The sequence below is a fragment of the Bradyrhizobium jicamae genome (genome assembly GCF_018130695.1).
Taxonomy (GTDB): Bacteria; Pseudomonadota; Alphaproteobacteria; order Rhizobiales; family Xanthobacteraceae; genus Bradyrhizobium; species Bradyrhizobium jicamae_B.
The window spans coordinates 225,470-339,664 of the sequence record NZ_JAFCJX010000003.1; the positions used below are offsets into that span (position 1 = coordinate 225,470).

Below are 114,195 nucleotides of genomic sequence, written 5' to 3' on the forward strand. Positions count from 1 at the left end.
CGGTCGCGCCCATCACCGGCGGCGCCAGCACCGCGCCGGTCGAGGCGCAGGCCTCGATCGCGCCGGCGTAGGAGGCGCGGAAACCGCTCTTCTTCATGACGGGAATGGTCATGGTGCCGGCGGTCAGCACGTTGGAAATGATCGAGCCCGACATCATGCCGAGCAGGCCGCTCGCAAAGATGCACACCTTGGCCGCGCCGCCGCGGAAGGTGCCGCACATCGCAAACGCGAGGTTGATGAAGAACTTTCCGGCGCCGGTCATCATCAGCGCGGTGCCGAACACGAGGAAGCCGATCACGGTGTCGGCAAAGGCCTGGATCGGGATGCCGAGCAGGCTTTCGCCCGACAGCACGTGGTAGGCGGTGGCCTGGTCGAGCGTGACCTGCGAGCCGCGGAATGGCCCGAGCCATTTGGCTTCGGCGAACAGCGGATAGACGGTGAAGGGGAGCACGCTGAGCAAGAGGCTCCAGCCGCCGGTGCGGCGCAGCGCCTCCATCAGCATCACCCACATCACGAGGCCGGCGATGATGACGTTCTGCGGCGCACCGTCGGACTCCCAACCGAACTGCGCCGCTTTGCGCACATTCAGCATCAGCCAGATCGATGCCGCGAACGTCGCCACGGCCAGTACGAGGTCGTACCAGGGGATGCGATTGAGCGGCGCGGACTCCGTTCCCGGAAAGATCAGGAACGTGAACGGCAGCATCAGCGCGATCAGCAGGTAGAAATACTCGGTGTTGAGCTGGGTGTAGTCGATGAAGAAGCGCAGCGAGAATTGCTGGTTGATGCAGAGCAGGATCGTCGCGGCGGTGGCGACGACCAGGGCCCAGCGCCAGCCGCCCCGCAGCGTGCGGACCCGCGTGACCTCGGCTTCCTGCATGTTGCCGATGCCGGCATGCGGGTCATCGAATTCAATGCGCTTCGCAGGCGCGGCCGCCGCGTTATCGGACATCACGCTTCCCCCGAACGCTCTTTGTTTCGCGGCAGATTAGCAGGTTCTACTCGAAGCCATCAGGCATATTGGCTTTCGCAAGCGCTGCCGCGCGTGCTTTCATCCAACCGTCGAGGAACGCCTTGTCGTCCGACGGCGGGCTGGATTTGCCGTAGTCGCTCCAGGCCGCCGCGAGCACTTCCTGCCGCTTGTAAAGCGCGTTGTTGTACGTCTCCTGCTCAGACGTCCATTGCCCGGCCTCCTTCAACGCCTTCACGGCGCCCGGATGCACCGGCACCACCCAGTTCTTGGTCTGCCGGTCGGCGGCGAGGCCGCCGGCGCCGGGCGCGGAATCCTTGTAGGCGTCGTAATTGACGATCATCGCCTTTGTGATCGCGTAGACCTGGTCGGCGGGCTGCGAGGCGTAGGCGACGAAGATCGGGTAGGGATAGTTGCCGAGCTCGATCGGCTTCTCCGGCGAGATGCCGGCGCCGCAGGTCGCCGTTTGCGGGAAGAAGAACGAGCCGACCTTCTTCATGCGCGCCCAGCCTTCGGTATCCTTGGCGGGCAGCGGCGGCCAGACCAGGCCGCGCGGCGAGGTCTCGGCTTCCTTGGCCGGGCCGGTGATGGTGGTACCGAAGGCGGCATCGGTGTCGTTGTTGATCAGGCCCTTCCACATCGCGCCGTAGCTCGCGAACTCGACGATCTTGACGTCGCTTTGCTTGAGGCCGGCGAAGGCGAGCACCGCGAGCGAGTTCTGGTTCAGTGCGGGCGAGCCGACCACGAAGCCGACGCGCTTGCCTTTCAGATCCTTCAACTCCTTCACGCCGGCATCCGCGGCGACGCCGAGCGAGCCACAATTGCAGTCGACGGAGGAGAGCAGCAGCTGCAGCGCCTGGGGGCCCCATTCTTTGGCGCCGAACTCGAACACGCCTTCCTGCGCGAAGTAGGTGCCGGAGCCCATCGCCGACGACACCGCGCGTTTCGCACGAAGCGGCGCAAGGCGCGCCACGTCATTGCCGGCTGGCAGGACGCGGACGTCGGTGCCGTATTTGTCCTTCATCATCTTGCCGACGCCGACCGCGATATTGAAGCCGGCGGTGCCGGTGTCATAGGCGGTGACCGCCATGGTCGGCGGGAGCTTGATGTCCTCGGCGAGGGCGGGCAGGGCCGCGAAGATGGACAAGCCGGCGAGCGCGGCTGGCGCAAGTGCCATCAGCCGATGGATCATGGTTCCCCTCCGTTTTGTTTCGCTGTGCGAAACTTTTGTTGCCTGGAATGATTGCATCGTGAAAACACGATGGCAACGCTACCTCCGACGCATGCCCTGAATTTGGGCTGCTGCGTCACCGGACAGATTGTCGCGGATGAAAAGTATGACTGTTTGAATCAGGTCTCGACGATCGCAACCGGCTGTCCTTCGGCGATGACATCGTCAACACTGACCAGAATCGACTTGATTTTGCCTGCTGCGGTGGAAGTCACCGGTATTTCCATCTTCATCGCCTCGACGAAAGCAACCTCATCGCCATCGCCGACATGGCTGCCGGCTTCGACAGGAAGCGCGCAGACGCGCCCGGCGACTTCACTGACGACTTTAATTTCAGGCATTTCGCGCTCCGCAATGCCGCCCTGCAGAAATTTCGTCTCGCGAACGGCTTTTTGTTGTGGCGGCAGATTGCCTGAGGTAGCTTGATCTGCAAGTGGAATTATATTCCGCAGAACGAAATTGGGAGCAACGCAATATGGGACGCCGCTCGGAACGGCTTAGCCGTCAGGGAATGCTCGCCAGCGATATCTCTGGCGATGGCGATGTCATCCAGGTGGTGTCGCGGGCCTTCGATGTGCTCAGGTGTTTCGAGGGGCATGAGGCGCGGCTTGGCAATCTGGAGATTTCCAATCGCTGCGGCCTGCCGCGCTCGACGGTGTCGCGCTTGACGCACACGCTGACGCGGATGGGGCAGCTGGTCTATCTGCCGCGCGATCAGAAATATCGCATCGGGCCGAGCGCGGTGGCGATGGGCACCACGATGATGAAGGGCCTGCAACTGCGCAATCTGATCCGGCTGCGTCTGCAGGACGTCGCCGAGCAACTGCCGGGTACCGTCGGCTTCGTGATCCCCGATCGCTTCCAAATGGTCTATCTTGAGTATGGCCGCGCCGCGAACGCGCTCGGGCTGCACGAGACGACCGGCAGCCGCATCTCGATGGCGACCACGGCGGCGGGGCACGCCTACACCGCGGCGCTCGATCCCGTGCTCGGCGACCAACTGATCGCGGAGATGGAGCGTGAGATGCCGGACGGCGCCAAGATCCTGAAGCCGCGCATCGAAACCAACCGCCAGCATCTGCGCGAGCATGGCTACGTCACCGCCTGTGGCCTGTGGAGCCCGCACATCAACGGCGTCGCGGTACCGATGTGGTCGCCGCAGTACCAGACCTATGTCGTCACCACGATCGGCCTGCTGTCGGCGATGTATGACGAGGCGCGGCTGCACAGGGAAGTCGCACCGATCATGGTCGAGCTCGGTGCTGCCGTGGGCGGCCTGCTCGAAGGCGCCGACGGCGACATCTTCACCAACAGGATCGAGCGAAAGTCGCTGTCGGTCGCGGCTCATAACAACAACAAGATCGTCACGGAGGTCATGAATGAACTGGAAGCCGGAGCTCGACGACCTCGCCCGGCGCGAAGCCTTCGCGCGGGAGATGGGCGGCGTTGACAAGGTCAAGCGCCAGCGTGACCAGGGCCGGCTGACTGTTCGTGAACGGATCGACAAGCTCGTCGACGGGGCGAGCTTCCACGAGATCGGTGCCATCTCCGGCATCGCCGAATATGACGACAACAACGAGCTGAAACATCTGACGCCGGCGAACTGCGTGTTCGGCCGCGCCAAGGTGGACGGCCGCACCGTGGTCGTGGTCGGCGACGACTTCACCGTGCGCGGCGGCTCGGCCGACGCCTCGATCTCGGCCAAGCCGCTGATGGCCGAAGAGATGGCGCACGATTTCCGTCTGCCGATCATCCGCGTGATCGAAGGCTCCGGCGGTGGCGGCTCCGTGAAGACCATCGAGACCCGCGGCGCGGCCAATCTGCCCGGCGGTGTCGGGGGTACGCGCTGGTACTGGTACACGACGGCGAATCTCGCGCGCGTGCCCGTCGTTGGACTGGGCCTCGGTTCGGTCGCAGGCCTCGGTGCCGCGCGGCTGGCGGCGACGCATTACTCGGTGATGACCAAGGCGTCTGCGATGTTCGTTGCGGGTCCGCCGGTGGTGAAGCGGCTCGGTCAGGATCTCACGAAGCAGGAGCTCGGCGGCGCTGATATCCAGACGCGCGCCGGCGCGATTGATCAGGCTGTGGAGACGGAGGAGGAGGCGTTCGAGTGTACGAAGCGCTTCCTGTCGTATCTGCCGTCCTCCGTGTACGATCTGCCGCCGACCATTCCCTGCACCGACGATCCCGAGCGCGCCGAGGAGTCGCTCTTGAAGGCGGTGCCGCGCAATCGCCGGCAGGTCTACAAGATGCGCCCGATCATCGAGGCCGTCGTCGACAAGGGCTCGTTCTTCGAGGTCGCCGCCAATTTCGGCCGGCCGATCATCACGGGCCTGGCGCGGATCGAGGGCAGGGCGGTGCTGCTGCTCGCGAGCGACCCCTTCCATTACGGCGGCTCGTGGACCGCGGATGCCTGCCAGAAGGTCGTGCGCTGGGTCGACTTCGCCGAGACCTTCCATCTGCCGGTGGTCTATCTGATGGATTGCCCGGGCTTCATGATCGGTCTGGAAGCCGAGAAGTCGGCGACCATCCGTCATGGCGTGCGGGCGATGGCGGCCGTCAACCAGAGCACGGTGCCGTGGTGCACGATCATCATCCGCAACGCGTTCGGTGTTGCCGGCGTGGTGCATCAGCCCGCCAACCGCTTCTCGATGCGCTATGCCTGGCCGTCGGCCTATTGGGGCTCGCTGCCGCTCGAAGGCGGCATCGAGGCGGCCTATCGCGCCGACATCGATGCGGCGGATGATCCGGCGGCGAAGCTGAAGGAGATCGAGGACCGCCTCAACAAGCTGCGCTCGCCGTTCCGCTCGGCTGAGAAATTCTGGGTCGAGGAAGTGATCGATCCGCGCAAGACGCGCTCGCTGCTCTGCGAGTTCGCGCGGCTGGCGGAGCCGATCCGCACGCCGGGGCCGCCGGGCAACATGTCGACGCGGCCGTGAGCGGCGAATAGCGGGTAGAACATTCCCTATTCGCCATTCGCTACTCACCATTCGCTCTCTTCATGCCGCAGCCGGCTTCGCCTGCACCGCCGGCTTCGGCCTCGATATTGCCAGCACGATCAGCGAGGCGACCACGCAGAGCGCGCCGGCGATGAAGAAGGCGGGCAGGTAGCTCGCATAGAGCGTGCGCGACAGGCCGCCGCCGAACGCCGCCATGCCGGCGCCGAGCTGGTGGCCGGCGAAGATCCAGCCGAACACCAGATTGGCGCGTTCGGCGCCGAAGCGTTGCGCGGTGAGGCGCACGGTCGGCGGCACGGTTGCGATCCAGTCGAGGCCGTAGAACATCGCAAACAGCGACAGACCGTAGAACGAGAAGTCGGAGAACGGCAGCGCCACCAGCGACAGCCCGCGCAGGCCGTAATACCAGAACAGCAGCCAGCGATTGTCGTAGCGGTCCGACAGCCAGCCCGAGATGATGGTGCCGAAGAAATCGAAGATGCCCATCGCGGCGAGCAGGCTGGCGGCCTGAACCTGCGGGATGCCGAAATCGAGGCACATCGGGATCAGGTGCACCTGGACCAGGCCGTTGGTCGAGGCGCCGCAGATGAAGAAGGTCGCGAACAGGATCCAGAACACGGATGATTTCGAGGAGTCGCGCAGCGTGCCGAGCGCGACCGCCGTGATCGGTGCATTCGCCGGCGGCGGCGCGGGCAGGGGCGCGGTGCCGTCATCGCCAAGCGGACGCAGGCCGAGATCGCTCGGGCGGTCGCGCATCACCATCAGCACGGCAAAGGCGGCGACGCCGAGCATGATGCAGACGAACGCCAGCGCGAGGCGCCAGCCGTAGCGTTCGGTCAATGTCGCGAGCAGCGGCAGGAAGGCCAGCTGTCCGGTCGCGACGCTCGCGGTGAGGATGCCGACCACGAGGCCGCGCCGCGCCACGAACCAGCGCGCGGCAACGGTGGCACCCAGCACCAGCGCGGTCATGCCGGTGCCGATCCCGATCACGACGCCCCAGAGCAGCATCAGCTGCCAGACCTGGGTCATGAGCAGCGACGCCACCAGGCCGGAGATGACGACCAGCTGCGCGATCAGCGTCATGTTGCGCAGGCCGTAACGATTGAGCAGCGCGGCGGCGAACGGGGCCATCAGCCCGAACAGGATGAAGCGGATCGACAGCGCCGAGGAAATCTCCGCGGTCGACCAGCCGAACTCCTTCTGCAGGGGAACGATGAAGACGCCGGGCGCGCCGACGGTGCCCGCCGAGATCAGCGCGGCGAAGAAGGTGACGCCGACCATCACCCAGCCGTAGTGGATGTTGCGGCGGGCGAGGGTGGAAGCAAGCCAGTTCGAGATCATTTTGCCCCGGATCAGTAGCAGTAAGGGATTTGTTCTTAATGCCTGATATAGCACGAGGGAGCTACGTCTGAAATGACATAGTTCCCTCGTTTTCCGACTCGCAAGAAGGTCAGTGCGTCAGCCGCTCCACCGCGATCGCGGTGGCTTCGCCGCCGCCGATGCAGAGTGCCGCGACGCCGCGCTTCAAATTCTGCGCCTCCAGCGCGTGCAGCAAGGTCACGATCAGCCGCGCGCCGGTGGCGCCGATGGGATGGCCGAGCGCGCAGGCGCCGCCGTTGACGTTCAGCTTGTCCCTGGGGATGCCGAGGTCGCGCTGCGCGGCCATCGCGACCACCGCAAAGGCCTCGTTGATCTCCAACAGGTCGACATCGCCGGCGCTCCAGCCGACCTTGTCGAGCAGCTTTCGGATCGCCGGGATCGGCGCGGTCGTGAACCATTGCGGCTCCTGGCTGTGGGTCGCATGGCCCTTGATCTCGGCCAGCACGGGCAGCCCGTCACGATCGGCCAGCGATCGCCTGGCGAGGATCAGCGCCGCGGCGCCGTCGGCATTGGCGGAGGAGGCGGCCGGCGTGATCGTGCCGTTGGCGCGGAAGGCCGCCTTCAGCCCGGGGATCTTTGCCGGATCGACCTTCAGCGGATGCTCGTCATTGGCGATGATGCGTGGGCCGGCTTTCTCGGCCAAAGTGATCGGCGCAATCTCGGCCTTGAAGGCGCCGCTCTCGACGGCCTTGCGGGCGCGGGTCAGCGTTTCCATCGCATAGGCGTCCTGGTCCTTGCGGGTGAACTGATAGGCTTCCGCCGTGGCCTCGCCGAAATCGCCCATCGAGCGTCCGGTTTCGTAGGCGTCCTCCAGCCCGTCCATCATCATGTGATCGATGATGCGATCATGCCCTGCGCGATAGCCGCCGCGCGCCTTCTGCAGGAGATACGGCGCGTTGCTCATGCTCTCCATGCCGCCGGACAGCACGATCTCCGCCGAGCCGGCCTTGATGATGTCGTGCGCCAGCATCGTCGCCTTCATGCCGGAGCCGCAGACCTTGTTGACGGTGGTCGCGCCGGTCGCATCCGGCAGTTTGGCCCCGCGCGCGGCCTGCCGGGCCGGCGCCTGGCCCTGACCGGCCGGCAGCACATTGCCCATGAAGACCTCGTCGATCTTCTCCGGTGCAAGCTTTGCGCGTTTCAGCGCCGCACCGATCACATGCGAGCCAAGCTTGTGCGCGGCCAGCGGCGACAACTCGCCCATGAAGCGGCCGAGCGGCGTGCGGGCGGCGGAAAGGATGACGACGGGATCGGATGTGGCGGCCATGCGGAGCTCCCTTGGGTCGGAGATTCTTTGAATTATCATCATCATATGATGCGGTGCAAAAAATGCAACCGAGCCCGGCATGACAATTTGTCGTGTTCGGATGACGGATTTCGAATTCGAGAGGTAAACAGTCCAACGGTGTCATCACCCGCGGATGCGGGTGATCCAGTATTCCAGAGACGGCTGTGATGAGCCGACGGGCCGCGGCGTACTGGATCCCCGCTTTCGCGGGGATGACACCAACGTACGTGTCCGCATTCTCGCGACATGATTTGCCCGAGTGATCCATCTCGTTCCGCCCTCTCTCTAATTCGAGGGCGCAGGGAAGACCGGGTGCACGCCGCACCCGCGGTCTCATGCGCAATGTGCACAAAAAAAGTGCGCGCACGAGCATACAGGTTCGGCGGAGGCATCCGGCCTTCCCTGCGCGATGGCTTTACGGCTTATACGTGCTCGCCCTGGTGAGACTCTGCGTTTGTGCCACCATCATCCGCGATCGGCTTTGGACCTCTCGCTAACTTGCCACCAGCATCGGGGCGGCAGGCCCACACGACTTCACCGTCCGCCTTGCGCGCACACGCCTGTTGCACGCCCAGCGGCCACCGCATCGTCACCCACGTTCATGGCGTTCGCGAGCGCCCCTCGTGTCGGGTGAGATGGGCGCATTCATACCATCGATTCATAGTTCTGAAAACAGGAATATTTTTGTGCGCGGGACTGGACAGGGCAAATCGCGTTGATTTCATTCGGAAATTTCGATTTTTAGCGCAGACCCTTAACCCGCAGGAGCATCGCGGCGAGCCTGGAGAAACCTGCGCAGGGTTGAGCCCGCGCAGGCATCATAGCGGCGGCAACGCTATTTCGTTTTCAGGACCGCGATCGGACGCCAGTCGTCGGGCGTTTGGCTGATCATCTCCCTGCAGCGCTCCAGCAGCAGTTTCGCCGGCTGATCCTGCGGGCGGTCGTGCAGCACCGCTTCGAACTCCGCGATGGCGCCGGCCAAATCGCGGGCGCGATATCTTGCCAGCCCTTGCTCGTGACGCGTCATCCATGATGCGTGGCCGCTTGCGTCGCTCTCATCGGCAAGAGCGACCAGCTCATAGGCGCAAAGTCCCTCCTCGCGGCCATAGACCGCGATCCGGTCGACTTCGCGGGTGACGATCCCGCCGCGCGCCAGGCGTTCGGTGCCCTCGCCGATCAGGATCTGCGTGCCGTAGATCTTGTTGGCGCTCTCGAGCCGGCTCGCGACATTCACGGCATCGCCGATCACGGTGTAGTTCAGCCGCAGCTCGGAGCCGATATTGCCGACCAGCATGGGACCGGAATTGATGCCGATCCGGATCTGGAGGGGACGGCCGAGATCGTCAGACAGGCCTGACACCGCGATCGCCCGCTGGCAGGCCAGCGCCGCGCGACAGCATCGCAGCGCATGATCGGCTTGCGGCTGCGGCGCGCCCCAGAACGCCATCACGGCATCGCCGATGAACTTGTCGATGGTGCCGCCATTGGCGACGATGACTTCCGAGGTCAGGTCCAGGTAGCGCGACAACAGCGGCACGATGCGATCGCCCATCCGCTCGGACAGGCCGGTGAAGCCGGCGATGTCGATGAACATCACGCTCAGCTCGGCAATGGCGCCGCCCGGTTTCGCCTCCACACCCTGGCGCAGCAGCGCGCGGACGAGGTCGGCCGGGATGAACTTGCCGAACGCGGAGAGGCCCGCGGCCATCTCGGCGATCGCATTCGACAGGCTCGCGATCTCCTTCAGCCGGGAGGGCTGGCGGCGCACCTGCTCCAGCGCGAAATTCTCGACATGCCTGATCTCGCCGACCACGCGCGAGAGCGGCGCGGCGATCACCGAGCGCGCCAGCAGCGCCGAGGCCAACGCCGCAAGCGCCGCGCCGACCGCAAGACCGATGATCAGGCGCCGCAGCGTGGTCTCGACCGGACCGAGGAACTCCGCTTCGGGAATCACCGTGGCCAGCGACCAGCCGGGAAACGGCAGCGGCGTGAGCGCAACCTCATAGGCGGCGCCATCAGAGGTCAGCCGGCTCCGCCAGCTCGACTTGCGCCCGTCATCGCCGGCCTGCGCGAGCGCCATCTGCGCGATCGGCAGCAGCTTCTGTTCGCCGCCGGCGGGATGCAGTTCGTCCGCCTCCTTGTCCGGCGCAGCCACCAGCTCGCTGTTGCCGTCGAAGATGAAAGCCGTGCCGGTCCGCCCGACCTCGAGCTGGGCGAGAAACCGCGCCAGCCTGGAATACTCGATGATGACGGCCAGCACGCCCTGGCGTTCCTGATAGACGTCGATCGGCCCGGCATAGGCGATCGACGGCTGTGTGCCGGTGGGATGATCGGTCACCTTGAACCATTGCGGCTCCTCGGCCGCGATCCCGGCCTTGAACCAGGCGCGGTCGGCGACGTGAAAGTTCGTCGGCTCGAAACGGCGGTTGGAGAATTCGATGTCGCCCGGCACCACGTCATACTCGTCGACCCGGCGTTCGCCGGCATGATCGGTGAGCGAGATTTCCATCATCTCCAGCCGGCGGTCACCGAGCTTGTGGGCGGCGAAGAACGAGCCGTCCGGCCAGCCGAACGCCACCCAGGAGATCGTGGCCTGGGACTGCAGCTGCGACAGGAAGACGAACTCGCGCTTGTCGGCCTCGCGGGTGTCGAGCACGTTCTGCAGGAACAATGTGCGGATGGCGGTGTGCGCGGCGCGCGCCTCGTCCACGATCGCGGCGACCTCCTTGCGCACGGCCGCGACGATCTGCTCGTTGATGGTCGAGGCGAGCTGCCGGCTGGTCGCCTCCGCCGTGCGCCACCAGAGCAGGCTGGACGCTGCGGCCGTCGCCAGGATCGCCACCAGCACCAGGGCCGACAGCGCCAGCCGCACGCTGACGGTCAGGCGTTGGATGACTGACCTGAGCTGCTTGCCGGAAGGTGGCCTGCGAACGGCGATCATCGCTTTCGATTCCCTATGACGACGGTGCCTCTACCGGTCCATACGCCCGATAACCCCGATCGTTACGTCTCGCAGGACTCGCTCCCCTGCGCCAATGCCCTCCGGCTAACGTGCTCATAGCGGCAAGGCATTGGAATTTTCCCGCCGCTTGCCCGCTAATCCGCGGCCAGACGCACAACCGTGCGTTCCCACTCAACGGTCTCACGAGCTCGTGAGGGGTCGCCCGGTAACGGCGGCCACGCCCGTGGCGAAGGAGACGACGTGCAGCCGCTTGCGACGCGCTGCAATTCGGACAGGAGAAAGTCTCATGACTGCCAAGACCACCATCAGTTCGCTCGTTCTCGCCGGCGCCGTCTCGACCGCGCTCGCCACGCTGGCCGCGGCCGGCCCGCTCACCAAGGCCGAGGCCGATGCGGCCGCCGCGGCCAAGAAGGAAAAATGTTTCGGCGTCGCCCTGAAGGGCCAGAACGATTGCGCCGCCGGACCCGGCACCACCTGCCAGGGCACCTCGACGGTCGATTTCCAGGGCAACGCCTGGAAGTTCGTGCAGGGCGGCACCTGCGCCAGCATCGATCTGCCGAACGGCAAGAAGGGCTCGTTGAAGCCAGTCTGACATCGACGCAACCATCACGACGCTGGAGAGGCGGAGGAACAACATGAACGCAGCGATCAGGCCCCTCACATCTGCGCCCATGCCCCGCCGCTATTCCCTCCCGATCGGCGGCGTCGCGGGAACGAGCTTCAAGCATGAGCACCTTCCCGCGATCCTCGAAGACGGGCCGCAGCGCGGCTTCTTCGAGGTCCATGCCGAGAACTACATGGGCGCCGGCGGGCCGCCGCACCGCGCGCTGGAAACGATCCGGAAGGATCATCCGATCTCCCTGCACGGCGTCTGCATGTCGATCGGCGGACCGGCACCGCTCGACCGCGCGCATCTTGCGCGCTTCAGCGGGCTCGTGGCCCGCTACCAGCCCGCGCTGGTCTCCGAGCATCTGGCGTGGTCGACCCATGAGACCAGCTTCTTCAACGATCTGCTGCCGCTGCCCTACACCAAAGCGACGCTCGACCGCGTCTGCGATCATGTCGACGAGATGCAGGAGGCGATCCGGCGGCCGATCCTGCTGGAGAATCCATCGACCTATGTCGCGTTTCGCGAATCCACGATGAGCGAGACGGATTTCATCCGCAGCGTCGCCGCGCGCACCGGCTGCGGCCTGCTGCTCGACATCAACAACGTATTCGTGTCGGCATCCAATCACGGCTTTTCCGCTTTGGACTATCTCGCCGATTTTCCGCTCGCTGATGTCGGCGAGATTCATCTGGCCGGCCACGCCGCGCAGGCCGATGACGAAGGTGAGCTGCTGCTGATCGACAGCCATGACGGCCCGGTGTCCGACGCGGTGTGGAAGCTGTACGAGATCGTCGTCGCCCGCCGCGGCGCCGTGCCGACCTTGATCGAGTGGGACAGCCAGATTCCGGACTGGCCGGTCCTGCGCGCCGAGGCTGCAGCCGCCCAAGCTATCCTCGATCGCCACCAGGCTGCGGGGGCGCGTCATGCCGCTTGAGCCGCACATCTCCTATGCCGCGGACTTCGCCGCGGCACTGCTGGATCCGGCACGGCCGGCACCGTCGCTCGTCACCGGACCGAACGGCAAGGCGGCCGCCCGGCGCTACGACGTCTATCGCAACAACGTCACGGTCAGCCTGATCGCGGCGCTCGCGGCGATCTACCCGGCGGTGCAGCGCATCACGGGCGCGGATTTCTTCCGCGCCATGGCGCGCTTCCATCTGCGCGAGACGCCGCCGACTTCGCCGCTGCTGTTCGACTATGGCCGCGACTTTCCGGCCTTCATCGAACGCTACCCGCACGCGCAAGCGCTGCCGTGGCTGGCGGACGTCGCACGGATCGAGCGCGCCTGGCTGGACGCCTATCACGCCGCCGATGCCAGCCCGCTTCCGCCGGCCGCGCTCGCTGGAATCGCGCCGGACCAATTGGCCGGCCTGACATTGACGCCGCATCCGGCGGTGCGGATCGTGCGATCGCCATTCTCGACCGTGACGATCTTTGCCGCCAACCGCGCCGACGGGCCGGTGCACCGCATCGATGCATCGGCGGCGGAAGACGCGCTGATCACGCGGCCGGAGTTCGACGTCGTCGTGCGGCTGTTGCCGCCGGGCGGCGCGACATTCGCGAGCGAGTTGATCGCCGGGCGCAGTCTTGGCGATGCCGCGGCCAGTGCGCTGGACGAGACGCCCGATTTCGACATCGCCGCCGGTATCGCCGGCCTGATCGACGCCGGCGCATTCACATCGGTCCTTCCAGGAGATGCAGCATGATCTCGGAGCAACGCATCACGATGACGGATGGCCCGTCGCTCGTGCATCTCATTGAAAAAGCCAATCGGCTGGTGCAGGCGATCGCCTCGCCCTCGATCGCGCAGCTGGCGTTGCGCGTTGCCCTGGCGGTGCCATTCTGGCGCTCCGGCATCCTGAAATGGGATGGATTTCTCAGGCTGAGCGAGACCGCCGTGACGCTGTTCAGCGACGAGTTCATGCTGCATCTGCCGGGCGGCCCCTATCATTTCCCGGCGCCGGCGGCGACAGCGTTCCTGTCCGGATCGGGCGAGATCCTGTTTCCGATCCTGCTGGTGCTCGGCCTCGGCACGCGCTTCGCCGCACTCGGCCTGCTCGTCATGACCGTCATCGTCGAGCTGACGGTGCCTGATGGCTGGCCGGTCCACATCACCTGGGCCGCGATGGCGCTCGGCATAATGTGCTGGGGGCCCGGACGCTTCGCATTGGACCATGTGATTGGGCGAGTGGTCGGAGACCGTAGGGCGGATTAGCCGTAGGCGTAATCCGCCGATTGTGTGTCGCGGCGAGAATGGCGGATTACGCTGCGCTATCCGCCCTACGCTTACTACACTTACTGCCCGAGGAAAAAATCGAGCTTCGCCTTGTTCGGCAACGCGCCCGCGTGCACGGCCTCATCGAACAGCATCACCTGCTCCTGCGCGGCGTCATACGTCGGCCAGGCCGGCAGGCCATTGCCGTTGGGATTGCCGGTCTTCGCAAAATTCACCCAGTAGGTCGACATCGTCTCCGACAGTTTTCGGTCGGCGTCGGTCCAGTTGCGCGTCGTGCCGTTGAAGTTCAGCGTGTCCATCGTGCCATAGACATAAGCCATCTCGGCGCCGTGATAGGCGCCGAGTTTTATGGCCGGCGATTGCTGCTGGTAGGACAGGCCCGCCGCATAGGGCGGCACGTGCGAGAAATAATAGGAGAAGGTCGGCGATATCAGCGACTGCTCGCGCGCCCAGCCACGCACAGCCGAGGCGAAGGTGCGATCGCGATGCAGCTCGTAGCTGGAGGCGCGGGCTTCGTCCTCGGTCGATGCGGGATACAGCTTGAGCAGGGCATCGGCGCGCTCGCCATAGCGCTGCTTGGCGCTCTCGACGAAGGCTGAGGCGCTCATCGCCACCGGATAGGCGGTGCCTTCATCCGAGTTGGAGCCGACCAGCACCGACACGCGCATTTGCTCGCCGGCGCGGTAGACCTCGGCCGGTGGCTTGGGCAGCGCGTAGCCGTCGACCACCGGCCGCGCGGCAAAGCCCGCGGCGGTGATGACGTCGCCGCCCTGGTCGCGCAGCTCCTTGATCGAAGCCGCCTTCAGCTTGTCCATCAGCTTGACGCCATCCTTCTCGGCTTCGGCCAGTGGCGGCGGTGGACCGCCCAGCGCAAAGCCGCCGCTTTCGCCGATGGCGCGATGGAACAGGCCCTTTGCCAGCGGCGAAGCCTGCAGCAGCGAGATCGCGATTGCGCCGGCGGACTGGCCGTAGACCGTGACGTTGGCGGGATCGCCGCCGAAGCGCGCGATGTTGTCGCGAACCCAATTGAGCGCCGCGATCATGTCGAGCAGGCCGTAATTGCCGGAAGCCTTGTGATCCGATTCGGCCGAGAGCTCCGGGTGCGCCAGGAAACCGAGCGCGCCGACGCGATAGTTCATCGACACGGTGACGACGCCCTTGCGCGCCAGATGCTCTCCCGAATAGAGCGGCAGCGACGCCGAGCCGATCACCCAGCCGCCGCCATAGATGAACACCATCACCGGCAGCTTGGCATCGGGACGCACGTCAGGAGACCAGACGTTGAGATAGAGGCAGTCCTCGCTGCTCGGCTCCTCGCCGAGATAGAACACGGAGTTCTTCGCCCGCAGCGCCTGCAGGCACATCGGCGAATAGCGATCGGCGATGCGGACGCCGCTCCACGGCACGACCAGCGCCGGCGCCTTCCAGCGCAGCTCGCGCACCGGCGGTGCTGCGAACGGAATGCCCTTGAAGACGGAGAGCCCGTTGTCGCGGAGGCCGACCACGCTGCCGCCGGTGATCTCGATCGGCGGCGTGAGATCGGGGCCGGCTGCTGCGGCCAGCGACGGCGTCGACACACATAGCAGTGTCGCGAGGCCTGCCATTCCGGCCAGAGAATTGAGGGTCATGGTCTCGCTTCCCGCTGTTCTTGTGCTTTTGGCAAACGATATCGTGTCGGTCCCGTCAGACAATGACCCATTTGTTCCGCAGCCCTAACACGATGTTATGCCTGTCAGGCGCTCGACGCGGAGCACGGCACCCGGAACTGGCGCGCTTCTGCAACGTTATTCGGACGTGGGCAGTGCGTGCGTGACGTGGCGGCCTTTCCGATGAACAACTTTCCCAATGCTGCATTTTCGCCCGACGTGATCGAGCTGATGGCGCGGGCCCTGGACTCCTCGGTCGCGACCCTGCCGGAGCCGATCTGCTCCGCGCATATCACTACGATCGCGGAATCGATCCTTCGCACGGCAAAGGACGGCGAGCGCGAGGTCGGTGCGCTGCAACGGATCGCGCTGATGGAGCTCGCGCTGGCGCCGCGGCAGTAGCGCTACGGCGGTTTTCCTTCACCTCTCCCGCTTGCGGGGGAGGTCGGATCGCATCGCAGATGCGATCCGGGTGGGGGCTCTCTCCGCGATACGACTCGCGGAGAGAGCCCCCACCCCAACCCTCCCCCGCAAGCGGGAGAGGGGGCGCAGTCCCGTCGGGGCCGCACTCTCACTCAGTCCGAAAAATCACAACGGCACGATCCGGTTCAACAGCTCCAGCAACGTCGCCTGCTCGACCACGCTCAGCGCCGCCAGCATGCGCTTGTTGTAGGGGTCCGTCATTCTGGTCGCCTCCTGGATCAGCTTCGTCCCCTTCGGCGTCAACAGCAGCTCGACGCCGCGACGGTCCGACTTGGAGCGGTTGCGCTTGATCAGGCCTGACGACTCGTACTCGTTCAGGATCTTGATCAGGTTCGGCAGCTTCAGCCGGAGCAGGCTCGCCAGCGTGCTCGGCGGCACCCCCGGATTATCCCGGATGATGGTCAGGATCGCGTAGCTCGCCGGCGTGATGCCGAGCTCGGCGAAACTCTCGTAAAAGCCCTCGAAAAACTTCAATTGCGCCAGGCGGAGCATGAATCCCGGGGTCTTCTGCAAGCCCCGCAGGTCCAGCGCCTTCTTCAGCCCCAGGTCCAGGCCCTGCCGCGTGCGGCCTTCTGTCCGATCCATCCGATTGACTCCTTGCATAATAGCTATAAAATATAACTATTATATATAGGCGGTACTGGAGACCGCAGGGGAGGAGATATTGAACATGAGCTTCCTGCAAAAGCTATGCGTCGCCGCCTTGTTCCTGTCGCCGGCATCTGCGCTCGCGCAAGGCACCGTGAAGATCGGCGTGCTGAACGACCAGTCCGGCCCGTTCGCGAGCTACCAGGGCGTCGGCTCGGTGATCGCGGCCAGGATGGCGGTCGAGGATTACGGCGGAAAAGCCGCCGGCAAGACGGTCGAGGTGGTCGCGGCCGACCATCAGAACAAGACCGACACCGGCATCGGCATCGCGCGGCGCTGGTACGAGAACGAGGCGGTGGACGCGATCTTCGACGTGCCGAATTCGTCGATCGCGCTCGCCGTCGCCGCGATGAGCGCCGAGAAGAACAAGGTGTTCATCGGCTCGGGCGCCGGCACGGCGCTGCTCACCGGCGAGAAGTGCACGCCGAATACCGTGCACTGGACCTACGACACCTATGCGTACGGGCGCGGCCTCGGCAAGGCGATCGTGCAGCAGGGCGGCAAGAAGTGGTTCTTCATCACCGCCGACTACGCCTTCGGCCATGATCTGGAGAAGCAGGCCTCCGAAGCGGTGAAGGCCTCCGGCGGTCAGGTGCTCGGCGCCGTGCGCCATCCGCTCGGCACCGCCGACTACGCCTCCTTCCTGCTGCAGGCGCAGGCCTCCGGCGCCGACGTGATCGGCATCGCCAATGCCGGCGACGACACCATCACCTCGATGAAGCAGGCCGCCGAGTTCGGCCTGACGCAGAACCACAAGCTGGCCGGCCTGATCCTCGGCATGAACGGCCTGCCGTCGCTGACGCTGAAGTTTGCGCAGGGCGCGCAGATCATGAATCCGTTCTACTGGGATCTCAACGACGGCACCCGCGCGTTTGCAAAACGCTTCGCCGAGCGGATTCCGTCAAAGGCCTATCCGAACGACATGCAGGCCGGCGTCTACGCCTCCGTGATCCACTACCTCAAGGCGGTCGACAAGGTCGGCGGCGCCACCGACGGCAAGGCCGTGGTCGCCGCGATGAAGGAGATGCCGACCGACGATCCGCTGTTCGGCAAGGGCTATATCCGCAAGGACGGCCGCAAGATCCACCCGCTCTATCTGCTGCAGGTCAAGACGCCCGAGGAGTCGAAATCGACCTGGGACATGCTCAAGGTGGTCGGCACGCTCAAGGGCGAGGACGCGTTCCGGCCCGAGAGCGAAGGCAATTGCCCGCTCGTGAAGTAACGCGGCACGAAGGAGCTGACGATGGGCGGCTTTCCTTCAACTGACGTCGATCCGTTCGCGCCGGAATTTCTCGGCGACCCCTACCCCGCCTATGCGGCGTTGCGGTCGCTGGGGCCCGTCGTCACGATGGAGCGCTACGGCATCTCAGCCATGGCCGGCTATGCCGAGGTCGAGCCGGCGCTGAAGGACTGGCGCACCTATATCAGCGGCGAAGGCGTCGGCCTCGCCGGCATGAATCCCGCGCTGCCGAAGCCGCTCACCCTGCAGATCGATCCGCCCGACCATGACAAGGGCCGCCGCGTGCTCGGCCGCACGTTGTCGCCGGGCGTGGCGCGGCGGCTGCGCGAGACGTTCCAGAAGGAGGCCGAGATCAAGGTCGCCGAGCTGCTCGAGCGCGGCAGCTTCGATGCGATGGCCGATCTCGCCGAAGCCTATCCGATGAAGGTGTTTCCCGACGCGATCGGCATCCGCCCCGACGGGCGCGAGAAGCTGCTCGCCTGGAGCACCTTCGTGTTCAACAGCTTTGGGCCCGAGAACGACATCCTGATCGCCTCGCGCGAGGCCGGCCTCGCCGCGCAAGCCTGGATCATGGAGTGCTGCGTGCGCAGCGCGCTGCAGCCGGACAGCCTCGGCATGATGATCTATGAAGCCGCAGATAGCGGCGAGATCACCGAGCATGAAGCGCTGCACCTGGTGCGGCCGTTCCTCACCGCAGGGGTCGACACCACGATCAACGGCATCGGCAACGTGCTGCTGGCGCTCGCCACCCATCCGGAGCAGTTTCAGAAGCTCCGCGAAAAGCCGGAGCTGGCGCGCAACGCCTTCGAGGAAGGCCTGCGCTACGATTCACCGGTGCAGACCTTCTTCCGCACCACCTCACGCGATGTCGAGATCGGAGGCGGCGTGATCCCGGCGCACCGGAAGGTGCTGCTGTTCATGGCCTCGGCCAACCGCGATCCCCTGCGCTGGGCCGATGCCGACAGCTTCAACATCGAGCGCCCGGCCACCGGCCATGTCGGCTTCGGCGCCGGCATCCATGCCTGTGTCGGCCAGATGATCGCGCGGCTCGAGGGCGAATTGATCCTCGCCGAGCTGGCGCGGCGGGTGAAGACGATCGAGCTGACAGGCGAGCCCGAGCGTCTGCTCAACAACTCGCTGCGCGGCTTGAGGCGCATGCCGGTTCGCGTCACGGCGGCCTGAGACGGTCGTCTCTCCCGCTTCCAAGACAGATGCAGCGCGCCGGCGGCCGGACCGCGAGAGCCCCGGCTTTCGCAGAGCTGGAAGGAGTGCTAGCGTCGATTACGACCGACATGCGGGCAATCTTTCTCAGGCGATAGCTTTTTGGAGGATCCGTGGGGCGATGGATCGTTGGCGTCGTTTCAAAGAGCCTGGTGGCCGTCCTGTGCATCGCAGCATTGGCGTGGCTGGCGTTTTGGTACTTCATTCCCGCGCCGCCCTCCTCCATCGTTATCGCGACCGGCCCTGTCGGCGGCACGCTTGACCTGATCGCGCAACACTATCGGGCAAGGCTCGCGCCTCACCTCACGCTGGACCAGCATTCGACCGACGGCGTGATCGAAAACTTGCGGCTATTGAACGATCGAAACTCGGGCGTCGACATTGCCTTCTTCATCGGCGGGGCAGCGAATGGCAAACAAGCGCCCGAGCTGAGATCGCTGGGCCGGGTCCTGTATTTTCCGATCTGGTTTTTTTACCGCGGGCCCGAGCCGCTGAACCGCCTGACACAGCTCAAGGGCAAACGCATCGGCGGCCCCGTCAACAATCCGGCTGTCAGTCAAATCCTCGCTGCAAATGGCATCAGCTCCGAAAACTCAAAACTCTCGGTACGGGTCGGACCGGCCGCAACCACCGGACTGAGAGACAACGAGGTCGATGTACAGATCGTCCTCGGCGAAGCCAATTCGTCGATCGTCCAGTCGCTGTTGCGCGATCCCGGCATTCGCCTGATGGATGTCACCGAAGCCGACGCGCTCGCGCGGATATTCCCGTATCTCAACCGGCTGCAGCTTCCGCGTGGCGTGATTGATTTCGAGAAGGACATCCCGCCGCGTGACGTCAACCTCGTTGCAACCACCGTCGGCGTTCTCGTGCACAAGGACGTTCATCCCGAGATCATCTACCTTCTTGCGCAAACGCTGGCGGAGGAACACGGCGGCGCGGGGATTTTTCAACGGGCCGGCGACTTTCCCACCCAGAGCGACCCCGAATTTGCCGTCGCCGAGGACGCGCGCGACTTCTACAGGAATGGCCCGTCGTTCATGCAGCGATACCTGCCGTTCTGGATGATCAATCTCACCAAGCGTGCGATTGCCGCTCTGGTGGCGGTGATCGCCATCGTCATCCCGCTGCTCAATTATGCGCCGAAGATGTATGTTTGGCTGCTCGAAGCCTACATGGCCAAACTGTACCGCCGCCTCAGGGGTGTCGAAGCGCAATTGCAGTCCAATCTGACGGTGCCGGAAATCCAGGATTTGCAATCGGACCTTGAGGCCATCGATCGTGCGGTGAATGTTCTTCCGATGCGGCACTCGGACCTGTTTCTGTCGATCGAAGTGCACATCGATCGGACACGCCAGCGCCTGGCATCCCGCCTGACCGAACTCACGCTACCGGAAGCCGGCGGCAGCCGGACCGCCACACCGCAGATGACGTGAGGTCTGTCACCAGCGCTCAACCCCATGGACCGCGCGTGCCTGACGAACGCCCCCACGGACTGCGCGACGGATCATTCTGCGCGCGCGACGGCGCACTGCCCTGCGCGCCGAGCTCCGCCGCGAGCTGCTGCAGCGCTGCGATGCGGTTCTCCGTCGACGGGTGGGTCGTGAACAGATTGTCCATGCCGCGGCCCGACAGCGGGTTGATGATGAACATGTGCGCGGTCGCGGGGTTACGCTCGGCCTCTTCGTTCGGCACGTGCTGCGCCGCGTTCTCGATCTTGACCAGCGCCGATGCCAGCCACATCGGCTGGCCGACGATGCGCGCGCCGAGATTGTCGGCGGCATATTCGCGGGTGCGGCTGATCGCCATCTGCACCAGCATGGCGCCGAACGGGGCGAGGATCATCATCGCGATCGAGCCGATGATGCCGGGGCCGTTGTTGTTGTCGCGGTGGCCGCCGAAGAACATGCCAAACTGCGCCAGCATCGAGATCGCGCCGGCGATCGTCGCGGTGATGGTCATCAGCAGTGTGTCGTGGTTCTTGATATGCGCCAGCTCATGCGCGATCACGCCGGCGAGCTCCTCGCGGCTGAGCTGCTGCATGATACCTGACGTGACGGCGACCGCCGCATTCTGCGGATTGCGGCCAGTGGCGAACGCGTTCGGCTGCGGCTCGTCCATCACGAACACGCGCGGCATCGGCAGCGCGGCGCGCTGGGCGAGCTCGGCAACGAGATTGTAGAGGTCCGGCGCCGAGCGCGCGTCGACCTCATGGGCGCCGTACATCGACAACACCATGCGGTCCGAGTTCCAGTAGGTGAACACGTTCATCGCCGCCGCGATGACGAGCGCAATCACCGCGCCGGTGCCACCGCCGATGAGATAGCCGACGCCCATGAACAGGCCGGTGAGACCGGCCAGCAGAAGTGCGGTGCGGAAATAGCTCATTTTGGTGTCCTCTCGGCCAGCCGGAGAGCCGGCAAGAGGGAGGTAGGAATGGGGCGGGCGGCCCTGCAAGGGGCCCGGCTGCGTCGCGGCGACGCGGGAACGATTACGGATTGGCCATCCGCAAGGTCGGCTTGACCCTACTCCAGGGCCTCGGCACCATTGGAGCCATGCGGTTCGAGATTCTCGGCGAAATCTCAGATATCGAAACCTTCGCCACCGGCTCCGGCATACGCGAGGTTGCCCGGCTGCGGCGCTTGTACGGGCGTGGCCGTTGGCGCAAGCGCAAGGGGATCGCCCGTGTGCGATTACCCAATGGCTCAGTTCACGTGGCTGAGCTACACTGGTATGAAGCAGCCGGGATCGGGCGCAAGGAATTCAAACTCAAACATCTGCTTTGAGACCATGGCAAAGACACAAACAAAACAACTGGTCGTATGCGTCGACAATGACGGCTACGCGGTTTCGCTCGAGAAGCGCAAGATCTACGTCGCCCTGCGAGATCCGGCCGCGGACAAGCATGGCATGCTTCGGATCGTCGATGAATCCGGCGAAGATTATCTCTATCCCAAGGCCTTCTTCCGCCCGATCGCGCTGCCACTGGCCGTGAAACGGGCCGTGCTCGCAGCTTAGGTCGGCAGCCCGCATGAGCGATAGCGACATGCGGGACATCCATCCCGGATATCGCTTCATTAACCGCGGTCGAGTGAACAGCTCTCAGCGAGCGAATTTCTAAACAGGCCGCGAGAGCCGCGGCCTTGAGGCGAACAGCTATTGCATGCTGCCGGCGGCACCTTGCTCGATGGCGCGAATGACGGACGCGAGGCGCTCGGCGGCTTCACGTGTCCGCCGGGCCGCGTCCCTCAGGGTCGGAAGAACGTTCCTTTTGGTCTTGGAGACGGCAAGCTGATCGACCTCGCGCTGCAGGGCCTCAAGCTGGGCCATGGAGCGTGCGAGTTCTGCGTTGAGCATCAGGATATCGCTCATCACGGCTTCCCGTAATGGCATAGAGGCAAAGGCGGGAACGGTCGAGTGCATACCTGTCGAACTCTCTCATCTGTCAGGTGGCATCAGGCAGAGCATCCCAGCCACGACAACCGCGAGCCAGACCGCAAAAAACGATTCGCGGCCCACGTTGCGCAAAATACAGGCGCCGGCGCCACCCCGGCTATTATACCCAAGGATACGCCTTCGCTACTGCCACGCGATCCCATAAATCTTCTCAACCCATGGCGGCAAAAATCGCTCCCGTTTCGACGCCCAGATGCCCGCCGGGTGTGGCTGCGCGCACCTGTTGCACTGCGGGGCGCTGGTGTATGGAGGCGACGGGTTTCTCAACCGATAGGCGGTGACATCGATGCCAGCCCCCTCATCTCGCGCCCGGATCGTCGTCGCAACGATGGCCGTCACGCTGGCATGCTCGTTCGGCGCCTCGGCACAGCAACCGTTTCCGCCGCCGCTGAAACCCACGGTTGCGCCGCGGGCGGCAACCGCGCCCTCGCCCCGCGCAGCCTCCTGCCACAACGGCCAAAGCTTCGACCGCTTCCTCGCCGAGCTGAAGCAGAAGGCTGTGGCCGACGGCGTGTCGCAAGCCACGCTCAGCGAGGCCGCGCCCTACCTCGTCTACGACCAGGGCATCGTCAACCGCGACCGCGGCCAGCGCGTGTTCGGCCAGATCTTCACCGAGTTCGCCGGCCGCATGGCCGCGACCTACCGGATGCAGCAGGGCCAGCAATACATCAGGACCTACGCGGCGGCGTTCGCGCGCGCCGAGAAGGAATACGGTGTGCCGCCTGCCGTCATCGCCGCGTTCTGGGGACTGGAGAGCGATTTCGGCGCCAACATGGGCAATCTCGCCACGCTGAAATCGCTGGTGTCGCTGGCCTATGATTGCCGCCGCTCGGAGATGTTCCAGAACGAAACCATCGCGGCGTTGAAGATCATCAACCGCGGCGATCTCTCGCCCGACGAGATGGTCGGCTCCTGGGCCGGCGAGCTCGGCCAGACGCAATTCCTGCCGACGCATTATTTCAACTATGCGGTCGACTATGACGGCGACGGCCATCGCAATCTGTTGCGAAGCGGGCCCGACGTGATCGGCTCGACCGCGAATTACATTGCCAACGGCCTGAAGTGGCGGCGCGGCGAGCCGTGGCTGCAGGAGGTGCGCGTGCCGCAGGGCGCGAATTTCCCGTGGGACCAGGCCGACCTGACGATAAAACTGCCGCGCTCAAAATGGGCTTCGCTCGGTGTGGGCACTACCGACGGCAAGCCGTTGCCGAACGACGACATGCCGACGTCGCTGCTGCTGCCGATGGGACGGATGGGCCCGGCGTTCCTGGCCTACGCGAATTTCGCGGCTTACACCGAGTGGAATAACTCGCTGATCTATTCGACCACCGCCGGTTATCTGGCGAGCCGCATCGCGGGTGCTGCGCCGATGCAGCGGCCGCACGCGCCGGTCGCGCAGCTGCCGTTCAACGAGATCAAGGAGCTGCAGACCCTGCTGGTGAAGGCCGGCTTCAATGTCGGCAAGGTCGATGGCGTGCTGGGACAAGCGAGCCGCACTGCAGTGAAGGCGATGCAGATCAAGTATGGCTTGCCGGCGGATTCCTGGCCGACGGCGGAGCTCTTGGCCAAGATGCGTGGGCCGCGCGCGCAACCGGCCGAGGCTGCGATGCCGGGGATGCGGTGATTGTTCACCTCTCCCCGCCCTTCTGCGGGGAGAGGTCGACGCCGGGGCGCGAGCGCCGGCGGCGGGTGAGGGGCATGGCACGTGGCCTGCCCCAAGTTCATTATTTGCCGACTGGTCCGTTGAGGAGTCGGAGGGGCCTCCGTATGGCACGGTCGTGCACGACCCCTCACCCGGATCGCATCTTGCGATGCGATCCGACCTCTCCCCGCAAAAGAGCGGGGAGAGGTGAAGACCGCGAGAATATTTGATCCACGATTCCCACTTCATGCAGTTGCATTCTTCCCCGCAGGCCCCCATCTGCAGCAACGCCGTTCGGCAAAACGCCCATTCCGCCACAAGAACAAAGAGCATCACATGTCCTTTTACGACGCCGTCGTCCCCGCTTACCTGCAAATGCTCAACAGCCTCACCGGCCTGCTCACCAAGGCCGAGGCGCATTGCGAGGCCAGGAAGATCCAGCCCGAGGTGCTGCTCGGCGCGCGGCTCTATCCGGACATGCTGCCGCTGTCGAAGCAGATCCAGCTGGTCAGCGATTTCGCCGCCAAGGGCTGCGCGCGGGTGACCCATAGCGAGGTGCCTTCGACGCCGGACACCGAGAAGACATTCGGCGAATTGAAGCAGCGGCTGGCCAACACCATCGCCTATGTGAAGACCTACAAGCCGGAGCAGTTCGAAGGCGCCGACGCAAAACAGGTCACCTTCCCCGCCGGCCCCGACCGCTCGATCACGGTGACCGGGCAGCAGTTGATCTCGTCGTTCTCATTCCCGAACTTCTATTTCCACGCCGCGACCGCGCACGGCATTTTGCGTCACAACGGCGTCGAGATCGGCAAGCGCGACTTCCTCGGCGTCAGCTGACACACCGCTCATTCCATCGCAGCAGGGATCGGCGACCCATCCCTGCTGCGCGTAGACGGAATTCGAGCAATTCCTGCTCTGTATGGCCGGGGCATTGCGCTTGTCGCGGCAATGCACAACTCTCCTCCATCAGTCATTGTCCTGGAACATTCCCTCATGAGCCAATCGACCAAACTCTTCGAGCCCTACAAGCTTGGCGCGCTGACCTTGCCGAACCGCTTGGTGATGGCGCCCCTGACGCGCAACCGCGCCGAGCCCGGCAGCTTCGTACCGGGCGCGCTCGCGGTCGACTATTACGGCCAGCGCGCCTCCGCCGGCCTTCTGATCACCGAGGCGAGCCAGATCTCGCAGCAGGGCCAGGGTTACCAGGACACGCCCGGCATCTACTCGAAGGAACAGGTCGCGGGCTGGCGCAAGGTCACCGATCGCGTGCATGACAACGGCGGCCGCATCTTCATCCAGATCTGGCATGTCGGCCGCATCTCGCATGTCGCGCTGCAGGCGAATGGCGGCGCGCCGGTGGCGCCATCAGCGATCCGCGCCAAGGGCAAGACGTTTGTGAACGGCACCTTCGCCGATGTCTCCGAGCCGCGTGCGCTGGAGCTCTCCGAAATTCCAGGGATCATCGAAGACTTCAAACGCGCCACCGCAAACGCGCTCGCTGCCGGTTTTGACGGCGTCGAGATCCACGGCGCCAATGGCTATCTGCTCGATCAGTTCGCCAAGGACGGCGCCAACAAGCGCACCGATGCCTATGGCGGTTCGATCGAGAACCGCGCGCGGCTGATGCTCGAAGTCTCCAGGGCCGTGGTCGCCGAGGCCGGCGCCGATCGCACCGGCATCCGCATCTCGCCGGTGACGCCGGCCAACGACGTCTCCGACAGCAATCCGCAGCCGCTGTTCGATCACATCGTCGACGGCCTCAACGCGCTGAAGCTGACCTATATCCACGTCATCGAAGGCGCCACCGGCGGCCCGCGCGACATCGCGCCGTTCGATTACGGCAGCTTGCGCAAGCGCTTCAAGCAGGCCTATGTCGCCAACAACGGCTACGATTTTGCGCTCGCCAACCAGGTGCTGGACGCCAACGCCGCCGATCTGATCGCCTTCGGCAAGCCGTTCATCTCGAACCCCGACCTGGTCGAGCGCCTGAAGAAGGGCGCACCGCTCAACGACTGGGATAAGAACACGTTCTATGGCGGCGGGGCGAAGGGCTACACGGATTATCCCACGCTGAAGGCGACCGAAGCGGCGGAGTAAGGGCCGCATCTTTGCAATGCAAATCCGGGGCGCAGCCGCGCTCCGGATTTTTTGTATCTGTTTAGGCAGGGCAACGATCCAGCAACTTCACCCTCGAAACGCTATGGACATGACCAACGCCGTGGGGGAAAACGACCTCGTGCCCATTTCAGGAACGCAAAGATGAAGTTCGACGACGTCATCCTCGGCCGCCGCAGCATCCGTGGCTACAAGCCCGATCCCGTCCCGCGGAAATTGATCAAGGAGATCCTGGCGCTGGCGATGCGTGCGCCGTCGTCGATGAACACCCAGCCCTGGAATTTCTACGTCATCACCGGCAAAGCCCTGGATCGCATCCGGCAGGGCAACACCGAGCGTAACCTGGCCGGCGTGCCGCACTCGCGCGAGTTTCGCATTGGCCAGCCATTCGACGGCGTTCACCGCGAACGCCAGATCGGCGTTGCCAAGCAGTTGTTCGCCGCCATGGAGATCGCGCGCGACGACAAGGAGCGGCGGCAGGACTGGGTCATGCGCGGCTTCCGTCAGTTCGACGCGCCCGTGTGCGTGATCATCACCTATGATCGCGTGCTCGCCGCCAGTGACGATACGGCGTTCGACTGCGGCGCGGTGGCGACCGCGCTGGTCAACGCGGCATGGTCGCGAGGGCTCGGTGCCGTGATCAACAGCCAGGGGATCATGCAATCCCCCGTGGTGCGCGAGCATGCCGGGATCGCGGACGATCAGGTGATCATGAAGAGCATTGCGCTCGGCTGGCCGGACGACAGTTTTCCCGCCAATGCCGTCGTCTCCGAACGCAAGTCGGTCGAGGACGCGACGACCTTCGTGGGATTCGAGGGCGACGCTTAGAAAAGCGCGGGGTCGCCTCCTCACTCACACAAATTGCCGCCTGATGCGAGCGTCCCGTCGAACAGTGAGCCGATCACCTCACCCAGCCAGCGGCTTTCCGGTATTGAATGACAGTTGCGCGTCGAACGCCCGCTTGTAAGCGGGCCGCGCTTCGCCGCGGGCGACGTAGGCTTTGAGGCTCGGGAATTCGTTCAGCAGACCCGACGGTCGCAGCCGGAGCAGCACCGACACCATCATCAGGTCGCCTGCGCTGAACGCGCCGTCGAGCCAGTCGGCATCGCCGAGGCGCGCGGACAATTGCTGCAGGCGGCCTCGGATGCGATCCATCACCAGAGGCAGGCGTTCGCTCGCCCAGGGCTTGTCGCCTTCGAGTATCCTGGCGGTGACGAGGTCGAGGATCGGTGGCTCCACGGTGTTGACCGCGGCGAACATCCAGGTGATGGCGCGCGCTCGCGCATGGGCATCGTCAGGCAGCAGGCCGGCGTGGTGTTCGGCGATATGGAGAACGATCGCTCCGGTCTCGAACAGCACAAGGTCGCCTTCCTCATAGGTTGGAATCTGGCCGAACGGATGCAGCGCCAGATGCGCCGGCTGCTTCATCGCCGCGAACGACACGGGGCGAACCTCGTAGGGTTGACCCACTTCCTCGAGCGCCCAGCGCACGCGCGTATCGCGCGCCAACCCCTTGCCGCCATCCGGCGATCGTTCAAACGCGGTGATCGTGATGGTCATCGCAGTTTTTCTCACGGTGTGGGCGAGTCCTTTTGAATTGTCCGACCCGCGTTCCGGAAGTACGTTCGCACGAACCTAACAGAAGACACAGGCAACATGGTGAGCGACACGAAGGTTTGTGCGGGCCAATGCCATTGCGGCGCGGTGCGTTTCGAAGCGACGCTCAGCAACGGTTTCAATTCGATCCTCCGCTGCAACTGCTCCTACTGCCGGATGCGCGGCGCCGTCGTCGTCACGGCGGAAATGGGCGGGATCAGGTTCCTGTAGGGTGAGGATACGCTGACGAGCTACCGGTTCCATAGCGGAGCGGCGCAGCATTTCTTCTGCTCCCGCTGCGGAATCTACACCCATCATCAACGACGATCGGACCCGAACCTGTTCGCGGTCAACGTGGCTTGCCTCGCCGGGGTCAGCCCGTTCGATTTCGCAGAGGTGCCGGTCGTGGATGGCGTCAATCATTCGAATGACACGGGCAGGCCTGCGCGACAGGCGGGCACGCTGCGCTTCATCCCGGCGGACTAGCCAAAGCGCGATAAGGGCCAAGCCGCAACCTGCCTCGATACACGGACGACTTCTCCATGACAGCCAGCAACCGCATCGCCCTCTCCAGCGACCACGCCGCCATTCAGCTGCGACAGATCATTGCTGCGCATGTCGCGACGAAAGGCTGGGTCGCGGTCGATATCGGACCGAAGGCGCCAGAGAGCACGCCCTATCCCAAGCACGGCGAGGCGGCCGCGCGGCTGGTCGCCTCCGGGGACTGCCGATTCGGCATCATCCTGTGCGGTACCGGCCAGGGCATCATGATGGCGGCGAACAAGGTCAAGGGCATCCGCTGCGGCGTCTGCGCCGACACGTTCTCGGCCGGCATGATCCGCCAGCACAACGATGCCAACATGCTGGCGATCGGCGCCCGCGTGGTGGGCGAAGGGCTGGCGCTCGACATCGTGGATGCGTTCCTGACCGCCGAGTTCGAGGGCGGCCGGCATGCGATGCGGGTGGAGATGATCAGGGCGCTGGAGGGGTAAGCGCCGTTCCCCAAGCCGGGCGCGCAAAACAAAAAGGCCGGGATTGCTCCCGGCCTTTCGTCGTTCTCGGATGGCGTGGGCTGGTACGCCTGCCTTGTCGACTTACTTCGCTTCGGCGCGCTTCGGGGGAGAGGCCGGCCACGACTTGATCAGCGTGTCGTAGTCGACGGTCTCGCCCTTCGGCTTCTCGTTCGCGAGCTTGCGCTGCGGAGCGATGGTGCCGTCCTTGGCGACCTTGGCGAACCAGTGCTCCGCGGTCTCCTTCTTGTTCAGCTTCGGACCGCAGGCACCCTGCACGCCGGACTTCTCGAGACGCTCGAGCACCGAGTCCTGGGCCGCCGCGAGCGCATCCATCGCCTGCTGCGGGGTCTTGGTGCCGGACGACGCATCGCCGATGTTCTGCCACCAGAGCTGCGCGAGCTTCGGATAGTCAGGCACGTTGTTGCCGGTCGGGGTCCACTGCACGCGGGCGGGCGAGCGGTAGAACTCGATCAGGCCGCCGAGCTTCGGCGCACGTTCCGTGAAGGACTTGTCCCAGATATCGGACTCACGGATGAAGGTGAGACCGACGTGGCTCTTCTTCAGCGACACCGACTTGGAGACGATGAACTGCAGATAGAGCCAGGCCGCCTTACGGCGATCCGGGGGCGTCGACTTCAGGAGCGTCGCGGAGCCGGCGTCCTGGTAGCCGAGCTTCATGCCTTCCTTCCAGTACGAGCCGTGCGGCGACGGAGCCATACGCCACTTCGGCGTACCATCCGCGTTCATCACGGCGATACCGGGCTTCACCATGTCGGCGGTGAAGGCGGTGTACCAGAAGATCTGCTGGGCGATGTTGCCCTGCGCCGGCACCGGACCTGCCTCCGAGAAGGTCATGCCCTGAGCCTGCGGCGGAGCGTACTTCTTCAGCCACTCGAGATACTTGGTGATCGAGTAGACCGCGGCCGGACCGTTGGTGTCGCCACCACGCTCGACCGAGGAGCCGACCGGGCGGCAGCCTTCCATGCGGATGCCCCACTCGTCGACCGGCAGACCGTTCGGAATGCCCTTGTCGCCGTTGCCGGCCATCGACAGCCAGGCGTCGGTGAACCGCCAGCCGAGCGACGGGTCTTTCTTGCCATAGTCCATATGGCCGTAGACCTTGACGCCGTTGATCTCCTTGATGTCGTTGGTGAAGAACTCGGCGATGTCTTCATAGGCGGACCAGTTCACGGGCACGCCGAGATCGTAGCCATACTTGGCCTTGAACTTGGCCTTGTAGTCCGGGTTGGTGAACCAGTCGTAGCGGAACCAGTAGAGATTCGCGAACTGCTGGTCGGGCAGCTGATAGAGCTTGCCGTCCGGCGCGGTCGTGAACGACTTCCCGATGAAGTCGTTGACGTCGAGCATCGGGTCGGTGACGTCCTTGCCTTCGCCGGTCATGTAGTCCGACAACGCAATGGTCTGGCCGTAGCGGAAGTGAGTGCCGATCAGGTCGGAGTCGTTGATCCAGCCGTCGTACACGTTCTTGCCGGACTGCATCTGGGTCTGCAGCTTCTCGACCACGTCACCTTCCTGGATGATGTCGTGCTTGAGCTTGATGCCGGTGAGCTCGGAGAACGCCTTGGCAAGCGTCTGCGACTCGTATTCGTGGGTCGTGATCGTTTCCGACACGACGTTGATCTCCATGCCCTTGAAGGGCTCGGCCGCCTTGGCGAACCACTCCAGCTCCTTCTTCTGGTCTTCCTTCGACAGCGTCGAGGGCTGGAATTCCGCGATCCACTTCTGGATCGTGGCGTCGTCGGCGGCGCGGGCGGGAGCCGCGATGGTCACCGTAGCCGCGATCAGCGCGGCTGCGCTGGTCATCGTCAGAAGACTATCCTTCGTCCTTCTCAAGTGTCGCATGTTGGTTCCTCCGGTTGCAGCGACAAACTAAACCCAGGCCCGGGTAGACCCCGGATCTGCTCTTCTTCGCGTTCTCTCAGACGGTGCGAAAGATCACCACGGCTGCGAGAAGCGAAATCAGTGTTGCGAGCCACAGGCTCGTAATCTCGAGGCCCTCGCCGATCGGCAAGGTGAAAATCGGGTCGGTGCCGACGAGGCCGATCCATACGAGATGGATCACCGCTGCCAGCACCAGTGAAATGAACAGGCGGTCGCCCCGCGTCGTCGGAATCCGCAGCACGCCGACGCGCTCGGCCTCGGGATAGACCGCCGCGAGCCATGTCATGACCGCGAGCGTCGAGGCGAGTGCTGCGAAGAAGATCGCGGTCGGCAGCGTCCAGGCCATCCATGCAATCGATTCCATGGTTGCCTCCCTTACACGCGGCCGAGCGCGAAGCCGCGCGCGATATAGTTGCGGACGAACCAGATCACCAGCGCGCCCGGAATGATGGTGAGCACACCGGCGGCGGCGAGCAGCCCCCAGTCCATGCCGGCGGCCGAGACCGTGCGGGTCATGATCGCCGCGATCGGCTTGGCCTGCACCGAGGTCAGCGTGCGCGCGAGCAGCAGCTCGACCCACGAGAACATGAAGCAGAAGAAGGCGGCGACGCCGATGCCGCTCGCGATCAGCGGGATCAGTATCTTCACGAAGAAGCGCGGGAACGAGTAGCCGTCGAGGAACGCGGTCTCGTCGATCTCGCGCGGCACGCCGGAGACGAAGCCTTCGAGGATCCACACCGCCAGCGGCACGTTGAAGATACAGTGCGCGAGCGCGACCGCCCAGGGCGTATCGAACAGCCCGATCGCCGAATAGAGGTTGAAGAACGGCAGCGCATAGACCGCCGCCGGCGCCATGCGGTTCGACAAGAGCCAGAAGAACAGGTGCTTGTCGCCGAGGAAACGGTAGCGCGAGAACGCATAGGCCGCCGGCAACGCCACCGCGATCGAGATGATGGTGTTGAGGACGACGTATTCCAGCGAATGGATGTAGCCGGAATACCAGCTCTCGTCGGTGAAGATGCGTTTGTAGTGCTGCAGGGTCGGCGTGTGCGGCCACAAGGTCATCGTCGAGACAATCTCGGCGTTGGTCTTGAAGCTCATGTTGACGAGCCAGTAGATCGGCAACAGCAGGAAGATCAGGAACAGCGCCATGATGAGGCGGCGGCCGGGGATCGAATGCATCACGCGGCTCCTTCCTGGGGTTTGCGCTCGGTGCCGGCGTTGGTCATCACGGTGTAGAACACCCAGCACACGATCAGGATGATGAGGTTGTAGACCAGCGACAGCGCTGCCGCCTTGCCGAGGTCGAACTGGCCGAGCGCGATCTTGACGAGCTCGATCGAGATGAAGGTGGTGGAGTTGCCGGGCCCGCCGCCGGTGACGACGAACGGCTCGGTGTAGATCATGAAGCTGTCCATGAAGCGCAGCAGCACGGCGATCAGCAGCACGCGGTTCATCTTCGGCAGCTGGATGGCGCGGAACACCGCCCAGCGCGAGGCGCCGTCGATCTGCGCCGCCTGGTAATAGGCGTCGGGGATCGACTTCAGGCCGGCGTAGCAGAGCAGCGCAACCAGGCTGGTCCAGTGCCAGACGTCCATCACGATGACGGTGACCCAGGCGTCGATGTCGTTCGACACGTAATTATAGTCGATGCCCATCGCGTTGAGCACATAGCCCATCAGGCCGATGTCCGGACGGCCGAAGATCTGCCAGATCGTGCCGACCACGTTCCACGGAATCAACAGCGGCAGCGCCAGGATCACGAGGCAGGCGGCGACGCTCCAGCCCTCACGCGGCATCGACAGCGCCACCACGATGCCGAGCGGCACCTCGATGGCGAGGATCACGGCAGAGAAGAACAGGTTGCGGCCGAGGGAAGCCAGGAAGCGGCCGCCGAGATCGGTCGAGGGATCGAGCAGCTCCTTGAACCAGCCGACGCCGTTCCAGAAGAACTGGTTGTTGCCGAAGGTGTCCTGCATCGAATAGTTCACGACGGTCATCAGCGGCAGGATCGCGGAGAACGCGACCACCGCGAACACCGGCAGCACCAGGAACCAGGCTTTCTGGTTGACGGTCTTGTCCATCAGGCGACCCCTTCCACCAAATGGCTGTCGGCATAGACGTGAACATGTGCCGGATTGAACACGAGCCCTGCGGTATCGCCCGACGGCGAGAAGCCGGGCGGCACGCGCGCGGCGAATTTGGCGTTGCCGACACGAACGCGGGCGAACTGGATGCGGCCGAGATCGTCGATCCGCTCGATCGTGGCTGACAAGAGCCCCGAGGCGGGAGCTGCGATGTCGACGAATTCCGGCCGCACGCCGATCTCGATCTTCTTGTCCTTCGGCAGCACGCCATAGTTCCGGTGCAGCCCGATGGTGTGGCCGTCGACCCGCGCCTCATGGCCGGAAACTTGCGCGGGCACGATGTTCATGCCGGGCGAGCCGATGAAGTAGCCGACGAAAGTATGCGCCGGCTTGTCGAACAGCTCGGCCGGCGTGCCGCTCTGCACGACGCGGCCGTCATGCATCACGACGACCGTGTCGGCGAAGGTGAGCGCCTCGGTCTGGTCGTGGGTGACGTAGATCATCGTGAGATCGAGCTCGCGATGCAGCGCCTTCAATTTCGAGCGCAGCTGCCATTTCAGCTCGGGATCGATCACCGTCAGCGGCTCGTCGAACAGCACGGCGGCGACGTCGGAGCGGACCAGGCCACGGCCGAGCGAGATCTTCTGCTTGGCGTCGGCAGTGAGCCGCGTCGCCTTGCGGTTCAGGTTCGGCGTGAGGTCGAGCAGATCGGCGATCTGCTTGACCCGCGCATCGACCTCGGCCTTCGGCACACCGCGATTCCTGAGCGGGAAGGCAAGGTTCTGGCCGACCGTCATCGTGTCGTAGATCACCGGAAACTGGAACACCTGCGCGATATTGCGCTTCTGGGTTGACAGCGGTGTGATGTCCTTGCCGTCGAACAGGATCTGGCCGTGTGACGGCGTGACGATGCCGGAGATGAGATTGAGCAGCGTGGTCTTGCCGCAGCCGGAGGGACCGAGCAGCGCATAGGCGCCGCCCTGCCGCCAGGTCATGGTGACCGGCTTCAGTGCGTAGCTATCCTGCGGCGCATGCGGGCCGCCGTAGGAGTGGGCGAGATCGACGAGGTCAATGCGAGCCATGGAGCACCTCCCTCAAACCGTTTTGTTTTCTGACGCGTTTTCTTCACGCGAACCGCTACGCACTTCGCTTGAAAACGCTTTGCCGCCGGCGGATGCGACGAGCCGATCGGCCGCATCGAAGACGAAGATGTTGTCGGGATCGAGCGCGACGTCGAGCACCTGGCCGGGCTCGTATTCATGCACGCCGTGCAGCACCGAGACCCAGTTCTGGTCGTGGACGTGGACGTGCACGAAGCTCTCCGAGCCCGTGATCTCGGTGACCGTGACATCAGCCGCGAATTTGTGGCGGCCGGCCGAGACGGTGCCGACTTCAAGCTGGTGCGCGCGAAAGCCGACGCGGTAGCTGCCGTCGGGCAGATTGGCGTAGAGGCCGGTGGCCTGCGCCTGTTCGCCGCCGCCATAGATCACCTGGCCGCCCTTCTTCTCGATGCCGATGATGTTGAGCGGCGGATCGGAGAACACCTGCGCGACGCGCAGCGTATCGGGATGGCGATAGACCTTTGGGGTCTGACCGACCTGCAGCGCCTTGCCTTCCCACATGCACACCGTGTCGCCGCCGAGCAGCAACGCTTCCGAGGGCTCGGTGGTGGCATAGACGAAGATCGCGCCCGACGCCTCGAAGATGCGCGGCAATTCGGCGCGCAGCTCCTCGCGGAGCTTGTAGTCGAGGTTGGCGAGGGGCTCGTCGAGCAGCACCAGATCGGCGCCCTTGACCAGCGCGCGCGCGATCGCGGTGCGCTGTTGCTGGCCGCCGGAGAGCTGCAGCGGGGTGCGCTTCAGATACGGCTCGAGGCGCAACAGGCCCGCCGCTTCGGCGACGCGCTTCTCGATCTCGGCGCGCGGCTTGCCCTGCACGCGCAAGGGCGAAGCGATGTTCTCATAGACCGTCAGCGACGGGTAATTGATGAACTGCTGGTAGACCATCGCGACCGAACGCGAACGCACGTCGGCGCCCGTGACGTCCTTGCCGTCGACCAGCACGCGGCCGGTGGCCGGCTTGTCGAGGCCGGCGAGCAGCCGCATGATCGAGGTCTTGCCCGACAGCGTCGGTCCGAGCAGCACGCTGAGCGTGCCGCGCTCGAGCGTCAGCGAGACGTCGCGGATGGTCTCGATGCCATCCACGACCCGCGTGACGTTTTGCAGCGTAACACTCATGTCCGTCCTCCCGCTTCGCGGAGGGGACGTTCACCTGAAACGCGGTTGGCGGCCATCCACTCGTCGAGCGCGGCGATTTCGCTCGCCGACATTCGCAAGCCCAGCTTGGATCGTCGCCAGACGACGTCTTCGGCGGTTTGGGCCCATTCGTTCGCCATCAGGTACCTGACTTCGCTTTCCGTCAAGGTGGCGCCGAAGTCGCGGCCGAGATCGGCGGCCGATTTCGCATTGCCGAGCAATTTTGTCGCACGCGTGCCATAGGCATGCGCGAGGCGGTTCGCGTGGGGCTGCGCCAGGAAGGGATAATTGCGGATCATTTCCGCTGACAGTGCTGCGACAGCCGACACGTCCATGTCGCCACCGGGCAGCGGAGATTTACCGGTCCACCCTTCCTTGGCTTTGGAACTGCGAAGGTAAGGTGACAGCCGCTCCAGCGCCTCCTCGGCGAGGCGGCGATAGGTGGTGATCTTGCCGCCATAGATCGACAGCAGCGGCACGCCGCCGGGCGTGTCGAGCTCGAACACGTAGTCGCGGGTCGCGGCCTTGGCTTCGCTGGCGCCGTCGTCATAGAGCGGGCGGACGCCGGAATAGGTCCAGACCACGTCGTCGGGCGTGATCGGCTTGGCCAGATATTCGCTGGCGGAGGCGCAGAGATATTTGATCTCCTCCTCGCTCGCCTTCACCTTCGCCGGATCGCCATCATAGTCGCGATCGGTGGTGCCGATCAGCGTGAAGTCGTCCTGATAGGGAATGACGAAGATGATGCGGCCGTCGGCATTCTGGAAGGTGTAGGCGCGGTCGTGCTCGTAGAGCTTCTTGACCACGATGTGCGAGCCCTGCACGAGGCGAACCTTGGCGCGCGCATTGACGCCGGCGCCCGACGCCAGCACCTGCTCGACCCAGGGACCGCCGGCATTGACCAGCGCACGCGCCTTGATGGTGTCGCGCGCGCCGCTGGCGGTGTCCTCGACGGTGACGTGCCAGATGCCGTCGACCTGCCGGATCTCGGTGGCGCGGGTGCGGGTGCGGATCTCGGCGCCGCGATCGGCAGCGTCGCGCGCGCTCAGCACCACGAGGCGCGCGTCGTCGACGAAGCAGTCGGAATATTCAAATCCCCTGCTGTAGCGATTCGGAATCAGCGCCTTGCCGAGCGCGTCATGGGCGAGATCGACCGAGCGCGTCGCCGGCAGCAGGTTGCGGCCGCCGATATGGTCGTAAAGAAACAGGCCGAGCCGCAGCAGCCACGCCGGACGCAGGCCGGAATGATGCGGCAGGATGAAGCGCAGGGGGCGAATGATGTGGGGCGCGATCTGCCAGAGCGTCTCGCGCTCGATCAGCGCCTCGCGCACCAGCCGAAACTCGTAATATTCGAGATAACGCAATCCGCCATGCACGAGCTTCGACGACCATGACGACGTCCCGCTCGCCAAGTCATTCATTTCGCACAGGAAAACAGTGTTGCCCCGGCCCACCGCGTCGCGCGCGATGCCGCAGCCATTCACACCGCCTCCGATAATGGCGAGGTCGTAAATCCGATCCAACGAACGCTTCCCCCGGCAACCACCTTCACTTCGGCGGTTTTACTTTCGGATCGGAGTAAATCACAACAAAAAACGAAAGCAAGACGAAAGTGGAACTTTCGGATCAGAATTTTGAGGGTTTCCTTGGCCAACCGGAAAAGTTTGCGGGCGTTGTCGGATCAGCCCGACGACATCCGTCCTTCGGGCACTTCGTAACCACAGGAATTTTCGACATGCCGAATACCGTCCGCCTGCACCGCGTGCTGACCACCAGCCCCGAAAAGATCTATCGCGCCTTTATCGAGGCCGACGCGCTGGCGAAGTGGTTGCCGCCGAACGGCTTCACCTGCACGGTGCATCATCTGGAGCCGAAGGTCGGCGGCACGTTCCGAATGTCGTTCCGCAATTTCACAACGGGCAACGGCCACGCGTTCGGCGGCGAGTACCTCGAGCTCGTTCCCGGCAAGAGCCTCCGCTACACCGACAAGTTCGACGATCCCAATCTGCCTGGGGTGATCGAGGTGACGGTGACGCTCACCAAGGTCTCGGTCGGCACCGAAGTGAACATCACGCAGGCCGGCCTGCCCGACGTGATTCCTGTCGAAGCCTGCTATCTCGGCTGGCAGGAATCGCTGCGCAATCTGGCAAAGCTCGTCGAACCCGAGATCAATCAGTAGGGCGCGTTACGCGCTGCGCAGCGTGGCGGGGACGGGCTCGGGGCTGGCGTCGTCGATGTCGCCCTGCGGCTTGTCCATCGCCACGACGACCTCGATGCCCCGGCTGTGACAGATATGGGCGAGCCCCGTGGGCAGCGCGGCGTCGGTGATGAAGGTCTGGATCTGGCCGATATGGGCGATGCGCACCGCCGCGCTGCGGCGCAGCTTGGTCGAATCGGCCACCAGCATCACGTTGCGCGCGTTGGCGATGATGGCTTGCGCGACCTGCACCTCGCGATAGTCGAAGTCGAGAAGTGCGCCCTCCTCGTCGATTGCCGACGCGCCGATGATGGCGTAGTCGACCTTGAACTGGCCGATCAGCTGGGTCGCGGTCGAGCCGACCACGGCGCCGTCGGCACGGCGCACCGTACCGCCGGCGACCACCACCTCGATCCGCGGATGACGGTACAGCAGCATCGCGACGTTGAGGTTGTTGGTGATGACCAAGAGGTCCTCATGCGAGGTCAGCGCGCTCGCGACCTCTTCCGTCGTGGTGCCGATGTTGATGAACAGCGAGCAGCCGTTCGGGATCCGCGCCGCGGCAGCGGCCCCGATCGCCTTCTTCTCCTCGGCGGCAACGAAGCGGCGGGCCTCATAGGCGAGGTTTTCCACACCGGAGGCGATGATCGCGCCGCCATGGATGCGGGTCAGCGCGCGCTGGTCGCAGAGATCGTTGAGGTCTTTGCGGATGGTCTGCGCCGAGACCTCAAATCGCTTGGCGAGGTCTTCCACCATGACCCGGCCAAAGGCCCGCGCGATGTTGAGGATTTCAGTCTGACGGTGGGACAGTCCAGCCACGGCGGCACCATGAGGTAAGCAAGTTCGCCATGGTGCGACCGTTCTCTGACGAGGTCAACGAGGGAGATGGCCTGGCGTTAAAGTCCGCGGGGGATCACGACGCCATCCGCAATTCGCCGGTGGCGAGGCGCCGGGCCGCGCGCTCGGCTTCGCGGGCGTTGCGGAAAACCTGGCCTTCGAGGCGGTCGAAACGGTGCGATGCAGCGAAGAACTGATAGCCACGCGCATCGCGCACCACGATGCCCGCGGTCTGTGAACTTACCTCAATGATATAGCTATCGGACATGCAAGCCTCGGTTCGATTTCGCGCAGACAACGGAATGGCTGCCCAATTGTTCCGCAGCCGCGCGACACTGATCCTGAGGCCAAGTGACGCGAGCGCGCCGTGACTGATGTCACCATCGATTGCCCGCAACGACGCTTGCAAGCACGACTTCGTGATAGGAAGCGGGACGGGGCAAATTGCCGACGAGGAAAGAAGGCAGAGATGACCGAGCGGATTTCCTTCGAGATCAGGCTCCTCTCGACAGCGGACGCGCCGATGTATCGGCTGATCAGACTGGAGTCGCTGCAGCAGAATCCGGAGGCGTTTTCGAGCTCGTTCGAGCGCGAAAGCCAGCAACCGCTCGCGTGGTTCGAGGAACGCCTCACCGCCTCCGATATCTTTGGCGCCTTCGGCGCGAACGGCGACCTGCTCGGCGTCGCCGGCTTTCGCGCGCAGGAGGGGCTCAAGACGGCCCATAAAGCGACCGTCTGGGGGATGTATGTCCGCGGAAGCGCGCGCGGCACCGGCATCGGCCGGCTGCTGATGGAAACGATCATCGCGCACGCAGAAGCGCGCGTGGAGCAACTGCAGCTGGAAGTGGTCGCCGACAATCAGGCGGCGATCGCGCTCTATCAATCGCTGGGCTTCGCGGCTTTCGGCCATGAAGTCAAAGCGTTGAAATACGACGGGCGGTATTTCGACGAGTTGCTGATGGTCAAATTCTTCTGATCACGTCGCGATCGTCGCACCATCACGCTGGATCGGCTGCGGCTTGCCGTTGTCGTCGATCGAGACGTAGGTGAAGTCGCCGTCGGTCACGAGGATCGACAGCCGGTCCTTGCGGCGCAGCACCCAGGCTTCGAGATGCACGGTCATCGAGGTGCGGCCTTGGCGCACCAGATTGGCGTGGACGGAGACGAGGTCGCCGACATAGACGGGCTTGCGGAACGTCATCGCCTCGATCGCGACCGTCACAGTGCGGGAGTTCGCGATCTTGGAGGCGAACACGCCGCCGCCGACGTCCATCTGGCTGAGCAGCCAGCCGCCGAAGATGTCGCCGTTGGCGTTGGTGTCGGCCGGCATCGCCAGCGTGCGGATGCAGAGATCGCCGCGCGGCTCGGTGTCGGTGCTCATGGGGGCGTGGACGTGCGTGTCGGTCACTTGCGAATCCTTCACTTGAACGTCTCCCAGCCGGCATCGGGGGCAAAGCGGCCGCCGAACTTTCGTATGAGCGCGCGCAAGGTCGTCACCACGTTCTCGACGCCGCGGGTGCGCGCATAGTTCAGCGGGCCGCCGCGGAACGGCGCGTAGCCGGTGCCGAAGATCATGGCGCCGTCGACCACGTCGGCATTGTCGACGATGCCCTCGCGCAGCGCGGCGACGCAGACATTCGACATCGGCAAGACCAGGCGGTCGATCATCTCGTCGGTGACGCGCGGGCCGGTCTCGGGCAGCGGCGCCTTGACCGCCTTGCCGTCGGTCCAGGTGTAAAAGCCCTTGCCGGTCTTGCGGCCGAGCTCGCCCTTGGCGACCTTCTCGCGCAGCCAGGCCGGTGTCGGCGGCAGCATGTCGCCGAATTTCGAGCGCAGCATGTCGCCGACGTCGAGGCAGATATCGAGGCCGACCTGGTCGGCGAGCTCGATCGGGCCCATCGGCATGCCGAACTCGACGGCGGCCGCGTCGATCAGGCGCTGGTCGATTTTCTCGTCCAGCATCACCATCGCCTCCAGCATGTAGGGCGTCAGCGCGCGGTTGACGAGGAAGCCGGGCGAGCTCTTCACCGGCAGCGGCAGACGATCGATCGCTCCGACGAAGGCACGCGCTTCCTGGAGCAGCGCGGCGTCGGTGCCGTCATGGCTGACGACCTCGACGAGTTGCAGCCGCGACACCGGATTGAAGAAATGCAGGCCGAGCAGCCGCTCGGGCCTCGCGAGCGTGGTGCGCAAATCCTGCAGCGGGATGCTGGAGGTGTTGGTGGCGAGGATCGTGCCCGGCTTCATCTTCGGCTCGAGGCCGGCATAGACCTTCTGCTTTAGCTCTAATTTTTCCGGCACCGCCTCGATGATCAAATCGGCATTGCGGACGCCCTCGCCGTCCATGTCGGGGATCAGGCGATCGAGCGCGTCGCGCTGGTCGGTGCGCTTGCGCATGATCTTGCCGAACAGCTCGGCGGCGCGCTTGATCGCGCCCGCGATCGGCTCGGCCTTCATGTCGGCCAGCGTGACGCGCATGTCGCGGTTGGCGCACCAGGCCGCGATATCGCCGCCCATCGCGCCGGCGCCGATCACGTGGACATGGCGGACCTTGTTGCCACTGCCTGCGAGCTTCTTCATCTGCTCGCGCAGGAAAAACACGCGGATCAGGTTCTGCGCCGTCGGCGTCACCATCAGATTGGCGAACGAGGCCTTCTCGGCATTCAGCATCTCGGCGCGATCGCCGCCATGCATTTCCCAGAGATCGATCAGCGCGTAAGGCGCGGGATAGTTCTTGTGCGGCGCGGCCTTCTCGGCCTCGGCGCGCATGCGGCTGGCGAGAAAGCCCCTGACCGGACCGAGATTGAGCAGCGTGACCAGCGGCCCGGGTCGGGCGCGCTTCAGCCGGCCGAACACCGCATCCTTCACGGCGTTGCGGACGTGGCGCTCTTGGGCTACGGCATCGACCAGGCCCAGCGCCTTGGCGCGGCGGGCGTCGATGGTCTTGCCGGTCAGCATCATCGTCATCGCCTGCATGGGATTGACGAGCTGCGTGAAGCGCACGGTGCCGCCGAGGCCGGGATGCAGGCCGAGCATCACCTCGGGGAAGCCGAACCGCGCATCATCGATCGCGATCCGCATCTGGCAGGCCAGCGCAACTTCGAGCCCGCCGCCGAGGCAGAAGCCGTGGATCACGGCGACGCTCGGCACGCGCAACGCCTCCAGGCGATCGATCACCGCATGGGCCCGGCCGATTGCGGTCTCGACCGTGCGAGGATCGGTGGCGCCGCGGAATTCATTGACGTCGGCGCCGGCGATGAAGCCGCTGGCCTTCGCCGAACGGATGACGAGGCCGGCCGGGCGCTGGTTCTCCAGCGCGGTGACGACCGCATCGAGCTCTTCGAGCAGATCGGCCGACAATGTGTTGGCGCTGGCGCCTTCGCGGTCGAACAGCAGCCAGGCGATGCCGTCCTCGTCGCGGGTGAGCTTGAAATTCCTGTAGGGGTTCTCGGCTGATGGCTTCGGCCCGAGCTCGAGCACGCGATCGCCGAGGACGTCCATGATCGTGCTTTCCATGATCACACCGCCTCGATCAACATCGCGCCGCCGAGCCCGCCGCCGATACATTCGGTGGCAATGCCGCGCCTGGTGCCGAGCCGCTTCATCGCGTTGACGAGATGCAGCACGATCCGGTTTCCGCTCGTGCCCACGGGATGGCCGAGGCTGATCGCGCCGCCATCGACATTGAGCTTGGCGTGATCGATCTGGCCGGCGGCACCATCGAGGCCGAGGATCTCGCGGCAGAACTTGTCGTCGTTCCAGGCCGCGAGGCAACCGAGCACCTGCGTGGCGAAGGCCTCGTTCAATTCCCAGGTCTCGATGTCCTGCAAGGTCAACTCATTGCGCTTGAGCAGCGCAGATGCCGAGAGCACCGGGCCGAGGCCCATGATCGAGGGATCAAGCGCCGACCATTGGCTGTCGAGGATCGCGGCCTTCGGCGTCAGCCCATGTTTTGCGACAGCCTTCTCAGAGGCGAGGATCACCCAGGAGGCGCCGTCGGTGATCTGCGAGGAATTGCCTGGTGTGACCTGGCCCCAGGGCCGCTCGAACACCGGCTTCAATTTTGCCAGTGATTCCGGCGTCGAGTCCGGGCGCACGCCGTCGTCATGATCAAAAAACTTGCCATCGCGCGAGAACGCGGTCTCGACCTCGCCCTTCAGCCAGCCCTGCGACTGCGCGTTGGCGAGGCGCTTGTGGCTCTCAGCGGCATAGGCGTCCGATTGGGCGCGCGTAATGCCGAAGAGATGGCCGACCTTCTCGGCGGTCTGCCCCATGTTGAGCTCGGTAACGGGATCGGTCAGCCCGCGCTCCAGCCCGATGATCGGCTTGAAGTAGCTCGGCTTCACCTTCAGCGCAGCCATGATCCTGGCGCCGAGTCCCTTGGCGCCGGCGAGGCCCGCGAACCAGCGCACGCCGGCATTCGGCCAGACCAGCGGCGCGTGGCTCAGCGCCTCGGCACCGCCGGCGAGGATCATATCGGCTGCGCCCTCGCGGATGTAGCGGTAGCCGGTGTCGATCGACTGCATGCCGGAGCCGCAATTGATCTGCACGGTGAAGGCAACCATCTTCTCGCCCATGCCGAGCCGCAGTGCTGCGACGCGCGCCGGGTTCATCTCGTCGGCGATGACGTTGACGCAGCCGAGGATGACCTGGTCGAAGGCATCAGGCGCAAACGGCTGCCGCGCCAGCAGCGGCCGGCCGCATTGCACGGCGAGATCGACCGGGGTGAACGGCCCGGGACCCGAGCGCGCCTTCAGGAACGGCGTCCGGCTGCCGTCGACGATAAAGACTGGTCGCGCCATCAGCTCGCCGCCCTCTGCTCACCCAATTCCTGGAAGAACTGATGCACGTCGGCGGATTTCTTGTAAATCGGCGACAGCACTTCCGGCGCAAAATCGTCGACCTCGATGACTTTTGCGACCGCCTCCTTGGCCGCAGCGAGCTTCTCACCCTCGCTCTCGGTGATGACGCCTTTTGCCACCCCTTCCTTCCAGTCGTGGAGACGCGCGGCATGCAGCCGCTTGGCGGCATCCTCAGCCTCATGGACCAGACGGAAGGCCTTCTCCAGCCGCGCGATGCCGCCATCATCGTCGACAAAGGCGAGATCGGGCGTCAGGCGATCGCGTGCCGCCGAGGGCGACAGCACGAGCTGCGCGCATTGATGCACGATGCGATCGGACGGCCCGACCACGCGCGCGCCGAACGGCTGGATCAAGAATTTCAGGATGATCGCGACGAAACGATTTGGCAGGTTTGCGAGGATCTCCGCAAACCGGCTCTCGATGATCTTGAAGCCCGAGGCCATGCACCATTCGAGCGCGGCAAAATCCTCCTTCTGCCGGCCCTCGTCCTGCCAGCGTTTCAGCGCAGCGGACAACAGATAGAGTTCGGAGAGGATATCGCCGAAGCGCGCCGACAGCATCTCCTTGCGCTTCAGCGCGCCGCCGAGCGTCAGCAGCGCCATGTCGGCGCAGAGCGCAAAGGCCGAGGAGTAGCGCGAGAGCTGGCGATAGAACGGCGTGGCGTCGCCCGCATCCGGCGCCGGCGCGAACAGACCGCCGGTCCAGCTGCGGCCCCAGGCGCGGAACATGGTCGCGAAGCTGTGGCCGATATGCTTCCAGAACGCGGTGTCGAACGCGGTCAATCCCTTGTCGCGATCGGCCTCCCCGAGCGCATTCATCTCGGCCAGGAGATAGGGATGCGCGCGGATCGCCCCCTGCCCGAACACGATGAGATTGCGGGTCAGTATATTGGCGCCTTCCACGGTGATGCCGACCGGCACCGCGCGATAGAGACTGCCCATGTAATTCTGCGGGCCGTCGATCACGGCCTTGCCGCCATGGATATCCATGGCATCGTCGATCGCGATCCGCATCCGCTCGGTGGCGTGCAGCTTCATGATCCCGGAGATGACGGCGGGGTGATGCCCTTCGTTCAGCGCGGCGCAGGTCAGCCGCCGCGCAGCGTCAAGCAGATAGGCGGTGCCGGTGATACGGGCGAGCGGCTCCTCGATGCCCTCGAATTTCGAGATCGAGATGCCGAACTGCTCGCGGATGCGCGAATAGGCGCCGGTGGTGCGTGCGGCGTAAGCGGCGCCTGCCGCCGACAGCGACGGCAGCGAGATGCCGCGGCCGGCGGCGAGCGCGGTCATCAGCATCTTCCAGCCCTGGCCGAGCCGTTCCTTGCCGCCGATGATGTAATCGAGCGGAATGAAGACATCGCGGCCCCAGTTCGGACCGTTCTGGAACACCTGCATCGACGGCAGATGGCGGTGGCCGATCGAGACGCCCGGCAGATGGGTCGGGATCAGCGCCACCGTGATGCCGAGCTCTTCCTCCTGGCCCACGAGATGATCGGGGTCATAGGCCTTGAAGGCGAGGCCGAGCAGCGTCGCGACGGGGCCGAGCGTGATGTAGCGCTTGTGCCAGTTGAGCCTGAGGCCGAGCACCTCGCTGCCGCCGAAATTGCCCTTGCAGATGATGCCGGTGTCGACCATCGAGGCGGCGTCCGAGCCGGCCTCCGGGCTGGTCAGGCCGAAGCAGGGAATGTCGCGGCCGTCGGCCAGACGCGGCAGCCATTTGTCCTGCTGCTCCTTCGTGCCGAAGCGCATCAGCAGTTCGCCGGGCCCAAGCGAGTTCGGCACCATCACGGTGACGGCCGCCGTCAGCGAGCGCGACGACAATTTGCGCACCACTTCGGAGTGCGCGTACGGCGAGAAGCCGAGGCCGCCGAATTCCCGGGGGATGATCATGCCGAAGAATTTGTGGCGCTTGATGAAGTCCCAGACCTCCGGCGGCAAGTCGCGCCATTCCCAATTGATCTTCCACTCGTCGAGCATGGCGCAGAGCTCGTCGACCGGGCCGTGCAGGAAGGCCGTTTCCTCGTCGGTCAGTTTTGCCGGCGCGAAGGCCAAGAGCTTGGTCCAATCAGGATTGCCGGTGAAGAGATCGGCATCCCACCAGACATCGCCGGCCTCCAGCGCCTCGCGCTCGGTGTCCGACATCGCCGGCAACACGCCGCGCGCCCAGGAGAAGATCGGTTTGGTGATGAAGTCGCGGCGGAAGCTCATGGTGGTGTCCTCATGAATCGGCGGCGCGGATGGGGGCTATTGTAATGGAAAGTGCCGGTCACGGGTGAACACTTCGCCGCCAAAATGCAGCGAAATTGACGCGGGGCGGGCGCCGTTTGTTAACGGCAAGGCGGAGGTTCTGTTCCGGAGGTGGGCTCTTCACCTCTCCCCGCCCTTCTGCGGGGAGAGGTCGACGCCGAAGCGAAGCGGAGGTGGCGGGTGAGGGGCATGGCAGGCGGCCAGCCGCGAGTTCGGTATTTGCCGACTGGTCAGTCGAGGCGTCGGAGAGACTCTCCGAATGGCACGGTCGTGCACAGCCCCTCACCCGGATCGCATCTTTCGATGCGATCCGACCTCTCCCCGCGAAAGGGCGGGGAGAGGTGAAGCAGAGGGCGGGAAGAGGTGAAGAGGAGATCAGTCCGGGCGGATCATCTCGAACATGTTTTCCGGCTTGATCTCGAAATAGTCGCCCATCCGGCCGGCACGGACGATGGGGCGGGCGAGACCAGTCTGGTAGACGCCGTCCTTGATCAGGGCCTTGTCGATATGCACGGCGACGACCTCGCCGAAGGTCACCCAGGCGTTGGCCTTCCTGCCGTCGGCGCCCTGCATCTGGACGATCTGTGTCACCTTGCACTCGAACGACACCGGGCTCTCGGCGACGCGCGGCACGTTGACGACCCTGCCTGCGACCGGCGTCACGCCGGCGAGCTTGAACTCGTCGACGTCGCGGGCGACGTGCGCGGCGGACTTGTTCATCTGCTGCGCCAGATCCATCGTCGTCAGATTCCAGACGAACTCGCCGGTCTCCTGGATGTTGGCGACCGAGTCCTTCCAGTTGGTGGAGGAGAAGCCGATGATCGGCGGCACGTAGCAGAAGGCGTTGAAGAAGCTGTAGGGCGCGAGGTTGATGTTACCGTTGGTGTCGCGCGAGGAGATCCAGCCGATCGGGCGCGGCGCGATGATGGCGTTGAAGGGATCATGCTTTAGGCCGTGGCCGTTCTTCGGCTCGTAGAAATGCAGGTCTTTCGCGGTCACGCCGAAACTCTCTCGTTCTGCGGTAGCCCGGATGGAGCGCAGCGAAATCCGGGACCCGTGTCACAAGCGGTAAAAAACCCGGATTGCGCTACGCTCCATCCGGGCTACGGGTCGTCGCAATGACGAGAGGGAGAGTCAACCGACGAAAACGTCAGCCTGCCCCGATCAATTCGCCTTGCCGCGCGGCGACAGGCCGATGATCACGAAATCGATCATCTGGTCGATGGTCGGGCCCGGCTTGGTGGCGCACTGGGCGATCATCTGGGGGTGGAAGAAGCGCATCATCGCGGTGCAGGCGCACAGCGAGGCCAGCAGCAGGTCCGGCGCCTCGAACTCGCCCGAGGCCACGCCCTGCGCGATCACCTCGCCGATGATACCGGCGATGCACTCCATATGTGCGACGCAGACGCCCCAGTCCTCCTGCATCGCGATCTCGACCATCTCGTGCAGCTTGGAGTCACCGACATAGCGCTCGGTGTTCATGCGGTTGATGGTGATCATCAGCTCGCGCAGCCGAACAGCCGCCGGCCCCGGCGCCTGCGCGATCCGCCGCCCCTCGATCTCGACCTCGCCCATCAGGCCGCGCGCCACGCCCTCGTGGATCGCCTTCTTCGAGTCGAAGAAGCGGTACACGTTGGCGGGGCTCATGCGCAGCTCTTTGGCGATGTCGGCGACCGTGGTCTTCTGGTAGCCGAGCTGCCGGAACAGACGCTCCGCCACCACGAGAATGCGCTCTCGCGTGTCGGTTTCGGTGTGTTCGGAAACGAGCGTCATGTTCGGTGCTCAATCTTCAATTATTCGGCCGCCTCAGCAAGTGGAAATGCGGGTTGTCCCTTATGCTCATGCTGCGGCGCAGTATCGGCTTGCTCGCTGGGACCGCTTTCCTCGAGGGTCTTGCGGAACCAGAGGGCGTACAGGCCCGGCAGATACAGCAAGGTCAGAAAGGTCGCAACAAACAAACCACCCATGATTGTGATCGCCATCGGGCCCCAGAAGGCCGAGCGCGACAGCGGGATCATGGCGAGGATGGCGGCGAGCGCCGTCAGCACCACCGGGCGGGCCCGGCGGACGGTGGCCTCGACGATCGCCTCCCGGCGGGTCAGGCCAGAGGCGACATCGCTCTCGATCTGATCGACCAGGATCACCGTGTTGCGCATGATCATGCCGGCGAGCGCGATCAGGCCGAGCAGCGCCACGAAGCCGAACGGCTGGTTGGCGACGTTGAGGCCAAGCGAGGCCCCGACGATGCCGAGCGGCGCCGTGAGGAACACCAGCGTCAGGCGCGAGAAGCTCTGCAGCTGGATCATCAGGAGCGTCAGCATCACCATGACCATCACCGGGAAGAGGACGAAGATCGAGGCATTGCCCTTGGCGGATTCCTCGAAGGCGCCGCCCGGCTCGATCCGGTAGGCCGGTTCGAGATGGTCCTGGATGTCCTTCAGCTTCGGCGCGATCTGGCCGGTCACGTCGGGCGCCTGCACGCCGTCGACGACATCCGAGCGCACGGTGATCGCCATGTCGCGGTTGCGCCGCCACAGGATCGGCTCCTCATGGGCATATTCAAGCTTTGCGACCTGCTGCAGCGGCACCGCCACACCGTTCTTCGAGGTGATGGTGAGGTCGCCGACGCGGCCGAGATCGAGCCGCTCCGCCGGAATCGCGCGGGCGACGACGCCGACCTTCTCGATGCCGTCGCGGATCGTCGTCACCGGCGCACCGGAGATCAGCATCGAGAGCGCCTGCGAGACGTCCTGCGGGGTCAGGCCGAGCGCGCGGGCGCGGTCCTGATCGACGACCAGCTTGAGATACGGCGACTGTTCGTTCCAGTCGAGCTGAACGTCCTTGACGTTCTTGTTCTCACGCATGACGTCGCGGACCTGGTAGGCGATGTCGCGCACCTTGTTCGGGTCGGGTCCGATCACGCGGAACTGGACCGGGAAGCCCACCGGCGGACCGAAATTGAAACGGTCGACGCGGACGCGCGCCTCGTTCAACGCGCCGTCAGCCACCGCCTGCTCGAGCCGCGCCTTGATGCGTTCACGGGCCTCGACGTTCTTCGACACGATCACGATTTCCGCGAACGCCTCGTTCGGCAGCTGCGGGTTGAGGCCGAGCCAGAACCGCGGCGAGCCCTGGCCGACATAGGCCGTATAGGTCGCGATGTCCTTGTCGTCGTCCTTGAGCAGCGCCTCAGCCTTCTTCACCGTCTTCTCGGTGACGTTGAACGCCGTGCCCTCCGGCAGGCGCAGCTGCAGGAACAGCTCGGGCCGCTCCGACAGCGGGAAGAACTGCTGCTGGACATGGCCGAAGCCGACGATGGACGCAATGAACACGCCGACGGTCGCGACCACCACGGTGATGCGGTGGTTGACGCACCACTGCACGACCGCGCGCAGGCCGCGATACATCCGCGTCTCGTAGACCGCATGCGGATCGTGGCTCTGATGGACCTTGATGTTGGGCAGCAGCTTGACGCCGATATAGGGCGTGAAGATCACGGCCACGAACCAGGACGCGACCAGCGCGATCGCCACGATCCAGAAGATGCTGCCGGCATATTCGCCGACCGCCGAATTGGCAAAGCCGATGGGGAGGAAGCCAGCGGCCGTGACCAGCGTTCCCGTGAGCATCGGAAACGCAGTTGATTCCCAGGCAAAGGACGCCGCACGCATGCGGTCCCAGCCCTGCTCCATCTTCACCACCATCATCTCCACCGCGATGATGGCGTCGTCGACCAGGAGGCCGAGCGCGATGATCAGCGCACCCAGCGAGATGCGGTGCAGGTCGAGCGACATCGCGTTCATGACGATGAAGACGATGCCGAGCACCAGCGGCACCGACAGCGCCACCACGATGCCGGTGCGCCAGCCGAGCGCGACAAAGGAGACGAACAGCACGATCGCCAGCGCCTCGACGAAGGAGTGCACGAACTCGCCGACGGCGTGCTCGACCACCTTGGGCTGGTCGGCGATCTGCTCGACGTCGATGCCCTGCGGCACGGCCTTCATGAAATCGGCGGTCGCCTTTTCGACGTCCTTGCCGAGCTCGAGGATGTTGGCGCCCTTGGCGGTGACGACGCCGATGCCGAGCGCCGGCTTGCCTTCCTGGCGCACGACGAAGCTCGGCGGATCGACATAGCCGTGGGTGACGGTGGCGATGTCGCCGAGGCGGAACACGCGGCCGTTGCTCTCGACGGGGGTCTCGGCCACCGCCTTGACGCCATCGAGCGCACCGGTGACGCGCAGCGGCACGCGCTGCGACGAGGTCTCGACCGTGCCGGCCGGCGTGACGTTGTTCTGCTTGGCCAGCGAATCGAACAGCGCCTGCGGCGTGATGCCGAGGGTGGCGAGCTTCGCATGCGAGAATTCGACGTAGATGCGCTCGTCCTGGGTGCCGTAGAGATCGACCTTGGTCACGCCGGGCACCTTGAGCAGGCGCTGGCGGAAGCCTTCGGCGGTCTTCTTCAGCTGCGCGTAATCGGCACCGTCGCCGGTCATCATGTAGAGGATGGAATCGACATCGGAGAATTCGTCGTTGACGACGGGACCGAGGATGCCGGAGGGCAGCTGTCCCTGCACGTCGACCAGCTTCTTGCGCAGCAGATAGAACAGGTACGGCACGTCCTTCGGCGGCGCGTTGTCGCGGAAGGTCACCTGCATCGCGGTGAAGCCGGGCTTCGAGTAGGTCTGCACCTTGTCGAAATAGGGAAGCTCCTGCAGCTTCTTCTCGATGGGGTCGGCGACCTGGGTCTGCATTTCCTGCGACGTCGCACCCGGCCACATCACCGAGACGTTCACGGTCTTCACCGTGAAGAACGGATCCTCCGCGCGGCCGAGCTTCTGATAGGAGAAGAAGCCGGCGGCGCCGAGCAGGATCATCATGAACAAGACGAGGGTCGGATGGCTCACCGCCCAGCCCGAGAGATTGAAGCGCTTCATGTCAGTCTCCAATGTCCAAAACCGCTTTTCGCGTGCAACGCGACCTAGAACGACAGCGACGAGACGACCCGCACCTTCTGGCTGGGATCGATCTTCTGCACGCCGAGCGCGACGACCTTCGTGCCTTCGTCGACACCACCAGCGATCACGACGGAACTGCTCTCATAGGCCTTGACCTTGACCGGCTTCAGCGAAACCTCGCCCTTGTCGTCGACGATGTAGAGCGAGGGATCGCCGCCCTGGCTGTACAGCGCCGACAGCGGCAGCTTGGCGACCCGCTCGGTCTCGCGATCGGCGAGCGTGAGCGTTGCGGTCATGCCGAGCGAGACGCTGTCATCGGCATCCGGCAGCGAGAATTTCGCGAGATAGGTGCGGGTTGCGGGATCGGCCTGCGGCGCGACCTCGCGCAGCTTCGCGGCATAGGTCTTCTTCGCCTCCGACCACAGCGACACCATGGCAACGCCCGACTTGGCACGATTGAGAAGCGTCTCGGGGATTGCGACGACGGCTTCCTTCTCGCCAAGCCGGGCGACACGGATCGAGGCCTGGCCCGCGGCAACCACCTGGCCCGGTTCGATCATGGTCGCTGTGACGACACCACGGGTGTCGGCCACCAGCGTTGCGTAAGAGAGAGAGTTCCTGGTCAGTTCGACCGAGCGCTCGGCGCGATTGAGCCGGGCGCGGGCCTCATCGGCGGCGGCGCGTGCCGAGTCCATCTGCGCGTCGGTGGTCCAGCCCTTGCCGCGCAGATCCTTGGCGCGCTGCTCGGCGGCGCCGGCCTGCGCCAGCACGCCGGTCGCGGCCCGGAACTCGGCCTCGGCCTGCTCGGCCTGCAGCTTCAGATCGACTTCATCCAGCGTTGCCAAGGGCTGGTCGACATCGACGACCTGGCCGACCTCGACCAGGCGCTTGGCGACCTTGCCGGCGACCCGAAAGCCCATGTCAGCCTCGACCCGGGGCTTGATCGTGCCGACGAAGCTCCGCTCGGGGGTTTCGGCCTCATAATGGACGGTGGCGACCAGAACCGGGCGGCCCGGCTCGACCTTTTCGGCCACCTTTTCGTTGCATCCCGCCAGCCCGATTGCCACAGAAGCCAGCATCGCTCCGGTCAAGAGCCTGTAATAGCTGGACAAAACGGAACGGACGAACATCGGATATCTCCATCGAGCTGACGACTGATGAAGAGTATCGATTTATCACTGATAAATGTCAATAATCGTCAGTAGACACACGTTCGTGAGGTGGAGCGTGATGAGATTGTAGAAAAGTGGCGGATTGAGCGAACTGTTCGGTTGGCCCTGCTCGGGGTTACTATTCAGTCAAGGAGGGAACCGTGACCTCATCCGCTGACCCAAAGCCATCACGAAAGAAGCTGCGCGAACATCGCAGGCGGCTCTACGCTCAGGGACTTCATCCCGTAGAGATTTGGGTTCCCGTTATCAGCTCGGCAACGTTCAGGATGGAAGCCCACCGACAGTCATTGGCCGTCGCGTCAAGCGCACATGACGGCGACGATCAGGCGTTCGTCGATGCCATCTCCGATTGGCCCGACCGCGCATAATGATCTGTAGTTTGTAGGGTGGGCAAAGGCGCGAAGCGCCGTGCCCACCATTCCCGGCGTGCTTGTGATGGTGGGCACGCTACGCTTTGCCCACCCTACGCAGCCGTCACGCTACTTCGAGCCGGCGAACTCGTTCTTCGTCTCGTGCCCACCCAGAAACACCAGCAGTCCTGCCGCGAGCGGCAGCAGCGACAGCACCAGCAATCCGGTCGACGTGTTGCCGGTGGATTCCTTCACCCAGCCGATCAGATACGGCCCGCCGAAGCCTGCGAGATTGCCGATCGAGTTGATCAGCGCGATCGCGCCGGCCGCCGCCGTGCCGGAGAGCCACGCGGTCGGTAGCGTCCAGAACACCGCGAAGGTGCAGAACACGCCGATCGCAGCGACCGTCAGCACGACCATCGTGACGGTCGGATCGGCGATGTAGCTGGAGACGCCGAGCGCAACGGCGGTGAGCAGCAAGGGAGCGCCGACATGGGCGACGCGCTCGCGGGTGGCATCCGAATGGCGCGCCCACAGGATCATCGCGATGGTACCGAACAGATACGGGATCGCGGTGACGAAGCCGGTCTGCGCGTTGGTCAGGCCGAACGCCTTGACGATCGTCGGCAGCCAGAACTGCATGCCATAGAGCGCGCCGACGAAGCCGAAATAGATCAGGCTGAGCGTGATCACCTTGGGCGAGGCCAGCGCCTCACCGAGGGTGAAGTGCTTGACCGCCTGCTTGGCCGCGATCTCCGCATCGAGCTTCGCCTTCAGCCAGGCCTTCTGCTCGGCCGAGAGCCAGTCGGCCTTCTCCGGCCGGTCGGTCAGATAGAACCAGGTGACGATGCCGAGCAGCACCGAGGGCACGCCCTCGATGATGAACAGCCAGTGCCAGCCCTTCAGCCCCATGATGCCGTCGAGCCCGAGCAGCAGGCCCGAGATCGGGGCGCCGATCACCGTGGAGACGGGAACCGCGAGCGCGAACGCCGCGAGGAAGCGGGCGCGATATTCGGCCGGATACCAATAGGTGAGATACAGGATGATGCCGGGAAAGAAGCCGGCTTCGGCGACACCGAGCAGGAAACGCAGCACGTAAAAGCTGACTTCGCCGCTGACGGTCGCCATCAGTGCCGAGATGATGCCCCAGGTCACCATGATGCGGGCGATCCAGCGGCTGGCGCCGAACTTCTCCAGCGCCAGATTGCTCGGCACCTCGAAGATGAAATAGCCGATGAAGAAGATGCCGGCGCCCCAGGCGAACACCAGCGGCGTGAATTTCAGGTCGGCGTTCATCTGCAAGGCAGCGAAGCCGAGATTGACGCGGTCGAGATAGGAGAAGAAGTAGGCCAGCACCAGGAACGGGATCAGCCGCGCGGAGATCGTGCGGATGGTCGAGGTTTCGATGTCGCTGCGCGCGCCGCTCGGCGCGATGGTGGCGGTCTGGCTCATGAATTTTCCCCCGGCTCGCTATTGATCTTGAGGCCGGGTGTTGAGCATCGCGCGTGCGCTGTCAAATGGAATTGCAGGTCAACCGCATTCGCGGGGAGCGCAGCAGCAATGACGAAATTCGCGGCTTGCAGGGTGGATGAGTTGATGAACCAACCCACCCTGCGCATCGCGCTAGGCTGTCCCCTCATACGCCCGCCGCAAGCCTTCGACGTCGAGCTTGACCATCCCATACATCGCCTTCACGGCGCGCCTGGCGCCCTCCTGGTCCGGACCGCCGAGATATTGGTGGAGCGCTCTCGGCACGATCTGCCAGGGCACGTTGAAGCGGTCGCGCAGCCAGCCGCATCGCTCGGCCTTGCCGCCATTGGCGAGCAGCGCGTCCCAGAGCCTGTCGACTTCGGCCTGATCGACGCAGTTGATCATGAACGACACGGCATGGGAGTACTCCATCCGCATGCCGCCGTTGATCGCGATGTAGCTCTGGCCGGCGAGCGTGAACTCGACAAACAACACGGTTCCGGACGTGCCGGCCGGCCCGTCGATGATGTTGTTCTGAACGGAATCGATCCGGGAATCCGGCAGCAGCGAGACATAGAGGTTCGCGGCTTCCTCGGCTTCGCCATTGAACCACAGGCAGGGGGACACTTTGGACATGGGTCGCTCCTTCTCTGCGCGATCAGGCAGAGGCGCCGGCGCATTGCGCCTTGGCCGCGGCCTCGAGATCCATCCAGTTCACGCCCCACATATGACCGTCGAGATCCTCGAAGCTGCGGCCATACATGAAGTCATACTCGTCGACCGGCGAAGGATCGGGACGGCCGCCGGCGCTGGTCGCGCGGGCTACGACGTCGTCCACCTCGGCGCGGCTGTCGGCAGTGAGGCACAACAGCACCTGGTTCGAGGTCTTCGCATCGGAGATCGGCTTTGGCGAGAACGTCCGGAACTTGTCGTGCGTCATCAGCATGATTTGGATGGTCTCCGAGATCACCATGCAGGACGCGGTGTCGTCGGAGAATTGCGGATTCCTGCTCGCGCCGACCGCCTCGTAGAAGGCGGTGGCACGGGCAAGATTGCCGACCGGTAGGCTGATGAAGATCATCTTGGCGTTGGCCATCACGGGGTCCTTTCGCGGGTTGCGCTCCGAGGACGAACCGCATGACGGGCTTCCGACATGGCCAAGGAGATTTTCTTGCGGCGCAGGATCAGGCGGTGGCGGCGGCGGAATGGGCCTTCGTGGCGGCCTCGACGTCCATCCACATCACTTCCCAGATGTGGCCGTCCGGGTCCTCGAAACTGCGGCCATACATGAAGCCGAAGTCCTGGGTCGGGGTCGGATCGGCCGAACCGCCGGCCGAGACCGCCTTCATGACCATGTCGTCGACCTCGGCGCGGCCGTCTGACGACAGGCAGATCAGCACCTCGCTCGACGTCTTCGCATCGACGATCTTCTTCGACGTGAACTGGCGGTATTTGTCGTGGGTCAGCAGCATCGCAAAGATGGTTTCGGAGATCACCATGCAGGACGCGGTGTCGTCGGAGAATTGCGGATTTTTGGTCGCGCCGACGGCTTCATAGAACGCGGTCGATTTGGCGAGATTGCTGACCGGCAGGTTGACGAAGATCATCTTGGCCATGGGAACTCCTTGTGCGCAGGCTCGAGCCGAGGACGAACCTGATGGCAGGCTGCCGACATCCTGCCTAAGGAATTTTTTGCGACGTCCTGCCGCAGGCCGTCGCGGTCGCGTCACCAGTGATTCCCCTCATGGTGAGGAGCGCGAAGCGCGTCTCGAACCATGCGGCCCGACTGTGGCCTCGTCCTTCGAGCGCTTGCTTCGCAAGCTCCTCAGGATGAGGGGATGGGTCTGCGCGATGTGAGACTACGTCGCAATCGGCGTCGGCATGGTCAAAAACGCCCGCGTCACGTGCCAGAACAGCTGGCGGTTGATCGCGAGCGCGACCGAATGCGCGGTGCCGGGCAGGATGATGAACTGGCGGTCGCCGTTCGGCAGAAGGTTATAGAACGCCTCGAGGTCGGCGACGGTAGCGATGCCGTCATATTCGCCGCGCACCAGCAGCACCGGCGCCAGCACCTTCTCGGGATGCACGACGGGGAGGTTCGCGGTCATGTCGAGATAGGTGCCGGTCGGAATCTGGTCGCCGAACTGCATCTCGACATCGGCAAGCACCTCGATCGCGGCGGGATCTGATGTCCCCGGCTTGTCGCGGGTGGCGATCGAGCGGATCATGTCGCGGTCGCGCTTGCGCATATTGTGGGTGCGATAATAGTCGACTTGCTCAGCCCGTTTTGTAAGTGTCGGCGATCCCTCGCCCTTGTAGGTGAAGGCGGCGAACACCAGGCGGTCAATCCGATCGGGCGCCACCATCGCGTAGGCGCCGGCGCGTAGCGCGCCGGAGGACTCGCCGACGAAGTGATACTTCTTTAATCCGGTCTCGCGCGCGATCACCTCGACCGCGGCCTTCAGATCCTCGGCGCCGCTGGCGATATCGGCATTGCCCTTGGTGCGGCCGGACTTGCCGTAATTCTCGTGATCCATGGTCCAGCAATCGAAGCCGTAGCGGGCGAACTCGTTCATCACGGAGTATTCGCCCTTGCCGGGCACGTTGAGATCAAACACGCGCGAGGTCACCGACGAGCCGTGCACGAAGAACACCACGGGACGCGCCGGCTCGCCGGGCTTCGGCGCGCCGACCCGCTTGCGATACATCCACAAGGGGATGTCGCCCTTCTTGGTCCAGTATTCGCTGCTCCAGATTTCGCCTTCCGCAGGCTGTGCCGTCGCCGCTTGCGCCGAACCGCCGAGCGCGCCGGAGGCCGCGGCGATGCCGAGGCCCTTGATCACGGTGCGGCGCGGAAAAGACTGGTCGGAATGCGTCATGGCGCATCTCCCTGAAAGCATCGGATTCTCTGTCCGATCGCGCGCGACCATAGCAGCGCGTCGACGCCCGCGCGAGCGCACGCATTTCACAATGGCAAATACGGTGCACGATTTTGTGAACACAACGCCTGGCTGAGGGCGCGGACGTGCGGCGGGTCTCAGCCTAGTCTTGCGCTTCGCGACGACACCGACCGTCCATTGTCATTCGCGCCACGGGTCACCGGAGAAGCGCGAAAATTCAGGGAGTGATCATGTTGAAAAAGGCATCCGCCGCTTTGGCGGCAGCATTGCTCTGCTCCGCGCTTCCAGCGACCGGCCAACAACTGCCCGACGGACCCGGCAAGGAGCTGGCCCAGGCGAATTGCAACATCTGTCACGCGCTGCTGAGCCGGGTCGGATCAGGCTATACCGCGGACGGCTGGAAAACCGTACTGCGAATGATGCTCAATCAAGGCGCCCAGGTGCCGCCTGACCAGATCGAGCCACTCAGGGAATATTTGACGCGGAGTTTTCCGGAGAAAGGCAAGCCCGCCGGCATCGTCATTCCCGGACCGATCGAGGTCTCGTTCCAGGAGTGGCATGTGCCGACGCCAGGCTCACGACCGCATGATCCGCTGGCCGCGACGGACGGCTCGCTCTGGTACACCGGCCAACTGGCCAACGTGCTTGGCCGGCTCGATCCTGCGACCGGCAAGTTCACGGAATTCCAGCTCAAGACGCCGCACTCCGGACCGCACGGGCTGCAGGAGGATCGTGACGGCAACATCTGGTACACCGGCAACTCCGGCTCCCTGATCGGAAAGCTCGACCCGAAGAGCGGCACCGTGACCGAATATCCGACCCCGGAGCCGGGCGACCCGCATACGCTGATCTTCGACAGAAACGGCATCCTCTGGTTCACGATGCAGAACCTCAACCGGATCGGACGTCTCGACCCGAAGACCGGCGAGATCAAGCTGCTCACCCCGCCGACGGTGAATTCGCGTCCCTACGGCATGGCGCTGAATTCGAAAGGCGCCATCTTCTTCGTCGAATTCGGCACCAACCAGGTTGGCAGCATCGATCCGAGCACATTGGAATTTCGCGAGTTCAAGCTGCCGAATGCGGCGTCACGGCCGCGGCGCATCGCCATCACGAGCGACGACATCGTCTGGTATTCGGACTACTCGCGCGGCTATCTCGGTCGCCTCGATCCCGTAACCGGCAAGGTCACGGAATGGCCGTCCCCGAGCGGACCTAAATCGGAGCCATATGGCATCTCCGCGATCAACGACATCATCTGGTACAGCGAGTCCGGATCAACCCCGAATACCGTCGTGCGCTTCGACCCCCGAAGCGAAAAATTCCAGAGCTGGGCGATCCCCGGGGGCGGAAACATCGTCCGCAATACGTCAGTCACGCGCGACGGCAATTTCGTGCTGGCCAACAGCCTGATGAATGACATCTCGCTGGTCAGGATCAAGCGCGACTGATTCCCCAACCGCGCTACCTTCCCGTGAACCGCGGCGTTCGCTTCTCGGCGAATGCCTTGACGCCTTCCTTCAGGTCTTCGCTGTCCTTGACCTCGTCCAGCAGCCGCCGCACATCGGCAACCGTTTCCAGCGGTCCCTTCGGCATCGCCTCGCGCGCCAGCTTCTTCAGCGCGCGGACCACCAGCGGCGCGTTGCCGGCGATCTTCGCCGCCATCTGCTGCGCCAGCGCAACGTGTTGGCCCCGCGGCGCAACCTTGTTGACGAAGCCGATCTGAAAGGCGCGCTCCGCCGACATCTCCTCGCCGACCAGCAGGAACTCCATCGCGATCTTGTGCGGCATCCGCGCCATCACCGAGGAGACGCCGCCGGCCGTGGTGCCGATCTTGCCCTCGGGATAGATGAAGCGCGTGGTCTCCGAGGCCACGCAGAGATCGGCCATCTGCACCAGCACGAAGGCCCCGCCCACGACCCAGCCTGATGTCGCGGCAATGACCGGCTTGTCGAGTTCGACGCCGAGACCGGGCACCGCGTGCCACATGTTGGCCGGGAGATCGCCGACATCGGCGCCGACCGAGAAATACTTCTCCTCGGATGACGCCAGCACCGCGACGCGATCGTCGCTGTCGCGAAAGCGCAGCCAGGCGTCGCGCAACTCCGTGCACAGCGCATTGTTCAGCGCATTGTGCTTCTCACTGCGAACCATCGTGATGGTCGCGACGTGATTGTTGCTCTCGTAGCGGACGAGTGACATGAGTGCTCCCCCCTGGACATTTCCCTCGTCATTGCGAGGAGCGTAGCGACCAAGCAATCCATTCCTCTGCTTGCGGCGCTATGGATTGCTTCGCTCGCAATGACGGCGTTACTTCTTCTCGTCGGGATGCCGGTGCACGGGATCGATCCACAGCACCGTCTCCGGCTTCTCGACCGGCTCGATGTCGAGATTGATCGCGACCGCCTCGCCGTCGGAGCGGACCAGCACGCATTCCAGGACCTCGTCTCGGCTGGCATTGATCTCCTGGTGCGGCACATAGGGCGGCACGAAGATGAAGTCGCCGGGGCCGGCTTCGGCCGTGAACTGCAGCTTCTCGCCCCAGCGCATCCGCGCCTTGCCCTTCACGACATAGATGATGCTTTCGAGATGGCCGTGGTGATGCGCGCCGGTCTTGGCGTCCGGCTTGATGCTGACGGTACCGGCCCACAGCTTCTGCGCGCCGACGCGGGCGAAATTGATCGCGGCCTTGCGGTCCATCCCGGCGGTCGAGGGCACGTTCGGATCGAGCTGATTGCCGGGAATGACGCGCACGCCGTCGTGCTTCCAGCGCTCGTCATCGTGATCATGATGGTGATGATCGTGGGAATGGGTGTGATCGTGGGAACCGCTCATTTTTGTTCTTTCGGACATCAGGTTTCGTGCAGGGAACGCTAGCGAAAAGCGCGCAGGGAGGCGAGCGGAAAATCGGAACGTATGGCCGATCTCGCGCGTTGCCCCTGCAAGAATTCAACGCTTTTCAAAGGACAAAAGTCATGGGTAGCACGACCGACAAGATCAAGGGCACCACCAACGAGAAGATCGGCCAGGCCAAGCAGAAGATCGGCGAGGCCACGGGTTCTGAAGAAATGCAGGGCGAAGGCGCGATCCAGGAAGCCAAGGGCAAGGGCCAGAAGGCGATGGGCGATGCCAAGGAGATGGCCAAGGAGGCCATGAACCGCGCGGCGGCTGCGGCGAACAAGAAGCTCTGATCACGAGCACCCTGATCACAGGCACTCTGATCACAGGCACTCTGATCACAGGCACAATGTGATGAAGGGACCGGTCCATTCGGGCCGGTCCCTTTCGTGTCAGGCTCGCGGGCGCGCCTTGGTCAGCACGTCCAGATGTGCCAGCACATCCGGATTGACGACGTTGGTCGGCGTTCCCGCCGCATAGGCGACAATCTGATCAAAAATGTCCGTGAACTGAATCTCGTATTCGTCGCGCGAGACGTAGCCGAGATGCGGCGTGCAGACGACGTTGGGCATGTTGAGCAAGGGATCGGCGGTATCCCGCAGCGGCTCCTTCTCGTAGACGTCCACCGCGGCCATGCCGGGCCGTCCTGCGCGCAGCGCATTGACCAGCGCATTCGGTTCGATCAGCGGCGCGCGGCTGGTGTTGACCAGGAGCGCCGTCGGTTTCATGCGCGCGAGATCCGCAGGCTTCACGATGCCGCGGGTGGCATCGACCAGGCGCATATGCAGTGACAACACGTCGCAGCGTTCGAAGAAGTCCGCCTTGCTCGCCGCGGTCTCGTAGCCGTCGGCGTGCGCTTTCGCCATCGCCGGCTCGCGCGCCCAGACCAGCACGTTCATGCCGAACGCCTTGCCGTAACCGGCAACGACGGCGCCGATGCGGCCGTAGCCGTAGATGCCGAGCGTCTTGGTCCGCAGCGTATGGCCGACCCCGATCTGCCAGTTGCCGGCTTTCAGCGAGGCCATCTGCTGCGGGATCGCGCGCATCGCGGCCAGGATCAGTCCCCAGGTGAATTCAGCCGTGGCGTAGGACGGCGTGTCCGCATGCTGGCTGGAGGACACGATGATGCCGAGCCGCGTGCAGCTGTCGATATCGATATGCGGATAGACGCTGCGCTGGCTGATCAGCCGCAGCTTCGGCAACCGCTCGAGCAGCGGCGTTCGAACTTGTGTCCGCTCGCGGATCAGCACCAGCGCTTCGGTGTCCGCCAGGCGCGCGGCGAGCGCGTCGACGTCCTGGACGTGGTCGTTCCAGATCGTGACGTCGTGCCCCCTGAGCTTCGCAAAGCAGTCCAGGGTGCGCAGCGTGTCGAAATAATCGTCGAGGATCGAGATCTTCACGGCTGCGCTCCCTGCCTTGTCGTTATTTCACCGCCAGCAGCTCGACATCGAACATCAGCGTCGCATTCGGCGGAATCACGCCGCCGGCGCCGCGCGCGCCGTAGCCAAGCGCGGGCGGAATGATCAGCGTGCGCTTGCCGCCGACCTGCATGGTGGCGACGCCCTCGTCCCAGCCCTTGATGACGCGGCCCATGCCGATCGGAAACTCGAAGGGCTCGTTGCGGTCGACGGAGGAGTCGAATTTCTTGCCCTTCTGGCCGTTCTCGTAGAGCCAGCCGGTGTAATGCATCACGCAGGTCTGGCCGGTCTTCGGCGAAGCGCCGGTGCCAACCTTGCTGTCGATGATCTGAAGGCCTGAGGACGTGGTCATGGGCTTTCCTGCAGTTTGGGCCGCTGCCATCTCTGAGACAACGGGCGTGGAGATCGCGGCCGCCAGACCAGCGAACGCAGTTTTGATGATCATGCGTCGGGAAGATCGCATTGAGATACCTCTTGTGAAGGACGGCCGTGTCTAGCCCAGCGGCGCGCAAATCCCTAGCCAATTTTCAGGGAGCCGCCATGCCGCCGTCGCGGTCCAGCGCGAAATCATCCAGCAGCAGCGAGCTCCCGCCGGCGATGAGATCGCCGATCAGTTGCGCCGCGAGATAGCTGAAGGTGATGCCGTTGCCGCCATAGCCATAGGCGGCGTACACACCTTTCGCGCCGGGCACGGGACCGATCAGCGGCAGACCGTCTTCTGTGGTGTCGAACGCGCCTGCCCAGCGATGTGCGATCTTGATGTCGGCGCGCGGCCACAGTGCTGCGAGACGTTTTGCGAGCAAGCGCGACTTCTGCGGAATCAGCCGATCGCGCGCCTCCGGTTCGATCGTCTCCTCGCTGTCTTCGCCGCCGATGATGATACGGCCGGACGGCGTCGTGCGCGCGTAGAGATAGTCCCTGGTGGCCTCCCAGATCAGCGCACCATCCTTCCAGATGTTTTGCGGCTGAGGCGTGGTTGCAATGGCCCAACTGGACGACACGTTCTGGATGCCTGAATGGACGATGTCCGGCATCACATAGCCGGTCGCCAGGACCACGGATGTCGCTTCGATGACATGTCCCTCCTCGAGTTCGACAGTCACGGACTGTCCCGCTCGATCGAATGCCACGGCTTCCGCGTCGAACAGGCGTGCGCCGCGCGAGACCGCGAGTCGCAACAGGCCGCGCGCCAGCTGCAGCGGATCGGCGTCGGCCGCGCCGGGTGAGACGATCGCGCCTGCGCGCGCGATCTCGTAAGCTTCCAGCAAGTGCGCGTGATCGAGAAAATCTCCCGGCAATCCGGCGCGGCGGCGAAGCCTGTGCTCTTCGATCAGCTCCAACGCGCTATCGCCGGCGGCCAGATAGAGCGAGGTCTTCGCCCTGACCTCGCCCGGCAATCCGAGATCGTGCACCAGCGCGCTCAGGCCCGTCACCGCATCGAGGCTTGCGCGATAGGCTCGCACGGCGCGCTCGAAGCCATAGGCTTCGGTGAGTGCGACCAGCGAGCGATCGATCTCCCACAACAGCATCGAGGTGCTGGCCGCCGTGCTGCCACGGCCGGGATGCTCGCGGTCGACGATGACGACGTCGAGCCCTTGCCGCGTCAGCCGCTCCGCCACCAGCGAGCCGGTGATCCCGGCGCCGACGATCAGCGCGTCGCAGCGGAGATTTTCAGTGACCGCCGGCCGCGGGGGATGCTTCGCGACGGCAAACCACGGCGACGAGCCGCCGCGAAGATCGGAGTGGTCGGTATTGCCGGAATCGAAAGTTGGGATGAGCAGCCTCGCACGCAGAAAATGCCTTGGGCACTAACCGGTGCGAAGCCGCACGGTTCCTCTCAATAGCCCAGCGCGCAGCCGTCCTTGCGCGGGTCGGAGCCGCCGGTCAGCGTGCCCTTGTCCCAGTCGATCCAGATGCCCTGGGCGCCGCCGAGCGGCGCGACCACGCTGGTGGTCTTGTGGCCGATCTTCCTCAGACCCTCGACGATCTCGGCGGGCACGCTGTCCTCGAGCTGATAGACGCCCTCGTAATGCAGGCCGCGCGGCATGTCGATCGCCTCCTGCACGTCGCAGCCATAGTCGAGGATGTTGGTCAGCACATGGGTCTGGCCGACCGGCTGGTACTGCCCGCCCATCACGGCGAACGGCATCTGCGCGCGGCCGCCCTTGGTCAGGAGCCCCGGCATGATCGTGTGCAGCGGGCGCTTGCTGCCGGCGATGCAGTTGGGGTGGCCGGGCTGGATGCGGAAGCCGCCGGCACGGTTCTGCAGCAGCACGCCGGTCCTGTTGGAGACGATCGCCGAGCCGAAGGAATGCGCGACCGAATTGATGAACGAGCAGACGTTGCGATCCTTGTCCACCACCGTGATGTAGATGGTCGAGGGATTCATCGGCGGCGCGACGTTCGGCAAATCGAGCAGGCCGTCCATCCGGATCTTGCTGATGTAGTCGTCGGCAAAACCCTTGGCGAGCATCTCGGCGACATCGATCTTCATGCTGGCGGGGTCGGCCACATGCATCTCGCGATTCATGTAGGCGATGCGCGCGGCTTCCGCTTCGAGATGGAAACGCTCGACACTGAGCGGCGCGAATTTGGTGAGGTCGAAGCGTGACAGGATGTTGAGCATCAATAGCGCGGTGATGCCGGGACCGTTCGGCGGGCACTGCCAGAGGTCATAGCCCTTGTACATGGTGCCGATCGGTGTCGTCACTTCCGTGGTGTGCGCGGCGAAGTCATCAAGCGTATGCAGGCCGCCGATCGACCGCAGCGTCTCGACGATGTCTTCGGCGACCGGGCCCTTGTAGAAGGCGTCGCGGCCATCCCTGGCGATCGCGCGCAGCGTCTTGCCGAGCTCGGGCTGACGGATGACGTCGCCGGCCTTGGCCGGCTGCCCGTGCGGCAGCAGATAGCGCTCGGTATTGGTGCCAGCCTTCAGCTTCTCGAACTGGTTCTTCCAGTCGAAGGCGATGCGCGGGGCGACGACGTAGCCCTCTTCGGCCGCTTTGATCGCAGGCTGGGCCAGCCGGTCGAACCCGAACTTGCCGTGATCGCGCAGCACGGTCGCGAAGGCGTCGATCACACCGGGAATGGAGACGGCGTGGGCCGAGGTCAGCGGCACCGAATTGATCTTGCGCTCGAGATACCAGTCGGCGTTCGCCGCCTTCGGCGCCCGGCCGGAGCCGTTATAGGCTGATATCTTGCCCTCGCCGCGCGGCTGGATCAGCGCGAAGCAGTCGCCGCCGATGCCGGTCGATTGCGGCTCGATCACGCCGAGCAGCAGGCTGCCCGCGACAGCCGCATCCGCCGCCGTGCCGCCCTCGCGCAGTACCTCGATCGCCGCCAGCGATGCCTGCGGATGCGAGGTCGCCACCATCGCGTTCTGGGCATGGACCGTGGACCGGCCGGCAAAATGGAAATTCCTCATCTTCAGGGCTCGCTTGATCTTGTTTCTTTGGGGGGCGCTCATCCGGGCGGATGCAAGCTACATGACACATTCATGGCTGACGGGGCAATGGCTGGCATACCAAGTGATGGCAGGGGAATTATCTCGATAATGCATGGCTTTGCGGGGTTTCGCGGCGTGCCCCGCCCTGATACACCGGCGCCATGCCCCTCAAGGTCGCCGCCCTCTATCAATTCGCCGCGCTGCCGGATTATTGCGCATTGCGCGAGCCGCTGCGCGCGCTCTGCGCAAGCCTCCATCTCAAGGGCAGCCTCCTGCTGGCGCATGAGGGCATCAACGGCACCGTCGCGGGCCAACCTGAAGATATCGATGCCTTCGTTGCCGAATTGCAGCACGGGCCGCTGTTCGGCGGTCGGCTCGACAATCTCGAGCTGAAATTCTCGGAGGCCGCCGAGATGCCGTTCGGGCGGCTCAAGGTGCGGCTGAAGAAGGAGATCGTGACGCTCGGCGCCGCGGTCGATCCAACCGCGCGCGTCGGCACCTATGTCGGCGCCGCCGACTGGAACGCGCTGATATCGTCGCCCGACACGCTGGTGCTCGACACTCGGAATGCTTTCGAGGTGGCGATGGGCACGTTCGAGGGCGCGGTCGACCCTGACATCAAGAGCTTTGGTCAGTTCAAGGAATTTGCTGCCGAGCATCTCGATCCGGCCAAGCATCAGAAGATCGCGATGTTCTGCACCGGCGGCATCCGCTGCGAGAAGGCCAGCGCGTATCTGCTCGCCCACGGCTTTGCCGAGGTCTATCATCTCAAGGGCGGCATTCTGAAATATCTGGAAGAGACGCCGGAAGCCGACAGCCGCTGGCGCGGCGACTGCTTCGTGTTCGACGAGCGCGTCGCGCTCGGCCACGGCCTGCGCGAACGAGCTAAGGACGTCGCATGAGCGAGATCGCAAGGCTCAGTGAGCGGATCGATGCGCTGGAGATGCGCCTGACCTACCAGGACGAGACCGTCGAGACGCTGAACCAGACCATCACCGCGCAGTGGAAGCAGATCGATGCGCTGACGCGGCAGGTCGCGGAGCTGCGCGATCGGCTGCAGGAGGCCGAGACCAACGCGCCCGGCCCCACCAACGAAAGGCCGCCGCACTACTAGCGCATGATCCGGAAAAGTGTGAAGCGGTTTTCCCTCGCGACAAACGCGGAACGCGTTTGCGCGGAGATCATGCGCAAACAAAGGGCCTAAGGCGCGATGGCGATTCAACCCAATCTCATCGCGCTTTAGGTGGCCGCCGGTATCTTCCCGGCGTCCGTGAAGAACACCTGCGCGAGCTGATGCACCAGCGCGGTCGCCCGATCATCATCGAGGCCGGACCGCACACACAACAATCGCCGGAGCATCGGCAATTGCGGCAGATAGTACTCGCGCGCCGGAATCAGGAAGGATGGCACCATCCGCTCCGGAATGATCGTCAGGCCGATACCTGCGCGGGCTGCCTCGAGCCGCAGTTGATGGTTGGGGCTCCTGAACACGATCTTGTAGGACATATTGTGCTTGGTCAGGGTGCGGATCATCCAGTCGTCGCCAGGCCATGCCAGGATCGGCAGCGGCGCCCCCGGACGCAGGACGAAATCGCGGGACCGCACCCAAACCGACGGCTCCTCGGCCTCGTTCACAATGGTGATGTCCTGCTCGTTGTCGGTCAGCGGATTGCTGTAAATGAACGCGACATCAATGTAGCCGTCGACCAGTCCGCGAACGATCGCGGGCGAAAGATCGGCATGGACGAAGACGTCGGCAAGCGCCACGGCCGATTGCAACCTGATGAATTCGTCGGCGAGCAGGGTGCTGATGCCCAGCCGCACCGCCAGTGGCCCCTCATTATTGCCGCCGAGCCTGAGGAGCTGGTCGTTGGCTTCCAGGATCCGCCTCGCCTGCTGCACGGCGACCTTGCCGAGCTCGGTGGTCGTCGTGCCGCCCGCCGTTTTCACGAACAGCGCGCCGCCGACCAGGCTTTGCAGCCGCTTCACCTGCGAGCTGATGGCAGGCTGGCTCAGTCCGAGACGCTCGCCAGCCTTGGACAGGCTTCCGGTTTCGGCTATGGCGACGACAGTGCGAATGATTTCAATCGGAACATTCAGGAATTGATTTCGTCTCTGCATCGAAGCTCCAGTCGCGGGCGTGACACTGCGACGCGCGAGTCGCCCGCGTGCAACCAATACTAACGAATGGTTGCATGTTTACCGAGCTTCAAATTTTGGGAAGTACGAGCCATACATACCTTAGCGTGCATAGTGGGCTGCCGCTCGGTAATCGAGAACCGCTATAGCGCTGATCGGGCAGCATTTTACCGGCTTATATCGCCGCGTCTTATTGCCCCATCAAGAACTATCGGTCCGCTAACGCTGAGGACCCTATTTGCTCGGATACCATATTCCGAATCCCGGAAGCTTTCCTACAGATCGCGTTCAGAAAGGCCTGCAACTCTGGCCGAAAACATTTGACGTTGCAGGTTCTGACAATGAAAAAATTCATTCCTTGCCGAAGCGGCGCAAGCGCCGTCGAGTTCGCACTGATGCTGCCGCTGTTTCTCGCCATCATCTTCGGTATCGTCGTATTCGGCTCCTATCTGGCGATGGTCCATGGCGTGCAGCAGCTCGCCGCCGAAGCCGCGCGGTCCTCGGTCGCCGGCATCAGCGATACGGAACGCAACAGCCTGGCGACGAACTATGTGGCGACGAACGCAGCGACCTATCCGCTGATCGTTCCCTCCAACCTGTCCGTCAACGCCGCGCCGTCGTCCGGCAATCCGAATGTTTACGTCGTCACCGTCAATTACAACGCGTCCGGGATGTTCATCTACAGCCTGCCCTTCGTGCCGGCGCCACCGACCACCATCGTCCGCTCCGCCGCAATTCAATACGGAGGATTCTGACGTGACGACGATGCTGGCCCTGTTGCGACGCTTCGATGCCGATGAACGCGGCAATTTCGCCATCATCGGCGCCGGCCTGATGACCCTCGTCGTCGGCTGCGCGGCGCTCGCCGTCGATCTCGGTACGATCTTCACCGACCGCCGGAAAGCCCAAAGCGCGGCCGATCTTGCCGCGATCATCGCAGCCAGCAACCTGTCCAATGCGGTCAATGCCGCAACCGCGACGGTGGTGCAGAACAAATACCCGGCCAGCTCGCTTGCGAAAGTCGAACTCGGAAACTATTCGGCCAACTCCACAATCGCGCCGCAGGCACGGTTCGTCACGCCCGCAGTCGGCACAGCCAATGCCGCACGGGTGACGCTGAATACGCAAACGCCGCTGTATTTTGCGCGCTATTTCACCGGGAAAAATCAATACCCCATCACGACGACCGCAACGGCGTCCTCCACCGCACTGGCCTCGTTCGCGATCGGCTCGCGGCTCGCGGCGATCAACGGCGGATTGATCAACACGATGCTCGGCAGCATGCTGGGCACCACACTGTCGTTGTCGGCGATGGACTATCAGGCCCTGATCAACGCCCGGGTCGATGCACTGGATTTCCTGTCGAACCTCGCGACGCGCGTCAACATGACGGGCGTCACCTATGACACCCTGTTGAACAGCAACATCAAGGTCTCGGATATCATTGCCGCCGCGCTGACCACGCAGCAGGCGACCAACGGTGCCAATGCCGCGACGACGGCGCTCTCGACGATCGCGCAGGCCACCACCGGCGTCACGACCAAGATCAAGCCGAGCTCGCTGATCGACGTTGGTCCTTTCGCCAACCTCGCGGCCGGACAGAAGCCAAAACTCAGCGCCGGGGTATCCGTCTTCGACCTGCTCTCCGCCACGGCACAGCTCGCCAACGGCTCGCACCAGATCGCGACGTCGGTCAACCTCGGCCTGCCCGGCATCGCCAACGTGTCGGTGCTGGCGACTGTCGGCGAGCGGCCGGTCGGCTCGGGATGGGTCGAGCTCGGCGCGCAGGGCGCGAGCGTGCACACCGCTCAAACACGAATCCTGCTCTCGATCCAGCTGGCCGGCAGCGGCCCCGTTCCCGGCGTCAACCTGCCGCTCTATGTAGAGGTCGCCTCCGGCACCGCCACCCTCAATGCCGTATCCTGCGGACTGCCCAACGTCGGCACGTCGCGCGTGACGCTCGCCGCCACGCCCGGAATCGTCGATGCCTGGATCGGCGGCGTCACCGCCGCCGACATGACGAATTTCTCGGTGAAGCCGAACCCGCCCGCGGCGACACTGGTCAATGTCGGCGGCATCACGGTCTCGGGCAAAGCCCATGCCGGGATGGGCAATACGACGCCGACCAATGTCGACTTCACCTATGTCGACATCCAGTCCGCGGTGAAGAAGACGGTGACGACGAGCAACTTCACCTCGTCGCTGACCGCGAGCCTGCTCGGCGATCTCTCGCTGTCCGTCAATGCCGGCCCGCTCGCCATTCCCGTCCCCGGCATTGGTGGCACGGTGTCGGGCATTCTGAACGGCGCGACCAGCTCGATCGACCAGACGCTGGCGTCCGTGCTGGCGACGCTCGGCATCGGAATCGGACAGGTCGATCTGTGGGTGATGGGAATTCGCTGCGACGGCGCGGTGCTGGTCAATTAGGCCGTGACGCCGGCGTCGCGTCGCTGCGCGGCTTAGCGGAAGACCGCCATCACCTTGTCCCACAGCGACGCGGTCTCGCGATCGCCGTCCACCTTGCTCGGCGCCGGCTGCGCGGCGCTGACGGGGTCGGAGGCCGGGAACGTGTCTTCCAGACCGGCCTGCAATTTGGCATGGGTTTCGCGGTCGGCGGCCAGGGCTTCTTGCGGATCCTGGGCGTGCTTGTCATGCGCGGCGGGATTGAATTTCTCGGCCATGTCATCCTCCATTGCCGGAAATAACGCGGCCGCCTGAACGGGGGTTCCAGATGCGCCTTGGCCCCTCGCGCCGCACCGTGTATCAGGAGCCCCGGAAATTCCCCGCATGATCAGGAACTTTTTGCGTGTCCCAGCAAGCTGCAATCAAGCCATTTATCGAGGTGCTGGCGGGCCGGCGGCAAGCCGTGCCGCCGCTCTGGATGATGCGGCAGGCCGGACGCTATCTGCCTGAATATCGCGAGCTGCGCGCCAAGGCCGGCAGCTTCCTCGATCTCTGCTTCAACCCCGACCATGCCGCCGAGGTGACGCTGCAGCCGATCCGCCGCTTCAATTTCGATGCCGCGATCATCTTCTCCGACATTCTGGTGATCCCGCACGCGCTCGGCCGCGCGGTGCGTTTCGAGGTCGGCGAAGGCCCGCGGCTCGATCCGCTGGCGACGCCCGCGCAGATCGACACGCTGGCGCGGCAAGCCGACTTCAGCAAGCTCGAGCCGGTCTATGAGGCGCTGCGCCGCGTGCGACGCGAGCTCGCACCCGAGATTGCGCTGATCGGATTCTGCGGCGCGCCGTGGACGGTCGCGACCTACATGGTCGCAGGCCAGGGCACGCCGGACCAGGCTCCGGCGCGGATGCTGGCCTATCGCCATCCCGACGCCTTCCAGACAATCATCGACGTGCTGGTCGAGAACTCGATCCAGTATCTGCTCGGCCAGCTCAAGGCCGGCGCCGATGCCTTGCAGATCTTCGACACCTGGGCCGGCGTGCTGCCGCCGCGCGAGTTCGTGCGCTGGTCGATCGAGCCCGCCAAGCGCATCGTCGCAGGCGTGCGCAAACAGGTGCCCGATGCGAAGATCATCGGCTTTCCCCGCGGCGCCGGTGGCATGCTGCCGGCCTATGTGGACGCAACCGGCGTCAATGCCGTCTCGATCGATTGGGCGGCCGAGCCGTCGATGATCCGCGAGCGCGTGCAGAACCGCGTCGCGGTGCAGGGCAATCTCGATCCGCTGGCGCTGATTGCCGGCGGCGCCGCGCTCGACCGCGCCGTCGACGACGTGCTGGAGAATTTTGCCAAGGGCCGGCTGATTTTCAACCTCGGCCACGGCATCCAGCCGGAGACGCCGATCGCCCATGTCGAGCAGATGGTGAAGCGGGTGCGGGCGTATCGGGGATAGCGTTAGCACCCTGCGCTGAGGTTTTGCAGCAAATGCTGGACCTGCACGTTGAACTCGTCGGCATTGTCAGCGCTGGCGAACACGTAGCGATCCGGCCGCACGATCACGGCCGCCGCCGCATTCTGCCGCATCCAGTCGGTGAACAGTTTTTCGGTCTCGACCACGGTCAGGATACCGTCGCGTGCGCTGCTCTCGCCCGCGCTTGCGACCACGACCCGCTCACCGCCGATCCGCCGCCACGCCGCGCGCAGATCGTCCGATAGCCAGGCCATCGTCTCCGGCGCTGACGTGACAATGGCAAATTCCGGCTTGAGGACATCATCGAGTCGGCGCACGCGGCCGTCAGGACCGCGCACATGCGGCTGCACGAACAAGCGTCCACCGAGCCTGGCGTCACGTTCGATCAAGCCGCTCACGAGGTCGGGGATGAATTTCTGCCGGATCGTTTCCGCCTTGCCCGACTTGAGATCGGCGCGCAGCCGCGCGTCGCGCTCGGCGGCGGCGACCGGATCGAGCTCGCCGATGATCTTGCCGAACTCCTTGGCGCTGGCGACGACGGCGCGGACATGCGGCTTGCGCTCGATCTCGTAGCTGTCGAGCAACGCCTCGCCCGCATCGCCGCGCAACACCAGCGCGAGCTTCCAGGCGAGATTGACGGCATCGCGGATGCCGGCACAGAGGCCCTGGCCAAGGAAGGGCGGCGTCTGGTGCACGGCATCGCCCATCAGCAGCACCCGGCGATCGCGCCAGCGCTGCCCGAGCAAAGCGTGGAAGCGGTAGACCGCCGAGCGCCAGATGGTGAGATCCGACGTATCGGTAAAGCCCTTGAGCAGGTTGATCACACTGTCGGGCGCGCCCACAGCGACCGGATCCTCGCCGGGCAGCAGCTTGATTTCCCAGCGCCGGAGATTGCGCGGACCGGGCACGAAGGTGCCGGGACGTGACGGCCAGCAATATTGGAACGTCCGCGCCGGCCGCTTGGCGGGATCGGAGGTCAGCGCGTCCACCACCATCCACCATTCGTCGAAGGCGAGATCCTCGAGGCCGCCGCCGATCTGCTTGCGGACAAAGCTGTTGCCGCCGTCACAGCCGACCAGATAGCGCGCGCGCAGCACGATCTCCTCGCCGGATTCGCGCCTGGCCGTCAGCGAGACCGAGGTCTCGTCCTGCGCCAGCGACAGGCCCGTCGTGGACAGGAGAACATCCACATTGCTGCACGTCGCGAGCTTGTCGCGCAGCGCCTTCTCGGTCTCCGGCTGCACGAAGGTCGCGTTCGGAATCCAGCCGAGCGGAAACGGCGGCGGCATCGGATCGAAGATCTTGATGATCTCGCCATCGACGCCGAGGTAATGCGTGCCGTTATGCGGCGCGATCGCCTGCTCCATGACATCGGCGAGACCAATCGCCTGGAACACGCGCAGTGCTTCATGGTCGACCGTGATGGCGCGCGGCTTGTCGTAGATGTCGGCGGCGCGCTCGACGACCGCGATCTTCAAGCCGTAATTTGCAAGCAGCAGCGCGAAGGTGGCGCCGACCGGGCCGAGGCCAACGATCGCGACATCATAGTCAGGTCCCCTGCTCAACGTTTCAGCTCCCTCAACACCTGACGCACCAACTCCGCGGTCCGCTCGAAATGCGCCGTGATCAGCCGCGCCGCCTCGTCGGCGTCACGGGCGACCACCGCCTCCATCAGCGCGCGATGCTCCTTGTCGCGGTTGGCACCCTTGACGCCGGCCTTCCGGCCGACATGGCGGTAACGCTCCGACGAATCGAAGAGATGCTCGCAATATTGCTGGATCCGCTCCGAGCCGGAGGCCGAGATCAGGCTGGAGTGGAAGTTGCGATGCGCGATCTCCCATTTCGGGCTGCGCTCCTGCTCCTGGCCCGGCTCGAAGCGCGGCGTGCGGGACAGGCGGTGGAACGCGAGCACCACCTGCTCTTCCCAGGCGGCATCGCCGCGCGCGATCGATTTACGGATCGCGAGCTCGTTCAGCCAGCAGCGTGCGCGGGTGAGGTCGACCAGGTCCTGCTCCCCCATCGGCGCCACCGCAAAGCCGCGATGATCGCTCTGTGCAACCAGCCCCTCCGTCGACAGCCGGCTCAGCGCCTCGCGCATCGGGCTGAGGCCGACGTCGAACCGTTCGCAGAGCGAGCGGATATGCAGCTTCTCGCCGGGCTCGATCACGACGGAGATGATATCCTGGCGCAACCGATCATAGACGTGGGAGGCCAGCGTCTCCTTGGCTCCTTCGGGTTGGTCGAGCGAACTATCTGGCATCGGATGCGTCTCAGCTGTTCGACTTGGCGAGATATTTTTCCAGCGTCAGCGGGGTCGGCTTGACCGCCGGCTCGCGCACGGTGACGCCGGCAAACGGTGTCGCCTCCTCGAACCAGGCCTGCCGCGCCGGCAGGCCCCAGGGGAAGGCGATGTTGTGATCGGTCGGGTCCCAGCCGATCGGCTCGTTCTCGATATCCATGATCTGGTAGTGGGTGTTGAACAGCTCGATGCGGTGCCCGTCGGGATCGCGCATATAGACATACATCGCATGTCCCGGTCCATGCCGCGCCGGGCCGCGCTCGACCGAGGCGCCGTAGCCGAACTCACCGGCCAGATCGCAGGCGTGCAGGAGATGGTGCACTTCCGGCGCGAGGAAAGCGAAATGATGCAGGCGCGGACCGACGCCGTTGAAGAACACGATGTCATGCGGGTTGCCCTTGCGCTGCAGGAACACGCCGCGCAGGTCGAACGTACCTGAAGGCGCGATGTACTCGCTGAGGCGGAAGCCGGCCGCCATGTAGAACTCGCAGGCCTTGCGCACCTCCGGCGTCAGGATCTGGTAATGGTCGAGCCGCAGCGCGCAGCCGCCCACCTGGCGGCTGAATTTTGTGATCATCCGCGGCAGCACCGGCATGGTCGCGCAGAACTCCAATGGCGTGCCGACCGGGTCAGTCGCATGCAGGGAACGGCCCTGATGCGGCACGTCGATCCATTCCGTCGCGCAGCCGTGCGTTTCGAAGAACGCCTTGAGCTTGTCGAGATCGGACTCCATCAGCACCCGCAGGCCGATCCGCGCGCAACTGACGTGGCCGCCCCTGCGCAGCACCAGGCTGTGGTGACAGGCCTCCTCGACACCGCGGAAATACAGCGCGTCGTCCTCTTCCGCGGTCAGGATCAGGCCGATCACCTTCTCGTAGAACTGCCGGCTCGCAGCGAGGTCGCGCACGGTGAGGACGAGATGGCTCGACCGCGTGATGCGAAACGGCGGATCGAAATTCGTGGTCGGGAGGCTCATGCGCTCTGCCTTTCTCTCACACGCTCAGCCCCGCAACAGGGCCGGCAACCATAGTGTCAGCGACGGAACGGCGGTCAACAGCGCCAGCACCGCGAGATCCGCCGCCACGAACGGGATGATGCTCCGATACAGCGTCTGCAGCGGGATATCCGGCCGCATCGCATGGATGATCAGGATCACAAGGCCAATCGGCGGAATCACCAGACCGAGCTCGACGATCACGACGTTGATGATCGCCCACCACACCGGATCATAGCCAAGGTGCACGACGATCGGCAACGCGAACGGCAGCGTGACGATCATCGCGGCAAGCTCGTCGAACACCGCGCCCAGCACGAGATAGGCGCCGAGCATCAGCACGATGATGCCGACCGGCGGCAGGTTGACGCTGCCGAGCAGGATGATGAGCTGCTCGGGGATTTTGGCGAGGCTGATGAAGTAGGTGAAGATCGACGAGCCGATCAGCACGAAATAGATCATGCCGGCGATCAGCGCGGTCTCGCGCAGGCTGGCGACGAGGTTGTTGCGCGAGAGCGTGCCGCGCAGGAACGCAAAGGCACAGGACACCACGGCGGCGACCGAGGCCGCCTCATTGACGGTGAAGATGCCGCTGTAGAGCCCGGCGAAGACGATCACGATCAGCAGCGCCGCGGGCGCGGCGCGCCTGACGGCGATGAGTTGCTCTGCGCGCGAGACCCGTGGCGCGACCGGTGCCATCGCCGGATGCAGATGCGCGATCAGAGCGATGGCGATGAGGTTGGCGACGATCGCGAGCAAGGCCGGGATCACGGCCGCGATGAACACGTCGAAAATATAGGTCCGCGCCACCACGCAATACAGGATCATGCTCAGCGACGGCGGGATCAGCGCCTTCAGCGCGCCGCCGGCCGCGATCGTCGCGCCGGAGAAGCCCGGCGCGTAGTTGCGCTTGAGCATTTCGGGCAGTGCCACCTGGGTGAAGGTCGCAGCCGTTGCCGGTGACGATCCGCAGATCGCGCCGAATGCGGCGCTGCCGCCGATGGTCGCGTAGGACAGGCCACCGCGACGATGGCCGAGCAGCGCTGCGGCGGCGGCATAGAGATCGCGCGCGAAGCCGGAGACGTTGACGAAGGCGCCCATCATCAGGAACAGCGGCACCGCGGCGAGGTCCATGCTGCCGAGCACCTGCGACGGCTCGGTCGCAAGGAACGTCAGCGCCGAGGACCAGTCGGTCTGCAGCGCGAAGGCCGCGATACCGACCACGATCATCGCAAACGCCAGCGGGACGTGCAGCGCGACCAGCACGAACAGCGCCACGATGCCGCCGACGCCGACCGCGGTCGCGCTCACGCCACGCCCTCCGGCTCGCTGGCTGGCCGACGGCCTGTCATCTCCTCGGCCAGCACGAAGGCCTGCACGGCGACGGCCGCCCAGAGGATGGCGTCGACGGCGAACCAGAACGGCGCCTTCGGCCAGTTCAACAGCCAGGTGACGTCACCGGCCCGCATCGTCTTCAGGCTGAACAGCAGGAATTGCCAGGCCATCGCGATCATCACGATCTCGACCAGCAATGCAGCAAGCGTATCGATCACGCGCACGCCTGATGGCGGCAGGATGCGCTCGAACAGCCGCAGCACGATGTTGTTCCGCTGCAGCAACGCGATCGGCAGACAGCAGGCGCCCGCGATGGCCGCGATCATGTCGCCGATCTCCCGCACCAGATCGATCGGCATGTTGAGCGTCGCCCGCAGTAGCCCGTCGAGCAGCGTGAAGGCCGCCAGGACCAGCAGCAGGCCGAGACCGGCGACGGCGAGCCCGCTCGCAGCGGCCGCGACGATCGTACGCGCCGCCTTCATCCGCCGCTCGCCCGCACCTTGGCCAGCAGCTCGCGCACCTTGGCCAGCAGTTCGGCATTCCCAGGACTTTTCGCGACCCAATCGGCGGTCACCTTGGCGTAGACCGGCTGCAGGCTTGCGAGATCGGCCGACGACGGTGCGACCACCGTGCGCTTGGGATCGGCCTTGAACTTCGTGATCAGCTCATCATGGTATTTGCCGACCTCGCGCACATAGGTGTCGTCGATCCAGCGCGGGGAGTATTTTGCGATCACGTCCTGCGCCGCCTTCGGCAGCGACTCGAACTTCTTGCGGTTCATCAGCACGGCAAGCGGGCCGGCGCCGAGCGGCAGCAGATAATCATGGCTGGTGACGCGGTCGATGCCGAAATCAACGACCGCTGCGGGAACGGTCGTGGTCGCATCGATGGTGCCGCGGCCCATCGCCTCGACCACCTCGTTCGGCGGCATCAGCACCGGCACCATGCCGAGCTCTTTCACGGTCTGGCCGATCACCGCGCCATTGATCCGCACCTTCATGCCTTTCAAATCGGCGAGCGATTTGATCGGGCGGCGCGCGAACACCATGTATTGCGGGTTCATGAAGGCGCCGATGACGTAATAATCGGAATAGCCGCGCAGCAGGTTGGCCTTCAGCAGCTCCTCATAGAGCTTCACGCCTTCGGTGAGGTTCTGCAGCAGGCCGGGCAGCTCGAACACCTGATCGTCGGGAAAGCGGCCGGGGCCAAGGCTCGGATTGACGAAAGCGATGTCGGCGACACCATCGAGCACCAGCTGCGGCTGCGCCGGCAGCGCCTTGCCGAGCGCACCGTTCGGATAGGCCTCGATCTTCACCGCGCCGCTCGGATCGGCATTGACAGCGTCGACCCACGGCTTGATGGCGCGTGCGTAGTTCACTTCCGTGTCGGAGGCGAAGAACGACAGCTTCAGCGTGACGGGTTCGGCCTGCGCGCCCAGCGGCGCGAACAGCACAAACCATGTCAGCAAGGCCAGGCGAAGTCGCATCATTCTCTCCTCCCCTTGATCGCTGCGGCTGATGCGCGTTGCCGTGCGCCGCCGTCTTGGGACGAAGTCATGCGGATAAAATAATCGATTTTCAAGTAGAAAAATTCACAAGATCGATTATTCTGGCGGACGGGCTGCGGCGATCCGCACGCGGACGGCCAAAAAAGATAAACTATTCCAAACGGGTAGGATCACGGGGAGGCTGCGCATGCGCCACATCATCGGGCTGATCGTCGCGCTGACGCTGGCGATCCCGGCGCAGGCGGAGACCTATCCGACGCGCGCGATCAACATCGTCGTCGCGCTCGCGGCCGGCACCGGGATGGACACGGTGGTGCGGCTCTACAGCGAGAAGCTCAGCCAATCCTTCGGCAAGCCGGTCGTCGTCGAGAACAAGCCGGGCAGCGCCGGCCTCGTCGCCGTCGAGGCGCTGCTGCAGGCGCCGGCGGATGGTCACACGCTCGGCGCCACGACGAGTTCGATCATGGCGATCCGGCCGAGCCTGTTCAAAACGCCGCCCTACGATCCGTTGCGGGATTTCATCCCGATCTCGGTCTATCTGAAATCGCCGTTCATCCTGGTGGTCGATCCAGCGCTGCCGGCGCGCTCGGTGCCGGAGCTGGTCGCCTACATCAGGGCGCATCCGGGCAAGATCAGCTTCTCCTCGTCGTCGGTCGGCAGCGCGCCGCACCTTGCCGCCGAGTACATGAAGCAGCGCTTCGATCTCGACATCAACCACGTACCCTACCGCAGCAGCCCGCAATCGATCGCCGACGTCGCAGCCGGGCATATCTCGATGTCCTTTGCCGAAGCCGGCGTATCGCTGCCGCTGATCCACGACGGCAAGCTGCGCGCGCTCGCGGTGACGTCGCTGACGCGGCTGCCGTCATTGCCGGACGTGCCGTCATTCGCCGAAGCCTCCGGCGTCGCCGACTTCGAGATGGTGTCGTGGCACGTGCTGCTCGCCAAGGCCGGCACGCCCGACGCGATCATCGAACGGCTGCGCGACGAACTGGCGCGCATCATGGCCGATCCGAAGATGCAGGACGCCATGACCACGCTCGGCCTGATCCCGCAACCACCGCAATCGCTGGCCGCCACGCGCGCCTACGTCGCCTCAGAGAACGAGAAATGGGGCGCGCTGGTGAAGCGGCTCGGCATGGCCGGCTCGATCTAACGTGAGAAGCGAGAAACAACATGGACCTCGGAATCAAGGGCCGCACCGCCCTCGTCTGCGCCTCCAGCCAGGGGCTCGGCCTCGCCTGCGCGCGGGCGCTGGCGCAGGAAGGCGTCAATGTCGTGATCAACGGCCGCGACACGGCCAAGCTCAAGAAGACCGCCGCCGAATTGCGCAGCGTCGCTCAAGGTGACGTCACCGCCGTTGCGGCCGACGTCACCACCACGGACGGCCAGGCGCGATTGCTCGCCGCCTGTCCCTCGCCCGACATTCTTGTCAACAACAACGCAGGGCCCGCGCCCGGAAATTTCGCCGACATCGAGCGCGACCGCTGGCTTGCCGCGATCGAGGCCAACATGATCGCGCCGTTGATGCTGATCCGCGCGGTGTTGCCGGCGATGCGGCAGCGCCGCTTCGGCCGCATCGTCAACATCACCTCGGCGATGGTGACGACGCCGCGGCCACACATGACGGTCTCCTCGGGCGCGCGCGCCGGGCTCACCGCGGCGATGAAGGGACTGTCGCTCGAGGTCGTGAGGGACAATGTGACGATCAACAACCTCTTGCCCGAGCGGTTCGACACCGACCGCCAACACCAGATGGCGAAGGCCGCGATGGCGCGCGAGAACATCTCCTACGAAGAAGCGCGCCGGCGCCAGGTCGAGTCGATCGCAGCAAGACGGCTCGGCGATCCCCGCGAATTCGGCGCGACCTGCGCCTTCCTGTGCAGCAACTTCGCGGGCTTCATGTCCGGGCAAAATGTCCATCTCGACGGCGGGTCCTATCCGGCGCTGATCTGACCGGCGCAATTGGTGCAGCCCCTCCACATACTACTTAAAGTAGACAATTCGGCTCCAGCAATGCCATGATGTCCTCCATCGCGATCGACGCGGCGGAGGGTTTGTCATGGCCGTCTTCATCAGCTATCGGCGCGAGGATAGCGATGGCGAAACGCGCGCCATCTACAATCGCCTCGCGCAGGAAACCGACGCGCGCAATCTGTTTCTCGATGTCGAGGCGATCGGCGCCGGCGAGCGCTGGAAGGGCCGCATCGACGACATGCTCGCCACCGTCAAGGCCGTGCTGGTCGTGATCGGCCCGCGCTGGCTCGACTCCCTCAATGCCCGCCATGCAGCGGGCAGCTTCGACGCGGTCCGCATGGAGATCGCCGCCAGCCTCGCCAAGCCCGGCGCCAATGGCGAGCTGGTGCAGGACGTCACGGACGGTCTTTGCACCGACCCCCGGTGAGGCCGGGGCACAGCAGCCGTCACGATCTCGAGGTCACACCGCGTCGGCGCGGTGCAGGCTGTCGACCGTAATGGTGCCGCGGGCACGGGAGACACAGGCGCAGATCTTGCGGTTCTCGCGCTTCTGGTGATCGCTGAAGAAGACGTCGCGGTGGTCGATCTCGCCGTCGACATCGACGACGTCGAGCGCGCAGACCCCGCATTCGCCGCGACGGCAATCGCTCATCACCTCGTGGCCGGCATCGTTGAGCACGTCGAGCAGCGAGCGGTCGCGGGGCACCACGAGCTCGATGCCTTCGTCGCGCAGCCGCACCCGGAAGGTTTCGGTCGGCAGCAGCCCGCTGGAGCCGAAGGTTTCGTAGCGCAGATCGGTCAGCGGCCGGCCGGCTGCTTCCCAGGCGTGCCGCGCGGCATCGAGCATCCGCATCGGGCCACAGAACAAGGCCATGGCCGCGTCGGGCAGTGCCGCAAAGGCGGCATCGAGATCGAGCCGCCGGCCCTCGTCGCCGGCGTGCAGGACGAGGCGATCGCCGAGCAGCTTTGTCAGTTCATCGAGATAGGCCGCATCGTCGCGCGAACGCACCGCGTAATGCAGCGTGACATCGGCCTTGCGACGGGCGAGCGCCTGCGCCGCGCCGATGATCGGCGTGATGCCGATGCCGCCGGCGATCAGGCAGAATTTTGGCCGCGTCCAGTCGATCTGGACCAATGACGCCGGCACCGTGATGTTGAGCCGTGCGCCCGGCGCCAGCGACCACATATATTGCGAGCCGCCGCGGGAATCCGGGGCGCGGCGCACCGCGATCCGGTAACCGTCCGGACCGACCTCGCCGACCAGCGAGTAGGACCGCGTCTGCGGCTGACCATCGATGGTGACGCCGACCTGGATATGGCTGCCGACCGGGTAGGGCGCGGCGTTGAAATTGTCGGGGCGCAGCAGGAATTCGCGGATGCCAGGGGTCAGATCGCGCGTCGCGACCAGCGTGGCTGATGTCCAGGTTTCGATGAAGCGCATGATGATCTCCTAGTCCACCGCCGAGCGGATCAGCGCCAGCGCCGGCAGCAGATCGAGACGGGTGCGGTTGCGCAGCGCCAGCCGCAGATTGCGCGCGGCAAGGCGGGCATGCTCGCGCATGATCGCCTCGGCGCGGCCGCCCTCGCGGTTCTCGATCGCATCGAGCACGATTCGGTGGTGATCCTGCGCGATCAGCAGGATCTGCCGCGCCTCGGGCAGCGCCGATTGCGCCATCACGAACCCGCTCGGCGAGGCGAACGGCAGCGCGGAGGCGCGGTCGATCTGGCGGGCGACCGGCGCGCTGCGCGACAGCTCGGCGAGCAGCGCATGGAAACGGCCGTTCAGCGCGACATAGGCGGAGAAGGCTTCCACCGACATCGGATCGGGACTGATCAGCACGTCGATCTCGTTCAGGCATTCCTTCAGTGGCTCAAGATCGCGCGGCGACACGCCGCGCTCGGCGGCAAACCGCGCGGCAAGGCCTTCGAGCGTTCCGCGCAGCTCGATGGAGTCGAGGATGTCGCGTTCGGAGAACGCCTTCACCATGAAGCCGCCGGACGGGATCGCCTCCAACAGGCCTTCCTCCTCCAGCCGCACCAGCGCCATCCGCACCGGCGTGCGTGACACACCTGTCGTCTCCACCGCCTGCAGCTCGGAGATGCGCTCGCCGGGGCGTAAGCTCCCCGACAGGATGAGATCGCGCAGCGCGAGCTGCGCGCGCACGGTTTGCGACACGGAGCGATCAGCCTCGCGCTCGGCCATGGTCTACTCCGCAGCCTGCAGATGCGGCGGCGGATTCTCCTTCGCCACCATGCGGTCGATCACCCGCCGCGCCCACATCGCCCCGGCGTCGATGTTGAGATTGTAGAACACGCGGTCCGGATTCTCGTCCATCGCGCGCTGCTGCGCTTCCAAGATGATCTCGTCCTCATGGAAGATGCCGGCGACGCCGTCGCGGATCTCCGAGGTCAGGCGCTGCTCGGTCAGGCTGTGGTTGCGCACGAAGGCCCAGAAGTAGTGGCAGGTCTTCTCGGTCTCCGGCGTGATGGTGTTGAGCACGTAACCATTGACACCCTGCGAGCGGTCGCCCGCGGGCGCGCCGGTGCCGGCCGGCGCAACGCCGACATCGATATTGACGGTGCACGGCGCCTCGAAGCGGATGATCTGCCAGCGATCGACCGGGCCCGGCTTGTTGAGCTGCTTGGCCCAGAACGGCGGCGGCTCGATGCCCTCCATCCAGCGCGTCACCGTCACTGTCTTCTCGCCATGGGTGACGTCGAACGGCGCTTCGGCGACCGCCTCGTTGCCGATGCTGGAGCCATGCACGAAGGTCTCGTGCGTCAGGTCCATCAGATTGTCGACCACGAGGCGGTAGTCGCACTTCACATGAATGGTCTTGCCGTCACCGGCCCAGGCCGGGTCGTGGTTCCAGTGCATGTCCGGCACCGTGGCGGGATCGGCCAGCGCGGGATCGCCCATCCAGAGCCAGATGAAGCGATGGCGCTCGACCACGGGATAGCTGCGCACGCAGGCCGACGGATTGATCGTCTCCTGCGAGGGCATGAAGGTGCAGCGGCCCTGCGCATTGTATTTCAGGCCATGATAGCCGCAGACCACGGTGTCGCCGTCGAGCCGGCCCTTGGAGAGCGGCACCAGCCGATGCCAGCAGGCGTCTTCGAGGGCGGCGACCTCGCCGTCGTTCTTGCGGTACATCACGACGTGCTTGCCGCAGATCGTCCGCGGCAGCAGCGCATGCTTGATATCGGCGTCCCAGGCCGCCGCGTACCAGGCATTCATGGGAAATGGCTTTGTCATGGGATCCTCCCTAGGGACCTCTAATGGATACTGATTGTATACATCTTTGGTCGCGAAAGCGCAAGATTTGGCGTTTTTCATCAGATATGGCAGTTTTCAGTATACTGATCTGGCCAGAAACTTGAGGGATTCCATGCCTCTACCGCCCCACCTCCTGCCGGCCACCGTCGTCGGCAGCTACCCGCAGCCGGACTGGCTGGTCGACCGCGCCATGCTGTCCAAGGGGGTGCCGCGCACCCGGATGCAGGCGATGTGGCGCGTGCCGGCCGAACATCTCGAAGAAGCGCAGGACGATGCGACGATCGTCGCCATCAGGGACATGGAGCGGGCCGGCATCGACATCGTCACCGACGGCGAGATCCGCCGCGAGAGCTACTCCAACCGTCTTGCGACCGCGCTCGACGGCATCGACACGGACAATCCCGCGATGATCACCTCACGCTCCGGCCATCAGACGCCGGTGCCGCGCGTGGTCGGCCCGGTGAAGCGCCGCGGGCCGGTCGAGCAGCGCGACATGCAGTTCCTGCGCAAGAGCACCGATCGCGCCGCCAAGATCACCCTGCCCGGCCCGTTCACGATGAGCCAGCAGGCGAAGAACGAGCACTACAAGGATGACGAAGAACTCGCCATGGCGTTCGCCGACGCCGTCAATGCCGAAGCGCTCGATCTGCAGAAGGCCGGTGCCGATGTGATCCAGCTCGACGAACCCTGGGTGCGCCAAAATCCCGAACTGGCAAAACGCTATGCCGTGAAGGCGATCAACCGCGCGCTGCAGGGTATCACCGTGCCGACGGTGGTGCATCTCTGCTTCGGCTACGCTGCGGTGGTGCCGGGCTCGAGCAAGCCTTCGGGTTATTCCTTCCTCGCCGAGCTCGACGACACCATCGCGAGCCAGATCTCGATCGAGGCGGCGCAACCAAAACTCGATCTCGGCGTGCTCGCGGATCTCTCGTCAAAGACGATCATGCTCGGCGTGCTCGATCTCGGCGATCCCGCGATCGAGTCTGTCGAGACCGTTGCGGCACGCATCCGCAACGGCCTCAAGCACGTGCCGGCCGAGCGGCTGGTGGTCGCCCCCGACTGCGGCATGAAATACATGCCGCGCGAGGTCGCGTTCGGAAAGCTGAAGGCGATGTGCGAGGCGGCCGCAATTGTCCGCGGGGAGCTCAGCTAAGCTGCGCCCGATGCCGTCAGCGGATCATAGTCCGGGCTCTTCATCAGCGTGTGCAGCTGGCGCCGTCGCACGCCCATATTGCCGCCGTCGAACAGCGGATAGGCCATCGCGTCCTGCAGCAGGCCGGCGAGCGGACATGTGTGATCGTAGCTTTCGATACCGACCACGCGCATCAGATCGGTGATCACCCTGACCGCGGTCTCCGAGCCGAACACCTTGGCATGCAGCGCGAGCTCGAAGGCGCCGGGCGCGTTGCTGTCCATGGCGTGGCAGGCCTTCCAGCTCAGATAGCGCGCCGCCTCGATCGCCATCTTGGCATCGGCCAGCGCATAGCCGACCGCCTGGTGCTCGATGATCGGCGCGGCGCCGCCACGATGCTCGGTACGGGCGAAGTTCAGCGCATAGAAGAAGGCCGCGCGCATCAGCGCGACGCCGAACACGCCGACCAGCGCCGCGGTGCCGGCAAAACTCATCTCGACAAGTTCGAGCCCGCCGCCGACGCGGCCGATCACATTGTCCCTGGGCGTGCGGACCTGATCGAGCCGGAAGCGCGGCGTCAGGTGGGCGCGATGCCCCATCAGGTCGGCAGCGCGCTCGAGCACGATGCCCTTGATGCCATCGGCGGAGCGCGGCACCGCGATCACCGAAATCGCGCTCTCCGGCGGCGCTGATGGATCGGTGCGACAAACCACGCAGATCAGATCGGCGCCCTTGCCGTCCCAGCCGGTTGCGCTCGACACCCATTGCTTGGCACCGGTGATGACCCACTCGTTCCCGTCGAGGGTCGCGCTGGTTCGCAGCCCCGTTCCCGGCACCGGCGAAGCAAAATTCGCACTGCCGCCGGGTTCGCTGAAGGCAAAGGCGGCGAGCGGCGCGCCGGCACGCTCCAGGAACGGCGCGAAACAGGTCTTCTGCTGCGCCGGCGAGCCCGCCAGCAGCACCGGCATCAGGCCGAGCAGCGAGCCAAACATCGTCAGCGACACGTTGACGTCGACCGCCTGAAACTCTTCAGCGACCACGGCCATATCCAGCAGGCCGGTACCCTCGCCGCCAAGCGGCGCCGGAATCATCCGCCGCATGAAGCCTGCCTTGATCACCTGCTCATAGAACGGCTTCGTCGCCGCAAAGCGCTCGGCGGGCGTGGCCAGATGGTGCGTTGCCTCGGCGACTTCAGACAGCACCGCTTTCGCAAACGAGCGGGCGGACATCTGCAGGTCACGTTGGTCCTTGGTCAGGGTGAAATCGATCGGCATGGCCGCCTCTCCTCCGGCAGGGTCGAATGATCCAAGGTGAAGCGGCGGCCGGCCGAAGTCATTGACGCCGCGTCCACGCCCGCTTGGCAAAATGTCCACCTGACTGGCATGGGAATTGATTGTAAGCTGGCCAAGACATCCGACACGACATCCGAACTGGCATCCGATCAGACATCCGATCCGGCAGGCGAACATGAGCGCTTCTTGGAACATGCAGGACGTCGCACCGGCCGAGCGCTTTGCCTATTGGCGCGAAGCGGTGCTGCAGACCTATCTCCCGCTCGAACCCGAGAGGCTGGCACCGGATGATTTCGACGGCAGCATCACCAGCATCGGAAGTGCCGCGCTGCCGCTGTCGCGGGTGCAGTCCGTCCCCAACGCGATCCATCGCACGTGGCAGGGCATCGGCCGCTTCCAGGACGGCTCGTTCTTCGCCAATCTGCAGATCTCGGGCGATGCGATCGTCGAGCAGCATGGACAAAGAACGCTGGCTCGCCCTGGCGACATCGTCCTGCTCGACACCAACGAACCCTTCGCGATGCGCTTCGAAGCCGGCTGCGACCTGATCTGTGCCAGCATTCCCGGCGCGAGGCTACGACGGCAGCTGCAGCAGTTGCCGGGCCGACCGCCCAACGTCATCGCCGGCCGTGGCGCCGGCCGCCTCGCCTCGGCCTATCTCGGCGCGCTGCGGGACATCCCGGACGATTTCGCGCTGATCGACGATCTCGCCGCGAACCAGATCGAGAGCCTGCTGATCCGGGCCACCGCAGTCGGCACGCCGACCAGAGCCGTGGCTTCCCATCGGCAGCAGCTGTTGCAGCAGATCCAGGGCTTCATCCTGGACGAGTTGCACAACCCGCACCTCTCGGCAAAATACATCTGCCGGCAGCTGAACATCTCGCGCAGCCATTTGTTTGCCGTGCTCGCCGACGCTGGAACGACGCTGGCCACGCATATCCGTGAGGCACGGCTCCGCCACAGCCTGAGCCAGCTCCGCGATAGCAGGCTCGCCGATCTTCCCATCGGCGAGATCGCGCTGCGCGCCGGCTTCTCCAGCCACGAAAGCTTTTCGCGCGCATTCCGCCGCGTCTACGGCATGCCGCCCGGCGCATATCGCGCCGGACGCGACGAGACGCATTGAGGGGAACGCGCGGGGCTAATGTCCCAGCACGTCCTTCGCGACGGCCAGCGGGTTCATCAGGCTTGCGAGATTGCGGTTCATGAGAACGGTGACCTTGCTCGCATCGAGCGCGACCTGTCCGACAGATTTGCCCAGCCGATAATCCCTGAGATCGGAATCGCGGTAGATCGTCCCGCCGATCTTGAACTCGCCGGACGCGATCTGCTTGCGGAGATCGCTCATGCAGAAGACATAGTTCTTGTCGCCGATCCTCGTCTGCAGCACCGGCGGCACCTTGCTGCCCGCCTTGGCGGCGCGGTAGGCCTTCATCTCCTCGTCCGAAAGTTTCAAGGCCAGCGCCGTCTGCCAATTGTGCGGCGCCTGGTCGGCATAGTAGGCGGCGATCACCGTATTGCCGGGTACCTCGGCGACCAGCATGAAATTGTGAATCGTCTTCGGCACGGGCGCATTCTTCAAATAATAATCGTGCTGGCAGGCATCGCCGGGCGCGGAGATCGCGCCGTCGGTCGCGATATAGGATTTGCGCTGCGACGCCGGCTGCACCGCTTCGGTGGCAAACAGCGGGGCATGGCCGAGCAGCGGCAGCTCCGCTTCGGGATTGGCCTTGATCGCCTTGCGCAGGTTGTCCTGCGGCAGATAGGCCGGCAAATAGCGATAAACGATGACTTCGACATCCTTGCGCGCCAGTGAAAAGAACAGGCCCGGCACCACCGACGGCTTGATCGCGAAGCCGCCCTCATGGTCGGCGTTCCGCTGCAGCGACGCGCGGATCGGAAACAGCGATGAGAACTCGTCCGTGTCCGCGGCTGGATTGAAGATCCTGGGCAGGTCCTGCAGGCAGAAGAAGGTGCGATCGCGCTGCACGCCGGCCGCATCATAGTAGATCGTCGTGAACGCCGGCAGGGTCTTCGCCCCCTGCAACACCTTGTGGTAGGCCGCGATCTCGTCGGGATCGAGCCGGATGCGCAGCAGGAACTGGTAATTGTGCGGCGGCGTACCGGAGCGGTGCTCAACGATGATGTGATCGGTGCCGTCCTGGCCGAGGATGATAAAGGAGTGCGACCCCATCCGCGCCGTCTCGCCCGGCAGCATGTAATTGGTGCCGCAATCCCCAGCGCCGGCCGGATGGCTGCCGTCGTGATTGTGCATGTCGTCCGCCGCATAGGGCTCGGCGGCGATCGCGGGGCGGTTCGTGAACCATCCCAACTGGCAGGCGACCAATAGCAACAATAGGAAGCGGGACGGTTTCATCGCAATGCCTTCGAAATTGTCGGGCCGGCCGGGCCGGAGTATCAATAGCGCCATGCGCGTGATTTCGACAGCCGCCTGGCTGCTCCTTGGCCTCTCCACGAGCTTCGCCCAGACCCCGCAGGCCGCGACCTCGCCGACCTTGCTGGTCGATCAGCCGCCGGTGCTGGCGGTGCTCGATCACGACAATGCTTCGTCGCTGTCGCTGGTGTCATTGTTCAAAAATATCCATGCCGCGCAGAAGCTGCCTCTGCCGACGGTTGCCGCAGGCCCGACCCGCGCCGGCGATCTCGCGCGCTTCGGCGAGACCTACGGCCAGTTCGCGGCCGTGATGTCGGCCGATATCGGCCGGATCATTTCGGGGCTCGGGATCGATTGGGAAAAAGAGATCATCAAGACCTACGATCCGAAGTCGGCCAGGACCGAGGCCGGCAAGGCGCTGCGGCTCAACGGCAACGTCGCGCGGGTCTTCAACGAGAAGTGGCTCGGCTCCAATGACGGGCTGTTCATCCTGTCCGGCGTCGTCAACCGCATCGACCGCCGGGATTTCGACCCCGGCCATTGCGGCGAGCTGCGCTTCATCTACCGGCTCGGCTATGACGTGACCATGAACGGCAAGACCTACGCCTCGCGGATGCCGTTCACTGTCAACATGGTGTTCAGCTATGGCGATGACGGCAAGAATTGCCAGGAGGTCGCAAAGCTCTGGCGTCTCGAGGGCCTCGACAAGGACGAGCCGTCGGTGGCCGCGCGACGCCTGCTGCAGGGCCCGCTCGATTTCGCAAAGCTCAGCTTCAAGCAGATGGAGATCAACGCGCAGGTCGTGCGCTTCCCGTCGGATCTCGAGAATGTCGAGAACCGCAAGTTCGCGGGACAGGCGATCTACTGGATGCGGATCTTTGCGCTGCGCGACGGCAAGTTCCGGCCGATCAGGCTGGAGAACACGCCCGACGTCCAGGCCATCCTGAAGGATCCCGCCAAGCAGAAGCAGTTGCAGGACTATCTCACAGGCCACCTCGGCGAGATCGACAACGGCGTGTTCACCCTGCCGGACAGTCTTGCAGCCGACGTCGCACTGAGTTTTTCCACCGCGGGCAGCGCGCGCGTCGCCAACCGTCCGTTCGATCTCCTGGTCAGCAAGGAGCAGGCGGGCAAGATCGTCGGCGAAGGAGCCGCGTCGCGCAAGTTCGTGCAGAACGGCGCGGGGCTGCTGGAGCGGTTGAACACGTCGTCCTGCATGGGCTGCCATCAGTCGTCGTCGACGGCCGGCTTTCATTTCCTGGGCATGGACCGTTTCGATTTCGGCGGCGATGCCGCGGCGACCAGGAGCGCGCTCGATGGCAACCGTCTCGATCTGCCGTTCTCGCCGCATGTCGACGCCGAACTCGCCCGCCGCCTCGCCTATGTCGCCAACGTCGCGCAAGGCCATCAGCCGAACACCTTTCGGCCGCATCCGTCCGCGCCTGCCGCGAACTGGCAGAGCGCTTCGCCGGGCTACGCCGCGGCCGGCGACAACATGCCGTGTCCGCTGAACTCTGATCTCACCGGTCCAGCCAAATGGACCTGCAACGCCGCGCGTAATCTGACCTGCCAGCCGGCCGTGACCAACGCGTCCGCATCATCCTCGCTCGGCCAATGCATTCCCGCGCCGCAGTCGATCGCCGCGGGGCTGACCTGCCGTGCCGACGCGATCGCGGATTCGTCCGCAGCAAACCCGGGCAAGGAGCAAATCAGCTTCAGCCTGCGTGCCTTCAACGACCGCGTCAGCAAGGAAGAGCTGATCTACAAGGTGCCGGAAGGCAAGCTCAGCGGCTTCGACTACAATTGCCGGCCGACCAAGCTCGGCGTGCCGCTCGGCCGCATCACGCGCCCGTGCAAACCCGACGAAACCAGGCTTTCGAATATCCAGCCCGGAAAGGCGCCGGAGGAAATCTGCGCCGTCGTCGGCGGCAAGGGTTTTGAGCAGATGGCCAAGGGCTATTTCGACAGCGCGGCGTTTGCCGCCGGCGTCGGCCGTGGCGTCCTCAACACCTGCTCGCCATCACGCTTCTGCCGCGAGGACTATATCTGCCAGGAGATGCCGGACTTTCTGACCGGCGCAAAGTTCGGCGTTAGCGCGCAGAACCTGAATGTGTTGAGAAGCAAGAAGATCGGCTTCTGTACGCCGACCTATTTCGTCTATCAGCTTCGCCTCGACGGGCATCCCAATCCGAGGTGATCGGACGACCGCAACGTCAGGACGGCGACGGCGAGCGCGATGCCACAGTCTGCACGTCCTTGATGCTGATCACGACGGCCAGGCGCTTCACGCTGCCGCTGCGGTAAGCCGCCAGGAATTTGTCGTAGTTCTTGACCGACACGCAGCCGTTGGAATCGCCGTTCGGGCCGAGCATATAGCTGTGCACCAGGAGACCGGTGCGGCCGAACGTATCGGTGCCTTCCACCGGCGTCATGCGCAGCGCGGGCACACCGTGGAACAGCCGCTCGCGCGGCTTCATCTCGTAGATGCCGGGAGGTGTCGGTCCCTCATTGCGGGTCGCGATCCGCGTGGTGTCGTCCATCAGGCTGCCGAGGCCGGAATGCGCCTCGAACTTGGTGCCATCAGGCATGTACACGACGCGCGCGGTGAGGTCGTAGACCGCGGTGGTGCCGTCATAGCCGAGCGCGCCGAGGTCGGGGCTCGGCCCCGACAGCAAACCGCCGCCGTTCGGATCGAGCGACGCCAGCTGGATCTTGCCCGGCAGCATATCGGCGATCTTCTGCAGCATCGTGCGGTTGTCGGCCACAGGCGTCGGGAACGGGTTCGGCCCGTCGTAGCGGGCGACGAGATTGGCCTCGGCCGGACGTGCGCGCGGCAACGGAATCGCGGCCACGTTCGACGATGGCGCCGGCTGGCTCGGCACATCGACCTGGGAGTCGCGCAGCTGTTCGCCCAGCACCTCCTCGATGTGACCGAACTCGGAATTGAAATCGCCGCGGTCCGACCGGATGCCGCGGCGCAAGGGATAGTAAAGCGCAGCCGACGAGAGCGTGGAGCGCGAACCGAACCGGTCATCGAACGACAGTGAGGCCGTACCATTCGCCATCGCCGGTCCATGCAGGAAGGCGGTGGGGTCGAGGCCGACGATCCAGGCGGCGAATCCGCACGACAGCGCGACAGCAGAAATGGCAAATGCCACCCTGCCGACCAAGGAAGAGCCGCGGCTTGACCGATGCCGGGCAGCGCTCGTCGTTCTTTGACCCATCCATCCCCGGTTCGGTGTCTTTGGGCTTAGATGCCCCCCATTCAAGATTCACCGAATGCGTCACCATATCAGGGAATTAGAGTAAGGCATAATCGAGACGTGAGGGCCGTCCGCACGCTTTTTTCGGGCGTTTCGGGCCAAAAACCCCGGAATCGGGGTCAAATTGCCAAAATTCGCCCCCCGCGTCCCGTCTCGGAACGTATCGGCAGGAGGGTCAGGCGATCTTCTCCTCGCGGAGCGTCAGGACCGGGACCGGCTTGCCGATCGCATAGCCCTGGACATAGTCCACCCCGATGGCGCGCAGCTCGTCCAGGATGGCGATGCTCTCGACGAACTCGGCGACCACCTGCTTCTGCATGATCTTCGCGGTCCGGGTGATCATCTCGACCATCGCGCGGTCGACCTTGCTGTTCAGAATCTCCTTCACGAAGGCGCCGTCGATCTTGATGAAGTCGACCGGCAGGTGCTTGAGATAGGCGATCGACGACATGCCGGTGCCGAAATCATCCAGCGAGAAGCTGCAGCCCATGTCGCGGATCCGCTCGATGAAGGCGGTCGCCTCGTCGAGATTGGAGATCGCGCTGGTCTCGGTGATCTCGAAGCAGATCGACGTCGGCGGGACGTCATGCTGGGCGAAGAGTTCGGCGACGTAGTCGACGAAATCGGCGTCACCGACGGTGGCACCCGACAGATTGATGGCGTAGCCGGCGATCTTGCGCGAGCTGTGCCTGCGCTCGGCGATGATCTCGAAGGCCCGGCGCACCACCCAGCGGTCGATCAGCGGCATCAGCCCGTAGCGCTCGGCCGCGGGCAGGAAGCTGTTGGGCGTCACCAGGCTGCCCCCCTCATCGCGCAGCCGCAGCAGCAATTCGCGCCGCTCCTGGCCCTTTGCGATGCCGCCGACCGGGCGGATCTCCTGCTCATAGAGACAGAAGCGCCCCTCATCGAGCCCCCTGCGGATCCGGTGCACCCAGCTCATCTCGGCGACCCGCACCGTCATGTCGGCATCCGACGGACGGTGCTGCTGGACGCGGTTGCGGCCCTTGTCCTTGGCGAGGAAGCAGGCGACGTCGGCGAGCCGCAGCGCGTCCTGCACGCCCGCGCAATCGTCGAGCCGGACCAGGCCGATGCTGGTGCTGCAGCGGAAGCTGGTGCCTTCGTGGATGAAGCTCGACTGCTCGACGACCGCGCGAATGCGCTCGGCAACGTCGGAGGCCTGTTCGGGCGTATCCCCATCACAGCCATGGAGCAAAATCCCGAACTCATCGCCGCCGAGGCGCGCGACCAGGCCATGGCCCTCGACCTCACTGGCAAGCAGGCGCGCCACCTGCCGCAGCAGGCGATCGCCGGCCATGTGGCCGCTTGTGTCGTTGACGATCTTGAACTGGTCGAGGTCGATCAGCATCAGATGCCCGCCGGAGGTGAATGGCGCGGACATCGCCTTGTGCAGCTCGAACTCGAACTGCCGGCGGTTGGCGAGCGCCGTCAGCGCGTCGTGCGACGCCGCCCAGGCGAGCTCCTCGACCAGCCGCCGCTCGGCCGTCATGTCGTGGATGACCATGACGCGGCCGGCCCAGTGACCGTCATGGGTGATCGGCGTCTCCACCACCGAGATCGGCACGGTGGAATGGTCGGGCCGCACCAACAGCCGTTGTTTGGGATGATCCGCATCAGTGCCATCGGCGGTCCCGTAGGAGCCCTTCACGGGCTGATCGGTGATGCTGAACAGCGAAGCGACCGGCTGATCGGTCACGTCATGGCCGGCGGCGAGCAGCCGCTCGGCCACGGGATTCATGTAACTGACGCGATCGTCCGGCGTCGTGACGATGACGGCATCGCCGATCGAAGCCAGCGTGAGCTGCGCGCGCTCCTTCTCCTCGGCCAGCGCGCTCTCGGCAAGCCAGCGCTTCAGCAGCATGCGACGGGTGTGGAACAGCACGATCCCGGCAAGGCACGCCGCAACCAGCGAATTGGCCAGCAGGAGCCACATGGCGACCTCGCGCGAGGCGCGCCCCAGTTGATCGGAAAAATCCACGGCCAGCGTGCTGAGCGCGGTATCCACCGCGCCGATCCGCTCGGCCCAATGCTTGATCGTCGCCGCGGACGGATTGTTGAGCGCGACGTCGTTCTCGGCGGCATCGCGGAGCTGAACCAGTTCGTCAAGCAGCGCATCCGAATTGCGCCACGCCGTCACCGCGTTGGCGACATGGTGGAGGCTGCGGAAATGCTTGAACAGCCAGATCATGCCGCCGATGTCATCGTCATGATTGCCGGCCTTGGCGAAACCTGCGCGCGCCACGTCATCGCCGCCGCCGGTCTCGAGCGCGATCCGCGCCGTACGATCCGCCAGCGGAATCGCGATCGCGATATCGAACTTCTGCAGATATTCGGGCGTGCCGGTGCTGACGAAGGTCTGCAGCGCGTGGATGGCGTCCTTCTGTCCCTTGGACCAGATGCTCTCACCGGCGACATAACCCCGCACCGCCGACATCACCTGCAGGCTTCCGACCGACAGGCAAGCCTGCAGCAGCACGATGGCAATCAGCGGCCCGACCACCCGCCACAGCGACCGGCTTCGAAACGAAAAAAACATACCCAATGCTCGCACACATCGATCGGGCACGAGCGTAGGAACGGCGGCTTAACCCCACGTTGCAAAACGCAATGACTTTGAAACGACTTCGCGGCAGACAAATTGCTTACAATTTGATCTTCTCGTCTCCCGGAGCCGGGCAAGCCGGCCACTTGGCCTGCCGGATCAAGGCTTTAAGGTAGTGACTGCCGTGCACGGAAATTGCATGGAAGCGGAGCTGGGCGGACGTCATGAACCTGATCAGTCTCGATATCCGGATGCTGCGATCGCTGATCTCGGTCGTCGATACCGGGAGCATCACGGAGACGGCGCGCCGGCTGGGACGCACCCAGCCCGCGATCACGCTGCAATTGCAGCGGCTGGAAGAGCTGACCGGCAAGCAATTGTTCGTGCATGCCGGCCGCCGCCTCACGCTCACCGAGGATGGCGGCACGGTGCTGAACTACGCCAAGTCGATCCTGCGGCTGCATGACGAGCTGATCTCGCAGCTGGCATCCCAGGAGATCGAAGGCCAGGTCGTGCTCGGCACGCCGGACCTCTATGCCGCCTTCATGCTGCCGTCGATCCTGAGCGTGTTCCGCAAATCCTTCCCGCGCATCCAAGTCGAACTGAACTGCGCGCTGTCGACGCCGCTGGTCGGCCTGGTCAAGCGCGGTGACGTCGATATCGCGCTGGTGACGCGGATGAACGACTTCACCGGCGGACAGGTGGTGCGGCGCGAGCAGCTGGTCTGGATGACCGGCGATCAATCCACCGCGCACCAGGAATCGCCGATCCCGCTGGCTCTGCTGCCGCCCGGCAACATCTATCGCGACTACGCGATCGAGAGCCTGGAGATGGCGCAGCTGCGCTGGCGCATCGCCTGCGTCAGCGAGAGCGTCGGGGGCTTGCAGGCCGCCGCCTTCGCCGGCATGGCCGTGACCGTGCTCGGCCGCAGCGCGCTGGTGCCGTCAATGCGCGAGATCGGGACGGCCGAAGGTCTGCCGCCGCTGCCGCAAGTCGAGCTGCTGCTCTACAAGTCCAGCAACGCCACCTCGAAGGCAGCGACCGCGCTGCACGATTACCTCGCGCACTATCTCCGCCTCGACGAGCAACTCGGCGAGAAGGGTGGCCCGATCGTGCTGCCGTGACGCGGCTTTATTTCGCCTGGGCGTGAACCTTCGCGGCGAGCTTCTCGCTCGATCCCGATGACGCCAGTTGCGGGCGATACGAGGCCCAGGGCTGCGCCGCCTCGAACGCGGCCGCGATCTTGAAGATGGTCGGCTCGTCGAGCCAGGGCGCCACGATCTGCAGGCCGATCGGCAATCCATCCTCATCGAAGCCGCACGGCACGGTGGCGGCCGGCAGGCCGGCGAGATTGATCGGCCAGGAGAATGGCGACCAGCCGAGATGCCGATCCACCCCGACGCCGTCGATCCGGTCGACGCCGAGCGAACCGGCCTCGAAGGCGGTGACGGCAACGGTTGGCGTCATCAGCGCATCGACGCGTTCGAACAGCTTTAGAAATGCACTGCGTGCCTGGCCGCGCCGGTATCCGGCCTCGATATAGTCGGTGCCGCTGTAGCCACGGCCCAGCGCGACGACGTCGCGATAATCCTTCTCCGATGCCGCGAGGTCCTCGATGCTCTTGCCGAACACGGCAGCGGCCTGCTCGGTGAAGGCGATCGGCTTCAAGGTATTCTCAAGGATTTTCGGATCGAGCGCCGGACCATCCTGGCTGACACGCGCGCCACAATCCTCGAGCACGCCGAGCGCCTTGCCGAAGGCGGCCCGAACCGCAGGACTGACGGCGGCATAGCCGAAATCGATGCTGGCGCCAATCCGCAAGCCGCCGAGCGGCTGCGGTCGCGCGTCAAAACTCCGCGGCGACAGCGGCAGGCTGGCCGCATCGCGCAGATCCGGACCGGCGATGAGGCCGAGCACCAGCGCGGCATCCGCGACCGTGCGCGTGATCGGCCCGGTATGCGCCAGTGACGCCCAGGACGGTGGCGCGAAGCCGGGCGAGCGCGGCACCAGGCCGAAGGTCGGCTTGAGGCCGAACACGCCACAGAACGATGACGGCACCCGGATCGATCCGACACCGTCGGTGCCGATCGCGATCGGCCCGCAGCCGGCGGCCACCGCGGCCGCCGCACCTCCGCTCGATCCGCCGCTGGTTTTTTGCAGATTCCAGGGATTGCGCGTGATGCCGGTGACAGGACTGTCCGCAGTCAGCTTGTAGCCGGATTCGCAGGTCGTGGTCTTGCAGGTGATGATCGCGCCCGCCGCCTTCAGCGATGTCACCACGGCGGCATCGACGTCGGGCACGAAGCTCTTGTTCAGCGGCGCGCCGCCATAGGCGGGCACGCCGCCGACGAACACCAGGTCCTTGATGGTGACGGGCACGCCCGCGAGTGGGCCGGCGATGTCTCCTGCCCGCATCGCGGCGGTGACGCGATCAGCGTCAGCGCGCGCCTGCTCGTACATCGGCGTCACCACGACATTGCAGGCCGCGTTGACGGTTTCGAGCGCGGCGATGGTGTCGTCGACGACGTCGCGCGGCGTAAACGCCTTGCGGCGATAGCCATCGACGATCTCGACAGCCGACAGGGCCGCGAGCCCGCCCGCGGCGGTCGGAAGGGCCGTACGGCCAGAACTCGCTTTGGTCATGAAGCCGGGCGCTCACTCAATGCCGCCTGGACGGCGCGTTTCGCCATCACCGTGACCAGATGCGCACGGTAATCGGCTTCGGCATGGATGTCGGAGGTAAGGTTGTCGGTATCGATCCTGATCGCCGCGATGCTTGCGGGGTCAAAACCCTGCGACAGCGCATGCTCCATCGGCGGCACCCGGAATACGCCGGGCCCCGCGCCCGTGACGGCGACGCGCACACCGTCGCGAAATTTTGCGACGAACACGCCGACCAGCGCATAGCGCGACGCAGGAGCCTTGAACTTGGCGTAGCCTGCGAGCAACGGCACCGGAAATCGGACTGCGGTGATGATCTCGCCCGGCTTCAACGCCGTCTCGAACAGACCGCGGAAGAAATTGTCGGCCGCGATCTCCCGCTCATTGGTGATGATGGTCGCCGCCAGGCCGAGCACGCCGGCCGGATAGTCAGCCGCCGGATCATTGTTCGCGACCGAGCCGCAAATGGTGCCGCGATTGCGCACCGAGGGGTCGCCGATCTGCGAGGCCAGCGCCGCGAGTGCCGGGATGCGCGCACGCACCAGCGACGATTTGGCGACCTCGGCATGCGTGGTCATGGCGCCGATCGTGATCGTGGCGTCGTTGTCAGTGCAGCCCTTCAGGCCCGGCAGCTTCGACAGATCGATCAGCGCCGGCGGGCTCGCCAGCCGCTGCTTCAGCGTCGGGATCAGGGTCATGCCGCCGGCGACCAGCTTGCTGTCGGGTTCGGCCGCCAGCAGTTTCGCGGCTTCCGGGATCTGGCCCGGCTGATGATAGGCAAACGCTTTCATTGGTGTTGTCCTCCCCTACTCGGCCGCGATCGGCACCGAGGCGTTCTGGATCAGGCGCCAGATCCGGTTCGGCGTCGCCGGCATGTCGACATGGGTGACACCGAGATGCGACAGCGCGTCGACCACCGCATTGATCACGGCGGCCGGCGAGCCGATGGTGCCGACCTCGCCGCAGCCCTTCACGCCCATCGGCGTGTGCGTGCACAGCGTCGAATGGGTCTCGACCTTCATCATCGGCATGTGATCGGCGCGCGGCATGCAATAATCCATCAGCGAGCCCGACACGAGCTGGCCGGAGGTCTCGTCATAGACCGCGTTTTCGTAGAGCGCCTGGCCGACACCCTGCACGATGCCGCCATGCAGCTGCCCTTCGACGATCATCGGATTGATCACTGTGCCGACGTCGTCGACGGCGGTGTAATTGACCAGGGTCACCGTGCCGGTCTCCGGATCGATCTCGACCTCGGCAATGTGGCAGCCGCCGGGATAGGTGAAGTTGACGGGATCGTAATAGGCCTGCTCCTCGAGGCCCGGCTCCAGCACTTCGAGCGGATAATCGTGCGGCACATAGGCCGCGCCGGCGATCTCCTCGAATGTCTTGATGCGGTCGGTGCCGGCGACCGAGAATTTGCCGGCCTCGAACTGAATGTCCTGCTCGCTGGCTTCGAGCAGATGCGCCGCGATCTTCTTGCCCTTGACGATCACCTTGTCGGCCGCCTTCGACAGCGCCGCACCGCCGACCACCAGCGACCGCGAGCCGTAGGTACCCATGCCGAACTGCACGCGGTCCGTATCGCCGAACACGATGTCGACATTGTCAAAGGGCACGCCGAGCTTGTCGGAGACGATCTGCGCGAAGGTCGTCTCATGGCCCTGGCCGTGATTGTGGGTACCGATCAGCACCGTCACCTGGCCCGCCGGATGCACGCGGACGGTCGCGCTCTCGTAAAGGCCACCACGCGCGCCGAGCCTGCCGGCGAAGCGCGATGGCGCCAGCCCACAGGCTTCGACATAGGTCGAGAAGCCGAGCCCGCGGAATTTGCCCTTGCGTTCGGAAGCCGCCTTGCGGGCACCAAAGTTCTTGACGTCGCCGGCGACCAGCGCGCCGTCGAGGCAGCCGACGGGATCGCCGGAATCGTACTGCACCAGCACCGGCGTCTGGTACGGATAGGCCTCTTTCGGGATCATGTTGCGACGGCGCAACTCGACGCGATCGATGCCCATCTCGCTTGCCGCGACATCGACGATGCGCTCGACGACGAAGGTTGCCTCGGGACGGCCAGCACCGCGATAGGCGTCAACCGGCACGGTGTTGGTGAAGACGACCTTGACGTTGCAATAGATCGCCGGCGTCGTGTAGACGCCGCCGAGCAGCGGACCGTAGAGATTGGTCGGAATGTTCGGACCGAAGGTCGAGAGATAGCCGCCCATATTGGCGAGCGTCTTGACCCGCAGCGCCAGGAATTTTCCGTTCTCGTCGAGCGCGAGCTCGGCCTCGGTGACGTGGTCGCGGCCGTGGCGGTCCGAGACGTAGCCCTCGGAGCGGCTCGCCACCCATTTGATCGGCCGCATCACGCGCTTGGCGGCCCAGGTGATGACCGCTTCCTCGCCATAGTGGAACTGCTTGACGCCAAAGCCGCCACCGACGTCGGGCGCCACCACACGCAGCTTGTGCTGGGGTATCTTCAGCACCAGCGCCCCCATCAGGAAGCGCACCACATGCGGGAACTGGCTGGTGCTCCACAACGTGTAGCGATCGGTGCCCGGCTCGTATTCGGCGATCGCCGCACGCGGCTCCATCGGATTGCCGATCAGGCGGTTGTTGGTCAGGCTGAGCTTCGCGACATGGGCGGCCTTCTGGAACGCGGTCTCCACCGCGGCCTTGTCGCCGAGCTCCCAGTCGCAGCAGATGTTGCTGGGCACGTCGTCGAACAGTTGCGGCGCGCCGGGCCTGACGGCATCGAGTACGCCGACCACCGAGGACAGCACCTCGTAATCGACCTCCACCAGCTCGGCGGCGACGTTCGCCTGCTCCACCGTCTCGGCGACGACAAAGGCCACGAGGTCGCCGACGAAACGGACCTTGCCCTGCGCCAGCATCGGGAACGGCGGCTCCTTCATCGGCACGCCCTTGGCATCACTGATGCCCCAGCCGCAGGGCAGCGAGCCCAACCCATCGGCCGCGACATCATCGCCGGTCAGCACGGCAATGACACCGGGCGCGGCCAGCGCCGCGCTCTTGTCGATCCCGCGCAGCACGGCATGGGCGTGCGGCGAGCGAATGAACACACCCGCGGTCATCCCGGCGCGCTTGATGTCGGAGACGTAATTGCCACGCCCGGTCAGAAACCGCTGGTCTTCCTTGCGCTTCGGTGCAGCACCAATTCCGATCACGTCACCCATGGTCACTCCCCCGCGTTTGCCGCATGCATGGCGGCAGCGCCCGCCATCACCGAGACGACGATGTTCTGATAGCCGGTGCAGCGGCAGATGTTGCCTTCGAGGCCGTGGCGCACCTCGGCTTCGGTCAGCACGCCCTTGTCCTGCGCCAGCGCCACCGCGGTCATCACCATGCCCGGCGTGCAGAACCCGCATTGCAGCCCATGGTTTTCGCGGAACGCCTCCTGCATCGGATGCAGCCGGTTCGATCCGGGCGCACCCTGCAGCCCTTCGATGGTGAGCAGCGTAGCGCCGTCGAGCGCCGGCGCCAGCAATGTGCAACTCTTCACCGGCGCGCCATTGAGATGCACGACGCAGGCGCCGCATTGGCTGGTGTCGCAGCCGATATGGGTGCCGGTCAGATTGAGGTGCTCGCGCAGCAGCTCGGTCACGAGCATCGATGGCGCGACATCGACCGAGGTCGGTCTGCCGTTGAGTGTGAAGGATATCTGCACGATGGATACTCCCTGTCGAGAACGGGTTCAGGCAAGAGCACGGGCGCGGTCGGCCACCCAGGTGGCCAGCACGACGTCGCCGACATTGAGCGGATCGGAGAAGAACGTTTTCTCGGGCACATAGGCGACGAACTCATCATCGGGGATCGCGTCGAGCATCACCTTGACGAAGGCGCCCTGATATTCGATCGCCAGCACGCGAGCCGACAGCGCCGCAGCGCGCCCGGGAGGCAATTGCGCATCGGGCCGCATCAGCTCCACATCGTCGCGGCGCACCGCGATATCGACGCTGTCGCCGACGCTGATCTTGCGGGCCTGCAGTGGCACCTCGATGCCCGCGCCCTGTACCGGCTGCACCAGCGTGAACGTGGCGCCGTTGACCTTCTCGACCCGTCCGGACAGCACGTTCTGTCCACCCATGAACTCGGCGACGTAGCGGTCGAGCGGCTGGGCGTAGACTTCGCGCGCCGGCCCGGCCTGCTTGATCCTGCCGTTGTCCATGACGACGACGAGATCGGCGAGCGCGATCGCCTCGAGCTGGGTATGGGTGACGTGGATGAAGGTGATGCCGAGCTCGCGCTGCATGCGGCGCAGCTCCTGGCGCATCTGCACGCGGAGCTGCTCGTCGAGCGCCGACAGCGGCTCATCGAGCAGCAGCACCTTTGGCCCCGTGATCGCGGCCCGCGCCAGCGCCACGCGCTGCTGCTGGCCGCCTGACAGATGCGACGGCAGCCGATCGGCGAATTTCGTCAGCCTGACCTTTTCGATCATCGCGTCGGCGGCCTTGAGGCGCTCCGTCTTCGACATGCCGCGCACCCGCAGCGCAAAGGCGATGTTGTCGCGCACCGTCAGATGCGGGAACAGCGCGTAGGACTGGAACATCATCGCGGTGCGCCGCTCCACCGGCGGCAGGCCGACCACGTTCTGGCCGCCGATCACGATCTCGCCGGCTGAGGGATCCTCATGCCCCGCGATCATGCGCAGGATCGTGGTCTTGCCGCAGCCGGAGGGCCCGATGAAGCAGCAATAGGCGCCGTCCTCGATCTTGAGATTGACGCCGTCGACAACATTGGTCACGCCGTCAAAGCTCTTGCAGACCCCGGCCAGCTCGATATCGCCGCGCTCGATCTTCATATCCAACCTCTAACCTGCCGCGGCGCGGCTGCCGCGCTTCTTCTGGATCAGCACGATGGTGCCGAGGCTCACGCCGATCACGATGAAGGAGATGATCGTCGTCACCGTGCCGAGCGCGTAGAGCGAGGGCGACGTCACGTTCAGCGTCATGCTCCAGATCTCGAGCGGCAGGGTGTTGAGCGAGCCCGCGGTCTGCAGGCTGCGCGCGAATTCATCATAAGACAGTGTGAAGCCGAACAGTGCCACCGCGACGAGGCCCGGCGCGAGCACCGGCACGATCACGAGCCAGATCGCCTGCCAGCGGCTGGCGCCGAGATCGCGCGCCGCCTCCTCCCAGGCATTGTTGAAGCGCGACATCACCGCGAACATCACGAGCACGCCGAACGGCAAGGTCCAGGACAGCTGCGCGCCGAGCGCGGAGGTGTACCAGCTCGCATTGAGGCCGAGTGCCTGGAACAGCAGACCGGTGCCGAGGCCAAGCACCAGGCCCGGCGCCACCAGGCTGCCGATCATCATGTAGAACACGAAGCCGTCACCCCTGAAGCGGCGGCGGAAGCCGAGCCCGGCCATGAACGAGATCACGACCGTGATAACAGTGACCAGCACTGCGAGCTTGATCGAGCGATCGAACGAGCCCTTGACGTCGCCGGTCCGCACCTGCGTGAACAGGTCGACGAACCAGTGCAGCGAATGGCCCTTCATCGGAAACACCAGCCCGCCGCGGACATCCTGGAACGACAGGATGTAGATGCAGATCATCGGCCCATAGAGCGCGATCACGTAGGCGGTGAACAGCCCAGCCAGGACGTAGAAGGTCCACGGCCGGCCACCGCGGCTCGGCGCAATCGCCTTCCGCGTAGCGGGAGCCGCGACCACTCTGAGATCCGATGTCGCCATGCTCATCGCGCGATCTCCTGGCGGATATCGACGGTGCGCAGGATCAGCGCGACGATCGCGACCAGCACCAGCGTCAGCAGCACGGCACTGGCCGCCGCCGTCGGATATTGCAGCACGCCGACGTCTTCATAGAAGGCGCTGACCACCGAGGCCGAGCCACCGCCCGACATCACCTTCACGACGAAGAAGTCACCCATCACGATCGACACCACGAAGATGGTCCCGAGCGCGATGCCGCTCTTGGACATCGGCACCACGATATGGCGCATGATGTCGAAACGGCTGGCGCCGGCATCAACCGCGGCCTCGATCACCCGCTTGTCGATCCGCGCCATCGCGTTGAAGATCGGCACGATCATGAAGATCGTGAGCTGGTGGACATAGGCGATCACGACCGCAAGATCGGAGAACAGCAACACTTCCAGCGGCTGGTTGATGACGTGCGCCGACATCAGCCCGGCATTGATCAGGCCTTCCTTGCCGAGCAAGGGAATCCAGGAGATCATCCGGATGATGTTCGAGGTCCAGAACGGCACCGTGCAGACCAGGAACAGGCCAATCGCCAGCAGCTGGTTGCGAACGTGGAACACCAGGAAATAGGCGACGAAGAAACCGATCACCAGCGTGAACAGCCAGGTGAAGAAGGTGAACTTGATTGTCGCCAAATAAAGCTTCAGCGTCAGCGCCGAATGTAGCACCTCGATGTAATTCGAAAGCGTGAAGCCCGGCGTCAGCCCGCCAAAGCCGTCGGTCTGGAAGAAGCTCGCCGCCAGCACCACCAGGATCGGCGCAACGAAGAATGGTACCAGCACCGCGATCAGCGGTGTCACGTAAAGCCAGCCGGAGAGATTGGCGCGTGAAGGACTCTTTGTGCGTGGAAGACCTGGACTGCTTTGCATGTCGGCGGTGGTCCGCTCGTCGAATTCGGGAAGGGTGCCGGCACGTCGCCGCGCCGGCCGTCGTCGTCAGGGAAGGAGAATGATGCGAAGCAGGATCTACGCCACCTTGAAGTCGTTCCAGCGCTTGTTCATGTAGGCGGCTTCGTCCATCAGCGTGTTCCAGCAGGAGATGTTGGTGACGCGGTCGAGGAAGGAGCCGCCGTCGCGCTTGGTGCCGGCCTTTTCCATCGGCACGCCGTAGGGATCGTTGACCACCTCGGGCGCGGGCTTGCCCTCGTACCAGAACTCCCATTCGGCCGGCGTCAGGAATTTCTTCGCGGTCGACGGCACCGGGCTGTAATAGCCGTAACGCGCGACGAAGCCGCCCTGCCAGCCCGACAGATACCAGTTGAGATATTCATAAGCGGCGTCGAGCTTCTTGCCCGAGAGGTGCTTCATCAGGCCCATGCCGTTGCACCAGCCGCGATAACCTTCCTTGCCGTTCTTGACGTTGACCGGCGCGTAGACGCAGGGAATCTCTTTCACGCGCACCGCGGCGACTGCCGGCGACCACATCGACTGGATCACCACCTCGCCTGCCGCCATCAGCTGCACCGACTGGTCGAAGGTGGTCCAGGTGGCACGGAACTGACCGGACCGCTTCAGCTCGATCAGCTTGTTGCAGGTGAAGTCGATCTCCTCCTTGATCATATTGCCCTTGTTGCCGTACTTGATCAGCCCGGCACTCTCGAAGCACAGCGCCGCATCCATGATCCCGATCGCGGGCACGTCGAGGATCGCGGCCTTGCCCTTGAACTTGGGATCGATCAGGTCCTTCCACTCGGTGACTTCGTGCCCGACGAGGTCGGGCCGATAGCCGATGGAGTCGGCGTTGTAGACCTGCGGCAGGAAGGTCGCCCACTCCGTGACACCCTCATGCAGATCGGTGGCATCGGGCTTTTCGATGTACATCGCCTCATAGGGCGAGATGCCCTGGCGCGGGATCTTGTGGCCGTTGATCTCGCCCTTGGTGAAGATCGGCAGGATGTTGTCGAACTCCTTGATCTTCTTGACCTCGATGCCCTGGATCACGCCGCGCTTGGCGGCGAGCTTGGCCTGCCAGCCCTCGAGATCGGCGATGTCGACGGTGTTGGGCTGCGAGATGAACCGGTTGATCGCAGCCGAGGTGTCGAGATTCTGCATCGTCACCTTGAAGCCGAGATCCTTGGCGGCCTGGTCGCCGATCGCCTTCACCACCGAATAGGACACGCCGGCATGGCGCAGCTCGATGTCCTTGATCTCCTGCGCCCAGATCGTCGGAACGCTGAAGACATCGGATCCTGCAGCAGCGCCGGCCAGTGCTGCACCCGCCTTCAACAACGAACGCCGGCTCACGTTCTTGCCGGCCGCAGCAGCTTTCCCCTGTTGATCGTTCGACGTCCTCGTCGGCTGAGACATGGCAACCCTCGTTGGTTACAATGAGCATCCGCAATGATCGGGCTGATCGATTGCCGGTGTGATCAATTGCGAGGGAGGCTATCGACGGGATTTTTCGAAGTAAAATTGGAAGGAAAAATTCCGCGCATAAGCGAGATTAATGAAATGACGGCCTGCTCTACATTTCGGCACGAGGCATAATAAAAGGACAGCACGCCGAAAACTTCAGCCGTTTCATCACGCAAACGGCTTCAGCGCACATCGTCTACACGCGGTTGCGTCGCGTGCGCGTCAAATGCGCGCACAATATTTTTGCGAGGAACCGATCTCGTTCAGGGACGCAATGTCGGCGTCGTGTTCGGCGCCGGCGCGTGCTCCATCTCGGACTCTTCCGGCAGCTTGTCGCCGTGAACGTGGAGCGGCGTACCGATCCAGATCGGGTCAATCAGGTGATCGCGGCGCGGGTTTGTGGTGTTGGGATGGACCAGCACACTCAGGCTGCCGCGGTTGAGCATCAGCCACGGCACGAGTTGCGGAAACACCTCGGTCGCGAACGCAACCTGATACATCGCCTGATCATGCGGCCCGACCTTGACGTCATGCCAGCGCCCGAGCGTGACCGAGAAGCGCTCGCCGATCCAGTTGCGCAAACGCTCGGCTTCCGCCCGGCTCGTGGCGGGATCGTAGTAGATGTGCGCGTGGAAGCTTGCGATTTCGGCCAACGCACGCGGGGCGCCATGAGTCTGCTCGGTCATCGCTTCATTCTCCGTTTCGTTCGTCATCGTCGCCGCAGCACGCTGAACTGGAACGACTGTGTCGTATCCCAGGGCGTGACATGGCGATGCGCTTCATGCGCTATCAATTCAAAACTTTCACCCACGGTCTCGGCGAGCGAGGCCGGATCATAGCGCCGCACGGGCAGGCCGCTGCACTTCTCCGGCCCGTCGAGCGCGAACGTGCCGATGATGGCATGTCCATCAGCCGTTACGCCATCGATCATGCGGTCGAGATAGGCGGTGCGGTCGCGCTCCTCGACCAGGAAATGAAACGCCGCACGGTCGTGCCAGATGTCGAAGGCTTGCGGCGGCTGCCACGTGGTGGCGTCATCGGCAATCCAGCGCACGGTGTCGCTTGCCGGACCGACCCGAGCTCGCGCGGCTCGAAGCGCGGCCTCCGACAGATCGAGCACCGTCAGCGCATCAAAGCCATGCTGCAGCAACGCATCGACGAGACGCGACGCACCGCCACCGATGTCGACGATTGCGGCATGCTTGCCCGGCGCAAAGGTCTCGATCAGCCGCAGCGACGGCTGCGGGTCGGCCTGCGTCCAGCTGACCTCCTGCTCACCCTTGGTGAGGTAGACAGTCTGCCAGTGCGACTGACGGTCGGAAGCGGTCATGACGGAGCGGCCTGGCTCGGCAAGGGGATGCCTGTGACTTAGGCATGACATCTCCTGCCGTCAACATCGCCACCCGCCGGGCCGGGCCACAAATGCCGCATTTGATTTGCCGCATTTTCAATCTAGCGTAGCAACGGGATCGGATGAGAGCGCTCGGATGGCCGTCTTTGGCTGGACACGCGACAGGAAGCCTGCGCCGGAACCGGAGGCCGATTTCGGCTTCGCCGGCCTGACCAACCCTGCGGCGCTGCTCGACGCCATCAACAAGGCGGTGCCGCGCTATCTCGCGCTCGCCGACGACGGCAAGCTGATCCACCCCGCCTGCAAGCGCAAGCCGGCCGATGCGGGCTGCGACCTCCGCACCATCTGGGAGCATACGCGGCTGGAGGCCGTGCGCTACGTCGCGATGGTGCCGCGCCAGGAGCCGGCGCTGCTGGTCGATCCGTCCCGCCAGGCCGAGATGATCGACGCCTTCCTGCGCCAGCGCCCGCACGACAACACCGTCATCGATTTCACGGGCACGGCGATCGAGGATTACGGCATCGCGATCTATGCCGCGCTGAACTGGCTGAACCATTGCGGCGCGCTGGCCGGTGCCGATCCGCGCAAATTCTCCGGCACGCTGCGCAGCTTCCGCAAGGTCATGGTCGTCGCGCAGCAATGGTGGGCGCTGGAGGGCGCGACCGAGCGCTGCGCGCAGATGCTGCAGGCCGGCGAGCCGCCGCCGCTGACGCTCTTGCTGCTGTGGGCCGAATGCACCAACCTCGGCAAGGAGATCGCGCTGGCGTCGGCCCCTGCTTCGTCCGATGGCACCGCGCAATCGGCCCGGGAGCCGGACGAGTTGCCGCGCGGATGACCATCGCTAGATCCCGGACTGCGCGACGAGGTGCGCCGTATCGGCCTCCGGCTGCAGCGGCGGCGCAAGCGCAATCGGCAGCCGCACGAGGTCGACGATATCCTGCGGCGGCACCGGCTTGCTGACCAGATAGCCCTGCATCTCGTCGCAGGCATGCCGCCTGAGGAATGCCTGCTGCGCGGCGGTCTCGACGCCTTCGGCGACGACGGTCATGCCGAGCGCCTTGCCCATGCTGATGATCGCCTGCGCGATTGCCTGGTCCTCCGAATCGTTCGGCAAATCGCGCACGAAGGAGCGGTCGATCTTGATGGTGTCGATCGGGAATTGCTTCATCAGCGACATCGACGAATAGCCGGTGCCGAAATCGTCGATCGCCAGATGAATGCCGCGGCTCTGGATCGCATCGAGCACGCGCACCGCGCGGGTGACGTTCTGCATCACCATGCTCTCGGTGACTTCGAGCTGCAGGAGATGCGGCGGCATGCCGCTGAACGCCAGCGCTTCGTCGATATCCTGCAGCAGGTTCTCGTCGACGAACTGGCGCGGCGACAGATTGACCGCCATCGAGATCGGCCGCAGCCCCTGGCGATGCCATTCCATGTTCTGGACACAGGCCTGTCGCAGCACCCAGCGGCCGATCGGAACAATCAGCCCGGTCTCCTCGGCGAGCGGAATGAACTTTGCCGGCGGCAGCATGCCGGCCTCGGGATGGCACCAGCGCAGCAGCGCCTCGACACCGGTGACCTCGCCGCTCGCCAGATCCACCTTGGGCTGGAAATGCAGCATGAACTCGCCGCGGCCGAGCGCGTGGCGCAGGTTGGTTTCCAGCGTCAGCCGCTCGAGCGACTGCGAGCGGTCCTCGCGGGAGAAGAAGCGGAAGCCGTCCTTGCCGTCGCCCTTGACGATGTACATCGCCATGTCGGCACGGCGCGTCAGTGTCTGGATGTCCGCGCCGTCGTCCGGATAGATCGCAATCCCGATCGAGGCGGTGGTGTGGCATTCATGGCCACACAGATCGAACGGCGCGGCAATCGTGCGCCTGAGATCGCGCGCCACGGCCTCGACATCCTCGCGGGTGCCGATGTTCTCCAGGATCACCACGAACTCGTCGCCGCCGAGCCGCGCCACGACGTCATGCGCGCGCAGGCTGCGCTTGAGCCGCAGGCCGGTCTCGACCAGCAGCTTGTCGCCGGAATCGTGGCCGAGCGAATCATTGATGATCTTGAAGCGGTCGAGGTCGATGAACAGCACCGCAAGCCGGCGCCGGTTGCGCTCGGCGGTCCCGATCGCCGCGTGCAGCAGCTGGTTGAAGGTCTCGCGGTTCGGCAGGTGGGTCAGGCTGTCATGCGAGGCGAGATATTCGATGCGCTCGTCGGCCTCGCGCTTCTCCTCGGCGCGGTCGAAATTCTCCAGCGCGAAGGCGACGTTGTCCGCGAGCCGCTGCAGCAACTCGGTCAGCTCGGGCGTGAAGGCACCGCGGATATCCGAGAAGAACACCAGGACGCCGAAGGATTCGTCGTTCCTCACCAGCGGCAGCGCCGCGCCGGCCAGATTTCCGGCGGCCTTGACCAATTGGTAGAAATGACCGGTCGTGGGGAACTCGCTGAGATAGTCGTTGCTGATGCACGCCTTGCGCGTTCGGAATGCTCTGCCGGTGATGCCGCTGCCTTCCGGCCGATCGGCGCTCTTGGAGAGCTTGACCTTGCTGGCGCGTTCCCGGTCGGGTCCAGCCGCGGCGACGGTTTCCAGATCGTCGGAATCGGGACGGGCCAGTGCCATGGTGGCCGAGTTGAAATTGCCGCCGAGGACGGCGGCTTCGCAAACCTGCCGGAACAACTCTTCGCGCGTCTTGGCGCGCATGATCGCTTCGTTGGTGGCGCCGAGCGCCGCGAACATCCGCGTCAGCCGTTCCTTGTGCGCTTCGGCCACCCGCCGGTCGGCCGCGCGCTCCAGCGCATCGAGCCCGAACGAGACGTTGTCGGCGAGCCGGCCCATCAGCGTCACCATCTCGTCATCGAGCTGGTCGTCGCCGCCGAAATAGAAGTAGATGACGCCGACCGCCTTGCCGGCGGAGAACAGCGGGAACACGCCGCAGGCGGTCAGCCCCGCCTTGCGGATCAGCGGCAGCCAGGGTTTCGAGCGCGGTTCGCTCGCGACGTCGTTGCTGATGCAAGGCTTGCCGGTGCGGAAGACCGTTCCGCCCATGCCCTGCCCCTGCGGAATCGAAGGGTCGGAGGAGAAGCGGACGCTGGCCGTGATCTCGGGATATTTGCCGGCGTCAGCGGCCAGGCGGAACCAGGACGTATCCGCCTCCGGCGTGAAGATCGCAGCGCCCAGCAAATTGCCCTGCCCGACCGCAGCGGCGCAGACTTCGCGGAACATCTCGTCGGCGGACTGCGCCCGCATGATGGCTTCGTTGGTCGCGGTCAGTGCGGCAAACATCCGCGCGATGCGGGCGCGCGCGAGATCCGCGAGATCGCGCGCCTTGTCGCGGTCGAAATTGTCCAGCGCGAACGAGACGTTCTCCGCCATGCGCTCCAGCAGGCCGACGGTCTCGTCAGTCAAGGCGTTGGGCTGGTCGAGGTAGAACAGCAGCGCGCCGATCGGACGACCGTGGCGCATGATCGGGACTGCGGCCGCCGAGCGAGCACCGATCTGCAGCGCGGTCGCATGCCAGCGCCTGGTGCGTTCGTCGTTGATGTAGTCGCTGCTGACGATCGGACGGCCGGTGCGGAATGCCGTCGGCGCCAGGCCCTGCCCGTCCTCGGAATTCGGATCGACCGAGCTGGTGCGCCCCTTCAGTGCGGCGACGCCGACACCGGCGCCGGCAACGCAAACCAGCCGCCCCTCGTCATTGGCGAGCAGCACGCCGGTGCCGAGGAATTTGCCGCCGAACACCGCGGCATCGCACACCCGCTGAAACAGCTCGTCGTCGGAGGAGGCGCGCAGGATGGCCTCGTTCGTGGCGCTGAGCGCCGCGAACATCCGCGCCATGCTGGTCTGCACTAACATCGATCCCCCAACCGACAATTCTTGCCGTCAGACAGCCTGCGAAATTCGCCTGAAGCGGGAGTTATCATTCGCGGTAAATGGGTGGTGAATCCCGCGAGAGAAGAACACACGTTTAAGAGTTTACCGAGGCGCGCGGCGTCAGGCCGCCCGCACGCCGGCGAGGAAGGTCGAGACCTCCTTCTGCAGCGACTGCAGCTTGCCGGTCAGCCGGCCGCTCGACTGCAGCACCCTCTCGGCGACGCCGCCGGTCTCCGCAGTCGCCGCGGTGACACCGGTGATGTTGTGCGAGACCTGGTTGGTGCCGGAGGCCGCCTCCTGCACGCTGAAGGCGATCGCCTTGGTCGCCGCCCCCTGCTCCTCGACGGCGGCGGCGATCGAGGAGGAGATCTCGTTGACCTCCATGATGGTCGCGCGGATGCCCTGGATGTTGCCGACCACCTGCTGGGTCTCGGCCTGGATCGCCGAGATCTGCGCGCTGATCTCATCGGTCGCCTTCGCCGTCTGGCTCGCCAGCGACTTCACCTCGCTTGCGACCACGGCAAAGCCCTTGCCGGCCTCGCCGGCGCGCGCCGCCTCGATGGTGGCGTTGAGCGCCAGCAGATTGGTCTGCGAGGCGATCTGGTTGATCAGGTCGATCACCTCGCCGATCTTGTGCGCGGCGGCGGCAAGCCCCTCGACGGTCTGGTTGGTGCGCTGGCCGTCGGCGGCGGCCTTGTCGGCGACCTGAGCTGCCTGCGCCACGCGCTGGCTGATCTCGGTGATCGCGCTCGACAGCTGCTCGGCGGACGAGGCAACCGTCTGCACGTTGGCCGACGCCTGCTGGCAGGCATCCTCGACGATCCTGGAGCGGCGGCTGGCCTCGCCCGCCGTCTGCGACATGCTCTGCGCCGCGTCCTGCATCTGGCGGGCATCGCCGATCACGTCGCTGACCACGGCCTCGATGCTGGCCTCGAACTTGGAGGCGAGCTCGAACATCGCCTTGCGCTTCTCGGCATCGGCCTGCTGCTTCAGCTCGCTCTGCTCGGCATGCATCTGCGCGATCGCGGCCGCATTGTCCTTGAACACGGCCAGCGCGCGCGCGAGCGCGCCGACCTCGTCCTTGCGCGCCGTGTATGGCACCTCGAAGGCCCCGTCGCCGGCGGCGAGCCGCTCGGTCAATCCGGTCACCTTCGCCAACGGCTTGGTCACGCTGCGGCCGATGAAGAAGGCGCAGACCAGCACCACCGCGAACACGATCAGCGACAGCACGCCGAACATCATCGCGGTCTGCTTGAACACGGCGTCGACGTCGTCGAGATAGATGCCGGTGCCGATGATCCAGCCCCACGGCGCAAAGCCCTTCACATAGGAAATCTTCGGCACCGGCTGCTCGAAGCCGGGCTTCGGCCAGAGATAGCTGTAGAAGCCCGCGCCTTGCGCCTTGACCACGTCGACGAAGCCCTGGAACAGGCGGTTGCCGGTCGGGTCCTTCATCTCGCCGAGCTCCTTGCCGTCGAGCTCGGGCTTGATCGGATGCATGACCATCTTCGGGGTCATGTCGTTGATCCAGAAATATTCGGCCTTGTCGTAGCGCAGCCCCTTGATCTCGGCGAGCGCTGCGGCCTGGGCCTGCTCGCGGGTCAGCTTGCCGTCGGCCTCCTGCTTCTGGAAATGGGTCAGGATGCCGTAGCCGAGATCGACCATCTGCTGCGTCTTGGCCTGGCGGTCCGCCATCATCTGGCCGCGCATGGTCGACAGCGCGATCGGGCCGATCACGATCATACCGGTCAGGCTGAGCACGATGATGAGGATGAGCTTGAAGCTGATGCGGGAGAACATCGATCGGTCCTGAAATGGGCGCTGAGAATTGACCGTTTCAATCTAGACGCATTGCGTTAGCGAAGATTTAAGCAATTCGGTTCCGCCGTCGGCACGAGTTAGACGATCGTCTCGTCCCGTGCGGCGCGCGCCTTCTTGCCGCGCTTCAGGAAGGTGACCCCGATCTGGTCGCCATGGACCCAGGCGAGCTTGCAGCGGCGGTAGGCGAGGCCGACCGAGGACAGCACCAGGAAAAACTCCTTCAGCTGCAGCCCCTCGATCGAGGAGCCGACTGTCAGCTTGGCGCCCTCCTCGGAAACGTCCTCCATGGTGCATTCACGACGCCAGGTGCCGTCGATCGCCATCAACTGCGTCGGCACCGGATGCTCGAAGCGGATGCGGGGCGAGGTGCGCCGTTCGCTGGTGCTCATGCTCAGGCGCTCGCTGCAACCGCGTCGGCGTCCGCCGGCGGCACGTCGCGGCTCTTGCGCATGATCATCCGCATCAGCTCGTTCTGCCTGTAGGTCTCGACGAATTTCACCGCGAAGCCGTTCGGCAGATGGCGGACCACGCGGCCGATGCAGGCGCCGACGCCCAGGGGCATGCCGACCGGCGGCTGCACCTCGGCGGAGACGGCGACGCCGGACTGCGAGACATCGATGATGAAGCAGCCATGCAGGCTGCCGTCGGCCAATGTCAGCGTGGTGTGCGGCGCCGTGGGAATGAAACGCGTATGGTCACGCGCATCGAGAACGCTCGGGTCCTTCTGCTTCTTCTCGATCCAGGTCAGCTTGTCGGCAAAGCGCTCGCGCTCGGGGCGCGTCATCTCGAGCTCGAGCAGGAAGCTGCCGCTCATGGTGTCGCTGATCGCGCCCTCGAACCTGCCGAACTCCTCGAAATACGAGACCAGCCGGTCGCCGACCTTGCCGACCACGGGCACGTCGACGATCATGCGGAACGGCGACACCCGCGTGGTCCGGCAGGCGAAGGTGCGCAGCTTGCCCTGCGGATCGTACCAGTTCGGCAAGGTGTAGTTGCCGTCGACGGTGACGTTGACGGCGCGCTGCTTGAGGAACCTTTCAACGGACACGACGAGTCCTCGCTTGACGCGATACGGTGCGGTAAGGATTCGGGTGGACTGACTTTCCTAGGCGCCCGACACCGGGATCGCCCGTCGCATCGCGATGCAAGCGGCATGCGGCTCGTCGCGTTGCGGGACGCACCCGCGCGCAAAGCGAGTACGGTTGTACCGCTAATATGCTAAGGAAAGCTAAAACCCGGCTGTGGGTTTCCGGGTCGCGGATGCTAGTGCGGCAACCCTTACGTCCAGGTTTATTTTTCAAACCGCACAACCACGAGGCGTCGACGGTCGCGGTTTCGCCGGCCGCGACCCACGTCTGCAGGAATGATGGCTGAAATGGCCGGCGCGGCCGGCCTATAATCGGTTGGCGCCCTTCCTCGAGTCCTGATTGGATCATCCTGATGCTCAACGTCCCCAAAACCGGCGAAACCTCCTACGCCGACGGCAAGATCCTGCAGGGCATCGTCGATGGCGTCGGTGTCGTCACTTTCAACAATCCCGACAAGCGTAACGCGATGTCGCTGGAGATGTGGGAGGGCTTTGGCCAGGCGCTGACCGCGCTGCGCGACGATCCCGCCGTTCGCGTCGTGATCCTGGTCGGCGCCGGCGACAAGGCGTTCGTCTCGGGCGCCGATATCAGCCAGTTCGAGAAGACGCGCCATAACGCCGAAGCTTCCGAGGAATATTCGAAGCGCAGCGCCGCCCAGCGTGCGCTGCTCGCCGACTATCCGAAGCCGACGATCGCCTGCATCCGCGGCTTCTGCCTCGGCGGCGGCATGCAGGTCGCGATGCTCGCCGACATCCGCATTGCCGGCTCTGGCAGCCAGTTCGGCATTCCCGCCGCCAAGCTCGGCATCGCCTATGGCTATGACGGGCTGCGCCATCTGGTCTCGCTGGTCGGGCCGTCCTGGGCACGGCTGATCATGTACACGGGGATGCGGATCAACTCCGCGGAAGCGCAGCGGATCGGCCTGGTCGACCGCGTGCTCGATGATGCCGAGGTCTGGGATGCGACACTGGAGATCGCGCGCACCATCTCCGGCAACGCGCCACTCGCGATCAAGGCCGCCAAGATCACCATCGCCCAGGTGCTGAAGGACCCCGCCGAGCGCGACATGGCCGCGATCAAGCAGATCGGCATCGACTGCATGGACAGCGAAGATTTTCGCGAGGGCCGCACCGCGTTCATGGAAAAGCGCAAGCCGCAGTTCAGGGGAAGGTAGATTCTCTCCATCGTCGTCCTGGCGAAAGCCAGGGGTGGACTCTGCCCAGCCCTCGGTGTCATCACCCGCGCATGCGGGTGATCCAGTATTCCAGAGGCAGCTGTGATTGAACCGATGGGTCCCGGCGTACTGGGTCGCCCGGTCCTTGTGCGCAATTGCGCACAGGCCGGGCGATGACACCGAGGATGAGGATACAGCTTCGCATTCTCGCGGCATGATCTGCCCGAGTTTTGCATCTCGTTCCGCCCTCTCTCTTGAATCGAGGGCGCAGGGAAGACCGGGTGCACGCTGCACCCGCGGTCCCGTGCGCAATGGGGAGAGAGTGGCGCACACGGGCATACAAATGCAGCGGAGGCACGCCGGCCTTCCCTGCGCGATGGCTTTACGGCTTATACGTGCTCGCCCTGGTGAGACTCTGCTTTTGTGCCACCATCGCCCGCGATCGGCTTTCGCCTCTCACGGGCTTGCCACCAACATCGGGGCGGCAGGCCCACACGACTTCGCCGTACACCTTGCACGCACACGTCACTCGCACGCTCGGTGTCCACCGCATCTTCACCCGCGTTCCTGACGTTGCGCAACGCCCCTCTTGCCGGGTGAGACGGGCATATTGAACCACTGATTTGGGCTACGAGTCAAGCGAAATTCGGTAATCCGCAACACAAATGCGGAAAGACCTTGAATCGGCTGACAAAATCGGCGGCGTGGCGCACGCGACCGGGGCGGTCCGATCGGGATCAGCGCGCGAGATCGAGACGATCCTTTACGTGATCGATGAAGGCGCGCAGCTTGGGCATGATCTGCCGCTGACTGGGATAGTAGAGGAACACGCCCGGCGTCATCGGCGCGAAGGCGTCCAGCACCTGGACGAGCTTGCCCGCCTTGACGGCGCCGGCGGCCAGCGGTGCCGGCACCTGGGCGAGGCCGATGCCTTCGACGGCGGCGCCGAGCATGCTGGGAAAGTCGTAGGCGATGAACGGTCCCGACACGGCGATCTCGATCGAACGTCCCTTGTCATTGAGCATCCATGGCGCGAGTCCGCCGTTCGATCGTCGGAGTCTCAGGCACGCATGGTGGCGCAAATCGTCCGGCCGCTCAGGCCGGCCGCTACGCCGAAGGTAAGCGCGGCTGCCGACGATGACATAAGGCAACGGCTTGGTCAGACGCACCGCGACCATGTCAGGATCGATGAATTGGCCCAATCTGATGCCGGCATCAAATCCCCCTGCTGCAAGGTCGACCAGTTCCTCGCTCGCTGCAAGCTCGAGCTCGATCTCCGGATACGCCTTGCAGAACGACGCGATCAGCGGCTCCAGCAGGACCGGCACGACCGAACGCGGCACCGTGAGACGCAACAGTCCGGCCGGACGCTGCCCGAGTTCACGCGCAGCTCCGCTTGCCGCGACCAACTCCTCGAACGCAGGTCTTGCGCGCGCCAGGAATCGTTCGCCGGCTTCGGTCAGGCCGACGCTGCGGGTGGTCCGCATGAACAGCACGGCGCCGACGCGCGCTTCGAGGGCGCGCACCGCCTGGCTGATCGCCGACGGCGTGACCCCGAGCTCGGCCGAGGCCCGGCGAAAGCTGCGGTGCTGGGCGACGGCGAGGAACGCCTCGACGCCGTCGAGCGCGCCCTGCCTGACTGTGAAGTTCTGCTTCATAGCCCGTCAACATTATCGCGAATAGTCACTCGCGGAAAGCGGCCTTACATCCGGTGTGCAAGTCGGCGGCACCGCCACGCATGCTGACTTTGGCAACATCACGAATTCAGTCGTGACCGGAGAATGCGACCGATGAAAGCCATCCGCCACGCCATGCTGGCACTCACCCTCACCCTGACAGGCGCAACGTCCATGACCGCTCCCACCCCTGCCCATGCTCAAGTCCCTGCCCAAGTCCCAGCCCAAGCCATGTCGATCCCGACCACCGCCGTGATGGCGATCCTGACCGTCAAGGCCGGCGTCACCCGCGAACAGGTGATGGCCGTCATGCCGGATGAAATCCGACAGACCGTGCAGCTCTATCTCAACGGCAAAATTCGCGAATGGTACTCGCGCGCCGACGGACGCGGTGTCGTCATCCTGCTGAACGCCAAGGATGTCGCGGAGGCCGACGCGATCATGGCAGGCCTGCCGCTCGGCAAGACCGATCTCATGGACCATGAGTATGTCGCGATCGGCCCGCTGCTGCCGCTCCGCCTGCTCATTGCAAGGCCCTGAACGCCCACGCGCGCCGAGCCGAAAATCACAGGGGATTCGAACGTGCCGCCGACCTTCAACCTTCCATTCGTGCTCAGCGTCGCCGGAGCTTTCCTGGCAAGCACAGTCGTCGCGGCGATCTATGTCTGGCCGGCGATCCGAGCAATGCCGCGCCATGAGGCCTTGCGACTTCTCGCCGCTTTCCACG

At 64.8% G+C, this 114,195-nt stretch carries 107 protein-coding genes and 1 pseudogene (2 of these 108 only partly in view); 39 read left to right on the top strand and 69 right to left on the bottom strand.

Going from position 1 to position 114,195, the window contains the following annotated elements; all coding sequences use genetic code 11:
* The 3 genes from JQ604_RS06265 to JQ604_RS06275 all read right to left on the bottom strand — a co-directional run.
* A protein-coding gene (locus JQ604_RS06265; protein ID WP_212354396.1) for a TRAP transporter permease crosses the window boundary here: on the bottom strand, positions 1-952 show its 5' portion. It extends 1,112 nt beyond the left edge of the window; 952 of the gene's 2,064 nt are visible here — the first part of the coding sequence; its start codon is at positions 950-952; its stop codon lies off the left edge, out of view.
* A 46-nt stretch (positions 953-998) separates the two neighbouring features.
* Positions 999-2,162 carry a TAXI family TRAP transporter solute-binding subunit gene (locus JQ604_RS06270; protein ID WP_212354398.1) on the bottom strand — a complete coding sequence of 388 codons (1,164 nt, stop codon included), beginning with the start codon at positions 2,160-2,162 and terminating at the stop codon, positions 999-1,001.
* 158 nt (positions 2,163-2,320) lie between these two features.
* Positions 2,321-2,542 (bottom strand): acetyl-CoA carboxylase biotin carboxyl carrier protein subunit, encoded by a 222-nt coding sequence (locus JQ604_RS06275; protein ID WP_212354400.1) that lies wholly within the window; start codon positions 2,540-2,542, stop codon positions 2,321-2,323.
* A 134-nt stretch (positions 2,543-2,676) separates the two neighbouring features.
* On the opposite strand from JQ604_RS06275, the gene JQ604_RS06280 reads away from it, so the two are divergent.
* Both JQ604_RS06280 and JQ604_RS06285 read left to right on the top strand, forming a co-directional pair.
* Complete coding sequence (locus tag JQ604_RS06280) at positions 2,677-3,651, top strand: IclR family transcriptional regulator (protein ID WP_212354402.1); 975 nt, start codon at positions 2,677-2,679, stop codon at positions 3,649-3,651.
* Complete coding sequence (locus tag JQ604_RS06285; protein WP_212354404.1) at positions 3,581-5,140, top strand: acyl-CoA carboxylase subunit beta; 1,560 nt, start codon at positions 3,581-3,583, stop codon at positions 5,138-5,140. Before JQ604_RS06280 ends, JQ604_RS06285 begins: the two co-directional genes overlap by 71 nt.
* Before the next feature lie 60 nt (positions 5,141-5,200).
* On the opposite strand, the gene JQ604_RS06290 is transcribed toward JQ604_RS06285, so the two are convergent.
* The 3 genes from JQ604_RS06290 to JQ604_RS06300 form a co-directional block, all read right to left on the bottom strand.
* Entirely contained in the window at positions 5,201-6,499 is a 1,299-nt protein-coding gene (locus JQ604_RS06290; protein WP_212354406.1) for an MFS transporter, read from the bottom strand.
* Between the two features lie 109 nt (positions 6,500-6,608).
* On the bottom strand, positions 6,609-7,805 hold the full coding sequence (locus tag JQ604_RS06295) for an acetyl-CoA C-acyltransferase (RefSeq protein ID WP_212354408.1): 1,197 nt from the start codon (positions 7,803-7,805) through the stop codon (positions 6,609-6,611).
* An 856-nt stretch (positions 7,806-8,661) separates the two neighbouring features.
* A complete protein-coding gene (locus JQ604_RS06300; protein WP_212354410.1) occupies positions 8,662-10,767 on the bottom strand; it encodes an adenylate/guanylate cyclase domain-containing protein in 2,106 nt (701 codons plus the stop codon).
* 307 nt (positions 10,768-11,074) lie between these two features.
* Between JQ604_RS06300 and JQ604_RS06305 the strand changes: the two genes are divergently transcribed.
* The 4 genes from JQ604_RS06305 to JQ604_RS06320 are packed head-to-tail and all read left to right on the top strand — an operon-like array spanning position 11,075 to position 13,613.
* Positions 11,075-11,380 (top strand): BufA1 family periplasmic bufferin-type metallophore, encoded by a 306-nt coding sequence (locus JQ604_RS06305; protein WP_212354412.1) that lies wholly within the window; start codon positions 11,075-11,077, stop codon positions 11,378-11,380.
* A gap of 43 nt (positions 11,381-11,423) precedes the next feature.
* Positions 11,424-12,332, top strand: coding sequence for an MNIO family bufferin maturase (gene bufB, locus JQ604_RS06310; protein WP_212354414.1), 909 nt, complete (start codon positions 11,424-11,426; stop codon positions 12,330-12,332).
* Positions 12,322-13,104 (top strand): HvfC/BufC N-terminal domain-containing protein, encoded by a 783-nt coding sequence (locus JQ604_RS06315; RefSeq protein ID WP_212354416.1) that lies wholly within the window; start codon positions 12,322-12,324, stop codon positions 13,102-13,104. The genes bufB and JQ604_RS06315 overlap by 11 nt, the downstream gene beginning before the upstream one ends.
* On the top strand, positions 13,101-13,613 hold the full coding sequence (locus tag JQ604_RS06320) for a DoxX family protein (protein ID WP_212354418.1): 513 nt from the start codon (positions 13,101-13,103) through the stop codon (positions 13,611-13,613). Before JQ604_RS06315 ends, JQ604_RS06320 begins: the two co-directional genes overlap by 4 nt.
* A gap of 80 nt (positions 13,614-13,693) precedes the next feature.
* Here the strand turns inward: JQ604_RS06320 and JQ604_RS06325 are convergent, their stop codons facing one another.
* The gene (locus JQ604_RS06325; protein WP_212354420.1) at positions 13,694-15,262 is read right to left on the bottom strand and encodes a carboxylesterase/lipase family protein; all 1,569 of its coding nucleotides are present in this window, start codon (positions 15,260-15,262) and stop codon (positions 13,694-13,696) included.
* Between the two features lie 201 nt (positions 15,263-15,463).
* Here JQ604_RS06325 and JQ604_RS06330 point away from each other — a divergent pair, with 201 nt between their 5' ends.
* The gene (locus JQ604_RS06330) at positions 15,464-15,682 is read left to right on the top strand and encodes a hypothetical protein (protein WP_212354422.1); all 219 of its coding nucleotides are present in this window, start codon (positions 15,464-15,466) and stop codon (positions 15,680-15,682) included.
* Between the two features lie 186 nt (positions 15,683-15,868).
* Here the strand turns inward: JQ604_RS06330 and JQ604_RS06335 are convergent, their stop codons facing one another.
* Positions 15,869-16,348 (bottom strand): MarR family winged helix-turn-helix transcriptional regulator, encoded by a 480-nt coding sequence (locus JQ604_RS06335; protein WP_212354424.1) that lies wholly within the window; start codon positions 16,346-16,348, stop codon positions 15,869-15,871.
* Between the two features lie 79 nt (positions 16,349-16,427).
* On the opposite strand from JQ604_RS06335, the gene JQ604_RS06340 reads away from it, so the two are divergent.
* The 3 genes from JQ604_RS06340 (at position 16,428) to JQ604_RS06350 (ending at position 20,308) form a co-directional block, all read left to right on the top strand.
* Complete coding sequence (locus JQ604_RS06340; protein WP_249158051.1) at positions 16,428-17,633, top strand: ABC transporter substrate-binding protein; 1,206 nt, start codon at positions 16,428-16,430, stop codon at positions 17,631-17,633.
* A gap of 21 nt (positions 17,634-17,654) precedes the next feature.
* Complete coding sequence (locus tag JQ604_RS06345) at positions 17,655-18,833, top strand: cytochrome P450 (RefSeq protein ID WP_212354428.1); 1,179 nt, start codon at positions 17,655-17,657, stop codon at positions 18,831-18,833.
* Between the two features lie 152 nt (positions 18,834-18,985).
* Positions 18,986-20,308, top strand: a complete 1,323-nt coding sequence (locus JQ604_RS06350) for a TAXI family TRAP transporter solute-binding subunit (RefSeq protein WP_212354430.1) — start codon at positions 18,986-18,988, stop codon at positions 20,306-20,308.
* A 16-nt stretch (positions 20,309-20,324) separates the two neighbouring features.
* Here the strand turns inward: JQ604_RS06350 and htpX are convergent, their stop codons facing one another.
* Complete coding sequence (gene htpX, locus JQ604_RS06355) at positions 20,325-21,260, bottom strand: zinc metalloprotease HtpX (protein WP_212354432.1); 936 nt, start codon at positions 21,258-21,260, stop codon at positions 20,325-20,327.
* 110 nt (positions 21,261-21,370) lie between these two features.
* Here htpX and JQ604_RS06360 point away from each other — a divergent pair, with 110 nt between their 5' ends.
* Together JQ604_RS06360 and JQ604_RS06365 are read left to right on the top strand one after the other, a co-directional pair.
* Positions 21,371-21,658 carry a hypothetical protein gene (locus tag JQ604_RS06360; RefSeq protein ID WP_249158053.1) on the top strand — a complete coding sequence of 96 codons (288 nt, stop codon included), beginning with the start codon at positions 21,371-21,373 and terminating at the stop codon, positions 21,656-21,658.
* Positions 21,659-21,662: 4 nt separating this feature from the next.
* Entirely contained in the window at positions 21,663-21,890 is a 228-nt protein-coding gene (locus JQ604_RS06365) for a hypothetical protein (RefSeq protein WP_212354434.1), read from the top strand.
* Between the two features lie 138 nt (positions 21,891-22,028).
* Here the strand turns inward: JQ604_RS06365 and JQ604_RS06370 are convergent, their stop codons facing one another.
* On the bottom strand, positions 22,029-22,244 hold the full coding sequence (locus tag JQ604_RS06370) for a hypothetical protein (RefSeq protein ID WP_212354436.1): 216 nt from the start codon (positions 22,242-22,244) through the stop codon (positions 22,029-22,031).
* Between the two features lie 412 nt (positions 22,245-22,656).
* On the opposite strand from JQ604_RS06370, the gene JQ604_RS06375 reads away from it, so the two are divergent.
* The 4 genes from JQ604_RS06375 to JQ604_RS06390 all read left to right on the top strand — a co-directional run bounded on the left by JQ604_RS06375 (position 22,657) and on the right by JQ604_RS06390 (position 26,916).
* Complete coding sequence (locus JQ604_RS06375; RefSeq protein ID WP_212354676.1) at positions 22,657-23,952, top strand: lytic murein transglycosylase; 1,296 nt, start codon at positions 22,657-22,659, stop codon at positions 23,950-23,952.
* A 354-nt stretch (positions 23,953-24,306) separates the two neighbouring features.
* Positions 24,307-24,810, top strand: a complete 504-nt coding sequence (locus JQ604_RS06380) for a DUF1993 domain-containing protein (protein WP_212354443.1) — start codon at positions 24,307-24,309, stop codon at positions 24,808-24,810.
* 156 nt (positions 24,811-24,966) lie between these two features.
* Entirely contained in the window at positions 24,967-26,070 is a 1,104-nt protein-coding gene (locus tag JQ604_RS06385) for an alkene reductase (protein ID WP_212354445.1), read from the top strand.
* A 162-nt stretch (positions 26,071-26,232) separates the two neighbouring features.
* Positions 26,233-26,916, top strand: coding sequence for a nitroreductase (locus tag JQ604_RS06390; RefSeq protein WP_212354447.1), 684 nt, complete (start codon positions 26,233-26,235; stop codon positions 26,914-26,916).
* A gap of 78 nt (positions 26,917-26,994) precedes the next feature.
* On the opposite strand, the gene JQ604_RS06395 is transcribed toward JQ604_RS06390, so the two are convergent.
* Positions 26,995-27,648 (bottom strand): glutathione S-transferase family protein, encoded by a 654-nt coding sequence (locus JQ604_RS06395; RefSeq protein WP_212354449.1) that lies wholly within the window; start codon positions 27,646-27,648, stop codon positions 26,995-26,997.
* A 96-nt stretch (positions 27,649-27,744) separates the two neighbouring features.
* Here JQ604_RS06395 and JQ604_RS41465 point away from each other — a divergent pair.
* Both JQ604_RS41465 and rpiB read left to right on the top strand, forming a co-directional pair.
* Positions 27,745-28,170: pseudogene (locus tag JQ604_RS41465) on the top strand (GFA family protein).
* A gap of 56 nt (positions 28,171-28,226) precedes the next feature.
* Entirely contained in the window at positions 28,227-28,676 is a 450-nt protein-coding gene (gene rpiB / locus JQ604_RS06405; RefSeq protein ID WP_212354453.1) for a ribose 5-phosphate isomerase B, read from the top strand.
* Between the two features lie 102 nt (positions 28,677-28,778).
* On the opposite strand, the gene JQ604_RS06410 is transcribed toward rpiB, so the two are convergent.
* From JQ604_RS06410 to glpD, 7 genes are all read right to left on the bottom strand, one after another.
* Complete coding sequence (locus tag JQ604_RS06410) at positions 28,779-30,521, bottom strand: ABC transporter substrate-binding protein (RefSeq protein ID WP_212354455.1); 1,743 nt, start codon at positions 30,519-30,521, stop codon at positions 28,779-28,781.
* A 115-nt stretch (positions 30,522-30,636) separates the two neighbouring features.
* Positions 30,637-30,963, bottom strand: a complete 327-nt coding sequence (locus tag JQ604_RS06415; RefSeq protein WP_212354457.1) for a DUF2160 domain-containing protein — start codon at positions 30,961-30,963, stop codon at positions 30,637-30,639.
* An 11-nt stretch (positions 30,964-30,974) separates the two neighbouring features.
* Positions 30,975-31,781 carry a carbohydrate ABC transporter permease gene (locus tag JQ604_RS06420; protein ID WP_212354459.1) on the bottom strand — a complete coding sequence of 269 codons (807 nt, stop codon included), beginning with the start codon at positions 31,779-31,781 and terminating at the stop codon, positions 30,975-30,977.
* Entirely contained in the window at positions 31,781-32,683 is a 903-nt protein-coding gene (locus tag JQ604_RS06425) for a carbohydrate ABC transporter permease (protein ID WP_212354460.1), read from the bottom strand. Before JQ604_RS06425 ends, JQ604_RS06420 begins: the two co-directional genes overlap by 1 nt.
* A complete protein-coding gene (locus JQ604_RS06430; RefSeq protein WP_212354463.1) occupies positions 32,683-33,768 on the bottom strand; it encodes an ABC transporter ATP-binding protein in 1,086 nt (361 codons plus the stop codon). Before JQ604_RS06430 ends, JQ604_RS06425 begins: the two co-directional genes overlap by 1 nt.
* Before the next feature lie 12 nt (positions 33,769-33,780).
* A complete protein-coding gene (locus JQ604_RS06435) occupies positions 33,781-34,923 on the bottom strand; it encodes an ABC transporter ATP-binding protein (RefSeq protein ID WP_212354465.1) in 1,143 nt (380 codons plus the stop codon).
* Positions 34,920-36,464, bottom strand: coding sequence for a glycerol-3-phosphate dehydrogenase (gene glpD, locus JQ604_RS06440; protein ID WP_212354467.1), 1,545 nt, complete (start codon positions 36,462-36,464; stop codon positions 34,920-34,922). Before glpD ends, JQ604_RS06435 begins: the two co-directional genes overlap by 4 nt.
* 212 nt (positions 36,465-36,676) lie before the next feature.
* Between glpD and JQ604_RS06445 the strand changes: the two genes are divergently transcribed.
* A complete protein-coding gene (locus JQ604_RS06445) occupies positions 36,677-37,120 on the top strand; it encodes an SRPBCC family protein (protein ID WP_212354469.1) in 444 nt (147 codons plus the stop codon).
* Between the two features lie 6 nt (positions 37,121-37,126).
* Here JQ604_RS06445 and JQ604_RS06450 read toward each other — a convergent pair whose 3' ends face one another.
* Both JQ604_RS06450 and JQ604_RS06455 read right to left on the bottom strand, forming a co-directional pair.
* Complete coding sequence (locus JQ604_RS06450; protein ID WP_212354471.1) at positions 37,127-37,957, bottom strand: DeoR/GlpR family DNA-binding transcription regulator; 831 nt, start codon at positions 37,955-37,957, stop codon at positions 37,127-37,129.
* Positions 37,958-38,051: 94 nt separating this feature from the next.
* Positions 38,052-38,243 (bottom strand): hypothetical protein, encoded by a 192-nt coding sequence (locus JQ604_RS06455; RefSeq protein WP_212354473.1) that lies wholly within the window; start codon positions 38,241-38,243, stop codon positions 38,052-38,054.
* A gap of 99 nt (positions 38,244-38,342) precedes the next feature.
* Between JQ604_RS06455 and JQ604_RS06460 the strand changes: the two genes are divergently transcribed.
* Positions 38,343-38,951, top strand: coding sequence for a GNAT family N-acetyltransferase (locus JQ604_RS06460; RefSeq protein WP_349631058.1), 609 nt, complete (start codon positions 38,343-38,345; stop codon positions 38,949-38,951).
* Here JQ604_RS06460 and JQ604_RS06465 read toward each other — a convergent pair whose 3' ends face one another.
* From JQ604_RS06465 to JQ604_RS06500, 8 genes are all read right to left on the bottom strand, one after another.
* The gene (locus JQ604_RS06465; protein ID WP_212354475.1) at positions 38,952-39,383 is read right to left on the bottom strand and encodes an acyl-CoA thioesterase; all 432 of its coding nucleotides are present in this window, start codon (positions 39,381-39,383) and stop codon (positions 38,952-38,954) included. It lies immediately after the preceding gene.
* Positions 39,384-39,394: 11 nt separating this feature from the next.
* Positions 39,395-41,491 carry a 3-hydroxyacyl-CoA dehydrogenase NAD-binding domain-containing protein gene (locus JQ604_RS06470; protein ID WP_212354477.1) on the bottom strand — a complete coding sequence of 699 codons (2,097 nt, stop codon included), beginning with the start codon at positions 41,489-41,491 and terminating at the stop codon, positions 39,395-39,397.
* Positions 41,492-41,493: 2 nt separating this feature from the next.
* Positions 41,494-42,777 (bottom strand): acetyl-CoA C-acetyltransferase, encoded by a 1,284-nt coding sequence (locus JQ604_RS06475; protein WP_212354479.1) that lies wholly within the window; start codon positions 42,775-42,777, stop codon positions 41,494-41,496.
* Complete coding sequence (locus JQ604_RS06480) at positions 42,777-45,044, bottom strand: acyl-CoA dehydrogenase (protein ID WP_212354481.1); 2,268 nt, start codon at positions 45,042-45,044, stop codon at positions 42,777-42,779. Before JQ604_RS06480 ends, JQ604_RS06475 begins: the two co-directional genes overlap by 1 nt.
* 414 nt (positions 45,045-45,458) lie before the next feature.
* A complete protein-coding gene (locus JQ604_RS06485; RefSeq protein ID WP_212354483.1) occupies positions 45,459-46,082 on the bottom strand; it encodes a flavin reductase family protein in 624 nt (207 codons plus the stop codon).
* A gap of 165 nt (positions 46,083-46,247) precedes the next feature.
* Positions 46,248-46,856 (bottom strand): TetR/AcrR family transcriptional regulator, encoded by a 609-nt coding sequence (locus JQ604_RS06490; protein ID WP_212354485.1) that lies wholly within the window; start codon positions 46,854-46,856, stop codon positions 46,248-46,250.
* 20 nt (positions 46,857-46,876) lie between these two features.
* The gene (locus JQ604_RS06495) at positions 46,877-50,020 is read right to left on the bottom strand and encodes an efflux RND transporter permease subunit (protein ID WP_212354487.1); all 3,144 of its coding nucleotides are present in this window, start codon (positions 50,018-50,020) and stop codon (positions 46,877-46,879) included.
* A gap of 44 nt (positions 50,021-50,064) precedes the next feature.
* On the bottom strand, positions 50,065-51,171 hold the full coding sequence (locus tag JQ604_RS06500; protein WP_212354489.1) for an efflux RND transporter periplasmic adaptor subunit: 1,107 nt from the start codon (positions 51,169-51,171) through the stop codon (positions 50,065-50,067).
* A 182-nt stretch (positions 51,172-51,353) separates the two neighbouring features.
* Between JQ604_RS06500 and JQ604_RS06505 the strand changes: the two genes are divergently transcribed.
* The gene (locus JQ604_RS06505; RefSeq protein WP_212354491.1) at positions 51,354-51,581 is read left to right on the top strand and encodes an antitoxin MazE family protein; all 228 of its coding nucleotides are present in this window, start codon (positions 51,354-51,356) and stop codon (positions 51,579-51,581) included.
* Positions 51,582-51,692: 111 nt separating this feature from the next.
* On the opposite strand, the gene JQ604_RS06510 is transcribed toward JQ604_RS06505, so the two are convergent.
* The 5 genes from JQ604_RS06510 to JQ604_RS06530 form a co-directional block, all read right to left on the bottom strand.
* Positions 51,693-53,015 (bottom strand): MFS transporter, encoded by a 1,323-nt coding sequence (locus JQ604_RS06510; protein WP_212354493.1) that lies wholly within the window; start codon positions 53,013-53,015, stop codon positions 51,693-51,695.
* A 171-nt stretch (positions 53,016-53,186) separates the two neighbouring features.
* On the bottom strand, positions 53,187-53,669 hold the full coding sequence (locus JQ604_RS06515; protein ID WP_212354495.1) for a VOC family protein: 483 nt from the start codon (positions 53,667-53,669) through the stop codon (positions 53,187-53,189).
* Positions 53,670-53,691: 22 nt separating this feature from the next.
* Positions 53,692-54,129 carry a VOC family protein gene (locus JQ604_RS06520; protein ID WP_212354497.1) on the bottom strand — a complete coding sequence of 146 codons (438 nt, stop codon included), beginning with the start codon at positions 54,127-54,129 and terminating at the stop codon, positions 53,692-53,694.
* Positions 54,130-54,217: 88 nt separating this feature from the next.
* The gene (locus JQ604_RS06525) at positions 54,218-54,649 is read right to left on the bottom strand and encodes a VOC family protein (protein ID WP_212354499.1); all 432 of its coding nucleotides are present in this window, start codon (positions 54,647-54,649) and stop codon (positions 54,218-54,220) included.
* A 243-nt stretch (positions 54,650-54,892) separates the two neighbouring features.
* Positions 54,893-55,912 (bottom strand): alpha/beta hydrolase, encoded by a 1,020-nt coding sequence (locus tag JQ604_RS06530; protein WP_212354501.1) that lies wholly within the window; start codon positions 55,910-55,912, stop codon positions 54,893-54,895.
* 251 nt (positions 55,913-56,163) lie between these two features.
* Between JQ604_RS06530 and JQ604_RS06535 the strand changes: the two genes are divergently transcribed.
* Positions 56,164-57,384 (top strand): virginiamycin B lyase family protein, encoded by a 1,221-nt coding sequence (locus JQ604_RS06535; RefSeq protein WP_212354503.1) that lies wholly within the window; start codon positions 56,164-56,166, stop codon positions 57,382-57,384.
* Between the two features lie 13 nt (positions 57,385-57,397).
* On the opposite strand, the gene JQ604_RS06540 is transcribed toward JQ604_RS06535, so the two are convergent.
* Positions 57,398-58,135: an enoyl-CoA hydratase/isomerase family protein gene (locus JQ604_RS06540; protein ID WP_212354505.1), complete on the bottom strand. Its 738-nt coding sequence runs from the start codon at positions 58,133-58,135 to the stop codon at positions 57,398-57,400.
* Between the two features lie 108 nt (positions 58,136-58,243).
* Complete coding sequence (locus tag JQ604_RS06545; protein WP_212354507.1) at positions 58,244-58,768, bottom strand: cupin domain-containing protein; 525 nt, start codon at positions 58,766-58,768, stop codon at positions 58,244-58,246.
* A gap of 140 nt (positions 58,769-58,908) precedes the next feature.
* Here JQ604_RS06545 and JQ604_RS06550 point away from each other — a divergent pair, with 140 nt between their 5' ends.
* Complete coding sequence (locus tag JQ604_RS06550) at positions 58,909-59,124, top strand: CsbD family protein (RefSeq protein WP_212354509.1); 216 nt, start codon at positions 58,909-58,911, stop codon at positions 59,122-59,124.
* 99 nt (positions 59,125-59,223) lie between these two features.
* Here the strand turns inward: JQ604_RS06550 and JQ604_RS06555 are convergent, their stop codons facing one another.
* The 4 genes from JQ604_RS06555 to ggt all read right to left on the bottom strand — a co-directional run bounded on the left by JQ604_RS06555 (position 59,224) and on the right by ggt (position 63,673).
* Positions 59,224-60,231: a D-2-hydroxyacid dehydrogenase family protein gene (locus JQ604_RS06555; protein WP_212354510.1), complete on the bottom strand. Its 1,008-nt coding sequence runs from the start codon at positions 60,229-60,231 to the stop codon at positions 59,224-59,226.
* 22 nt (positions 60,232-60,253) lie between these two features.
* Positions 60,254-60,694 carry an FKBP-type peptidyl-prolyl cis-trans isomerase gene (locus tag JQ604_RS06560; RefSeq protein ID WP_433996230.1) on the bottom strand — a complete coding sequence of 147 codons (441 nt, stop codon included), beginning with the start codon at positions 60,692-60,694 and terminating at the stop codon, positions 60,254-60,256.
* A gap of 82 nt (positions 60,695-60,776) precedes the next feature.
* Complete coding sequence (locus JQ604_RS06565) at positions 60,777-62,024, bottom strand: FAD-dependent oxidoreductase (protein ID WP_212354679.1); 1,248 nt, start codon at positions 62,022-62,024, stop codon at positions 60,777-60,779.
* A gap of 62 nt (positions 62,025-62,086) precedes the next feature.
* A complete protein-coding gene (ggt, locus tag JQ604_RS06570) occupies positions 62,087-63,673 on the bottom strand; it encodes a gamma-glutamyltransferase (protein WP_212354515.1) in 1,587 nt (528 codons plus the stop codon).
* 182 nt (positions 63,674-63,855) lie between these two features.
* Between ggt and JQ604_RS06575 the strand changes: the two genes are divergently transcribed.
* On the top strand, positions 63,856-64,596 hold the full coding sequence (locus JQ604_RS06575) for a rhodanese-related sulfurtransferase (protein ID WP_212354517.1): 741 nt from the start codon (positions 63,856-63,858) through the stop codon (positions 64,594-64,596).
* A complete protein-coding gene (locus tag JQ604_RS06580; RefSeq protein ID WP_212354519.1) occupies positions 64,593-64,808 on the top strand; it encodes a SlyX family protein in 216 nt (71 codons plus the stop codon). The genes JQ604_RS06575 and JQ604_RS06580 overlap by 4 nt, the downstream gene beginning before the upstream one ends.
* Positions 64,809-64,933: 125 nt before the next feature.
* On the opposite strand, the gene JQ604_RS06585 is transcribed toward JQ604_RS06580, so the two are convergent.
* Positions 64,934-65,872, bottom strand: coding sequence for a LysR family transcriptional regulator (locus JQ604_RS06585; protein WP_249158055.1), 939 nt, complete (start codon positions 65,870-65,872; stop codon positions 64,934-64,936).
* Between the two features lie 302 nt (positions 65,873-66,174).
* On the opposite strand from JQ604_RS06585, the gene JQ604_RS06590 reads away from it, so the two are divergent.
* Both JQ604_RS06590 and JQ604_RS06595 read left to right on the top strand, forming a co-directional pair.
* Positions 66,175-66,588, top strand: coding sequence for a TadE/TadG family type IV pilus assembly protein (locus JQ604_RS06590; RefSeq protein WP_212354521.1), 414 nt, complete (start codon positions 66,175-66,177; stop codon positions 66,586-66,588).
* A gap of 10 nt (positions 66,589-66,598) precedes the next feature.
* Positions 66,599-68,260: a pilus assembly protein TadG-related protein gene (locus tag JQ604_RS06595; protein ID WP_212354683.1), complete on the top strand. Its 1,662-nt coding sequence runs from the start codon at positions 66,599-66,601 to the stop codon at positions 68,258-68,260.
* A gap of 32 nt (positions 68,261-68,292) precedes the next feature.
* Here JQ604_RS06595 and JQ604_RS06600 read toward each other — a convergent pair whose 3' ends face one another.
* Positions 68,293-68,514 (bottom strand): hypothetical protein, encoded by a 222-nt coding sequence (locus JQ604_RS06600; RefSeq protein WP_212354523.1) that lies wholly within the window; start codon positions 68,512-68,514, stop codon positions 68,293-68,295.
* A gap of 125 nt (positions 68,515-68,639) precedes the next feature.
* On the opposite strand from JQ604_RS06600, the gene hemE reads away from it, so the two are divergent.
* The gene (hemE, locus tag JQ604_RS06605; RefSeq protein WP_212354525.1) at positions 68,640-69,686 is read left to right on the top strand and encodes a uroporphyrinogen decarboxylase; all 1,047 of its coding nucleotides are present in this window, start codon (positions 68,640-68,642) and stop codon (positions 69,684-69,686) included.
* Positions 69,687-69,688: 2 nt separating this feature from the next.
* Here hemE and JQ604_RS06610 read toward each other — a convergent pair whose 3' ends face one another.
* Genes JQ604_RS06610 through dctP form a run of 6 tightly spaced genes read right to left on the bottom strand, consistent with a single transcriptional unit; the run spans position 69,689 to position 75,818 of the window.
* The gene (locus tag JQ604_RS06610) at positions 69,689-71,269 is read right to left on the bottom strand and encodes a bifunctional 3-(3-hydroxy-phenyl)propionate/3-hydroxycinnamic acid hydroxylase (RefSeq protein WP_212354527.1); all 1,581 of its coding nucleotides are present in this window, start codon (positions 71,267-71,269) and stop codon (positions 69,689-69,691) included.
* Positions 71,266-71,964, bottom strand: coding sequence for a GntR family transcriptional regulator (locus JQ604_RS06615; RefSeq protein ID WP_212354529.1), 699 nt, complete (start codon positions 71,962-71,964; stop codon positions 71,266-71,268). The genes JQ604_RS06610 and JQ604_RS06615 overlap by 4 nt, the downstream gene beginning before the upstream one ends.
* Before the next feature lie 10 nt (positions 71,965-71,974).
* Positions 71,975-72,979 carry a VOC family protein gene (locus JQ604_RS06620; RefSeq protein ID WP_212354531.1) on the bottom strand — a complete coding sequence of 335 codons (1,005 nt, stop codon included), beginning with the start codon at positions 72,977-72,979 and terminating at the stop codon, positions 71,975-71,977.
* 24 nt (positions 72,980-73,003) lie between these two features.
* Positions 73,004-74,308 carry a TRAP transporter large permease gene (locus JQ604_RS06625; protein WP_212354533.1) on the bottom strand — a complete coding sequence of 435 codons (1,305 nt, stop codon included), beginning with the start codon at positions 74,306-74,308 and terminating at the stop codon, positions 73,004-73,006.
* The gene (locus tag JQ604_RS06630) at positions 74,305-74,814 is read right to left on the bottom strand and encodes a TRAP transporter small permease subunit (RefSeq protein WP_212354535.1); all 510 of its coding nucleotides are present in this window, start codon (positions 74,812-74,814) and stop codon (positions 74,305-74,307) included. The genes JQ604_RS06625 and JQ604_RS06630 overlap by 4 nt, the downstream gene beginning before the upstream one ends.
* Entirely contained in the window at positions 74,811-75,818 is a 1,008-nt protein-coding gene (gene dctP, locus JQ604_RS06635; RefSeq protein WP_212354537.1) for a TRAP transporter substrate-binding protein DctP, read from the bottom strand. Before dctP ends, JQ604_RS06630 begins: the two co-directional genes overlap by 4 nt.
* A 208-nt stretch (positions 75,819-76,026) precedes the next feature.
* On the opposite strand from dctP, the gene JQ604_RS06640 reads away from it, so the two are divergent.
* From JQ604_RS06640 to JQ604_RS06650, 3 genes are all read left to right on the top strand, one after another.
* Positions 76,027-76,995 (top strand): Bug family tripartite tricarboxylate transporter substrate binding protein, encoded by a 969-nt coding sequence (locus JQ604_RS06640; RefSeq protein ID WP_212354539.1) that lies wholly within the window; start codon positions 76,027-76,029, stop codon positions 76,993-76,995.
* A gap of 20 nt (positions 76,996-77,015) precedes the next feature.
* A complete protein-coding gene (locus JQ604_RS06645; protein WP_212354540.1) occupies positions 77,016-77,795 on the top strand; it encodes an SDR family oxidoreductase in 780 nt (259 codons plus the stop codon).
* Between the two features lie 106 nt (positions 77,796-77,901).
* On the top strand, positions 77,902-78,243 hold the full coding sequence (locus JQ604_RS06650; protein WP_212354542.1) for a toll/interleukin-1 receptor domain-containing protein: 342 nt from the start codon (positions 77,902-77,904) through the stop codon (positions 78,241-78,243).
* Positions 78,244-78,276: 33 nt separating this feature from the next.
* On the opposite strand, the gene JQ604_RS06655 is transcribed toward JQ604_RS06650, so the two are convergent.
* The 3 genes from JQ604_RS06655 to JQ604_RS06665 are packed head-to-tail and all read right to left on the bottom strand — an operon-like array spanning position 78,277 to position 81,072.
* Positions 78,277-79,257, bottom strand: a complete 981-nt coding sequence (locus tag JQ604_RS06655) for a PDR/VanB family oxidoreductase (protein WP_212354544.1) — start codon at positions 79,255-79,257, stop codon at positions 78,277-78,279.
* A gap of 9 nt (positions 79,258-79,266) precedes the next feature.
* Entirely contained in the window at positions 79,267-80,019 is a 753-nt protein-coding gene (locus JQ604_RS06660) for a GntR family transcriptional regulator (protein ID WP_212354546.1), read from the bottom strand.
* A gap of 3 nt (positions 80,020-80,022) precedes the next feature.
* Positions 80,023-81,072, bottom strand: a complete 1,050-nt coding sequence (locus JQ604_RS06665) for an aromatic ring-hydroxylating dioxygenase subunit alpha (RefSeq protein WP_212354548.1) — start codon at positions 81,070-81,072, stop codon at positions 80,023-80,025.
* A 133-nt stretch (positions 81,073-81,205) separates the two neighbouring features.
* Here JQ604_RS06665 and JQ604_RS06670 point away from each other — a divergent pair, with 133 nt between their 5' ends.
* Positions 81,206-82,246: a uroporphyrinogen decarboxylase family protein gene (locus tag JQ604_RS06670; protein ID WP_212354550.1), complete on the top strand. Its 1,041-nt coding sequence runs from the start codon at positions 81,206-81,208 to the stop codon at positions 82,244-82,246.
* Here JQ604_RS06670 and JQ604_RS06675 read toward each other — a convergent pair.
* A complete protein-coding gene (locus JQ604_RS06675) occupies positions 82,243-83,499 on the bottom strand; it encodes an acyl-CoA dehydrogenase family protein (RefSeq protein WP_249158056.1) in 1,257 nt (418 codons plus the stop codon). The two genes, JQ604_RS06670 and JQ604_RS06675, sit on opposite strands and share 4 nt — an antisense overlap.
* A gap of 193 nt (positions 83,500-83,692) precedes the next feature.
* On the opposite strand from JQ604_RS06675, the gene JQ604_RS06680 reads away from it, so the two are divergent.
* Positions 83,693-84,640 (top strand): helix-turn-helix domain-containing protein, encoded by a 948-nt coding sequence (locus tag JQ604_RS06680; RefSeq protein ID WP_212354552.1) that lies wholly within the window; start codon positions 83,693-83,695, stop codon positions 84,638-84,640.
* A gap of 15 nt (positions 84,641-84,655) precedes the next feature.
* Here the strand turns inward: JQ604_RS06680 and JQ604_RS06685 are convergent, their stop codons facing one another.
* A complete protein-coding gene (locus JQ604_RS06685) occupies positions 84,656-85,945 on the bottom strand; it encodes a hypothetical protein (RefSeq protein ID WP_212354554.1) in 1,290 nt (429 codons plus the stop codon).
* On the opposite strand from JQ604_RS06685, the gene JQ604_RS06690 reads away from it, so the two are divergent.
* Positions 85,944-88,106: a hypothetical protein gene (locus JQ604_RS06690; RefSeq protein ID WP_212354556.1), complete on the top strand. Its 2,163-nt coding sequence runs from the start codon at positions 85,944-85,946 to the stop codon at positions 88,104-88,106. The two genes, JQ604_RS06685 and JQ604_RS06690, sit on opposite strands and share 2 nt — an antisense overlap.
* A gap of 16 nt (positions 88,107-88,122) precedes the next feature.
* Here the strand turns inward: JQ604_RS06690 and JQ604_RS06695 are convergent, their stop codons facing one another.
* Together JQ604_RS06695 and JQ604_RS06700 are read right to left on the bottom strand one after the other, a co-directional pair.
* Positions 88,123-89,067 carry a DUF2778 domain-containing protein gene (locus JQ604_RS06695; protein ID WP_349631059.1) on the bottom strand — a complete coding sequence of 315 codons (945 nt, stop codon included), beginning with the start codon at positions 89,065-89,067 and terminating at the stop codon, positions 88,123-88,125.
* Between the two features lie 280 nt (positions 89,068-89,347).
* The gene (locus JQ604_RS06700) at positions 89,348-91,726 is read right to left on the bottom strand and encodes an EAL domain-containing protein (RefSeq protein WP_212354560.1); all 2,379 of its coding nucleotides are present in this window, start codon (positions 91,724-91,726) and stop codon (positions 89,348-89,350) included.
* 230 nt (positions 91,727-91,956) lie between these two features.
* Here JQ604_RS06700 and JQ604_RS06705 point away from each other — a divergent pair, with 230 nt between their 5' ends.
* Positions 91,957-92,856, top strand: a complete 900-nt coding sequence (locus JQ604_RS06705; protein ID WP_212354562.1) for a LysR substrate-binding domain-containing protein — start codon at positions 91,957-91,959, stop codon at positions 92,854-92,856.
* A gap of 7 nt (positions 92,857-92,863) precedes the next feature.
* Here JQ604_RS06705 and JQ604_RS06710 read toward each other — a convergent pair whose 3' ends face one another.
* The 10 genes from JQ604_RS06710 to JQ604_RS06755 all read right to left on the bottom strand — a co-directional run bounded on the left by JQ604_RS06710 (position 92,864) and on the right by JQ604_RS06755 (position 103,823).
* Positions 92,864-94,375, bottom strand: a complete 1,512-nt coding sequence (locus JQ604_RS06710; protein WP_212354564.1) for an amidase — start codon at positions 94,373-94,375, stop codon at positions 92,864-92,866.
* Complete coding sequence (locus JQ604_RS06715; protein ID WP_212354566.1) at positions 94,372-95,184, bottom strand: FAD binding domain-containing protein; 813 nt, start codon at positions 95,182-95,184, stop codon at positions 94,372-94,374. Before JQ604_RS06715 ends, JQ604_RS06710 begins: the two co-directional genes overlap by 4 nt.
* Positions 95,185-95,199: 15 nt before the next feature.
* Entirely contained in the window at positions 95,200-97,587 is a 2,388-nt protein-coding gene (locus JQ604_RS06720) for a xanthine dehydrogenase family protein molybdopterin-binding subunit (protein WP_212354568.1), read from the bottom strand.
* Between the two features lie 2 nt (positions 97,588-97,589).
* The gene (locus JQ604_RS06725) at positions 97,590-98,078 is read right to left on the bottom strand and encodes a (2Fe-2S)-binding protein (protein ID WP_212354570.1); all 489 of its coding nucleotides are present in this window, start codon (positions 98,076-98,078) and stop codon (positions 97,590-97,592) included.
* 27 nt (positions 98,079-98,105) lie between these two features.
* Positions 98,106-99,212, bottom strand: a complete 1,107-nt coding sequence (locus tag JQ604_RS06730) for an ABC transporter ATP-binding protein (RefSeq protein ID WP_212354572.1) — start codon at positions 99,210-99,212, stop codon at positions 98,106-98,108.
* 9 nt (positions 99,213-99,221) lie between these two features.
* Positions 99,222-100,115, bottom strand: coding sequence for an ABC transporter permease (locus JQ604_RS06735; protein ID WP_433996231.1), 894 nt, complete (start codon positions 100,113-100,115; stop codon positions 99,222-99,224).
* Positions 100,112-101,008 carry an ABC transporter permease gene (locus JQ604_RS06740; RefSeq protein ID WP_212354574.1) on the bottom strand — a complete coding sequence of 299 codons (897 nt, stop codon included), beginning with the start codon at positions 101,006-101,008 and terminating at the stop codon, positions 100,112-100,114. The genes JQ604_RS06735 and JQ604_RS06740 overlap by 4 nt, the downstream gene beginning before the upstream one ends.
* Before the next feature lie 96 nt (positions 101,009-101,104).
* Complete coding sequence (locus tag JQ604_RS06745; protein WP_212354575.1) at positions 101,105-102,445, bottom strand: ABC transporter substrate-binding protein; 1,341 nt, start codon at positions 102,443-102,445, stop codon at positions 101,105-101,107.
* Between the two features lie 311 nt (positions 102,446-102,756).
* Complete coding sequence (locus JQ604_RS06750; RefSeq protein ID WP_212354577.1) at positions 102,757-103,179, bottom strand: DOPA 4,5-dioxygenase family protein; 423 nt, start codon at positions 103,177-103,179, stop codon at positions 102,757-102,759.
* Between the two features lie 23 nt (positions 103,180-103,202).
* The gene (locus tag JQ604_RS06755; protein ID WP_212354579.1) at positions 103,203-103,823 is read right to left on the bottom strand and encodes a class I SAM-dependent methyltransferase; all 621 of its coding nucleotides are present in this window, start codon (positions 103,821-103,823) and stop codon (positions 103,203-103,205) included.
* 157 nt (positions 103,824-103,980) lie between these two features.
* Here JQ604_RS06755 and JQ604_RS06760 point away from each other — a divergent pair, with 157 nt between their 5' ends.
* Positions 103,981-104,679, top strand: a complete 699-nt coding sequence (locus JQ604_RS06760) for a hypothetical protein (protein WP_212354587.1) — start codon at positions 103,981-103,983, stop codon at positions 104,677-104,679.
* A 6-nt stretch (positions 104,680-104,685) separates the two neighbouring features.
* On the opposite strand, the gene JQ604_RS06765 is transcribed toward JQ604_RS06760, so the two are convergent.
* From JQ604_RS06765 to JQ604_RS06780, 4 genes are all read right to left on the bottom strand, one after another.
* A complete protein-coding gene (locus JQ604_RS06765; RefSeq protein ID WP_212354589.1) occupies positions 104,686-107,691 on the bottom strand; it encodes a bifunctional diguanylate cyclase/phosphodiesterase in 3,006 nt (1,001 codons plus the stop codon).
* Positions 107,692-107,829: 138 nt separating this feature from the next.
* Positions 107,830-109,509 (bottom strand): methyl-accepting chemotaxis protein, encoded by a 1,680-nt coding sequence (locus JQ604_RS06770; RefSeq protein ID WP_212354591.1) that lies wholly within the window; start codon positions 109,507-109,509, stop codon positions 107,830-107,832.
* A 98-nt stretch (positions 109,510-109,607) separates the two neighbouring features.
* On the bottom strand, positions 109,608-109,925 hold the full coding sequence (locus tag JQ604_RS06775; RefSeq protein WP_212354689.1) for a PilZ domain-containing protein: 318 nt from the start codon (positions 109,923-109,925) through the stop codon (positions 109,608-109,610).
* Positions 109,922-110,578 (bottom strand): PilZ domain-containing protein, encoded by a 657-nt coding sequence (locus tag JQ604_RS06780; protein WP_212354593.1) that lies wholly within the window; start codon positions 110,576-110,578, stop codon positions 109,922-109,924. The genes JQ604_RS06775 and JQ604_RS06780 overlap by 4 nt, the downstream gene beginning before the upstream one ends.
* Positions 110,579-110,970: 392 nt before the next feature.
* Here JQ604_RS06780 and JQ604_RS06785 point away from each other — a divergent pair, with 392 nt between their 5' ends.
* Positions 110,971-111,792 carry an enoyl-CoA hydratase gene (locus tag JQ604_RS06785; RefSeq protein ID WP_212354595.1) on the top strand — a complete coding sequence of 274 codons (822 nt, stop codon included), beginning with the start codon at positions 110,971-110,973 and terminating at the stop codon, positions 111,790-111,792.
* Positions 111,793-112,529: 737 nt separating this feature from the next.
* Here the strand turns inward: JQ604_RS06785 and JQ604_RS06790 are convergent.
* Complete coding sequence (locus tag JQ604_RS06790; protein WP_212354597.1) at positions 112,530-113,450, bottom strand: LysR family transcriptional regulator; 921 nt, start codon at positions 113,448-113,450, stop codon at positions 112,530-112,532.
* 249 nt (positions 113,451-113,699) lie between these two features.
* On the opposite strand from JQ604_RS06790, the gene JQ604_RS06795 reads away from it, so the two are divergent.
* Both JQ604_RS06795 and JQ604_RS06800 read left to right on the top strand, forming a co-directional pair.
* Entirely contained in the window at positions 113,700-114,008 is a 309-nt protein-coding gene (locus tag JQ604_RS06795) for a hypothetical protein (RefSeq protein ID WP_249158057.1), read from the top strand.
* A 42-nt stretch (positions 114,009-114,050) separates the two neighbouring features.
* On the top strand, positions 114,051-114,195 hold the beginning of the coding sequence (locus JQ604_RS06800; protein WP_212354599.1) for a hypothetical protein. It continues 356 nt past the right edge of the window; 145 of the gene's 501 nt are visible here — the first part of the coding sequence; its start codon is at positions 114,051-114,053; the stop codon falls past the right edge of the window.

Coding starts and splice junctions, on each gene's coding strand:
- JQ604_RS06595 (WP_212354683.1), top strand. CDS start 66,599: ATGCTGGCCCTGTTGCGACGCTTCGATGCCGATGAACGCGGCAATTTC.
- dctP (WP_212354537.1), bottom strand. CDS start 75,818: ATGCGACTTCGCCTGGCCTTGCTGACATGGTTTGTGCTGTTCGCGCCG.
- rpiB (WP_212354453.1), top strand. CDS start 28,227: ATGACAGCCAGCAACCGCATCGCCCTCTCCAGCGACCACGCCGCCATT.
- JQ604_RS06675 (WP_249158056.1), bottom strand. CDS start 83,499: ATGCCGATCGATTTCACCCTGACCAAGGACCAACGTGACCTGCAGATG.
- JQ604_RS06745 (WP_212354575.1), bottom strand. CDS start 102,445: ATGTCTCAGCCGACGAGGACGTCGAACGATCAACAGGGGAAAGCTGCT.
- JQ604_RS06420 (WP_212354459.1), bottom strand. CDS start 31,781: ATGCATTCGATCCCCGGCCGCCGCCTCATCATGGCGCTGTTCCTGATC.
- JQ604_RS06285 (WP_212354404.1), top strand. CDS start 3,581: ATGAACTGGAAGCCGGAGCTCGACGACCTCGCCCGGCGCGAAGCCTTC.
- JQ604_RS06510 (WP_212354493.1), bottom strand. CDS start 53,015: ATGAGCCAGACCGCCACCATCGCGCCGAGCGGCGCGCGCAGCGACATC.
- JQ604_RS06445 (WP_212354469.1), top strand. CDS start 36,677: ATGCCGAATACCGTCCGCCTGCACCGCGTGCTGACCACCAGCCCCGAA.
- JQ604_RS06755 (WP_212354579.1), bottom strand. CDS start 103,823: ATGACCGCTTCCGACCGTCAGTCGCACTGGCAGACTGTCTACCTCACC.
- JQ604_RS06470 (WP_212354477.1), bottom strand. CDS start 41,491: ATGGAAAGCACGATCATGGACGTCCTCGGCGATCGCGTGCTCGAGCTC.
- JQ604_RS06795 (WP_249158057.1), top strand. CDS start 113,700: ATGTCGATCCCGACCACCGCCGTGATGGCGATCCTGACCGTCAAGGCC.
- JQ604_RS06705 (WP_212354562.1), top strand. CDS start 91,957: ATGAACCTGATCAGTCTCGATATCCGGATGCTGCGATCGCTGATCTCG.
- JQ604_RS06580 (WP_212354519.1), top strand. CDS start 64,593: ATGAGCGAGATCGCAAGGCTCAGTGAGCGGATCGATGCGCTGGAGATG.
- JQ604_RS06560 (WP_433996230.1), bottom strand. CDS start 60,694: ATGATCATCAAAACTGCGTTCGCTGGTCTGGCGGCCGCGATCTCCACG.
- JQ604_RS06375 (WP_212354676.1), top strand. CDS start 22,657: ATGGCCGTCACGCTGGCATGCTCGTTCGGCGCCTCGGCACAGCAACCG.
- JQ604_RS06630 (WP_212354535.1), bottom strand. CDS start 74,814: ATGAAGGCGGCGCGTACGATCGTCGCGGCCGCTGCGAGCGGGCTCGCC.
- JQ604_RS06790 (WP_212354597.1), bottom strand. CDS start 113,450: ATGAAGCAGAACTTCACAGTCAGGCAGGGCGCGCTCGACGGCGTCGAG.
- JQ604_RS06390 (WP_212354447.1), top strand. CDS start 26,233: ATGAAGTTCGACGACGTCATCCTCGGCCGCCGCAGCATCCGTGGCTAC.
- bufB (WP_212354414.1), top strand. CDS start 11,424: ATGAACGCAGCGATCAGGCCCCTCACATCTGCGCCCATGCCCCGCCGC.
- JQ604_RS06590 (WP_212354521.1), top strand. CDS start 66,175: ATGAAAAAATTCATTCCTTGCCGAAGCGGCGCAAGCGCCGTCGAGTTC.
- JQ604_RS06380 (WP_212354443.1), top strand. CDS start 24,307: ATGTCCTTTTACGACGCCGTCGTCCCCGCTTACCTGCAAATGCTCAAC.
- JQ604_RS06295 (WP_212354408.1), bottom strand. CDS start 7,805: ATGGCCGCCACATCCGATCCCGTCGTCATCCTTTCCGCCGCCCGCACG.
- JQ604_RS06650 (WP_212354542.1), top strand. CDS start 77,902: ATGGCCGTCTTCATCAGCTATCGGCGCGAGGATAGCGATGGCGAAACG.
- JQ604_RS06525 (WP_212354499.1), bottom strand. CDS start 54,649: ATGGCCAAGATGATCTTCGTCAACCTGCCGGTCAGCAATCTCGCCAAA.
- JQ604_RS06655 (WP_212354544.1), bottom strand. CDS start 79,257: ATGCGCTTCATCGAAACCTGGACATCAGCCACGCTGGTCGCGACGCGC.
- JQ604_RS06730 (WP_212354572.1), bottom strand. CDS start 99,212: ATGAAGATCGAGCGCGGCGATATCGAGCTGGCCGGGGTCTGCAAGAGC.
- JQ604_RS06455 (WP_212354473.1), bottom strand. CDS start 38,243: ATGTCCGATAGCTATATCATTGAGGTAAGTTCACAGACCGCGGGCATC.
- JQ604_RS06660 (WP_212354546.1), bottom strand. CDS start 80,019: ATGGCCGAGCGCGAGGCTGATCGCTCCGTGTCGCAAACCGTGCGCGCG.
- JQ604_RS06785 (WP_212354595.1), top strand. CDS start 110,971: ATGCTCAACGTCCCCAAAACCGGCGAAACCTCCTACGCCGACGGCAAG.
- JQ604_RS06280 (WP_212354402.1), top strand. CDS start 2,677: ATGGGACGCCGCTCGGAACGGCTTAGCCGTCAGGGAATGCTCGCCAGC.
- JQ604_RS06550 (WP_212354509.1), top strand. CDS start 58,909: ATGGGTAGCACGACCGACAAGATCAAGGGCACCACCAACGAGAAGATC.
- JQ604_RS06640 (WP_212354539.1), top strand. CDS start 76,027: ATGCGCCACATCATCGGGCTGATCGTCGCGCTGACGCTGGCGATCCCG.
- JQ604_RS06540 (WP_212354505.1), bottom strand. CDS start 58,135: ATGTCACTCGTCCGCTACGAGAGCAACAATCACGTCGCGACCATCACG.
- JQ604_RS06615 (WP_212354529.1), bottom strand. CDS start 71,964: ATGCCAGATAGTTCGCTCGACCAACCCGAAGGAGCCAAGGAGACGCTG.
- JQ604_RS06425 (WP_212354460.1), bottom strand. CDS start 32,683: ATGGACAAGACCGTCAACCAGAAAGCCTGGTTCCTGGTGCTGCCGGTG.
- ggt (WP_212354515.1), bottom strand. CDS start 63,673: ATGAGGAATTTCCATTTTGCCGGCCGGTCCACGGTCCATGCCCAGAAC.
- JQ604_RS06480 (WP_212354481.1), bottom strand. CDS start 45,044: ATGAGCTTCCGCCGCGACTTCATCACCAAACCGATCTTCTCCTGGGCG.
- JQ604_RS06475 (WP_212354479.1), bottom strand. CDS start 42,777: ATGGCGCGACCAGTCTTTATCGTCGACGGCAGCCGGACGCCGTTCCTG.
- JQ604_RS06535 (WP_212354503.1), top strand. CDS start 56,164: ATGTTGAAAAAGGCATCCGCCGCTTTGGCGGCAGCATTGCTCTGCTCC.
- JQ604_RS06770 (WP_212354591.1), bottom strand. CDS start 109,509: ATGTTCTCCCGCATCAGCTTCAAGCTCATCCTCATCATCGTGCTCAGC.
- JQ604_RS06740 (WP_212354574.1), bottom strand. CDS start 101,008: ATGCAAAGCAGTCCAGGTCTTCCACGCACAAAGAGTCCTTCACGCGCC.
- JQ604_RS06515 (WP_212354495.1), bottom strand. CDS start 53,669: ATGTCCAAAGTGTCCCCCTGCCTGTGGTTCAATGGCGAAGCCGAGGAA.
- JQ604_RS06320 (WP_212354418.1), top strand. CDS start 13,101: ATGATCTCGGAGCAACGCATCACGATGACGGATGGCCCGTCGCTCGTG.
- JQ604_RS06305 (WP_212354412.1), top strand. CDS start 11,075: ATGACTGCCAAGACCACCATCAGTTCGCTCGTTCTCGCCGGCGCCGTC.
- JQ604_RS06520 (WP_212354497.1), bottom strand. CDS start 54,129: ATGGCCAACGCCAAGATGATCTTCATCAGCCTACCGGTCGGCAATCTT.
- JQ604_RS06345 (WP_212354428.1), top strand. CDS start 17,655: ATGGGCGGCTTTCCTTCAACTGACGTCGATCCGTTCGCGCCGGAATTT.
- JQ604_RS06500 (WP_212354489.1), bottom strand. CDS start 51,171: ATGTTCGTCCGTTCCGTTTTGTCCAGCTATTACAGGCTCTTGACCGGA.
- JQ604_RS06275 (WP_212354400.1), bottom strand. CDS start 2,542: ATGCCTGAAATTAAAGTCGTCAGTGAAGTCGCCGGGCGCGTCTGCGCG.
- JQ604_RS06700 (WP_212354560.1), bottom strand. CDS start 91,726: ATGTTTTTTTCGTTTCGAAGCCGGTCGCTGTGGCGGGTGGTCGGGCCG.
- JQ604_RS06300 (WP_212354410.1), bottom strand. CDS start 10,767: ATGATCGCCGTTCGCAGGCCACCTTCCGGCAAGCAGCTCAGGTCAGTC.
- JQ604_RS06330 (WP_212354422.1), top strand. CDS start 15,464: ATGAACAACTTTCCCAATGCTGCATTTTCGCCCGACGTGATCGAGCTG.
- JQ604_RS06760 (WP_212354587.1), top strand. CDS start 103,981: ATGGCCGTCTTTGGCTGGACACGCGACAGGAAGCCTGCGCCGGAACCG.
- JQ604_RS06365 (WP_212354434.1), top strand. CDS start 21,663: ATGGCAAAGACACAAACAAAACAACTGGTCGTATGCGTCGACAATGAC.
- JQ604_RS06735 (WP_433996231.1), bottom strand. CDS start 100,115: ATGAGCATGGCGACATCGGATCTCAGAGTGGTCGCGGCTCCCGCTACG.
- JQ604_RS06620 (WP_212354531.1), bottom strand. CDS start 72,979: ATGAGCCTCCCGACCACGAATTTCGATCCGCCGTTTCGCATCACGCGG.
- JQ604_RS06335 (WP_212354424.1), bottom strand. CDS start 16,348: ATGGATCGGACAGAAGGCCGCACGCGGCAGGGCCTGGACCTGGGGCTG.
- JQ604_RS06670 (WP_212354550.1), top strand. CDS start 81,206: ATGCCTCTACCGCCCCACCTCCTGCCGGCCACCGTCGTCGGCAGCTAC.
- JQ604_RS06575 (WP_212354517.1), top strand. CDS start 63,856: ATGCCCCTCAAGGTCGCCGCCCTCTATCAATTCGCCGCGCTGCCGGAT.
- JQ604_RS06415 (WP_212354457.1), bottom strand. CDS start 30,963: ATGGAATCGATTGCATGGATGGCCTGGACGCTGCCGACCGCGATCTTC.
- JQ604_RS06680 (WP_212354552.1), top strand. CDS start 83,693: ATGAGCGCTTCTTGGAACATGCAGGACGTCGCACCGGCCGAGCGCTTT.
- JQ604_RS06290 (WP_212354406.1), bottom strand. CDS start 6,499: ATGATCTCGAACTGGCTTGCTTCCACCCTCGCCCGCCGCAACATCCAC.
- JQ604_RS06715 (WP_212354566.1), bottom strand. CDS start 95,184: ATGAAAGCGTTTGCCTATCATCAGCCGGGCCAGATCCCGGAAGCCGCG.
- JQ604_RS06385 (WP_212354445.1), top strand. CDS start 24,967: ATGAGCCAATCGACCAAACTCTTCGAGCCCTACAAGCTTGGCGCGCTG.
- JQ604_RS06435 (WP_212354465.1), bottom strand. CDS start 34,923: ATGAGTGTTACGCTGCAAAACGTCACGCGGGTCGTGGATGGCATCGAG.
- JQ604_RS06750 (WP_212354577.1), bottom strand. CDS start 103,179: ATGACCGAGCAGACTCATGGCGCCCCGCGTGCGTTGGCCGAAATCGCA.
- JQ604_RS06690 (WP_212354556.1), top strand. CDS start 85,944: ATGCGCGTGATTTCGACAGCCGCCTGGCTGCTCCTTGGCCTCTCCACG.
- JQ604_RS06430 (WP_212354463.1), bottom strand. CDS start 33,768: ATGGCTCGCATTGACCTCGTCGATCTCGCCCACTCCTACGGCGGCCCG.
- JQ604_RS06530 (WP_212354501.1), bottom strand. CDS start 55,912: ATGACGCATTCCGACCAGTCTTTTCCGCGCCGCACCGTGATCAAGGGC.
- htpX (WP_212354432.1), bottom strand. CDS start 21,260: ATGAGCTATTTCCGCACCGCACTTCTGCTGGCCGGTCTCACCGGCCTG.
- JQ604_RS06270 (WP_212354398.1), bottom strand. CDS start 2,162: ATGATCCATCGGCTGATGGCACTTGCGCCAGCCGCGCTCGCCGGCTTG.
- JQ604_RS06325 (WP_212354420.1), bottom strand. CDS start 15,262: ATGACCCTCAATTCTCTGGCCGGAATGGCAGGCCTCGCGACACTGCTA.
- JQ604_RS06665 (WP_212354548.1), bottom strand. CDS start 81,072: ATGACAAAGCCATTTCCCATGAATGCCTGGTACGCGGCGGCCTGGGAC.
- JQ604_RS06685 (WP_212354554.1), bottom strand. CDS start 85,945: ATGGCGCTATTGATACTCCGGCCCGGCCGGCCCGACAATTTCGAAGGC.
- JQ604_RS06315 (WP_212354416.1), top strand. CDS start 12,322: ATGCCGCTTGAGCCGCACATCTCCTATGCCGCGGACTTCGCCGCGGCA.
- JQ604_RS06410 (WP_212354455.1), bottom strand. CDS start 30,521: ATGACCAGCGCAGCCGCGCTGATCGCGGCTACGGTGACCATCGCGGCT.
- JQ604_RS06495 (WP_212354487.1), bottom strand. CDS start 50,020: ATGAAGCGCTTCAATCTCTCGGGCTGGGCGGTGAGCCATCCGACCCTC.
- JQ604_RS06765 (WP_212354589.1), bottom strand. CDS start 107,691: ATGTTAGTGCAGACCAGCATGGCGCGGATGTTCGCGGCGCTCAGCGCC.
- JQ604_RS06370 (WP_212354436.1), bottom strand. CDS start 22,244: ATGAGCGATATCCTGATGCTCAACGCAGAACTCGCACGCTCCATGGCC.
- JQ604_RS06490 (WP_212354485.1), bottom strand. CDS start 46,856: ATGACGCTCGTTTCCGAACACACCGAAACCGACACGCGAGAGCGCATT.
- JQ604_RS06720 (WP_212354568.1), bottom strand. CDS start 97,587: ATGGGTGACGTGATCGGAATTGGTGCTGCACCGAAGCGCAAGGAAGAC.
- JQ604_RS06710 (WP_212354564.1), bottom strand. CDS start 94,375: ATGACCAAAGCGAGTTCTGGCCGTACGGCCCTTCCGACCGCCGCGGGC.
- JQ604_RS06600 (WP_212354523.1), bottom strand. CDS start 68,514: ATGGCCGAGAAATTCAATCCCGCCGCGCATGACAAGCACGCCCAGGAT.
- JQ604_RS06395 (WP_212354449.1), bottom strand. CDS start 27,648: ATGACCATCACGATCACCGCGTTTGAACGATCGCCGGATGGCGGCAAG.
- JQ604_RS06645 (WP_212354540.1), top strand. CDS start 77,016: ATGGACCTCGGAATCAAGGGCCGCACCGCCCTCGTCTGCGCCTCCAGC.
- JQ604_RS06545 (WP_212354507.1), bottom strand. CDS start 58,768: ATGAGCGGTTCCCACGATCACACCCATTCCCACGATCATCACCATCAT.